Below are 115,343 nucleotides of genomic sequence, written 5' to 3' on the forward strand. Positions count from 1 at the left end.
GCCTTTGGCAAAGGCTTCGCCATGTACTCTTGGGGTATAGTCGTGAGTTCTTTCCGCTATAAAATAGGCCTTTTCACCTACATAGCCTAGGCTTGCAATAACAGGCAATGGCTTTTTCGCTTGCGCTAGTGCTTCATTCACAATAAGTGGAAATTGTGCATTTCCATCAACACTATACAGCACTGTTGTCTTAGGCGTATTTTTGGGGATCGCAAGAAAAAAGCGATACTGCTTTCCTTGATGCTCAACCTCTTTTTCCATAATGTGATAATAGGTTGATACTTGTGGTGTGAGTTGAGGAACTTGTTGATTAGGTCTTGCTTGCACAATAGAAGATAACATTATCATTCCACATAACATTAGTATTCTCATCAATCAGATACTCTGTAAGTTATTATCAAATGATGGCAGTAAGCCCCATAATAAATGAGGCTTACCTTTACTGGGATAGATTAAAAACTATATTTGATATTTGCCCAATAACGACGGCCTTCATCAACGACCCAGTTCCCCCCTTTATCGTTGACCGCAGGACCCGTTTCATCGGTAATATTCAATACGGCTAAATTTAGCATGGTATTTTTATTAAAGTTATAGGTCATTCCTAAATCAAAGGTTGTATAACCACTACGATAACGAGCGCCAGTATAACCATTTCGTTGAGCCGCCCAAATTTGCTTACCAGTATAGGCAGTATTGGCATAGAAACTGGTAGCTTCATCGTATTGCCAATCAACACGCGCATTGGCGCTATGTTTTGGTGTCATATCCAATGGATAACCTTTTAATGATTCACCAGAGCCTAATTTTTCGTCATCACTTTTACGCTTAGAGTTGATATAAGTGTAATTAGCACTTACTCGCCAATTATCAGCGACAGGGAATGCAACCGCGGTTTCAATCCCTTTAATATTAGCTTTACCCACATTATCATATTGGTACAGTTTTAATCCGGTAATAGGATCGATTTCACCGGTATCGTAGTTGGTAAGCTTATCTTTAAATTCTGTATTAAAGAAGGTCACATTGGCGGTAAAACCATCACCATTGTCATAACCAACACCAATTTCTTGGCTAACCGAAGTTTCAGGTTTTAAGTCACGATTACCATACATAATCGCTCGCCCTTTTTCCGTTGATGTACCATATTGAGGGCTAATTTCTCGTAAACTCGGGGCTTTAAAGGCCTTAGCAATCCCTCCTTTTATGGTAAATTCGTCGGTTAAATGGTAAACCGCGTATGCTCTTGGGTTCCAGTGCTTACCATAGTATTCATGATCATCAAGACGTATTCCCCCAGTTAGGGCTAAATTATCTGTGACACTAAATTCATCTTCTAAAAATAACGCTTTTTGATCAGCGGTGATCGTAGATTGTTTGACCTCTTTACCACCGACTGAAGATTCGTCTTTTAAACGTGCATATTGGTATTGACCACCAAAAGTCATCACATTATCAGGAAGGAATGCGGTAAATTTAGCATCGAAAACAGTATTAGTGATTTCAGGGCGGCGATCTTCATAATATTTGTAGCTATTTCCTGTCGCTTTATCTACACCTTCCGTCTTTTGAACACGCTTGGTTTGCTCTTGATAAACACTTAACTCAGAGTGCAAAATATCAAACTGATTTTTATAAGTTAATGCCCAATGGTTACGGTCATTATTCGTTTCTAGCATTTTGTTTTTATCAAGACGTCCACCACGATTGGTAAATTCGCTCATCGATTTACCCGGTGTTGTCGTGCGTTGTAGCGAATTGCGTCCAGCTTCTAATAAAATGGTTTGGTTATCTGTAGGAGTAAAAGCTAATTTGGCCGTAATATTTTTATTATCGTTACGCCCTTGCCCATACGTAATTTTATCTTCTGCACGTAAGTAGCTACTACCATAAAGTTGTAAACCTAATTTATCTTCAATTAATGGGCCGGAAAGATAAAAATCACCATTGATAGAATCTCCCGCGTCACGGTTATGTTGCAATGTTCCCCCCATGGAAACTGCACCATGCCACTCTTTAGTAACAGGCTTAGTAATAATATTAATCACACCGCCCATCGCATCTGAGCCATAAAGTGATGACATTGGCCCACGTATTACCTCGATCCGTTCAATGGCATCCGCAGGAGGAATAAATCCACCTTCATATCCACCACTTCCATTAGGGCGTGATTCACGACTATTTTGACGTCTGCCATCAACCAAAATCAGTGTGTATTCTCCGGGTAAGCCACGAATAGTAATTTCTTGTTTATTTGCATTACCATTCACACTGACGCCTTCAACCCCTTTTACGGCATCAGCAAGATCGTGTATCGGTTTTTTCTCTAATTGTTCTTTGTTGATTACCGTAATGCTAGCGGGTGCATCTGTTTGTTGCTGTGCAAACCCTGAGGCTGATACAACTAATCGTTCTACTTTATCTTCTTGTGCATGTAGTGAATAAGAAGTCATTAAAATACAGGCTGTTAAAGCACTTATTTTAAATTTCATAACAAATCCCTGAAGTCAAATAATGGTTATAGTAATGAGAATGATTAATATTATCTTAATCAATTGACTGTGAGAATAATTTTCTTTTGCAATTTAGTGATATTTTTTAATCTGCATCAAAGCAATTTAGAGCAACAAAGATAAGAAGATTTGAATAGGCATTGAAGTGACAAAAAAAGCAGAGCTATTGGCTCTGCTTTTTTTTGTAATACATTGATAAATAAAATTAATTACTAATTACCAAAATACAGCATAAAGCACACAGAGGATGATCATAATGATATAAGAAGCAATATTGAACCCACTTTGGGTTTTAAATGTTGCATCAGTTAATACAATCGCCCCTACGCTATCATCACTTTTCGTTGAGGTTAAGCTGACCAAACCAATAACAACCGCGGTGAAAATAAAGGTATACATCATTTGGTCAAGGAATGGCATTCCTAGTGGCATTAATTTTAGGAATAAAGCAAAAGGAATAGAGAGTACAACCCCTATAATTGCCCCTTTGGCATTAGTTTTCTTCCAAAATAGTCCTAACAAGAATACAGCTAAGATACCAGGACTCACTAAACCTGTGTACTCTTGGATATATTGGAATGCCTGATCAATGCCCCCTAACAGTGGCGCAATAAAGCAAGCAATAATCAATGCAATCACCGCACTAATACGTCCCACATTAACTAAGCGGGTTTCTGAGGATTTTGGCCCAATATATTCTTTATAAATATCCATCGTGAAAATAGTCGCGATAGAGTTAAGCATGGAAGCTAAAGAAGAAACGATAGCTGCTGCCAGTGCTGCAAACACAACCCCTTTAGCCCCAATAGGTAAGAATTGTGTTAACCAAGGATAGGCTTTATCCGCTTGTGCTAAGGTTGGGATATGCTCCTGTGCCATTGTTCCTAATCCTGCCATCAGCGTAGGATCGGTTGTGATAACAAAAGCTGCGATCCCCGGCACAACAACTAAAATAGGCACAATCAGTTTTAAGAAAGCGGCAAACACTAAACCTTTTTGCGCTTCATTAATAGATTTAGCAGCTAAAGCACGCTGAATAATGTATTGGTTAAAGCCCCAGTAATAGAGGTTAGCAACCCATAGCCCACCGATTAGCACAGCAATTCCTGGCAAATTCATAAATTGTGGGTTTTCTTTTGCTAAGATCATTTTAAAGTGATCTGGCGCGGCGGCTGTCATCTTACTTAAGCCTTCCATTATTCCGCCATCACCACCGATATAGCTAACAGCAAGTACGGTGGTGAAAAGTCCACCGAGGATCAGGAAGAAAACTTGTACAACATCCGTCCATGCAACCGCTGAAAGTCCACCGTAAAGCGAGTAGATAACCGCAAATAGTGCCAGACCAATAATGGCATACATCATCGGCACACCAAGAATGGTTTCTAACGCCAATGATCCTAAATACAATACAGATGTTAAGTTAACGAAAATAAAGAGTGCTAACCAGAATACGGCGAGGATCGTCTTTAAATTACGACTTTTAAAACGATTCTCAACAAATTCAGGAATGGTATAAATGCCTTTTTCAATAAAAATAGGTAAAAAGTATTTAGCAACAATGATTAACGTCAATGCTGCCATCCATTCATAAGATGCAATAGCAAGACCTATCGAAAATCCTGAGCCAGACATACCAATGAATTGCTCAGCTGAGATATTAGCAGCAATAAGAGAAGAACCAATCGCCCACCAAGGCAGTGTTTTACCCGCGAGGAAGTAATCCTTTGTTCCTTTTTTAGCTCCATCTTTTGAACGAGAAACCCATAATCCAAGGCTAATAATAATGATGACATAGAGGGCAAAGATTGCATAATCTATTGTGCTTAATCCAACACCTTCTGTATGCATAATATTTTCCTTTCAGACCCATAGAGAGAAGAGAATATTAATGTAAACGTTTCCACTTGCTTTTTCCGTTACTCCGTTCACAATTTTATCGCCTATGTTAAAAATCGGATCGATAAAGCACATAACAAACGATTACCTTAACTAATAAATCAACAAAATTCGCTGATTTCACTTTATGCTCTTTTAATTGAGAAAAAAGTCATCGCTAAAAATAAACAAAATAGAGAGAGTTTGATAACGATTACAAGAAATAACCAGGTAATAATAAGAATATTTTTAAGCGATAAAACAGATAAAAAAGGCGCTTAAACAAACTGTTATAAACTTCTGAGCCTTTTATCAGAAGTTTGTAACATGTTTAAAGTATAATGGATGATTAAGAAAGATGGCTTAAATTATAAACGGAGTTGCGCTGAACCAGAGTGGGTGAGTAAATACGCTGCTTTTGGGTTAGGACTTCCCCTTGAGAAAGCTTTAACGCTAATGTTGCTGCTTGCTCTGCCATCATATGTATCGGATAACGTACCGTGGTTAGTCGAGGATGAATATAACGAGCGATAAGTACATCATCAAAGCCAATCACTGAAATTTTTTCAGGAACAGGGATCTCATTTTCATCAAGCACCGATAATGCCCCAGCAGCCATAAAGTCGTTATAGGTGACCACTGCTGTAAAATCTATCGACTTGGTTAATAGACGCATCATCGCTTGCTCTCCCCCTTCGCCTTCTGGCTCGCCATATTCAACATAGCTTTCAGGCAAACTAATATTATAAGCCGCTAAAGCAGCTTTATATCCCGCAAGCCTTTGGCTGGTATCTTCAATATGGTGAGTGGATGAGATATAGGCGATTTGAGTATGGCCTTGGCGAATAAGGTGTTCGGTAGCAATCCATGCCCCTTTATAGTTATCTAAGGCGACACAACGTTCCGCAATTTCTGGGATAAAACGGTTAATTAATACCATGCTATTAACTTCATTGGCATAAGCTAACAACTCTTCATCAGAAAGTGCCTTAGAGTGGATCACTAAACCATCACAACGGCTGTTGATCAAGAGTTCAATAGATTGGCGTTCATCTTGCGCATCATGGTAACCATTACACACCAGAATATGTTTTCCCGCTTTTCTGGCGATATTATCGACCGCTTTGACCAAGGTCCCAAAAAAGGGATCGGATACGTCATGCACCAAAACACCTAATGTTTGGGTACTTTGACTGACCAGCGCTCGCGCAGCAGCATTGGGGCGATAACCTAATTTTTGCATTGCCGAATTGACAATCTCTATCGATGCTCGGCTCGCTTTTGGTGAGTTATTAATGACCCGAGATACCGTAGCAACAGAAACACCCGCTTCTTTTGCCACATCCTTGATAGTTGCCATATCCACCTCATAAATAACTCTTATTCTGCATTAAAAACCTTGTGTCATTAATCGATGGCTAAGAAAAAGAGTAAGTTATAAAACAAGTGGCATGATTATCAGTGAAGATAAGAAATTTAAAAAGTAAAATGATCAAATAAACAGTAAAAAAGGAAAGCGTTTACACTTTCCTTTATCTATTACTGATAAAATTTATATATTGTTTGGCTATGCCACGGAGTATTTGCAGCTAAAATACCTTGGTTCTCACCCCATTCAGGATGATTCGGCCCATCAGGAAAATATTGTGTCTCTAAAGCCAGCCCCGAATAATTACCATAACGACGAGTTTTTCCTTTACTCTGTGCCAAAAAATTTCCTGTATAAAACTGTATAGAAGGCATGGTAGTAAAAACATCCATTTTAAGCTCACCTTCAGGGGCAATAACTGTGGCAATCGATGCTTTATCTGCTATTTTTTGTTTGTCTAAAATAAACGCATGATCATAGCCATTAGCGACTTTTTGACATTCATCTCGCATAAAATCGATGCCGATACGTTTTAATTGGCGAAAATCGAATCCCGTCCCGGTCACATCGACAATTTCCCCTGTAGGAATATTACCCGCGCCATTTTTTAAGTAGTGAGAAGCGTGGATAACTAAATCATGTTCAAGAGCCGTTCGCTGAGTATGCTCCCCAGCTAAATTAAAATAGGCATGATTAGTTAAACTCAACGCTGTCGTTTTATCACTAATAGCCTGATAATTGATATGAACTTCATTATCATCCGTTAATGCATATGTCACACTGGCTTCGACAGTACCGGGAAATCCTTGTTCACCATCTGCAGATAGCAAGCTTAAAGTGACCGACTGTGTGGATTGCGCCACAATAGTCCAGCGACGATGGCTAAAATTTTGTTTACCACCATGTAGCGTATTGTTGCCTTCATTAGCAACAAGGCGATACTCAGTTCCGGCGATGGTGAATTTAGCCCCTGCAATACGATTAGCAAAACGCCCTACCGTTGCGCCAAAATAGGCCGTTTGCTGTTGATGGGCTTTCATATCTGCAGATCCTAAAAGCACATCGCGACGATAGCCATTCACAGGGACAATACAACTTAGCCATGTCGCACCAATATCCATAATGGAGATAGACATACCAAAACGGTTTGTCAAAATCACGACTTGAGCAGGCAAACCATCAAAAGCGGCTTGTGTGGTCATCTGTTCAGGCTTAAAAAAACGGTTTTCATTTAATGCCATTAGTTATCTCCAGATAGCCCGCCCCTTGGCTTGCAGAGCAGACATAAATAGTTTCTTTTAAACCTGTTTGGTTTTTATATTGGGCTTCAACTGCTTGTGTCACTTTTGCGACTAAATCAGGAGTCACCAGCGCCACCACACAGCCCCCAAAACCTCCGCCAGTCATTCTAACGCCACCTTGCGAACCAATCACTGATTTAACAATTTCTACCAGTGTATCCACTTCGTTAACGGTTATTTCAAAGTCATCACGCATAGAGATATGTGATTGTGCCATCAATTCACTAAGTTTAGTAAGATCGCCTTGTTTTAACGCCTCAGCCGCTTGTAAAGTACGCTCATTTTCGGTGATCACATGACGAGCACGTCGATACACTTTATCATTCATCAGTGCCTTTTTCGCTTGCAATTGCGCTAAGGTCGCATCTCGTAATGCAGTAACATTTAATATTTTTGCCGCTTCCTCACACTGTTGACGACGCGTATTATATTCGCTATCGACTAACCCTCTTTTTTTATTTGAGTTAATAATCATCACTACTGCACTTTCTGGCATTTTTACCGCCGTAGTGGCTAATGAACGACAATCAATTAATAGTGCATGGCTCTCTTCACCACATGCAGAAATAAGCTGATCCATAATACCGCAATTGCATCCAACAAATTGGTTTTCTGCTTTTTGACCGTTAAGGGCAATTTCTTTTTGACTAATAGGAAGTTGATAAAGTGTTTTTACTGTTTGTCCTATAGCAACTTCTAATGCAGCTGAAGAGCTTAAGCCAGCCCCTTGAGGCACATTCCCTGTAATGGCAATATCCATACCCTGAAATACATATTTGGCTTGTTGTAAAAAATGAATAACGCCACGAATATAGTTAGCCCACATTTTATTAGGTAAAAACTCAATGGGATGTTCGAGAGAGAATTGATCTTGCGCATTCTGATAATCAACCGCAATCACACGAATAAGATTATCATCTCGTTTGGCGGCAGCAACTACCATTTGATAATCAATGGCACAAGGAAGAACAAAACCATCGTTATAATCAGTATGCTCACCAATCAGATTAACTCTGCCTGGAGCTTGAATAAAATGTGTTGGGGCATAACCAAAAATAGAGGTAAAAGAATGAGTCACATTATTAATCAGTGCCTGCATAATAAATCCTTAACTTAAAATTAAGTAATAACAACCTGTTACATCAATATAATAGTGATGCATCCTAGGCTAGGTAGTGATTTAAAAAGCGTCCGCCATCAACCCGTTAAACTAATTTTCTTGCTCTTTATAATGGATATCGCTTACTTGGCGTAAATTATAAGCAGCTTGCTCTGGCGTTAAGTCGCGTTGCGATTCAGCCAACATTTCATAACCCACCATAAATTTACGTACTGTCGCAGAGCGTAATAACGGCGGATAATACAGGGCATGTAATTGCCAATGCTCGATGCTTTCGCCCTCTTTAAAAGAAGGTGCAAAATGCCATCCCATTGAATAAGGAAATGAGCAATGAAATAGATTATCGTAACGACTGGTTAATTTTTTTATTGCCAAGGCTAAATCATCACGTTGTTCAGCCGTTAATTCACTCATTCTGCGAATATGGCTTTTTGGTAATAGCATGGTTTCATAAGGCCATGATGCCCAATAAGGCACGACAGCTAACCAGTATTTAGTTTCAACCACGGTTCGACTACCGTCTTCAGATTCAGCTTTAACATAATCCATTAATAGATTACGGCCATATTGATTAAAATAGTCTTTTAATTGGCTATCTTTGCGTGCTAATTCATTAGGTAAAAAATCACTCGCCCATATTTGCCCATGAGGATGAGGTTGAGAGCACCCCATTGTTTCACCTTTATTTTCAAATACTTGTACCCATAGATACTCTTTACTTAGCGCTTCTATTTGGTTATCCCAAGTATCAATGATTTTACGTAGGCTACTAATAGGTAATTCGGGAATAGTTTTACTATGATCGGGGGAAAAACAAACAACACGACTGATCCCTCTCACCGCTTGAGTCTGGAAGAGTGGATTATCGGATACCTCAACACTATATTGGTCTGTCAATAATGCAGAGTGATCGTTATTAAAAACATAAGTACCTGTATAATCAGGATTTTTATCACCCGAAACTCGGGTATTCCCTGGGCACAGATAACAATGTGGATCATAAGAGGGAAGTGTCGCTATCTGAGGTTTTTCATCTTTGCCATTCCATGGTCGTTTTGCTCTATGGGGTGAAACTAATATCCACTGCCCAGTCAAAGGGTTATAACGACGATGAGGATGCTCAACGGGATCAAAAATCAGTTTTGACATAATCTTCTCTCTTATTTATTAAAGATTATCTGATAGCGTTTTTATGATCTATTTCAGATAACCGTTAGGATTTTGTGATTGCCAACGCCAAGCATCGGCTGCCATATCATCAATAGAGCGAATGGCTTTCCAGTGTAAGTCTTTTTCTGCTTTGGCAGGACTTGACCAACATTGTGCGATATCTCCCGGGCGACGTGGCTGAATTTCATAAGGGATTGCTTTACCACTGGCTTTACGAAATGCTTCAATCATTTCAATCACACTGGTGCCATTCCCTGTGCCTAGGTTATAGATATGTAACCCTGCTTTTTCTCCTAACGCATTTAAGGCGGCAATATGACCATCAGCTAAATCCATAACATGGATATAGTCACGTACACCAGTACCGTCTTTTGTTGGGTAATCATCACCAAATACCGCGACTTTTTCACGACGACCTATCGCAACTTGCGAGATATAAGGCGTTAAATTATTAGGAATACCCTTAGGATCTTCCCCCATAGTGCCAGATGGATGAGCACCTACTGGATTGAAGTAGCGCAGTAAACTGATAGACCAACTCTCATCTGCAATATAGAGATCAGACAAAATACGCTCGACCATATATTTACTGGTGCCATAAGGATTGGTAGTGCCACCAACAGGTGACTCTTCAGTAATAGGCACAGTTTGAGGATCACCATAAACCGTGGCTGATGAGCTGAAAATAATACTTTTTACGCCCGCATCACGCATACAACGAACTAATACCAAAGTACCGTTAACATTGTTGTCATAGTATTCGATGGGCTTTTCAACAGATTCACCTACCGCTTTTAATCCAGCGAAATGGATCACTGATTGAATAGAGTGCTGAGTAAAAATTGTGGCCAGTCGTTTTTCGTCACGAATATCCCCCTGATAAAACAGTGGGCGTTTTCCTGTTAATGCTTCAATTCGGTTAAGTACCTCTTCATTTGCATTACTGAGGTTATCCAAAATAATAGGCGTCATGCCTGCTTCTAACATTTGCACGCATGTATGACTACCGATATATCCCATTCCACCCGTAACTAAAATTTCCACATTCACCTCTTTTGATTTATTTCAAATGAAAAGCGTCAAGCGGTTTTGTTGATTGCCTCAGAGTTTAACAAGTTCAACAAACTAATTTCGTGATCAAACCGACATTTAGTGTAAACGTTTACACGCTTTTCTTATTCCTTAACTATTTAATAAAAACGACCTAATATAACCGTATTACAGCAAATTATTGTTAATAATCGTTATATAGTTATTTTAGAGAGAACTGCCCTCTTCACCATAAAAGTAAACGATTACATTATACTGAATACTTTAATTATATGATAAAACTGATATTAATTGGTTTTTATCATACCTTATTAACATCCACGCTAATATGCTTTACAGTGAAATTAAGAGTAGCCTCAATAGATGAATTGAAGAGAAGAGAGTGTGATTTATATCTATTAGTTAATACCAATTAGGAGAACGCTATGAAACCCGTTGTAATACTTTATCAACCGCTTCCAGAAAAACTGCAACAAAAATTATCTGCCGTTGCTGAGGTAAAACAGTTTAACGCGCTCTCTCTCGATTGTGCCGATTTTAAAGCCACCCTCGCTCATGCTGAAGGATTGTTAGGTGCAGGCGGTAATATCGATAAACACTTTATTGAAAAAGCGCCAAAACTAAAAGCCGTATCAACGATTTCTGTCGGTTATGATAATGTGGATGTTGCCGCGCTCACTGAACGTCATATCAAATTGATGCATACACCTACGGTATTAACTGATACTGTCGCTGATACAATGATGGCGCTTGTTCTTACCGTCTCTCGTCGTATTCCTGAACTAGCTGATAATATAAAACAAGGTTTATGGGTAAAAAGTATTACGCCGGATTGGTATGGTACTGATGTTCACCATAAAACCATGGGGATTATTGGTATGGGGCGTATCGGTAAAGCATTAGCACAACGCGCCCACTTCGGTTTTGATATGGATATTATTTACCATTCTCGTACTGAATATAACGATGTTAACCAGCATTTTAATGCTAAATTTTGTTCCCTAGAGATGCTTTTACAACAAGCCGATTTTGTCTGCATTACTTTACCGCTAACACCAGAAACTCATCATCTGTTAAGCGCAAAACAGTTTGCATTAATGAAAGCTGACGCCTATTTAATTAATGCCGGACGCGGTGCCGTGGTTGATGAAAAAGCATTAATTAACGCATTAGAGCAGCGACAAATAGCTGGAGCCGGATTAGATGTGTTTGAGCAAGAGCCACTGCCAACCTCTTCACCACTTTTAACCATGAAAAATGTTGTCGCCTTACCCCATATTGGCTCTGCGACTAAAGAGACTCGCTATGCAATGGCTGAATGTGCCGTTGACAATCTGATTGCTGCATTAACCGATAATGTAAAAGAAAACTGTGTTAATTTTTAATTAAGCAAAGAATAAAAACAAAAAGGTAATAAATACAATTTATTACCTTTAAACTATCAAATAGTTAACGCTAAATTAAGCAGGATCGACGTGTATCATCACACTTAAAATCTGTGCATGCTGTTTAAGTACTCTATCATGGGCATTGACCACAATATCATGACTTTGATTGACCGTTAATTCGCCTTTAATTTCTAAATGGACATCAACTAATAAATAATCACCTGCACGACGGGTTTTTAAATCATGTACCCCTTGTACTCCTGGTGTGGTGATTAATGTATTGGTGATCTGTTCAAGTGTTTCTTCATCAGCGCCTCTATCCATGAGATCTTGCAAAGCTTGATAGGTAAAACGCCATCCCATACGGCCAACAAATAGCCCGACAATAAGTGCTGCTAGTGGGTCAAAGAATTTAAATCCAGCAAGGCTACCAATGATCCCTATTGCAACCACTAAAGAAGAGGCGGCATCTGAGCGCGCATGCCAAGCATTTGCCACTAACATACTAGAATCGACTTTTTTGGCTACAGCTAACATATAACGAAATAACCCTTCTTTAGCCGCTAATGCCAATAAAGCCACATAAAGCGCGATGCTATGAACATCAGGAATGATTGAAGGATCTAACATTTTATGGATAGCAGAAAATATCATTCCCAAACCAACAATCAATAAAATCGTCCCTAACACTAATGAAGCGGCATTCTCATAGCGAAAATGTCCATAAGGATGATCGGCATCGGGTTGCTTTTGACTGCCTTTATTCGCAATTAACACCACGAAGTCAGCAATTAAATCAGACAGTGAATGAATACCATCAGCAATTAAGCCTTGGGAATGTGAGAAGAAACCAATTGTGATTTGAAATATGGATAAAAATATATTAACAAAAACACTGACCAATGTGCTTTTCTTGGCCGCTTTGAATTTGTCAGATTGTGTTTTCTCAGCCATATTCAACTCAATATCATCAATGTGATTATGTGTCATAATAATAATCTTATTCTGTATAAATAGCCTACCCTATTTGTTTATAACGAATAGAGTTCCATAGGTTATTTCAGGTTCCATAACTCATTGGTGAGGATAAAGGATGACTCTGAATAACAATCCTGTTTAGGGACTAAGATTGCTGTCCAAACATCATATTGAGATGCTATTAACGGTTAATATGCCATACTTTATTGATTAAGTCTCTAAAAAATTACCAATAAAATCCTATAGATACAGAACAATAATATAATTGATAATCATTCTTTTGTGCATTTTCCTCTAGATAGCTAATTAAAATACTTTTATTTTAAATATCATCTTATTTAACTCATTCCTGTCAATAAGTTAAGATTGATATAGTTTTATTCTGCCTTTTTAGCTTTTTATTTTAAAAGCACTAATTATTACTATAATATAAATAATTAAGTGATAGAATAATCATTCTCACTCTTATTTAGAACGTAGATCACAGCTATATTTTTTATATTCAGTGATAATAGAGTTATATTTTAAAACTAACGTTAAGTGAGGTTTGTAATGTACAAAAAAATTCTAGTTCCTATCGATATTCTAGAAGATGAGCTTTCTCAGGAACTGATCACTCACATTGAACAAATTGCTCAAGTTGGCAAACCCGAGATCCACTTCCTCACCGTTATTCCAAATGCAGAACTTTTCTTCGGTATTGAGTTTGCCGCTATTCCTGAAAAATTTAAAGACTCTTCAGAGCGCACTCGCCTCGCTTTTATTGCTCTGCAAGATATGATCAAAGATACGAAAATTCCCGATGAGCAAATTGTTTGCAATGTCGGTGTTGGTAATGCAAAAGATGAAATTTTAGAGTATGCACGTCAAATCGATGCAGATTTAATTGCTATTGCTTCACATCGTCCTAATGTTTCTTCCTACTTATTAGGCTCAACAGCATCATCTATTGTTCGCCATGCAAAAATGTCGGTATTAGTGATCCGTTAGTTGTAAAAAAAGCCCTTTGAAAACAAAGGGCTTTCCACTCAATAATCATTAAAGATCAATCATTATTTCTTTGTTGAATCTTTAACCTCGTCAGAAGTAGACCACACACGATATTTCACATCTACATCTTTTGGTGCATAGACAACAATAGGTAATTTGCTGTTATAGCGGATAAATGCCGCTTGCCCCATATTAGCTTGAACAAAGGCGGGTTTTTTAGTGTTATCAAGACAACCCATCATCGTAGACATTGGGCCATTTAAGTCGCTTACGATATAGTAATCATAACCCCAACCTTCGAGATCTTTTTTATCTAACTCAGCACCAAACCATTGACGATTACAATCAACCATCATCTCTTTACCCACGATCAACTCAACTTGGTAATTGCCTTCGTTTTCTTTTTGTTCTAACTCAATAACATGACGAATTTGATTTTCCTTTGCTTTAGGATAAGGAGCGACTTTTTCTAAACTATCAACCGCTTGTGCGCAAGCAGACAAAGACATCGCTGCAACCAAAGATAAAATTACTTTATTCATCATTTTCTCCATATTCACAGCGCCAAATCGCTGTTAACAAATTTTGCTTAGATATTTTTATTAGTAATCATCTTAATACTAGCATTTTATAATATAGATGCTAACACTTTAGCAGATCTCTCTCTGAGAGGATTATTCTGATAATTTTTAAAGAACTCATTCTTTTATTGATGAAATGTAAATTTGTGATGCACTAACGTGCAGATCAGCTATCTATGATTATACTGAAATAGAGATCGCAATTTCTTTCATTAGGAGGTTATATGTTCTCAGAAAGACAATCACTGGTTTCTCAGTTAAAAAATACCCATCCTCGTTTCCAAGCTCTCTATGATAAACACCATCGACTTGATCAAGAAATTGCTAAATTAGAAGGACCTAATGGCGCAGGCTACAATGATGAAGTTGCAAAACTAAAAAAAGAAAAACTCTATCTAAAAGATGAAATGCAAAAAATACTTCAACAAGCTGAGAAATAAACCGTTCTTTACTACGGCGCAAATATTATTTATCAGCGACCTGAAGCGATGACCTTTTGTCATCGCTTTTTTATGATTAAAAACAAAGTTTCCCTCCTAAAAAGATGCATAATAAATACATCTTATATAATTAAGGGCTAACAAATGGCATCTATACATGGTCATGAAGTATTACATATGATCCTTTCATCAAAAGTGGCGTTTACGCAAAGATCACTTATCGAGGCAATTCATCAACGTTTTGGGGAAGAAGCGCGCTTTCATACCTGTTCTTCTGAGAATATGACAGCGGCCGAATTAGTGGCATTTTTAGAAAAAAAAGGAAAATTTATTGCTGCTGATGGCGGTTTTACTACCAGTGAAAACAAAATTTGTCGCCATTAGTAATATCAATAAGTAGATTGCCAGTAAGCAACATGTTTGGCATGTTGTTAACTATCTATCTGATCAATAAAAGTAAGATGCTCTGGCAATCTCTGTTTAACTTAATTGGTCGTTAATCATCATTCGTTTGGAGCCAACTATCATCTTCCCAAACACTTTGAATTAACTCCATAATATGCTCATGCTTAGCTTCATCTTTTACGCCCGTGACTTGGATCGTATTCATGCTACTAAAAGCGATACGAAACTGCATATCAGGATAAATAGGAATAATTTTTTTTCTTAGTTCATGTTCTAACAGCGGAAATAGTGAGTCAGTGACATTAGATTGTTTGTTAAATAAAATTTCCACACGCATTATTTTCACCATACCAAGGCAAATAAACTGTATATAAATACAGTATTATATAATCAAAAAAAAGAAAAGTATTTTTGCAAAATTTTTTCTTTTTTTGCCTTAAAAATAGCCAATTAATTTATCATCCCAGTCATGCGTTATGATAAAATGCATTTTAAATGCAACAATAAGAAGTGAGAGTACCATGTCAGGTAAAAGAATTAATCGAGAGAAGCAAACCATCCAAAAAATGGTTGCTCTGTATGAACGAGCGCATCCTAATACCGACCCCGAGTATTATCAGCAATTAGTGACATATGCTTATAAAAGACTAGATAAATGTCGCTATGGTGAGGAAAAACCCGCCTGCAAACAATGCCCAATTCACTGCTATCAGCCAGTAAAAAGAGCAGCAATGAAACAAGTCATGCGTTGGGCGGGGCCTCGAATGCTAATTTATCATCCCTATTTAGCAATTAGGCATCTTATTGATGATAAGAAACCCGTTCCTGCATTACCGGCTAAAAAATCTAAACGTTTATCGGGAAAATAAAGTCTGCTTTTTTTAATCGGTATAATACATGTTGTGCTAAAGGGTGTGTTTTATCTAGAGATGGATGCATAAAATATTCAGACTTCTTCATACCGAGTTTTTTCATCACCCCTTCTGAGGGTAAATTGGTCACGGCGGTAAATGCCACCACTTCTTCCAGTTTCAACTGTTCAAAAGCATATTTTAATACTGTTAAGGCCGCCTCATAAGTGTACCCTTTACGCCAATGAGATTGTGCAATACGCCAACCTATTTCAACACACGGATTAAAAGGCAAAGGGGCATTAGGAATATTTAATCCAACAAAGCCAATAAGCTCTTGAGTCTCTTTTAATTCAACGGCCCAAAGTCCCCAACCATTTTGCTGAATAAATTTATCACGCAATGTATCAACCATTGCATCGCTTTCTGCGCGGGTAAGTGGTGAAGGGAAATAACGCATCACCGATGCTGAGGCGTTAATATGTAAAAAAAATGGCGCTTTATCACTTTCACGCCATTCTCGTAAACGTAATCGAGGAGTAGCCAATTCCATCATTATTCTCATTCTAATTAGTTAGGATAATAATGATAAAATAAAACAGATCATAAGTAATAAAAAGAGAATCGCTTTTATTTTTTATTTTCTTTTAGTTTACTTTCTGCAGTTACAGACTCTTTATTGGTATTAACTGTACCTTCTTTAATAGATACAACACGTTGCTGTGCAACGGCTTTAGCTTGGTGTTCAACCTGTTCAGATTGTCCAGTAAAGACACCGCCACGTTTAATTGACATACTGCCACAACGACTAGTGCCACGTAGTTCACCATGCTCTAGAATATCAAGATTGTTTGCGGCACAAATACCTTTAACAAAACCATCAATAATGATGTCTGGCGCCGTTAATTCCCCTTCAACTTGGCCTGCATGCATAACACGGATCACGCCATCTTTTACATTGATATTCCCTGAAATTTTACCCCAAATTTGAATATCACCATCAACGTTAATATCACCTTGAAATACAGTGCCTTTAGCAATAATGGTATACAATTTTTGCTCCGGCATAGGCTTTTTTTCTTCTGCCATAACTGGAGCAATAGGCTCCGCGGCTTTTGGTGTTTCTGTTTTTCGACTAAACATTGCCGTTTTTTTTAACCTCAAAGTTATAGAGTAAATAATAATGCTAAAAATTAGGATAAGGGTGATCAAAAGCTCACCAGCTATTTGATATCGCCAAAAAGCCATTAATGCACATGACCAAATAATCCATATTATGCTAAATATAATATCCCGCTGTGTTCGCTTATTATCCATAATTAGCTATATCTGAACCTCCCTGATAATAAATACACCAGCTCTACTTATTATTTTAATAAATAATTATTCAAGTCGATGGCGATAATAACGCCATATATCATCCCCAATTTTGGGCTTTGCTTTTTAGGGAAAAGGTCGATTTATAAGTAGATAAAAAAGAGATAACAATTAATTTTTTGCTAATTTATGAATAAGATGCACACTTTCCCATCCTATAATGATGATAATTTATAACACGAATTAACATATAGCTAATCGCATCTATTGATAACAACTTGATTATTCAAAAATCTTCAACAAATGGAGGAGAGCTAACAAAACAACAATAAAACCATCACAGATAAAATATGAGACATTAGTCACAAAAATAAACCACCGTCTATTTTTAAGACTAATTTCTTGATACATTACTGGCCATTTTTATGATAGACGTTAATTTTTATGTTTTCATAATGTTAAAACTATATAAAGACGAAAAAATATACTTGGGGAAAATTTATAGCAAGTTTATTTGCTTCTTTGCCATACTAAAAAAGATAATAATATATAGTGAAAATAACCTATAAAAATTACATTTTATTTTTTTTATCAAATAAATTCATTGCAAAAAACACTCATTTAATATACAAAATAAAAACATATACACAAAAATTTATTAACAACTCATATTAAACAACTTTATAGTGTTTAAAAAACACCCTTATTATGCTTTACAGTGTAAATTTTAAAATGAAATATAACTAATTGTTATTTATAGAATAAATAACTCTATTTCATTATCTGTCAATATATTATTACAAAATTCTACTAAATTTTGTCGCATTCTTTTCATTAAATGACTAGCTTAATTAAATTGTTTTTGCAATCTATAAAAAATGACATTAAATTAAACAAATGATTTATCTTAAATTAGAAATGGCAACTTCAATGTCTAATATCTAAAAAAAAACCACATCATAATAAAGAAAACATTCTATTTTTTATTTTTAATACTCTTTAAATAATAAAGAAGCTACTACTTTATATTCTTTTTATTTATTGGTATTAAATACAGTGATACTTATATAATAATTTTGGGCGAAAAATGAATACAATACAATGTGGTGAAAACACTAAACAAGATTGCGTTATTCAAAAACTCTCTTATTTTTATCCGCAATATCAAATATTAGAAAATAACCAAAAAGCTTTATACATAATCAGAAATAATGCGCTGGTATTACAAAACTGCACAAATACAATAACTATTAACAAAGATCAGATTATTTTCTTACAACAAGGAAATTATACCATAAAAACGCTAGGCAATGAGCCTTGTGAAACAATTTATATTCCTCTTTCTGATGATTTCTTAAGAAATTTCATGTCAAAAAATAGTGATATTCTCAGTAATATCGATAGAGAGGAAAATTTCTCATCGGCTTTTATCTGTTTTGAAGATTCACCTCTGATCCATTTTTGTAGTAATGGTTTTGATTATCTTTCTTCACAAAATTGTCCAGATACTTTTACTCAATTACGTATTGAAGAAATGCTCATTCTATTACTTTCTTCCGAGCAAGGTGCCAATCTTATGGCGTTACTACGCCAATTAAGTCATAGGCAAGTTGATCGCTTGAAAATATTTATGGAAAAAAACCATCTAAAAAATTGGAAGCTAAAACAGTTTGCTCGCGAGTTTGGTATGGGTCTCACCACATTTAAAGAGTTATTTAATCATGTTTATGGAACATCGCCAAGAACATGGATATGCGAAAGAAGAATTATTTACGCACATCAATTATTATTAACAACAGAAATGAGTATTGTCGATATTTCTATGGAGTCAGGATTCTCTAGCCAATCTTACTTTACACAAAGCTATCATCGACGTTTTAATATGACACCGAGTAAAGCGAGACATCTTAAATTAAAATTATAAAAAATCCGACCTATTATCATAATATCATCATTCAATTCATCGCTAGAATATGCAAAATTTGTTCTGATGAGTGAAACTATTGTGATAAAGCGACAAACTAATACTAGCAAATACCAATATTATCGTTATTTTAATTTGCTAAAAAAAATGATGGCAGATGAAAATAAGAAAACTGTTGATAATTTATTTAATCTTCAGTTTTCTTTACTTATTACAAATAATGATATAAATGAGAAACAAATTAAAATATTATCTCGTTTATTATGCCGTGAAGCTGTAGACAGTTTATTGCAATCCACATGGTTTTTACGCAAAAAACATTGCTCAGTGCCATTAACTAAAGAAAATATTAATGCCGTAGTAAATTTGGCTAATAAATACCAATCTAATATATCAGATATTAATTGGAACGCTTTAAATGCAAAAATCAACATTGCTGATCATGCACGTTTAATTCAAGCTATCATAAAACCCATTTTTATTTGGTGGGTTGAGCATATAACACCGCATATATTTACACTTTATGAGATAAAAAAAGATCTCGAATATCAAATTAATCAATGTGAAAACATTAAATTATTTGAAGAAAAGGAACCATCAAATATAGCCTCTTCTTTTTTATCTTTAGAAGATATAAAAACAAAATTAGAAGCTGATAAAGCACGGATCGTTGTGATAGATGATTTGCTGAAAAAGGATATTAAATTAGTTATAGAAGCTTGGGAAAAAGAGCCGGTATTCAATAAAAAAATAAATAATACATTAGAGTACTTACAAAATACACAACCGCATTCTGAGTTATTACAACCATTATGGGATATTTTAATCACTATTCCACAACACCCTGAAAATTGTAAAAAACTAAAACACTGGCTAGTAGAACACTCTTTATGTTTAATTAATGATGAATTTATGTGGCATGTATAAAATATCAGCTCTTCATTATTTATAGAAGAGCTGACAACGGTAATTTATTAAAGGATGCTATTTGATAGCTAAAATTTCAATTGTCACTATAGACATCGATTCTGGAGGTACTTGCCCTGGGATACCATCTTTCCCATACCCTCCATCAGGTTTAATATAAATTTTAGCTTTGCCATTTAAGCCTGCTTTAGCAACAAAAGTATTAAGAGGCAGTGGAAGTTGGCGGTATGGTAAAATTAACGGCTTAGCTTTGTCATAATTAAGTGTTACTGTACCATCGGTTAATTGTTCATGCATAGCGAAAACAACTGTTTTACCTGCAATTGAATCCACAGGTTTCCCTTGTTTTAGGATTTTAAAGTAAGTGTTATCATCGTATTGCACATAGTTCTGTTTTTGTATTTCCGACAGAATTGATTTATTTCGTTGGGCATTATCTTTACCGATAATTGAATAGGCATATGCAAGCTGACTTGCAATAATCTGCCCTTCTCCCATAGCTTTATCCAATTGCTGTTTTAATGTTTTATTCTCTTTTTGAACACTCGCACTTTCGCTATTTATTTTTTTAATTTCACTCTCTTTTTCTTTTAATTGCTCACTTAATTTTAATTCTTTTTCTTCAAGAGTCTTCGTTAGCGTACGCTGAGCTTCAAGCTGCTTAGAGACTTCATTAAACTCTTTTTGAGCATTCGCATTTTCGCTATTTATTTTTTTAATTTCACTCTCTTTTTCTTTTAGTTGCTCACTTAATTTTAATTCTTTTTCTTCAAGTGTTTTCGTTAGCGCACGCTGAGCTTCAAGCTGCTTAGAGACTTCATTAAACTCTTTTTGAGAATTCGCTAAAACACTTTCTTGTTGCTTAAATTGAGCCGTCGATTCTACTTGCTGCTGTTTTAATGAAGCAATTAGTTGGTTACTTTCAGAATTTTGTTTTGCTAACTGATCTTTAGCTTGTGTTAATTGTGTCGTTAATTTATCAGTAAGCGATTGTTTTTCTGCTAGTTGTTTCTCTAATTGAGCATAAGCGTTATCGTTCGCTATTTTGCTCTCTTTAAGTTGCCCAATGGTGGTATTGTTCTCTTTAAATTGGGTATCCAATGCTTGATACTTATTGGCGAGATCTGCCTGAGCTTTCTCTAATTTAGCGATTACACCATTTTTTTCTGAAATCAAAGCATCAAAAGCTTTCTCGCCCGTAGATAAACTTTTTTTCAGCTCAGCTAATTCATTAACCTTATTTTGTAACTCAAGCTTCAACGCTGGGATCTGTGTTAATTGATCATCTGCTTGTGCTTTTTGTTGTTGAAGAGTCACTAACGAATGATTTAACTGTTGTTGCTCTTGGTTTATTTTTTTTATGTGATCGTTAAGTTGAGCTATCTGTTGGCGTTGGGTATCAATTAACTGATTATTCTTAGCTAGAGTAGCTTCAAAAGAGGCTTTGTTTTTAGCTAATTGATTTTCTAAAGATTGGCGCACTGCTGATAAATTAGTTAAAGAATTTTGTAGTACCTCAATCTCTTTTTTAGCACTGTTATTTGTTAATAACCGTTGAGCCTGCCCATATTGTGATTGTAGCTGCTGTTTTTGTTGCTCAAGTTGAGCAACATGGGTAGTCAATTGATTTAATTTTTGTGCCTGAATATCAAAATCTTCTTGCTGTTTAGTTAATACTTTATTTTTTTCTGTCGCATCAAACAGCAACTGATCTTTTTCAGCTAATTGTGCAAGCAACGTATCCTGCTCTTTTTTAGACTGTGCTAATTCATTTTGTAACTTAGCCACAGACTGTTTTAGGCTATCATCATTAAGTAAATTATTCGCTACAGCCAGTTTATCTTGCGTTTTTGCCAATTCCGCTGTTAATTGTTGAACTTTTTCTTCTGCGGTTTGCAGTTTAGTTAAACTTTCAGTTAATAACGCGGTTTGTTCAGTAAATTTCTGATACAGACGTTGATATTTTTCGCGAGTATTTGCTAAACGATTTAATAGCTCTTTATTAAAGAGAGGTTGCTTATGGTCAAGCAAAGAACGTTTAAATTGATATAAAAAATGAAAAGGTATTTCAGTCACTGAATACACTGTATTTGGAATGAAATCTAATAAAGTATTATCAGTAGACTGATATGGCTGCCCTGGATAACGCTTACGCGTATAAAGCATTAGAGGATTATAGACCACGGATTTACTTTGATAATACCGATTCAAGTCCTCAGGGGTAAATTGCGGTTTAATCGGTACAAATGAAAGCAGTGGTGTTAAATAATGAGTGTAATCACTGTTTATTTTGTTGGTATTTGTAGATACCACAGAGCATTGTTCAGACAAAGTCACCTGAGGTACAGAGGGAGTCGCCACTACTGGCCGATGCTCATTGCGTACCACGGTTTGATGTTCATTCCGTACAACAGGCTGTTTAGGCTGAATTTTTTGTTGTGGTTTTTGTGGTGGCTTTTCCTTTAATGTCACAGTGGAACGCACCGTTCCACTACGCTGATCGGGAGTAGATGAAGATGAAATTGTTGCAGAGGGTTCAGGCTTAATATCAACGGGCTGTTGTGCTTCTAAATAACGGTCAAAATCTTCAATGACAAAATTAAACTCATTATTAGCAAAAGACAGCGCCGGAAACATCATAAAAGCGAGACAAGCACTCTGCTTTAATTTCATAGTAATTATTCACCTAATTTCTTCAGTGTCGAATTCACAGACATAACCGAAAGATAGCGCACTTTAGCACATAGTACTTCGGTCTTAGATTCGATACTCATTTTTAATAATGCTAAGCTATCTTTACTGGCGGTATTTTCAACACTACGGTATAACGCATTAATTTCACTGATTTCCTTAAATTCATCCACCATAGATTTATACTCTGCTGGTGAAAATGTTTTTAAAGAATCAAGTTGCTTGATACATGCTGTTTGTGATGCCAGTTTTTGCTCCCCTACGTTCATCTGTTGATAATTATTATCAGCAGGTGAAGTTACCGTGGATTGCACCTGTGTTGGCACCACCTCCACAGGTTGGCTATCACCAGATAAAATGCTACATCCCGATAGTGTGAGAACAGTAACTGCCATAGACAGAGCTAAAACATTGTTTTTATTTTTCAATAAGGACATCATTTTTCCTTAATTCCGATCAGTCTAAATAAGAGCGTATGTAGTATCGCATTTTAAGCTATCTTATTATAATTTTCTATTGTCTATTGCGTACTAAGTCAATAACCTAGCGCATAAATGACAATAACGGCTCCTATCCTTTCATTTCATTATTTTTTCTTACAACATTGCATCCGTCACATTAAAATCATCATTAAATGAGTATCGGTATTTTTAATTGGAAAAATGTTGTCGTGTTAGAAGCAGTTATTTCTACACAATGAAGATAATAGCAGATAATCAGAAAAATAATAACATCTAATTTTATCATTTAATTACCTTTATAAGGTGTAAAATAATACTCTTTTAATGTGTTATAATTACTTTTATTTTGTTGCTGTTTTCTATTATCAGGATAAAATCAAAATATGAATATCAAAATAGTAATTGATATTCATTGTTATCCTTCAATATAGGAGAGTTAAGATGAGTCATTTTAACATTGGTGTTGTAGTCGGAAGCTTAAGAAAAGATTCCTATAATAAACAAACAGCAAAAGCATTAACCTCGCTATTTCCTCAAGAATTTACTTTTCAGTTCCTTGATATCGGTACTCTTCCTCTCTACAACCAAGATGATGACGACAAAACACCTGAAGCCGTTGTCGAGTTTAAGCAACAAATTAAGCAATGCCAAGGCATTATCTTCGTGACACCTGAATACAACCGCTCAATCCCTGGTGTGCTAAAAAATGCGTTAGATCAAGCCTCTCGCCCTTATGGTACTAATGCATGGGATAGTATTCCTGCTGGTATCATCGGTGTTTCAATCGGTAATATTAGTACTGCTATTGCACAACAGCACCTGCGTAATTCATTAGCATTTTTAAATATGCCAACCTTAAATCAACCAGAATGTTTTTTAAAATGGTATGATGGAATGGTAGAAAACGGTCAGTTTTCTGAAAAAACAGCAGGTTTTATGCAAAACTGGGTTAATAGCTATATTAACTTTGTAAAGCATAATCAAAAATAGCTTAAAATAGTCCTAAATAGATTTCACAGAGTGTGGTTTATAATAATTACACTCTGTTTTATTTTAAAGAGAGGAAAAGTAAAACTAACTTGCTAACCAATCAATAAAAATATAATTAACTATTAATTATCAATATTTAAATAGTACCTCCTAATAATAACTAACTTTATTATAGCAAGTAGCTCATGTATAAAAATGACATTTAATAATCTATTTAAAATAGTAAGTGGTATGGTATTTTTAGTCTATTAGTTAGCACAATTTAAAAACCAATCAATAAAATCATTATTGTTATTCTTTCTATCTAGCTCATAAAAACTAATAAATTAGATATTACTTTAGTTACCAAAACAAGGGGGAATAATTATTATCACTCATTTCACACATCTTGCGCCTATTAAACATATTGTGCGTTATATCTCTCAATAATCTCTTTCTATAATTGTGATATATAAAAAAATTACTTATATTAATAATCCATTAGATACTGACAGGTAAATCATGGATAACAACTTAAGAGAAATCGAATGCGAGCTCGCTGCTTTAAAAATAGTCACTAAATCTCTACTTTGTGCATTAAATGATAAGCAACGACGCGATATGTTAGGCAATATATCTTTAGTTATTGAAGATACTTCAAGCAGATATCCACATCACAATGAAGTTATAAATCTTACTGAGCAATATGTGAAAAAACTTATCCAAGCATAAACTCATTATATGATTTTAATGGTTTCCCCACCAATTTAACATCATAGGATGCACAATATTGCATCCTATGCTCTTCTTTTTACTAAAATAACGTTCACTCTTTTCTATTACTTAAGTCAAATATAACCTCTTACACTCTATCTTTATCCTCCAGTGATTAAGTTAATAAAATAGATCACTTTAGATAAAGCGCATTTGTAAAAGCGTTCTTTCTGTACTAATACATTTTTTACTTGGATTTACTTAAATAATTAATTAATATGCAAAATTATCGCATTGCTATCGTAATAGTTCCTCGGAAGAATATATGGAAAAAAAATTAGTTAACATAGAACATGAAGTTGCGGCATTAAAAGTGATTTTAAAATCACTATTACTTACATTAACAAATAAACAAAAGGAATCTGTTATATATGATATAAACAAAACCATTAGAAATGCTTATGCTGAACATCCACAATACCAAGACATAATAGAAAAAACCGAACAATACATAAAAAAGATACTCCAAAAATAGTTGTGATTTACATCACTATCAGTAAATAGCTATAACTATTTATATTGTTATTCATTATTTTTAGCTTTATATCTATAAATGCTGAGTTATTTTAATATGACATCATCAATGATTGATTGAGTTATAATATATAGCTATTATTTGCCATGTTATAAAAAAACAACAACACAAAGAATTATTAAATTTATTAATAAATTACATACAGTTAAAATATTAAATCTAGTATATTATTTTTTTAGATATTCTCTACCCATTCTCTCCCATTGATCAGTTTGTTAAAGTTGTTGAATACACTCGCCAATTTCCTGAATCATTGATCACGGCATAATCTATCTTAGTTCCTTCAACAACGGATTGTGGTAAATCAAGATAGTTTTTTTCATAGGGCGCCAGCATAATATTATGCTGTCTACGCTTATCAATGCTAGTCATGATCACTAGACTCATATACCACGGTGTGGGGTTTGTTATCATCACACCATGTGAGGTAGCACTAAAATGTAGACGCTGTTCATCCTTTTCTGTCGGTACTTTTAATCCTGCGGGGCGAATAAAAACTTTTAATCGCAAACGTAGTGGTAAAATTAATTTTCGTGACACATCTTGTGTTGCGAGGTTTTCTGGTGGTATCTGATAAAGGTTAAGCCAAAATACACTTTCTCTATCGGTGGGTAAATTATCACGAGAACTAAGCACTAAACGAAGTGACCTCAACTCACCAGGAGCCATTTTAAAGATAGGTGGTAATATAATAAGTGGTGTTCTGTTCGTATCTGGTGAAGAGTGAATATCACCAATATCGGACCAAACCTGTACCAACATAGGTATCGCACTATCATTTGCAAGTGTTAGTGATTGGTTTATATCATTTGCTGCAAAAACTATCCGAGTTCGATCAACATTAATCGCAGCAAATGATGATATGACAATACCAATTGATAGAAATAGTAATATAACTAGCTTATTGAAAACTAACCACGGCTTGTAATTGTGCATTAACACTCCCCACGGTTACGGTTTGTCCACTAAGAGCTTCTAAAGAAGCAGTAAAATCACCATGCCAAGTTTCTATAGAACCATTTTCTTTTGTACCAGAAAACGTAGTAAGATCTTTATACGCATACCACCCTCGAGTACTTCCACTTCCCGTCACCATCCTGTCCGGTAGCAAATTAATTGCAGCACCTTGTTTATCATAGATTTTGATCCCAACCCCAGAAGCAACGCCTTTTTCACCATAATGTGTATCCAATAGCCATGTTAATCCACCACCAGATGTTGTTAGACCTAAACGACGGGCGGCCGCAACCGCCGTAGGTTGATTAACTAAAAAGCCCATTGCTACATTCGCAATATTAGTTGTAGGGTGAGTTGAAGACATTGCTCCTGATTCGCAATTAAGTGTAAGACTAAATGTTGCTTGACTGCTTTGCCCTGAAGAGAGTGCCCTAACAGTAATTTGAGGCAAGATAACTATTGAGGGATAATCCTCTATTGTACAAGTTGCACCTCGAATATAAGTAACTTGATTATAAGTTCCCCATGCGCCCGGCCATACATATGGCCATCCCAAATATTTATTGGCATGATCATCTCCTTCTTGGATAGCAAAAGTATCTAAGCCAGGCCCTTTAAAAGCAATATAACCTCGAGGTTGGTTATAAGTATCTTTATTAATTCTACCCGCATAAATAAACTGATCTGAGGCTGAGATTTTTATCATCTCATACAATATATTGCTAAATGCGCTAGCAGGAATATAAATCGCGTGATCATCTTGAAACCAACTATCTGCCGTAAGTTGGCGCTGTTTCCAATAACGACTATAATACTCTCCTGTACTAAGATTAGTCATACGTACAGCGACATTACGTTCTACATCATAATAGGCTCCTTCCAATTCTTTCGCCGGACGCCCTCCCACAAATATGTTATCACCATTGGTGGAATACAATTCATAAAGTTGCCCTGCATCCTTTAGCTCACAACGAAAAAGGATCTGTTTCGCACTATATGGTGTTCGAGTTGCTGATGTAAGAAAATTAGCAATAGAGCTCGCTAGTACAGTACCAGCAGGTTGAAACTTATTACTGGTACTCACACTAATAACAGATGGTAAGCCTAAATGCCCAATATTATCATCAAAGGCACCATACCAGTTACGAGCAGTATAGCCTGCCTTAATTGCACTATCGGATAGAAAACTATTATCTGTTACCTTAATACATACCGCTTTGCTTCCAACGCTAAAGAGCAGACTAATAAAACAAATGACTAATAGTAACATTCGGTGAAAATACAACATGGCTTATTTATCCTCACAAATTGTCGTTAGATAAATCACCTTTTTAGATGAATGTAAATCAATCTGGTAAGGAACTCGACAATATTGATTAACACTTTTTCCCCAACGAATAAGTAGTCTTCCTGAATTATGGTTAATTCGGGCATAAACTTGCCCTCCTTGTCCGACCATTCCTATTACCGCCCCTTCATCACTGAGCACTTCAGCGCCCATTGGCGGTATACTGCCATCTTTCTTTTTCACGGCTATTAGTACCGCCTTACCTGTAATTGTTGCAAAATTGACTTTAGCTATTGCACCGGAATATGGAACAACTTGCTGGCTTCCCCCTGACAATTCGGTATCACGGTTCATATGGCGGGTATCAAGGGAGATATTATTGCGACGGTATGGTGATAAAGTGGGCAAAATGGCATAACCAAAATGATCGATGACGGCTCCTTGCCCATTTTGTACAACAGCACCTTGCGCCCCATCAGCATGAATTAAGGCAAAGGTATCACTAGTGTAAGGGCCTAAAGTTATCCCACCAGAATGCAAAACTAAGGTTCCTGACGTACCTAGGGATAATTGACGATAATTTTTACCCTGATCAAAACCTGCTCTCAGTGTTCCCAAGCGAGTATTTTGTTGAAAGCCAGCACCAAAGTTTGTTGATAAATGTTCCTTACCATAACGATGATGATCATAACCACCATATAATGACCAAGAAAAATCACTTTGCTCTCCACTAGAGCCGGTAATAGATAGCGTTGAAGATTGACTGTTTCGTGATTGACTATAATTTATTGCTGCCGAAGTACGGTTGTCTTTCCAATCAAATGGAATAGAAAGAGTCAATGATAGTATTGTTTCAGTATATTTTTGCTTTTGGCTTTGATCTTGCAATTCATCAATATGGTGATAAAAATGATCACCATAATCCTGAGTAGTACGCTGTCTTGCAAGGTTAAGACCGTAGCTTAACTTTCGCCACTGGTTGCTATAACCTATTTGTAACTGAGTGATCCGCGATTGATTATGGTAATAATCAGCGGTACTGGCACTAAGATTAACAGTACCGAACTGGCCTAATGGCTGGCTGATTGTTGCAGAAAGACGATTTTTTTGGTGAAGAATATCGGAATAGTAATCAATACCCGTTTTCAGTTGGCGACGTACACCAAGTACATCTTGTAAATCACGAAAACCATCCGTTGAATAGCGGTAAGCGGCTAAAACTAAGTTAGTCCCTGAAGAAAACGTTTTACTATAACTTAACTCTGCACGCCAACCTTGTTTGCGATCATTATGCTGTATACGCGCATGAGACAAAGTTGCATTCATGCCAATAGCGCCAAGGCGAGTTGCCCATACTGCGCCCCCCAACCAGGCGTAATAATCTTTGGCTAATCGCGATCCAAGATTAATGGTGAGGTTGTTATTAATACCAAACTGAGCAGTACCTTCAAAAAAACGGTTATCAACATGCTTATATTGCTTCACCTTCCCCAAAGAAAAAGAGTAGTGCCAATTACCAGGACGTACCGAATCAGGAACCGATGAATAAGGAACAATAAAATGTGAAATTTTTCCGTTAGCTTCAATTACCTCAACCTGTAAATCCCCTTGATTCTTTGTGTTATAAAGATCATCAATATAGAATGGACCTGGTGGAACGTGAGTTTCATAAATTACTTTTCCCAACTGCTTAATCACGACTTGAGCACTGCTAGCCGCTACACCATGCACCTCTGGTGCATAGCCACGTTTACCTTGTGGCCACATACGTTCATCAGTTGCGAACTTTATGCCACTAAACAATAAGCTACCAAATAGACTAGGATCTGTGTAATTATCTCCTAGTGTCATGATACTGTTAATCGCAGAAATTGGCCGTTGCAACCATGTACGAACACTCGTGTAATACCAGTCGCTACCCTGATTATGACTATCGGTATGGCGTAGATTTCCTTGATGCCGCACCTGCCATAATCCAAAATTGCTACCAACATTGATGCCACTCCATAAATATTGTGAGTGCAAGTGCTGGTCTGTATTTTCAGTATAAGTCCAATTGGTATTGTGACGTAAAAAAAGAGCTAGTACACCACTATCCCATTGTGAGGGAGATATATAGCCCCGTGGCCGATGAATTAATTCATTCATTGGGATGCTAAGTCGTAATTGTAAAGTAGCTCGATCAAAATGCCATTCCCCTTGTGATACCCATTGCCTAAGAGAACGACAACTTTTACCATGATCTACCGCCTTATCTGATAGCGATTTAACTTGTGCTTCTTGCATTAAAGATAAAGGTAAACACGGTTCCACTTGTTTTCCATTATTAATGGATTTGAAAATAATTTTCAGGCTTGATTTTATGAGAGTATCATTCACAAAAACATCCACAATGTACTCACCTGCCAATATTTCACCTCCATTAATACTGGCAATGCTTTTGCTATAAGCAGAACCTTGTAAAAGAGTGGGATCAAAATAGTACTCTTCCTCCGCCGCCTGACAGGTAAAGCAAATCGCTATCATAAAGGCCATATTTTTATAGTGAAATTTAACCTTCGTTAACATGATAATGCTCACTTATCCTTGCACCTTGATCATTAATGAGTGTCACGGTAACAGTACCTCGTAGTGATTTGAGATTAAGCTTGCGAGGTAACCAAAAAGTATGGTGAGAAAAAGGGGATATCATTTCAATATCAAGTTGATGCGTCGTACCATTTAATGTAACGCTTAAGTTACTCATTGATGCAAACCATGGATTAGGGTTATCAACGGTGATGCCAATCCCTTTTTTAGTATCACGAAACATAGTTACATGGAGTTTTTTGACTAGATTATCTGGTGAGCCGATCTGTTCTGGTCGGTAAAAGAGTTTAATACGAGTGCGTAACATCACCAGGACTTTATTTTGTTTTTCCCCGCCTATATTGGCTGGAGGAACTTGTAACGCATTAAACCAAAATAAAGACTCACGATCTTGTGGTAAAGATTTATTAGCTCCATAAACAATGCGTACTATCTGCCCTGATTTCGGTAAAATACGAAACACTGGTGGGGTGGAGATAAAAGGAATAGTACTCGCGTTTTCTGGTTTAAGATCAATATCGCCATCATCAAACCAAGTTTGCACAATATAAGGGAATGCATCGTTATTTTTTAGTTGCACATCAACTGAAGGAGCGGTTGATGGATAAATAATACGACTACCAATAATAGTCACACTGGCCCATGATATAGTCATGGGAAAAATAAATAGCATTAGCGTAACGAGATAACGAATTGCAACGCAAGTAGCATCCTTTTTCATCTTAATAACTCCATGATGATTAAAAGCCCGACAAGTGATATCGGGCCGAATAACGGTGTTACAGATAAGAAACCGCATATTGTAGAGTTGCTTCAACAGTACCCGCTGATGCGGCACCTGTAGCATAGTATTGTGCAGTGTAAGTTGCGCTGGCTTGCGTTTCTCCTGGCTTTAATTGCAGATCTCCCTCACCTTTAAAACCACCAGTTAAATTGATAACTTTCTGAGCAGTATCCAGAAGTTGAATTTCCACATTGGTAGCGTTTCCCGTATTGCCAAGGTTGCCATTGCTGGTAACTTGATTACCGACAAAAACTGTCGATATTTTAGTGGGTTTATCTGTATTACCTGTACAACCAGAAAGACCAATATCAAATGTTACCTGTCCTGCGGTATCTCCACTATCTTTTAGCTCCTTGGCACTAACAGTCGGTAAAATAACCACAGGTTTTGCCTGATTACCATTAATTGAGACAGAACAAGTTTCATCAGAAACTTCCCCCTGAAAAGTAATAGTATTATCAGATAACGCCAATGCATTAGTAGAAAGAAAGAACGTTGCAACAAATAAAGCTAGTGTTGTTTTTTTTAACATATTCGTATATTTCCTTTATTGATATTTATTTTTAATTAATATTACTTCTCTCTATAAGAAAACAGATAAAGTAGATATATTTATTCATTTTATATGACATTATTTTCTCGTTATATTTATATACAGAGGGTGCCTTAATGTTTATATGTTGATACATTAATCGCAACTTTCCCTATAAATAAATTAATTTGTCACATTAATCTTAAGCTAAGATTAAGAAACAACTTTATAAAAGTGCTTACAACACATCTGAATAACTCTTAATTTTTTCTTACTCACTAATTAAGTTAAATTTCAGAAGTTAGAATAAAGGTAAAAAAATAGCCCAAAACAAGAATAACGCATTGATAATTAATAAATAAATATCTTAATACACCTTATAAAATCATATCCATGCCCTTTATCCTAATATGAGAGATGTTAATAATGTGAATATATTGCTTTTATCCATGTTAATATAGTGTTCTACGCACAAAACTAGATAGTAGTATTAGATGAATTTAAATTCAGGCTTACTATGGATGAGAAAAAATTCTTAATTGATGAAAAAGTAATATTTGACAGCAATAAAATGATATTAGCTAACAATAATAAAATTATTAAGATCTCGGAATCAGAATCTAATTTATTACTTGCTTTCTATCAGGGGATATATAAGAAAGAAGATATTATTAATTTTGTTTGGAAAAACCGTGCAGGTTGTGTTTCTGAATCGAGTTATTACAAACTTATTAATCAGATACGTAATAATTTTACCCTTATAGGTTTAAATGCAGATGACATAGTGACTCGTCCAAGAATTGGTATCTCACTAACGGTAACACTAGAGCCAATAGTAACGGAAGAAACTACACCATACGAAAGCAGTAAAGAGTTAGAGAATACAAGGGATCAACAACCAAAAATAATTTCTAGCAATAGCATAATCCCCAGAAAAAAATTATTGATTATTTTGGGGAGTATCCTAATTCTACTGTCTACGATAGCGTTACTGATAGTGCATGGTCATGAATCACATAGATACCATAGTCACTTCCAGCTCCTTGGTCACTATGATAGTTATCATTTTTATAAAATGACTACAGATAAAGTGGCATTTGAAGAAGTGGTTGCAGCATACGATAGTCTGACACTACCAATATGTCGCGCAAATGGGCACTATCTTTATTATATCCGAGAGCCAAATATGGATCTTTTTTTACAATGTTTGAATCCTGTTGAATCGGCGGTACCTAAATGCATGACAATAAAAGAACGTTATTAATCATCCTATGTCTTTTGTTATGTGGATGTATCGCGCTAGTAATTTGGGTATTAGGCAGCTATAAACGTGATACGCTGGAAATACAAAATCTTATTTGTACAGCAAAATCAACTATCTATATAAAACCTAAACATCTTATAATGAAAGGGACATTGGTTCTTGATTTACAATCGAATCGAATCGCTATCCACTATACCGTTCAACATAACCAACAGGAGCAACAGCTATTTTTTCAAGATATCATTATCAGTCCTCTTAGCCGTACAGGAGTGCAAAATTATACTTTCGCCGTTAAGTCAGTGCATAAATTTGATTCAGATACTACAGGAGAAATGTTTGCTTGGTTACGCCTTTTACAACCAACAACCATTAACGAGCTGACGATAAATAAAATAGGTCAAAACACCTATCTTTTTTCACTTAATAGGCAGATATATAATTTCTGTACAACAGGAGGAAGAGAAAAATTGTAGTTTTTATAAAACGATATAAGGTGATTTTGATGGCAACCATATCCCCTTTGGAAGATTAATGAGATGCTAGGAGAATTATGATGCTCTTGTTTATTTTTCGCTTCAAATATGACTGATTAAAAATAATGATAGTTATATTGTGATCTTTTAATATAGCCATATTCAACACAGCGATTATTATGGCTGAGTCCGATGATGATATCTTAACAGAAGGCCGTATAAGTAATGAGTAATAAGTATTTAATTGATAATAAGGTCATTCTTGATATCGATAGAATGACACTATCACACGATCATGAAAGTATTAAAATTTCTGAATCTGAGTGTAATTTGTTATGTGCTTTTCATGAGGGACTCTTTAAAAAAGAGGATTTAATTGATTGGGTATGGGGACGTAAAGGTGTCGTTGTTTCTAATGCCAGTTATTATAAATTACTTAATCAATTACGAGGTTCATTTGAAAAAATAGGTCTTTCGGCATCCGCTATTTTAACTCGCCCTAAAGTAGGTGTGACGCTTTCTGTCACTATTGAAAAACTTCCTGATGAAATTGACTCCCCTTATTCAACAGAAGCTCCGTTGAATGATACACATGAACCAATTATAGAACTACCTGTGGTAACAAAACTCATACCTCGGCGAGTTTCTCTGCGTAAAGAATGGTTTTTTTTAGTTTGTGCTATCCTGTTCCTTGTGAGCTTACTATTTCTATTTAACAAGCAGAATACCGACTATTTTTCTCCACTTGGAACCTACAATAGTTATCAATTTTATGGTGTCACCAAAGATAATCGTACTTTAGAAAATGCCGTAGAAGCTTATACGGAACTCAGTAGCCAAGTGTATAAGCAAAATGGTAATTTTATTTATTATATTCGTGTTCCTAATACGAATATTTTTGTTCAGTGTCTTAATCAGCTGAATGTTGAGGAGCCCAAATGCATAACTATAAAAGAAATATACTGAGAGGAAGCACATTGCTTATTTTAGCGGTGGCTATTGTGTTACTGATTTTATTAATACAACGCCAACGCCAACCTAATCCTGATTCCTTTTTATGCACAGCCAAAACAGTAACGAATATTCAACCTAAGAATTTTAATGTAAGTGGTAGTATCGTTCTTGATTTTAAAAAGAAAAGAATCACTTTGCAGTATGACATCATCACAAATGAACAGGTGAAAAAAGTACTCTATCGAGATATCTACATTAATAACCTACATACTCCACAACCGGGTGTTTATACTTTCGATGTTGACTCAGTGAAAATTTTTGCCACTGATACAGCGGGCGATTTTTTATCTCATTTTAGGCTACTACACTCAGGTGCAGCGAATGAAATACGGATCACAAAAGTAGGGAATAATACTTATTTATATTCATTAAATAAGCAAATTTATAATGTTTGTACTGCACAATAGTTCTATTAATTATTTGAAAAATAAAGATTGATATACCACTTACAATCTTAATAACTGCATATTAAATTTTCTGAAAATGTTAGTAAAAAATCTGTAAGACTAATTTCATAACTTTCACTCACCATTTCTGGTTATATAGTTGGCGCAATTATGTCTTATTACGATTTGCCATAGATATAGTCATTTTTCTACTAACAAGGGGTTTTTAAATGCAGCGTATATTGTCGTTATTCATGCTGTCAGCACTATTATTCGCCACGCCATTTGCGTTTGCGACAAAAAATACCACGGTATCACTCGGCTATGCTCAAACCCATATGGGAGCATTAAAAAACTCTGCCAGTAACGACCTTCGGGGATTAAGTGTAAGGCTCCGTTATGAGTCTAGCGCAGTATCTAATGCCAATTGGGGATTATTGGCCTCTTATACAGTAACAACCCGCGATATAACCAACTATCGCTGGGAAGATGGAAAATTACATAAAGAGAATAATGATACCGTAAGATATGGATCCTTTATGATGGGTCCCACTTATCGTGTTAATAATTTTCTGAGCTTATATGGCAATATTGGTGGAGCGGCGATGAAAATAAAACATAAAGAGCGAGCTAGTGAATCAGAAACTTCATTTGCCTATGGTGCAGGTTTTATTATGGAGCCATTTACTAACCTTTCACTCGATTTTTCTTGGGAAGCAAGTAAGTTCGATTTTGCAAATACAAATACTTTTGGCATGGGTATTGGCTATCGTTTTTAAGCCCGATTATCTCGATAAATTGAGTCAACGATGATTCTCACAATGATATTACTGGCTATACCCTATAAATAACGAGCTCTTTTATTAACACATTAACAATATATGAGTCTTTCAAATATAGAAAGGACTAGCCTTGTATTTTTTGATTTTCAGGAAAATCATATGAACAAGATCTTTATTTTTATTACCACATTACTATTAACCGCATGCAGTGCCAACTCACTTCACTCAGGTGCACAAATGGTACGTATTACACACAATGAGCCAAATGCATCTTGCCGATATTTAGGTGATGTCACAGGAAGTCAGGGAAACTTCTTCACTGGTGGCTGGACATCAAATAGCAACCTAGAAACAGGCGCCCGCAATGATCTAAAAAATAAAGCATGGAAAATGGGGGGAAATGTGGTTGTATTATTAACTCAACGGGCAGGACAAACGGGAAGCGCTTACCGTGGAAGTGGCTCAAGTCAACAAACCAACGTTACATTAAGTGGTGCTGTATATCACTGTCCACAATAATAGTCGTCTTATGTAGCTTTAGATACATGATCAAACTCATTGATCAGGATTGATAGAGTTGAGTAAATAGATGGAGCGGGCGAAGGGAATCGAACCCTCGTATAGAGCTTGGGAAGCTCTCGTTCTACCATTGAACTACGCCCGCAGTAGATTTTCTGATTATACTCCAGCAAATTTTAACGGCAATCCCCTGCCTATTTAAATGGTTATCAAATAGACAATACAGGGTATAACTATTTGAAATTTAAATATAAAAAAGCCATCTTGCGATGGCTTTTTTCTATATAGCGTATTTATCGTGATTCGATAATTATTTTCCCGGACGCATCGCTGGGAATAAAATAACATCACGAATAGTATGACTATTGGTAAATAGCATTACCATACGGTCAATACCAATACCTAAACCTGCTGTAGGTGGTAACCCATGCTCTAATGCAGTGATATAGTCATGATCAAAGAACATGGCTTCATCGTCACCCGCTTCTTTTTGACGCACTTGCTCTTCAAAACGCTCCGCTTGATCTTGCGCATCATTAAGCTCAGAGAAACCATTACCGATTTCACGACCACCAATAAAGAACTCAAAGCGATCGGTAATAAATGGATTATCATCATTACGACGAGCCAGTGGTGAAACTTCTGCTGGATATTCAATGATAAAAGTTGGCTGGATCAAATGGCTTTCAGCTACTTCTTCAAAAATTTCACATTGAACACGGCCTAACCCCCAACTCTTTTCAATCTTAATACCAATAGATTGAGCAATAGCAACGGCTTTATCCATATCATCTAGATCAGCCATATTGGTTTCTGGACGATATTTGCAAATAGCTTCTTTCATGGTCAGTTTTTCAAACGGTTTACCGAAATCAAACTCTTCATCACCATATTTGACGATAGTCGAACCTAATACATCTTGAGTTAATGTACGGAATAACTCTTCTGTCAATTCGATAAGATCACGATAATCAGCATAAGCCATATAGAGTTCCATCATTGTGAACTCAGGGTTATGACGTGGTGATACACCTTCATTACGGAAGTTACGGTTGATTTCAAAAACGCGATCAAACCCACCAACAACTAAACGTTTTAAATATAATTCAGGTGCAATACGTAGATACATATCAATATCTAGCGCGTTATGGTGAGTGATAAACGGACGTGCACTTGCTCCACCTGGGATAGTTTGCATCATCGGTGTTTCTACTTCCATAAAGCCTTTATTCACCATAAATTGGCGAATAGCAGACATGATTTTCGAGCGGATCTTAAAAGTATTACGTGAATTTTCATTAGAGATCAGGTCTAAATAACGCTGACGATAACGTGTCTCTTGGTCAGCTAGACCGTGGAATTTATCAGGTAACGGACGTAGTGCTTTAGTCAGTAAACGTAACTCAGTACAATGAATACTCAGTTCGCCTGTTTTGGTTTTAAATACACGGCCACGGCCACCTAAAATATCACCGAGATCCCATTTTTTAAACTGCTCGTTATAAACGCCTTCAGGCAGATCATCACGAGAGACATAAAGCTGGATACGGCCGCCCATGTCTTGCAATGTAGCGAAAGATGCTTTCCCCATAATACGGCGAGTCATCATACGACCTGCAATAGCAACTTCCACATTAGCAGCGTCTAACTCTTCTGCACTCATTGCATCATATTTTTGATGTAATTCGTCAGACATGGCATCTCTGCGGAAATCATTTGGGAATGCGTTACCATTATCACGTAAAGCTGATAATTTTTCGCGGCGAGTTTGCAGTTCGTTATTTAAATCAGGTGCCTGCTCCGCACCTTGTTGCTGTTGCGACATGTTTTTCCTCACAGGCCCGCTTTTAAGCTAGCTTCAATAAATTTATCGAGATCACCATCTAACACTGCTTGTGTATTACGCGTTTCCACACCAGTGCGTAAATCTTTAATTCGTGAATCATCTAGAACATAAGAGCGGATTTGGCTACCCCAGCCAATATCTGACTTATTATCTTCCATCACTTGCTTATCTGCATTTTTCTTTTGCATTTCCAGTTCATACAACTTCGCTTTCATCTGTTTCATTGCCTGATCTTTGTTCTTATGTTGAGAGCGATCATTTTGGCATTGTGTGACAAGCCCTGTAGGAACGTGGGTAATACGTACCGCAGATTCTGTTTTATTAACGTGCTGACCACCAGCGCCTGATGCGCGGTAAACGTCGATACGCAGATCGGCTGGGTTGATTTCAATATCAATATTGTCATCAACTTCAGGGTAAACAAAAGCAGAGCTAAATGAAGTATGGCGACGTCCGCCGGAGTCAAATGGGCTTTTACGCACTAAACGGTGAACCCCGGTTTCTGTACGTAGCCAACCATAGGCATATTCTCCTATGATTTTGATTGTTGCTGATTTTAAACCTGCAACATCACCGTCAGACTCTTCAATAATTTCTGTTTTAAAGCCTCTAGATTCAGCCCAACGTAAGTACATACGCATTAGCATACTTGCCCAATCTTGTGCTTCTGTACCGCCAGAGCCTGCTTGTAAATCAAGATAGCAATCAGCACTGTCATATTCACCAGAGAACATACGACGGAACTCTAATTGCTCAAGCTTTTTGTTTAATCCTTCTAACTCAGCAACTGCTTCGTTAAATGTTTCTTCATCATCGGCTTCAACAGCAAGGTCAAGTAAACCAGAAACATCTTCTAGTCCTTGTTCGAGTTGGTCGATTGTTTCTACAATAGCTTCAAGAGATGAGCGTTCTTTTCCTAACGCCTGCGCCTTTTCAGGCTCATTCCACACGTCAGGTTGCTCTAATTCTGCGTTGACTTCTTCTAAACGCTCTTTCTTGGCATCATAGTCAAAGATACCCCCTGAGGACTTGAGTCCGCTCAGCGACTTCTTCTATTTGGTGTTTTACTGGATTGATTTCAAACATACTTTTTCGTCTTAACGTTGTTTTTAAAAACAATTGGAATAAATTTTGAACCGCATATTGTAACGGATCTCAGCGCGGGTTTATAGCATTTATATACAATTGTCTATCGGATTATTGTGCTCATAACAGCGCGCTACTCAATACAACCATAAAATGACTTATCTATCGCGATTAACAAGGCCAAATATGCTCCACCAGCAGTTGTGCATTGCGCTGTCCTCTAAATTCATTGACGTCTAATCGGTAAGCAAGCTCAACCGTTTTAATACTGTTATCCGGCCATATATTAACATCAACATTAAATGCAATAGCATCAATCATTACATGGCTATTTATCGGTTGAAGCATCATTTTTAAATGTTTGCTTCCCACAATACGTTGCTGTAGTAAGGTGAATTTGCCATCGAAAAGTGGCTCAGGAAAGGCTTGTCCCCAAGGCCCTGCTTCTCTTAACATTTCCGCAATAGGTAAAGATAACTGACTGTCGCTTAACTCGCCGTCTGTTAAAATCACGCCTTGTAATTGTTCAGCAGAAACTAATTCCGCCATAAGTGCCGAAAAGTGACGCTGAAAAAGTGGAAATTTATCTTCTTCCAGTGATAGTCCTGCCGCCATCGCATGGCCACCAAACTTCACCATTAATCCCGGATTTAATGTATTCAAACGTTCTAATGCATCTCGCAAGTGTACACCATGAATAGAGCGTCCTGAGCCTTTTAGTAAACCATCACCGCTTGGGGCAAAAGCAATCACTGGGCGATGTAGTTTTTCTTTAATTCGTGAAGCGAGAATGCCAACCACACCTTGATGCCACTGTGGATGATAAATAGCTAATCCATTCGGTAAGTCATCTTGGGTAGTAATAAATTGGCGAAAGATTGTCGATGCTTCTTCTTGCATTCCCGCTTCTATTTCACGACGAGTCTGATTTAATCCATCCAGTTCATTGGCAATTTCACGGGCGACACCAATATCATTAGTTAACAGTAAAGCAACGCCAACAGACATATCATCAAGACGCCCTGCCGCATTAAGTCTTGGCCCTAATGCAAAACCTAAGTCACTGCTGACTAATTGTGATAACGTTTTACGTGAAACTTCCGTCAAGGCTTTGATCCCTGCACAGCAACGTCCTGCACGAATACGGCGTAATCCCTCATAAACAAAAATACGATTATTTTCATCAAGAGGAACCACATCAGCAACCGTGCCTAATGCGACTAAATCAAGGTAATCGGCCATATTGGGGCGAGCTAATCCCTGTGCTGTAAACCAACCTTGTTTTTCTAATTCAGCTCTTAATGCGGTCATTAAATAGAAAGTGACACCGACACCCGCTAATGATTTCGACAAAAAGGCACAATCCGCTAAATTAGGATTGATAATTGCATCAGCTTGAGGAAGGGAGTGACCCGGCAAATGGTGATCAGTAACCAATACACGGATACCATATTCATGAGCAACATCAACACCTTCAAAAGAGGAGATCCCATTATCAACCGTAATAATCAGATCTACGCCTTTCTTCGCCACATCATGAACCACTTGAGGGCTAAGTCCATAACCATCATCAAAACGATTAGGAATATGGTAACTTACTTGCTGAAATCCCATTTGCCGTAACGCTTTAATAGCAAGAGCTGTACTGGTTGCCCCGTCGGCATCAAAATCCCCTACAATAACGATCCGCGATTGCAGCTTTAATGCCTCAACTAATAAAGAGATAGCAACATCAATACCGTTTAAATCTTGATAATGCAATAAGCCCTTTAACGAGCGCTCGAGCTGAGTTTCAGAGGTAATACCTCGATTGGCATAAATTTGCCGTAATAAGGGATCGAGGCTTTCTGGCAATGCTGTTGCTTTCGCCACACGCCGACGTAATGTCGGTTCAATAGTAACCATAAAACGCTATCACTTCTCTTTTTTATTTAATAATTCAAGTAGATTAGTCGCCGATATATATCCGCCATAAATACTCGCATCAGGTAATACAATCGCAGGCGTACCTTGAATGCCCATCATAGTGCCAAGTTTAAAGTGCTCATTGATATTAATTTTTTTACAGTCATCAATCGCAATAATTTTGTCACCTTTAAACGCACTATCGAGTGATTTTTTAGGAAAACCGCTACACCATACGGCATTCATCTGTTGACTGACCACATTATTTTTCACCCCGTTACGAGGAAATGCCAAATAACGTACCGTGACACCTTGTTTATTTAGCTCTGGTACTTCTTGATGCAATTTTTGGCAATAAGGACAACTAATATCGGTAAAAACAGTGATCACATATTTTTCATTAGCAGCCTTATAAACAATCATTTCATTTTTCAGTGAATCAATTTTTTTCATGATCACTTGATTAGCGATACTAACAGGCTCCTCACCATTAATATTATAAATCGGCCCTGCTGTAAGGTATTTCCCATCATCAGTAATATAAAAAATGCCTTTATCAGAAAGCACTGCATTTAACCCCACTATCGGTGTCGGTTGAATGCTCTCTGCTTTTATCTGCATTTTTGCCAGTTGCGCTTTAATAGCAGCGTTATCTGCAAACACTGGCATTGACACCATACTGAATAAAATGGGTAACCAGAGTAATTTCTTTTTCATTTGAATTCCTATTTAACACCAGCCATTCGCCGGTTATCCCCTTGGGTGATGTTGCTGATGAAGCACTTTTAAGCGCTCTGTAGCAACATGGGTATAAATCTGTGTTGTAGAGAGGTCACTGTGCCCCAATAACATCTGTACAACACGCAAGTCTGCTCCATGATTTAATAGATGTGTTGCAAAGGCATGCCGCAACACATGGGGTGATAATTTCTCTGAATCAATTCCGGCGATCACCGCGTAATGTTTTATACGATGCCAAAATGTTTGTCGCGTCATTTTTTGGCCTCTTAAGCTTGGAAACACAATATCATCGGTTTTCCCTTGCATAAGGGCTGGTCTACCATATTGCAGATATTGTTCTAACCAGTAAATAGCTTCTTCACCTAAAGGAACTAATCGTTCTTTATCGCCCTTACCTATCACACGTAACACCCCTTGCCGTAAGCTAATATCAGATAAAGACAATCCTACTAGCTCAGAAACCCGTAATCCACAGGCATAAAGAACCTCAAGCATCGCTTTGTCGCGTAATTCTATTGGCTCATCAATACAAGGAGCACTAAGTAAATTTTCTACTTGCTGTTCACTTAAGTCTTTGGGTAAACGTTTGGGTAATTTAGGTGTAGAAAGCAAAGCGCTGGGATCATCTTGGCGTAATTTCTCACGATAAAGATATTGGAAAAACCGACGTAAGGTACTTAACAGTCGTGCCGCACTGGTTGCTTTATAGCCCTCATCCAAACGAGTGGCAAGAAAAGCGTGTAAATCTAACGTCGTCACCGATAACCAATTGAGTTTTTGTGTGACCAGCCACTGGCTTAACGCCTGCAAATCTAAACGATAAGCGCTGAGTGTATTCGCAGATAACCCTTGCTCTAGCCAAATACTATCGAGAAATTGTTCTATGATAACGTCATTATCTTCTTGGTTATTATCTGTTGTCGTTTGTGTCGATAACTTGGTCTGGGTCACGGGTTTACTCTCTCTTCTTTACGTTGTTACTTGTACATTATGCCTCATAGAAAAAGTTTTCTGGTACAATAGTGACCTTTATTAGCAAAAATATCCTAAAAATCTTTATGAAAATTGGTCTATTTTACGGTTCCAGCACCTGTTATACCGAAATGGCGGCAGAGAAAATTCGTGACATTCTCGGTGAAGAGTTTATTGATCTTCATAATGTTCAAGAGTGCGATATTACTCTGATGCAAGAGTATGACATTCTTATTTTAGGTATTCCAACCTGGGACTTTGGTGAGATCCAAGAAGATTGGCTCGCAATTTGGGAAACGCTACCAACATTAGATCTCAAAGATAAACTCGTTGCTATGTATGGAATGGGTGATCAAATTGATTATGGTGAATGGTTTTTAGATGCATTAGGTATGCTCTACCACCATTTACTGCCAAGTGGTGTTAAATTTATCGGTTTTTGGCCTATTGAAGGGTATGAATTTACCAGTCCTAAACCACTTACTGATGATGGTAAACATTTTGTCGGGCTCGCATTAGATGAGGTGAATCAATTTGAAGAAAGTGATGAACGTTTATCACAGTGGTGTATGCAAATTTTACGAGAAATAGAAGAAAACTTGTAAATCGCAATCAATCTATTGCTTCAGGTTATCTACCGCAAGGTAACACTTTTAACCTTAGTCAATCAGTAAGCATTCTAACGGTTTATATACATACCCAGAATTAAATATCTGGGTATTGCATCAGCAGTTGTGAAAAATTTCGCCACTCATTTTCCGGCATACTATCAAAAGCAACCCATAGCGTGATTTGCTTATTATTTAAGATAGAATCTAACGTTATTTTTGCACCAAATCGGCTGATCCACGGTTGTTTTGCAATCTGCCATTCATGATATTTCCATTGAATACGATTGCCATTAAGCAGCACTAAATCCCCTTTCCTTTTATTGATATTTTTTTGGCTAAAATACCAACCTAATATAAGTAAAAGTAACAAAGGAACCCAGATATAAATAAAGCCAGGTGGCCAAGGATATAACAGCAATGCTATTTCAAAAATAACGTAAACACTAGTTGAAAATAACTGTGTAAACCAAGAAACTGTTAAATGTGATTTCCATAAAGTCACGAGTGATATTAGCTCCTGCTTTAATATCTTATTATTACAACAAGATATCGTCGTCGTTTTTTAATAGCATAACTGATTTTTGTAAAAAAAGGAGAATATAAAAAATAAAATGACGATCCTCTATTTTTTCTTTGAAATGCCACGCAAAATTATTGTCACTAAGATTTAATATTACCTCATTAAAATTTTCTATTCTTCGTTTTTTACTTACTAAAACGCCCTTATTCATTTAATGAATAAGGGCGTGATACTTAGTACTTCAGGCTTTATTTAATGCACTTGGTTTTATATTCTATTTTTATTAGTACTAATACTTATTAACAATTTCAGCCATACGAATTCTATTACGCTCTTGAATTAACTTTACCATGTAATAAAGATCTTCATCATCAGGGCGGCCGTGGTTCATCAACCAATTAAATAAATCAGGATCAGCACATTCAAGTAAACGAACAAAGAGCCTTTTGTCGTCATCAGAGAGTGTGTCGTACTCGTTTTCGAAAAAAGGCATGATAGAAATATCTAGTTCACGCATTCCACGGCGACATGCCCAATTTATTCGTGCTTTATTTTCTATATCGATAGTCATATTCTGCTCTTTAATATGTTCACTTCAAGAAATACCACTATTTCTTCCTGCCTTGATGATAGTCTTATCGCACTCTTTTTAACATCAAAATGATCACAATTTGTCGCTTTCGTCCAATAGCAACGCTTTGAAGCATCAATAAATTGTTATGCACAAAATTCTTTCTGTGCGCTGAAAATAATAATGACTTGCATTGTCTTGTGACTCTTTTACCATAAACAGTGTATCGGATTAACTACATAGCGGGTGATGTCATGACTCAAAATTCTACTCAGACAAAACGCCCTCATGCCGCAATCAATTTACCACTCACCTTGATCTCTTTAGATGATTGGTCATTGATAACTGCAACAGGGGCTGATAGTGAAAAATACTTACAAGGCCAACTAACAACGGATATTGCCGCATTACCGACTACAGAGCACACTTTAGCCGCTCATTGTGAAGCTAAAGGGAAAATGTGGAGTACATTGCGCATTTTCCATCAACAAGCAGGATTTGCTTATATATTGCGGAAAAATGTTGCTGAAAAACAACTTACTGAGCTTAAAAAATACGCCGTATTTTCAAAAGTGACTTTTACTGAAAATACAGATGCGGTGTTATTAGGACTTGCGGGGCAAGGCGCGGCACAAGCCTTAGCGGAATTCTTCCCTGAGATCCCTCGTAAAGCCAATGAAGTGGTTAATCACCAAAATAGCTACTTACTGCAACTCCCGTTACCTACAGAGCGCTTTTTAATTGTTACAGATGAAGAGACTGCCAAAAAACTAGCCACGACATTGCCCGCAGAAACCAGTGATAGTGACCAGTGGTTAGCCCTTGATATTGAGGCGGGTTATCCCATTATTGATACCCCTAATATCGAACAATTCTTACCACAAGCGACTAACTTACAAGCATTACCATTAAGTATTTGCTTTAAAAAAGGTTGCTATACAGGTCAAGAAATGGTGTCTCGTGCCAAATTCAGAGGCGCAAATAAACGTGCTATGTATCTGTTATCAGGTGGCGCAGCACAATTGCCGGACATTGGCGGTAGCGTTGAGTGGCAATTAGGTGAAGATAAATGGCGCAAAACGGGCACGGTATTAAGTGCGGTTCGTATGGCCGATAACACGATTATCGCCGAAGTGGTGATGAATAATGATATGGATGCTGACAGCGTATTTCGTGTCCAAAGTGATACCACCAGCCGCTTAACGATTAAACCTTTGCCTTACTCTTTAGAAGATGAGTGATAGCACTTCCATATGAACGGATTTTTATGACACAACAAACTAATGGGGCTTTTGGCCCCTTTTCAGATACCATCAATTTTATTATTGAACTCGATAAACTCAAACGCGTTTACCGCAAAAATAATGTATTAGACAATAGCCGTGCTGAAAATACCGCTGAGCATAGTTGGCACTTTGCTGTTGCAGCAATGAGTTTTCAACCTTATGCCGGTGATATTGATATAGGTAGAGCGATCCAGCTAGCTTTAGTGCATGATATTGTCGAAATCGATGCTGGTGATGTGATGGTTTATGATGTTGCCGCTCGTGAAGCGATTAAAGAGCAAGAGCAAAAAGCAGCCAGACGTATTTTTTCGTTGTTACCTGCACCACAAAGTGAATATTTTCTTAATCTCTGGCTTGAATATGATGCAGCACAAACCCCTGAGTCACAATTTGCCAATATTTTAGATCGCGCAATGCCAATGTTAATGAATCTACATAACGAAGGGCAAAGCTGGGTTGAAAATAATATCCGTTTAGAACAAGTGATTGCACGAAATCTATTTATCGAAAAACAGTGGCCAGAATTTTGGCAATACCTCTATCCTCAATTACTAGAGGCACAGAAAAAAGGCTGGTTAAAATAATTTTTTGCTGTTCATTTGATGCTGACCAAAAAAATACCGAAGGTAGATTTTGAATTTACCCTCGGTATTTTATTTAGTAATAGCGCTAAATTAACCTTTATTCATAATCACTTATTGGCGCACAAGAACAATGCAAATGACGATCACCATAAACATCATCAAGGCGTTTTACTGCCGGCCAATATTTATTGCGTTTCGTTGCTTCACTTGGGAATACCGCACATTCACGGCTATAGCTATGTGACCATTCTTGCACTAATTCATACTGTGTATGTGGTGCATTCACTAGCGGATTATCATCAATCGGCCATACCCCGTCATCGACTTGTGCAATTTCAGCACGAATCGAGAGTAACGCATCAATAAAGCGGTCAATTTCAACTTTGCTTTCAGATTCTGTTGGCTCAATCATTAATGTCCCCGCAACAGGGAATGACATGGTTGGCGCATGAAAGCCATAATCAATTAGACGCTTCGCCACATCCATTTCACTGATACCATAGTTAGCTTTGAGTGGACGAATATCAATAATACATTCATGGGCAACGTAACCTTCCGCCCCAGAATAGAGGATGTCATAGTCATCTTTTAAGCGTTGAGCAATATAGTTAGCATTTAAAATCGCTACTTGGCTCGCTTGTTTAAGCCCTTCTGAGCCCATCATACGGATGTACATCCAGCTAATGGGTAATATTGAGGCACTACCAAATTGTGCTGCTGACACGGCACCTTGGGTCGTAACACCGTCCATTTCCACGACACTATGTCCAGGTACAAATGGCGCTAAATGTGCTTTTACGCCAATAGGTCCCATACCTGGGCCACCACCGCCATGGGGGATACAGAAAGTTTTATGTAAGTTTAAGTGTGATACATCAGAGCCGATAAAGCCTGGGGTCGTGATCCCCACTTGCGCATTCATATTAGCGCCATCAAGATAAACCTGTCCGCCATATTGATGAATGATCTCACAAACTTCACGTATACCCTCTTCATAAACACCGTGAGTTGAAGGATAAGTCACCATCACACAAGAAAGCTCAGCTTGGTGCTTCTCTGCTTTCGCTTTTAAGTCTGCAATGTCGATATTACCATTTTCATCACACCCCACAACAACCACCGTCATACCCGCCATATGGGCTGATGCAGGGTTTGTACCATGGGCTGAGCTTGGAATTAAACAGATATGGCGATTTCCTTCTCCTCGGCTTTGATGGTAACGACGAATAGCTAACAATCCAGCATACTCCCCTTGCGCCCCTGAGTTAGGTTGCATACACATCGCATCATAACCCGTTATGGCAGCCAACCAATTAGATAGCTGCTCAATCATTATCTGGTAGCCTTGCGCTTGATAAGGTGGGCAGAATGGGTGCATTTCGGTAAATTCAGGCCATGTGATCGGCAGCATTTCAGCCGCAGCATTAAGCTTCATAGTACATGAGCCTAACGGGATCATTGCTTGGTTAAGCGCTAAATCTTTATTTTCTAAACGATGCATATAGCGCATCATTTCAGTTTCACTGTGATAAAGATGGAAGTTTTCATGGGTTAACACCGCATCTTTACGCAACATTGCCGTTGGAATTGAGGTCGATGAAGAAGCTACCAATGCATCTAATGTATCAATGTCATCAGAGAAAGCTTTACCACTGATAATCTCAATCAATCTGACAACATCTTCGCGAGTCGTCACTTCACTTAAAGTGACACCTATTGCGCCAACAATATCGGTTCGTAAGTTAATTTCAGCATCTTTAGCACGTTGTAATACACCCGCTTTATCCGCTGTTTCAACGGTTAAAGTATCAAACCATGTCTGATGGCGTAATGTCATGCCATTTTGAATTAAACCCGCGGCTAAAATATCCGTTAAGCGATGAATACGCTGAGCAATATTTTTTAGACCTTCAGGCCCATGATATACCGCATACATGGCAGCAATATTGGCCAGTAATACCTGTGAAGTACAAATATTCGAGTTAGCTTTTTCACGGCGAATATGCTGTTCACGAGTTTGCATTGCCATACGTAACGCTCTGTTACCTGCAGCATCACGCGAGACACCGATAATACGTCCTGGCATGGCTCGTTTATATTCATCTCGACAGGCAAAGAAAGCAGCATGTGGACCACCATATCCCATTGGCACCCCAAAGCGTTGGGCTGAGCCTAATACAATATCCGCTCCTTGTTGCCCTGGAGCCGTTAATAACACCAGTGCCATTAGATCAGCCGCTACACTGGTAATAATTTTTCGCGTTTTTAGTTCACTAATGAGCTGACTATAATCATGAATTTCACCGGTTGTGCCGACTTGCTGTAATAGCACTCCAAAGACACCTTCTAGCTCTAACACTTTTTCAGCTTTATCGACAATCACTTCAAAACCAAAGGTGTTAGCTCGGGTTTTTACTACATCTAGTGTTTGGGGATGAATATCATCAGCGACAAAAAAACGCTCCGCATTTTTTAGTTTACTAACACGTTTTGCCATTGCCATAGCTTCAGCGGCAGCAGTAGCTTCATCTAATAGCGAAGCAGAGGCTAAATCCATGCCGGTATAATCAATGGTTACTTGTTGAAAGTTAAGTAATGATTCAAGACGCCCTTGAGAAACTTCTGGCTGATAAGGAGTATAAGCGGTATACCAACCTGGATTTTCTAGCAAATTACGTAAAATAACAGGAGGCAATACAGAAGGCGCATATCCCATACCGATATAAGAGGTAAAACGTTTATTTTTACGGGCTATCGCTTTTAGTTCTGCTAATGCTTCTTGTTCAGTAGCCCCCCCTCCGACATTAGGCGGCGTTGCTAATTGGATATTATCGGGAACAATCTTTTGTGTTAATTCATTTAATGAGGAGATGCCAACAACATCAAGCATCTCTTTAATCTGTTCTGGCGATGAGCCAATATGGCGACGAATAAATTCATCACGATATTCTAATTGAGTTAAAGTTTGTGTCATTGCGGGTAATTCCTGAATTCACAATAAATGGATAAGCTGTTTTTACTGATTTGAAAATAGGCTGATAAATAAAAACGCCCCGACTTTTTAATGACGAGGCGTTTATTTTTACTCTTCGTTTTCAACTAACTCTTGGTAGCCAGCCGCATCAAGGAGATCGTTTAATTCGCTTTCATCTTTTGCTTTTATGCGAAATAACCATCCATCCCCATAAGGATCACTATTAACCAGCTCTGGTGAACCATCCAACTCCTCATTTACTGCAATAATTTCGCCAGATAATGGGGCATAAATATCTGATGCAGCTTTTACTGATTCAGCCACAGCACAATCATCCCCAAGATCAACTTCACTGCCTACTTCAGGAAGATCAACAAACACCATATCACCTAACAACTCTTGAGCATGTTCAGTGATGCCGATAGTGTATTCGCCATTGCCTTCAGAACGGATCCACTCATGAGATTGCGCATATTTTAATTCACTAGGTATTTGACTCATTGACCGTACTCTCCATTTAAAATAATAATGCTTTATACCAATGCTTTACCTGAACGAACAAAACCAGGTTTTACCACCTCTACCGGTATTTCACGATTACGCAATAAAACAATTGCGCTATCTTTAATACCTGCGGGTACTCTGGCTAATGCAATACTAAAGCCCAATGTCGGTGAAAATGTGCCACTAGTAATAACGCCTTCTCTTAATTCACCTAAATCATCGGTAAAGTGCACGGCACTACCTGCACGTAACACCCCTTTTTCTCGCATCACCAGACCAACCAGTTTATCTGTGCCTGTTGCGCGTAATTTTTCTAATGCTTCTCTACCAATAAATTGACGATCTTCGGGTAACCAGGCAATCGTCCATCCCATATTAGCCTCAAGAGGATTAATAGTTTCATCCATCTCTTGACCATAAAGATCCATACCCGCTTCTAAACGTAAAGTGTCTCGAGCACCTAACCCTGCGGGCTTAACCCCCACTGCTAATAACTTTTGCCAATAATCAACGGCTTGCTCTTTTGGCATGGCGATTTCATAACCTGCTTCACCGGTATAACCTGTCGTCGCGACGAAGAGATCATCAAGTTGTACGCCATAGAAAGGCTTCATCGCTGCCACTATTTGGCGATGCGATTCACTTAATAAACGCTGTACTTTTTCTTGTGCGTGAGGGCCTTGTACTGCAATTAATGCTAAATCATCACGTACTTGAATATCGACGACATAATCTTTGGCATGCTCAGTGATCCACGCTAAATCTTTTTCGCGGGTTGCGGAGTTAACCACCAGACGATAGAAAGTCTCATCAAAGTAGTAAACAATCAGATCGTCAATCACACCACCAGACGCATTTAGCATACCAGTATAAAGTGCTTTGCCTTTTTCGGTGAGTTTAGCGACATCATTCGCTAATAGATAACGTAGAAAGTCTTTAACTTGCGGGCCATGTAAATCAACAATCGTCATGTGAGATACATCAAACATACCTGCATCTTGACGCACATTATGGTGTTCATCAATTTGAGAGCCATAATGCAGTGGCATCATCCAACCATGAAAATCAACCATACGAGCACCACAGGCGACGTGCTCATCATATAACGGAGTCTGTTTTGCCATTCTTCCCTCTTTCTATTTTTAGTTTAGATGATCCAGAGAACGCAATTTGTTAAATATAAAATTAAACTTGATTAAAAATCAGCGTGTTAATTACAAGCTTAAGTTTATTTTTAAACATTATTTTAACAAATATGAGCAATTAACGTACAACGCAAACGATACCTTTACTTTGAACTTATCACTAAGAGAAAAAATAAACCATAAGTTAAAATAGGGTATTACCTCTACCAATCATAATGTAGAGAAATAAGTATGCAGAATGAATGATTGTAATTATGCGTATCAGCCCTCATTTTTAGTGAATAATGACTAAAAAAAGGGGAGCAATACAAAGAATAGACTGAAAAAATAGCTATTTTTAGTGTTATTTTTCCAGTCTGTTATAAAGAAAAGTAATGTGAAATGGCGGTTGAATTAGATTTTTTCAGCTGAAACAGGATTTTTATGCTTTAGCCATTCTGGTAAATCAGAAAGTCCCATCGCCTGTTCAAGTAACTTTGGTTTTACTCCTGGTAAACTATCTGCTAACGAAAGACCGATATCACGCACCCACTTTTTAATAGGGTTATTACCTTCAAATAATTCGCGGAACCCTTGCATAGTCGCTAACATGACCGCAGCGGCATGTTTACGGCGGCGCTCAAAACGTCTTAAATAGAGATACTCACCAAAATCTTTACCTTCTGCTTTTAAACGACGGATTTCACCAATTAATTCAGCAACATCCATAAAGCCAAGGTTAACCCCTTGTCCAGCTAAAGGGTGGATGGTATGCGCGGCATCACCTAATAACGCTAACCGTGGAGCGGCAAATTGACGTGCATAGCGACCCGTTAATGGAATTGTCATACGTTCACTGACTAATTCACACTGGCCTAAGCACATATCAAAAGTAACACCTAGCGTACGTTCAAATCGCGTTTTATCTGCACTCTTATAATCTTCAGCCAATGAGCTAGGTAGCGACCACACAATAGAACAAGTATGAGGATCTGCAAGAGGTAAAAAGGCTAAAATCCCCTCACCATGAAACACTTGGCGCGCCACATTATCGTGGGGTTGTTCTGTGCGTATGGTTGCGACTAAAGCGTGATGTTCATAATCCCAAAAAGTCAGTGGAATATCAGCATTTTTACGCAACCAAGAATTAGCACCATCGGCGCCAACAACCAGCCTAGCGGTTAACATTTCACCGTCATTTAAGCTGATAAAGGCTTCATTTTCTCCCCACACAATGCGTTCAATTTGAGCAGGGGAATAACAGGTAATATCACTATGACTGGTGACCTTTTGCCACAGCACTTCACGAATAAGATGATTTTCAATAATAGTGCCAAGATGAGATAACCCTTCTTGTTGCGCTGAAAACGCAATACGTCCAAAACTATCTTGATCCCATACTTCCATACCTTGATAAGGAGCTGTACGTAATGCCGTTAAGTTTTCCCATACCCCCAATTTCTTGAGTAATAACTCACTGGCAGTATTAATCGCAGATACCCGTAATGCAAAATCATCTTGCGGATGGAAATGCGTGGTGACTGGGTGATTTTCTATTATCGCTATACGTAATCCACAGCCATGTAATCCGCAGGCTAATGCAAGCCCGACCATTCCACCACCAGCAATAACAACATCAAATGATTTCATAATAAAAGTATCCTAAAAAGCAATTATGCTCAGTTTGTCCAACCTAATGTTTGGTGTGCTAATTTGTTACGAAGTGCAGGCACTAATTCCATCGTCATTAAGCCTAGATTACGGGAGATAATTAACGGCATACAACGATTCGCAAACACTTTCACTAAGCCATCAGTGATCGTAATAGTACTTTCTCTATCCTGTTCGCGAAGCTGTTGATATTGTGATAATACGCGATAACTGCCGATATCAAGACCTGATTGTATGGCCGAGGTTAATGTATTGGCTAATGTCATTACATCGCGTAAACCAAGATTAAAACCTTGCCCTGCAATAGGATGCAAGGTTTGAGATGCATTACCTATCAATGCTAAACGATGGCTGATCATTTGCTGTGCTTTTTGCAAAACTAATGGATAGCAATGACGCTGCCCTACTTGTTCAATCTTACCCAAACGCCAGCCAAAATCCCGTTGTAACTGTGCAATGGTTGTTTGATCATCCCATTGTGAAACTTGCTCTAATTTTTCAATAGGATGGCACCACACCAATGAACTACGCCCTTCGCTCATGGGTAACATTGCTAATGGACCAAATTGTGTAAATCGCTCAAATGCACAACCTTTGGGATCAATCTCTGTTTTTACATTGGCGATCACCGCAACTTGATGATAAGGCGTTTTCTGCCATTGAATATGACATTGATGACCAATGGGTGAATGTGTACCATCTGCGGCAACCAGTAAATCACCGCTAAGTTGCGTACCATCATCAAGTGTCACTTCAACGTTATCGAGATGGCGCTGAACATGCTCCACTTTAGCGGGACAATATAGCGTAATATTGGGTTGTTTTTTCAACTGTGCAAACAGTTGACGCCCCGCATCATGTAATTCAATAACATAACCGAGAGCGTCAATATCGTAGTCCTGCGCATTTATGTTCACAAAACCGCAATGGCCTCTATCAGAAACATGAACGTGATTAATAGGTGTTACAAAGGGTTTTAAGACCGACCATAATCCGATTTGTGCTAATCGCTTTGCTGTGCCATGCGCTAAAGCGATCGCTCTAGCATCGAATCCGGGATGCCCATTATCTGGCTCTCGCGCTTCAATAAGCGAAATGGAAATATTACCCTTATTTAATGCAGAAAGTGCTAGTGCTAACGTTGCACCCGCCATTCCGCCACCCACAATAATCACATTCATGCTGATTTTAGCCTTAAATTTTTCCTGCCATCAGAGCTTCAATTTCATCAGGATCTTTAACAACCATAGCCGTTAAATTTTCATTACCTGTTTCAGTAATAACAATGTCATCTTCAATGCGAATACCAATACCACGATACTCTTGTGGTACATCCGCATCTGGCGCAATGTAAAGTCCTGGTTCAATAGTCAACACCATACCCGGCTCTAAGATACGATCACGATCGGTGCCATAATGTCCAACATCATGAACATCAAGACCTAACCAGTGACTTAAGCTATGCATAAAGAAGCGCTGATAGGCTTTTGTCTCAATGAGGTGTTCGATATCACCGTGCATAATGCCGAGCTTAACTAAGCCTTCCACCATGATATACACGACATGTTTAGTGACTTCTTTGATGCTTGTACCCGGTTTATACAATTCGAGGGATACATTGAGTGATTTTAAAACAATCTCGTAAATTTCACGTTGTTGACGGCTAAATTTACCATTAACAGGGAAAGTTCGCGTAATATCACCCGCATAACCTTCATATTCACAGCCTGCATCAATGAGGACTAAATCCCCATCACGCATTTTAGTTTCATTTTCAGTATAATGTAAGATACAACCGTTCTCACCACTACCGACAATACTGTTATAGGAAGGGAAACGCGCACCATGAGAGATAAACTCATGTTCAATTTCCCCTTGTAATTGATACTCATACATACCTGGCTGACATTTTTGCATTGCGCGAGTATGGGCTAACGCAGAAATTTTTCCGGCTTTGCGCAGTAATTCAATTTCAGCATCAGATTTAAATAACCGCAGTTCGTGCACTATTGGGCGCCAATCAATAAGCGTTTGTGGCGCTTTTAAATTACGGCGAGAGCCTTTTCTTAAGGTATCCAGAGCATTAAAGACGATTTCATCGGCAAACGCATATTCACCTTGGGCATGATAAACAATATCCAATCCATTGAGTAATTGATAAAGTTGCTCACCTACATCTTCGTAAGGTAGCGCTTTATCAACACCTAATTTTTCAGGGGCAGCTTCTTGCCCAAGACGACGACCAAACCAGATTTCCGCGGTTAAATCTCTAACCCGATTAAACAGTACGCTATGATTATGTGTTTCATCACTTTTAATCAACACAAGGATAGCTTCTGGCTCACTAAATCCGGTGAGATACAAGAAGTCACTATGTTGGCGATAGGGATATTCACTATCAGCATTGCGTTGTGCTTCTGGCGCAGCAAAAAAGATAGCTGCACTTGCTGGTTTCATCTGAGCTAATAATGCCTGACGACGGGATAAAAATTCTTGCTTATTCATACCCACTCCTATCCTTTATTGATCTTTTGGTTATCTAATTAATAAGGCAATTATTAATGTAATGTCCGTTGTTCATCTTGTTTATCATTTTCTGTTGTTGTCTCTTTTGAGGCGACAAAAGTGATATAGCACAGCTGAACAGAGACTTTGACATATTCTGTAACTTCTTCGAGTGCATCTTCAAGCTCTTGTTGATTTTCATCTTCTTCATAGCCTAATGCACCAATATTACGCAAATCAGTGATAACTTCCGTCAACTCTTTATGCTCAGATAACTTAGGTTGTGCAACACCTAATCCTAATAGAAAATGATTAACCCACCCTGCAAGGGCATCAGCTCGAGGAAAAACAGATTCTGCATCGTCAGGTAACAGCATAGAAAAATTAAATACGCTGTCATCAAGTTGCTCATGAGTGACGTGATAAAGTGATTCAAGGGGTTCTGATAACGATTTAGGGAACGCTAAGCCCTCATTAGTCAGTTCATGTAACAAAGTTTTCCAACTATTGTCATGTACTGCTCCACAAATAAACCCAGTAATTAGACCATGCATCTCTGCGGCAGTTAAAGGCACGGCATGTTGTTGTAATAATGAATCAATTGCTGAGTAATCTGGTAATGTGTTTTGTATTGACATAAGAATAAACGTCGCATTTAGGGGAATAGTTCAAGATATGCTACCATCAATAGAACGCACTGTACCAGTTAAGCTATGTTAAACATTGGAATTTTTGCAGTAATAGCGTTTAATACTGCCTTATAACCGTATACACTACTAAACACGTAGCACAGATTTTATGTCAGGAAGGAATCATGTCCGCACAACCCGTTGATCTTCAAATTTTTGGGCGCTCATTACGTGTCAATTGCCCACCAGAACAAAAAGATGCTTTACTGGCTTCTGCTGCTGAACTTGAACAACGATTACAAGATCTCAAAGAACGCAGTGGTGTTTCCAATACTGAGCACTTAATTTTTATCGTGGCATTAAATATGAGTCATGAGTTGGCAGAAGAAAAGTTAAAAACGAGAGACTATGCCTACAATATGGAAGAGAAAATAAAAATGCTACAACAATCTATTGAACAAGCTTTACACGATCAAGGCAAGCACCATGATCGCACTTTTTCAACATCAAAGTAGATTTGTTCAGAAAGCATGCGCACACCACGAAATTAACAGATAATAGGTTGCTTTCTACAATTAAAATAATACAATAGTTCATAGATAAGGTGCTTAACAGCACCCACCTAATTTCTCTGAGATGTTCGTCAGTGGGTAAGTCCCCTGAGCCGATATTTCAAAAAAAATAGAATGTGGTGATCTATTACTTGTGAGCATACCTGATTCGTTCAGGCAGCCTAATGGTGATAGCACTATGTTCACCTTGGACCACGGGTTCAAGGGTTACAGCCTACAACGGCATCTTGGAGACCCCAATTCAAGTTCTAAACACTGAGTACTGATTAAGTATTTAATGTTTAGAGCTTTTTTTGTTTCTTTTGCCCCTATCTTTCTTGGCTTTTCTCTTTTTTACCTCTAAAGTGTAATAAATTCATAGAAGTGATATATTTTTATTCATACTAATTCCTTGCTGATGGATTAATCATGACACAACCCCCTGTTTTCCAGCAAAGAGATCAGATACGTAAAGCTATCCGCCAAAAACGCCGTCAACTTACTGTGGCACAGCAGCAAGATGCTGCACATAAACTCTCTGCACGGGTACTCCATCATCCCAAAGTCAAGCAAGCTAAAACAATTGCCTTATTTCTCTCTTTTGACGGCGAGATTGATACCGCACCTCTAATCACTCATTTATGGGATTTAAATAAACAGGTTTGTCTGCCTGTATTACACCCTTTTCATCGCCATCATTTACTTTTTTTACGTTACGCTCCCACCACGCAGTTAGTGAAAAATCGTTTTAATATTTTTGAACCTCCACTCAATGTGAATAACATTATTCCAATATCTGATATCGATATTATCTTTACGCCACTGGTTGCCTTCGATGAAAGTGGTCAACGACTCGGTATGGGCGGAGGTTTTTATGATAGAACATTAGAAAATTGGCAGCGGCAGTCATTTTATCCTATGGGACTTGCTCATACATGCCAACAAGTTCATTCGTTACCGAGCGCAGATTGGGATATACCGTTACCTGAAATTATTACACCTGATAAAGTATGGCGTTTTAATGAACAACTGATACAGAGAAATTAAGACGAGCTTTTAACGCTATCTTTGTTTTTTTATATTATTATCTTATTTTATAAGGTTAAATCTCTATTTTTAACCACATTGTATTTAATATGAAAAATAGAGAAAGTACGAAATTTATAAAAAGCATTAATATCATTCTTAATCTTTCGGGAAAACAATTAGATAATACAAAACCAAACATTAATAAATACGATGATACTATCGCATCATTAGAAAAAAAACATGCTTTTAAACTAAAGAAAAAAAACATTCATTATATTTTTAAAAAACAATTACACTACCCTATGATTTTTTTAGATCGTTCTAAAAATATATTTATTCTTTTAAAATATAACAATAATGAATTTCTAATTTATAATCTACAAACTGACAATATGGAGACATGGAATAAAGAGAGATTAATAAATAACAGTATAAATCACTATTACTATCTGGACTTTGCAGAAAAGCATTTTTTTGATATCACTTGGTTTGTCCCAACCTTTATGAAATATCGTATATTATTTCAAAGTGTATTATTTTACTCGTTAATTCTTCAACTGCTAGCACTTGCCTCCCCGATTATTACGCAAATAATTATGGATAAGGTAATTATCCATCAAGCCCTATCCACGCTTGATGTGTTAATAATAGGTCTTATTTTTGTCGCCGTTTCAGAATCTGTATTAAAGGGGATAAGAGAGTATATTTATCATCATACAGCAAATAAAATTGATATGTTGCTAAGTTTGAAATTAACTAATCATTTATTCAAACTTCCTATCAGTTATTTTAAATCTCGCCAAACAGGTATTATTGTTACACGAGTAAAAGAGCTTGATATCATTCGAGAGTTTATAACAAAAACCTTATTAATGTTATTAGTTGATTTCTCATTTATCTTTATTTTCCTATTTGTTATGGCTTATTTGTCATTAAAGTTAACATTAATCTTTCTTGCCACCATCCCACTCTATTTTATCTTAGCTAAATTAATTGCCCCTAAAATAGAAAAAACCGTACAACAGCTTTATCAATATTCAGCAACAAATAGTGCTTTTTTAACAGAAACCCTAGGAGGTATAGAAACAATAAAAAGCCTTTCATTAGAACCACGTTTTACACAACAGTGGCATACGCAAATCCATCAACTGACTAATGAAAATTTAAAATTACAAAATATTGATAACTTATCGCAATACATTGTTTCATTTTTACAAAAAATAACGACAGCGATACTTTTATGTCTAGGTGCTTTTGAAGTCATTTCACTTGCAATGACAATAGGTCAACTCATTGCTTTTAATATGCTATTAAACCACTGTCTACAACCTTTAAGTTCTGCTATAGAAGTTTGGGGAAAGTATATCCGAGCCAAAACGGCTATTTATAATTTACAAGACATTCTTAATCTCCCAATAGAGCAAGAAAAAGCCAATAAGAAAATGGCATTACAAGGTGAAGTGAGTTTTGAGAATGTCAGTTTTAGTTATCAACATGATGCCCCCCCTGTTGTAAAGCAAATTTCATTTAGAATAAATAAATATGAAACTATTGGTATCGTCGGGACGTCTGGATCAGGGAAAAGTACATTAGCACGCATCATCGCAGGGCTTTATATCCCACAATTAGGTCAAGTTAAGCTTGATGGCATTCCGGTTTGTGAAATTCCCCCCGCAGTATTACGTCAACAAATAGGGTTTGTCTTACAAGAGAATTTTTTATTTCATTTAACCGTGCTCGACAATATCCGTTTAACGCAACCATCAGCCTCATTAGATGAGGTTATTCATGTAGCTAAATTAGCAGGTGCTCATGAGTTTATTTTAAAACTTCCTTTAGGGTACGACACACTCATTGCTGAAAATGGCAGATCTTTATCTGGGGGACAATGCCAACGTATTGCAATTGCTAGAGCCTTACTCTCATCCCCTAAAATTTTAATTTTTGATGAAGCTACCAGCGCATTGGATGGTGAGTCTCAAGCCATCATCGAAAAAAATCTTCCCCTTATTACCCAAGATAAGACCGTCATTATGATTGCTCATCGCCTTTCCACAATAAAAAACTGTGACCGCATTATTGTATTAGAAAAAGGCCAGATAATTGAAGAAGGCAAACATAATGAATTGATTAGAAAAGATGGCGCTTATAAGAAACTTTGGCAACATCAACAAGGATAACAATGATGAAATCAAAAATAAAACAAATGATTGCTCACTACTTTAAAACTAAAAAAGAGCCTAAAAACTATGATTTTTACCCTAATCATATCGCCGTACTTGAGAAACCGCCGACACCTTATAGTCGTATTATTGCAATAATAATTTCATTAAGTGTGATTATATTTTTACTCTGGGCATATATAGGTAAATTAGATGTGCTTTCTTCAGCTATAGGAAAATTAGTGGTTTCAGGTTATTCGCAACAAATTCAAATTTATGAACATAGTCGCTTAAGCGCCATTCATGTAAAAAATGGCCAACAAGTTACCAAAGGAGAAGCGTTATTAACACTTGATATTTTAGGTGTTGATGAAGAGATTAATAATCTAAAAAATAAGATAGAAAATCTATTATTACTAAAAATTCGTTATCAAGCATTAAGTCAAAACACCCGACCTGATACAATTGATGATTTTAATTTACTAAATAAAGAAAAAAAAGAAGCGGTTCTACTAAGTTATCAAAAAGAAAAGGATGAATTTGATGCTAGTATTAATCATATTAATTCTGAAATAGAAACCAACAATAAAAACAAGCTTCTTACTCACCAAGAAATCAATTCATTAAATGAATTAAAAAACAATATTGAAAAACGTTTTAATATAAAGAAAAAACTCTATGATAAAAAAATCATTAGTACCATGGAGTTTTTAGAAAATAAAAAGGAGTTATTAGAAATTAATCAAATCATTAAAAGAAAATCATCAGAACTGATTATTTTATCCAGTCAAGAGCAACAATATATAAAAAATCGCGATAGATTAGAAAAACAAAAACACCTAGAGTGGCATGACAAATTTAAACAATATGAAAGCGAAGTTTTTATTTATCAACAAAATCTTTTTCATGCTCAGAAACGTCAACAATTAAAAGTTGTTCGTTCTCCTGTTACAGGTACAGTACAACAACTCGCTGTTCATACCCTAGGAGCCGTATTGCAACCTTCACAAGCGGTGATGGTGATAGTACCCAATACTCAGCATAATGTTGCTGAGGTGAATATTCTCAATAAAGATATTGGTTTTATCTATCCGGGTCAAAAAGCGGTGATTAAAATTGATGCTTTTCCTTATACCCGTTATGGCACCATTGAAGGCACCATTGTCAATATAGCAAAAGATTCCATACAACATGAACAATTAGGCTTAGTTTATCCCGTCCTGATTGAACTTGATAAGCAAGTAATGGGTGAAGATGAAGCACAATATAAACTGGCTACAGGTATGTCTTTAGTTGCCGATATAAAAATTGAAAAACGTCGAGTGATTGATTATTTACTCAGTCCAATAGAAGTTTATCAACATGAAGCATTAAGAGAAAAATAATAGCGAGATATCTATGAACTATATAACTGAAAATACGCCATCTCTTCATCCTTCAATTATTGATGGGCTTATTTATTTTTCAAAAAAGAATAAAGGAACATTAAAAAAAGAGCAGCTTATTCATTTTTTAGGTAATGACGACAATCTCTCTGAATTAAATATCATAGAAGCAGCTCAACAACTCAATTTAAAATGCGAATTTTCATTTTTTAATAGTGAAAGTGAGTATAAAGATAAAATAATTATTGATACACTTATCGAAATTAATGGTTATTGGTATATTCTAAAAAATAGAATAAGTGATAAATTAATTATTATTGACCCAAGCACTAACACAGAGAGTCATTATCATATTGATAAAAAAATCACTTATACCACACTGCTAATTATTAATAAGATATTTACCCCTAAACAGAGCAAGTTTAGCTTAATGTGGTGCATTCCATCGCTATTAAAACAAAAAAAATCATTATATTTAATTTTTATTTTATCTTGTTTTATTCAATTATTTTCTTTAGTTAATCCAATTATTTTTGAAAAAATTATTGACAAAGTATTAACGGGGAGAAGCCTCTCTAATTTGCAAGTTTTAGGGGTACTCCTCGTGCTGATTGCCATTATAGAGCCTATCTATCTTTTATTACGAGATAAACTTTATGCTTTTGTTTCTTGTACCCTAGGTGCCGAATTCTCAGGGAAAATTTATCAACACCTTATTCGGCTACCCAGTCAGTTTTTTAATCAACGTCAATCTGGCCAAATTATTGCTCGTATTCAAGAGCTTGCTCATATTCGCCAGTTTATTACTGGCTCTGCGTTGATGATGGTACTGGATTTTATTTTTATTATCGTATTTCTTTCAGTAATGTTTGCTTATTCCGTATTATTAACTTGGATAACCATAACAGCATTAGTCGTTTACTTTTTATTTTGGCTGATACTTGGCCCCATGATCCGTTATTGGGTTGAACAAGAGTATCAAGCAAATGCTGATAATACGAGCTTATTAACAGAGGCTATTAATGGTATAGAAACCATAAAAATAACAGCAACAGAACATCAATTTATTGAAAAGTGGCAATATAAACTCACTAATTATATCCTTAAGCGTTTTTCAGCGGCCAAAAAAGCGTTATTTGCTCAGCAATTAATTGGGGCTATTCATAAAATTACTATGGCAATTATCTTGTGGCATGGTGTTAATCTGATTATGAAAGCGCAATTAAGTGTGGGCGAATTAGTGGCTTTTAATATGTTTGCCGCCCATATTACACAACCTATTTTACGTTTAGCCCAACTTTGGCAAGATGTTCAACAAACAGGCATCTCTATACGTCGTATTGGCGAGATCGTTAATACTCCCACAGAGCATCAGCATCAAGGACTTGCTACTGTACCTAATATTGCAGGAAGTATAGTATTTTCTCATGTACGCTTTCGTTATACAGCCAATACTCCAGATGTGATTGAGCAACTCTCTTTTTCGATCCCCGCGGGCAAGTTTATTGGTATTACAGGACCCTCGGGTTCAGGGAAAAGTACTATCACACGTTTAATTCAACGTTTTTATACTCCTCAACAAGGCCAGATTTATATTGATGGTATGGATCTCGCCATTGCCAATCCCCTTACTTTACGCCAATCAATTAGTGTTGTTTTACAAGATAATTTTTTATTTAGTGGCACTATTATGGAAAATATTCGGTTATCAAAACCCGATTGTAGTGAAGAAGATATTATTGAAGCGAGTAAATTAGCCGGCGCTTTTCATTTTATTACTCAACTCCCTGAGGGATTTAATACACAAGTAGGTGAAAGAGGTAGTAATTTGTCAGGAGGGCAGCGTCAGCGTATTGCGCTAGCAAGAGCACTTTTACCTGATCCACGAATTCTTATTTTAGATGAGGCAACATCGGCGTTAGATTATGCCTCAGAAGCGGAAATTTTAGCTAATCTTCCGGCTATTTGTAAAAATAGAACGGTAATTTGTATTGCTCACCGACTTAATGCTATTTCTATTTCAGATTATATTTATGTTATTGATAAAGGTCGTATATTAGAAGAAGGTACACATAGCGATTTATTAAATAAGAAAACACTTTATCAGCAATTGTGGCAACAACAGACACAGCAATAAACCGTGATAAGTAATGAACCATAAAAATAAAGGCTCTAATTATTGAGCCTTTATACTTAATATAAAAATATGCGATATTAGTACAACATACGAGCACGAATGGTACCCGGTAGTCCTTTTAGTTTCTGCAATACTAACTCAGCTTGTGCTTTCGTTTGTGTAGTAACATCAATCACTACATAACCCACATTACCAGCTGTACGTAGATATTGCGCAGCAACGTTAATATTTTCTTCTGTAAATACGTTATTGATACTATTCATAATACCCGGACGGTTTTCATGAATATGCAGTAAACGGTTTACATCATCACCATGACTAGGCAATGATACTTCAGGGAAATTAACCGCAGATAATGTAGAACCATTATCTGAATATTTAGCTAACTTACCAGCAACTTCATAACCAATATTTTCTTGAGCTTCTTGGGTTGAACCACCAATATGTGGCGTTAAGATCACATTATCAAATTTAATTAATTCTGATACAAAAGGATCGTTCGGATCGTTATTTGCCCCCGGCTCCGTAGGGAAAACGTCCACCGCTGCACCTGATAAATGTTTACTCTCTAGCGCTTGTGCTAATGCCGGAATATCAACCACAGTTCCACGAGAGGCATTAATAAGAATAGCGCCTGGCTTCATTCGTAATAGCTCTTCGTGACCAATCATATTTTTTGTTGATGGCGTTTCTGGCACGTGTAAGCTAACAATGTCACACATATTCAGCAGTTCGGATAAGTGGCGAACTTGGGTTGCATTTCCCAAAGGAAGTTTGTTTTCAATATCATAAAAATAGACATCTAAACCAACACTTTCCGCCAATATCCCTAACTGGGTGCCTATATGACCATAGCCAATAATCCCCAGTTTTTTACCTCGCGCTTCAAAACAGCCTTTAGCTTGTTTATCCCAAATACCACGATGCGCTTTAGCATTAGCTTCTGGAATACGACGCAGTAATAACAGTAATTCCCCTAACACCATTTCAGCCACGGAACGAGTGTTTGAAAAAGGTGCATTAAAAACAGGGAGCCCACGACGGGCAGCCGCATCTAAGTCAACTTGGTTAGTACCAATGCAGAAGCAGCCTACAGCAACTAATTTTTCAGCGGCTGCAAAAATTTCTTCTGTTAAGTGAGTGCGGGAGCGGATCCCCACAAAGCGTGCATCACGGATAGCTTGTTTTAATTCTTCTCCCGATAATGCACCTTTATGATATTCGATGTTGGTATAACCTGCTGCTCTTAAATTCTCTACCGCACTTTGGTGTACACCTTCCAATAGTAGGAACTTTATCTTTTCTTTTTCCAAAGATACCTTGACCATTTACCCTGCCCTATTTGTGTTACATGAATAAAAACGAAATCCTGTTTCACCAACATAACAAAAATAGATTTTGAGGCAATACAACCGATTGCACTGTTGACAGAATAAGCGATAGATAAAGTGATTTTCTACCGAGCAAAATGATTTTGACAATAAAAATGGCAGCATTTTAAAGAGAGATATCTCTATCGTGTGATATATATCACTGAATTTATGGTTTTCAAAATAATTTGCAAAAAGTCATCATTCTGATTATCTAAGGGGAAAGATAAAAGAGAGTGGGAAAACAATATAGTTCTCCCACTCTCTTTAAGAGGATGTTGTTATCTCTGACTAGAGATACAATTTAATCGTACTATTTAATGGTTTTCACACCTTCAGAAGTCCCCATTAATACAATATCGGCTCCGCGATTAGCGAAAAGCCCGACAGTGACCACCCCTGCAATACTATTAATTTTATTTTCTAGCTCAATAGGATTCAGAATAGTGAGATTATAAACGTCTAAGATCACGTTACCATTATCCGTCACGACGTTTTCACGATATTCAGGTAACCCACCTAATTTAACCAGCTCGCGAGCAACATAAGAGCGAGCCATTGGGATAACTTCAACAGGCAGAGGGAATTTACCCAAAACATCCACTTGTTTTGATTCATCGACAATACACACAAAGGTTTTTGCCACCGCTGCAATGATTTTTTCACGGGTTAATGCCGCACCACCACCTTTGATCATCTGCATTTGATGGTTAATTTCATCAGCACCGTCTACGTAGATATCGAGCGAATCAACTTCATTACAGTCAAAAACGGGAATGCCATAGCTTTTTAGTTTTGCCGTTGAAGCCTCTGAGCTAGAAACTGCCCCTTCAATTTGACCTTTCATTGTTGCAAGAGCATCAATAAAATGAGAAGCCGTAGAGCCTGTTCCAACGCCCACGATAGTACCCGGTTTTACATATTCAAGGGCGGCCCAACCTACTGCTTTTTTTAATTCATCTTGAGTCATTTACAAAACCTTATTTTTCACATTTATCGAATAAGAATAGCATAGTGCCCATAAAATCCGCACAAGGTGTATCAAAATTTGAGACACAACATTTTAACTCATAAAAACTAAAAATATGGCATAGTACACAGTAGAACATAAAATCAAAGAGAATCTGTCAATGAAACGTCCTGATTATCGGGCCCTGCAAGCCCTTGATGCCGTTATTCGAGAGCGTGGTTTTGAACGAGCCGCACAAAAACTATGTATTACGCAATCTGCCGTTTCACAAAGAATAAAACAACTTGAGAATCTATTTGGACAACCTTTATTAGTACGTACGGTTCCGCCCCAACCCACAGAGCAAGGGCAAAAGCTACTCGCATTACTGCATCAGGTCGAAATGTTAGAAGAGCAGTGGTTAGGTGATGAAAATAGTGGCTCGACGCCTCTTTTACTCTCTTTAGCTGTCAACGCGGATAGTTTAGCTACTTGGTTATTGCCTGCTTTGCACCCGGTATTAACACAACTTCCTATCCGGCTTAATATTCAAGTAGAAGATGAAACTCGTACCCAAGAGCGATTAAGACGTGGTGAAGTGGTTGGCGCTATCAGTATTCAGCCTCAAGCATTGCCTAGCTGTCTAGTCGACCAATTAGGCGCATTAGACTATCTTTTTGTGGCATCCCCTGATTTTGCCCAACGTTATTTTGCTAATGGGGTCACTAAATCATCTCTGTTAAAAGCCCCCGCCGTCGCATTTGACCATCTTGATGATATGCATCAGGCTTTCTTACAGCAAAACTTCGGTTTATCTCCCGGTAGTGTGCCCTGCCATATTGTTAATTCTTCCGAAGCCTTTGTTCAGTTAGCTAAACAAGGCTCAACATGTTGTATGATCCCTCATCTACAAATTGCCGATGAGCTAAAAAGTGGTGAATTGATTGATTTAACGCCAGGATTATGCCAACGCCGCATGTTGTATTGGCACCGTTTTGCCCCAGAAAGCAGAACGATGAGAAAGGTAACGGATGCGTTACTTGATTATGGTCGTAAAGTGCTTAAGCAAGATGAAGAGTAAAAAGTAACGTTGATGATGTTGTTTCTTGATCAATATTATCGCTATTCTTAGAAAGGGATTTAACCAGTGTGTTCCATCAACCGGTTTAACTCACAGTGAGGAGTTGATGTTTTCCTCTACCGGAAGAAGCAAATTTAAGTTTTATTGGCATTTAACGGGCATAATATTGTATAATAAATGAACATAGGAAAAGGAGATTCAGATGAGCACTTTTATTCGTCGAAGTCGCAACGTTGCTCTAGCCATTGATGCTGGACGTAAAAGTGGTAGTGCTAACATAGAAGGTAATACCCCTGCTGATATTCAAGCCAGCCTGCTGAAAAGCTTAGGTGAGTTTACTGCATCTATTCCAACTACAAAACAACAACCTTACGTGAAAGGATCTCACGGTGCCAATCATAAAAAAACCTATTTCGGGCGTTGATCTCCGTGCAAGTTTTTATTTGACTTCCCAAAGTTTAGGATATCCTTCAAATAAACAGGCAATATTAATGGCTGATATTGCCACATTAATAGCTAAATGGAGGAATGGCTTAGAGGTCGAAATTTATACGGAAAATTATGAATTTAGATATGGTAGGATTAAGTCTTCACGTTTTAACGCCTCTGGTGAGGAAAGCGTATATTATGCAACTTACTTTCATACTCGTGCCAAGCCAAAGGACAATGATCCATTTCTAATAATTACTTTTGATCCCGTTGTTGGACAAGACGATTTTATGTTCATTGAGACCATTATTGATCATAGAACCTATTTTGGTTCACCGGGTGCAGGTAAAACTAAATCTCATATTGAAAGACGGTCATCTGATTTAAAACGCCGCATTGAAAATGGAAAAAAAATTAGTTCCGAACCTTCATCTTCAGTTCAAAACGTTAATAAAAATAACAATGATTCGCCTGATCAAGAAAATAAGTAAAGATGCTTTTTATATATGTAATATTTTCTGACATAAAATCATTTTAAAATATAAGCTTAATAACTGCTTTTCGCACCCAAAAGAACTATCAAATCAGATCCTGCGCTATAACATAGATGTATCAGCTCACTGCTGAGCCAATACATCTTATCTTTTGATGGTAAAGATTATTTAGCTGTTTTTAATTCAAATACCACGTCAACGTAATCTTTAAACTCAATGCTTTGTTGTTGATAGGTCTCTTTTACTGCTTCCGGTGACGGGGCACTTAATGCCATAGCATCCATTTTCATTCGTGCTATCGGATAAGGTGTTGCTTCTGGTGCGCGATAACTTACGCTATAAACAGCCCCTAAATCAGCACCAAACCCTTTTGCCACTGAACTTGCCTGTTGTATGGCATTTTTAATTGCCACTTCTCGTGCTTTGGCTTTGTACTGTTCTGGATCATTAACGCCAAACTCAACATTATTAATTTCATTTAGCCCTGCTGCTAATGCCCCATCCAGTAAGGTATTAAGCTGATCAAGTTTTTTGATTTTTACATCTACGGTTCGTGTTGCTGTATAGCCATTAATCACCGAACGTTCTGCTTTTTTATCATACTCATAATTAGGCTGTGTACGAATGTTGGCAGCATCAATATCTTCTTTCGTCACACCGTTTTCTTTTAAAAAGGCAAAATATTTTGCAACACGCTCATCCACTTGTTTTTTAGCTTGAGCTGCATCTTTTGCTTTTTCACTAACCTGAATATTAAGTGTCGCCATATCAGGAGTCGCTTTAATTGTTGCATTACCTGATGTAGTTATATGGGGTCCTTCAGGTACCGCCCCGGCTAAAGCGATTGAGGGTGCTCCAAGGGCTAACATGGATGCTAATACCATTGCTTTTACTTTCACAAAAACCTCCTGACAAAAATCATGTATGGGTATTGTCACTAAATTACAGTTATAACAACATTAGCATATCTGTTGTAAAGTTCTTTCAGATTAAAAGAGGTTTTTCCATCCCTGAGCGGCCAATTGCAGAGCAATAAACCACATCACACACCCCACAAACAAGTTGATGATACGTTGAGCGGTCACTTGGCTTAAAATAGGTGAAAACCAAGCCGCTAGTAGTGATAAAGCAAAAAACCAACTAATCGATGCGAATACCGCGCCAAAAGTAAACCAAGGACGTAATTCTGCTGATAATTGCCCTCCGATACTGCCAAGCACTACAAAGGTATCAAGATAAACATGGGGATTTAGCCAAGTGACGGCAACTAAAGTTACAATCACCCGCCAACGACTTTTCACTTGATTTTTATGTTGTGATAATTCAATCTCTTTTGTAAAAGCGGTTTTAAACGCATTCCATCCATACCACAATAAAAAAGCCACACCGCCCCAAGTGATCAGTAATAAAAGATATTCTGATTGGCTCAGTAATGCACTTCCACCAAAGACTCCCCCGCTAATTAATATCACATCACTTAAAGCGCATAAAAATGCACTCATTAAATGGTATTGTTTTTTACTACCTTGTTGCAAAACAAAGGCATTTTGCGCACCAATGGGCAATATCATTGCCGCACTTAATAAAAACCCCTGAAAAAATGTTGTTAACATGCAAAATATCCTAATAATTATTCATTAAATTAAGAAAAATAATAAAAGGATTTTGTTATTAGAGGAAATGAATCATTCTTATTGATAATAAGAAAAACTAATAGCGGTAAAAATAAAAGAGCCACGCTTAATCGGTGGCTCTTGAGATGTGTTTTATAACAATAGTGCTTATTCTGCTTTCATCACGGTATTTTGTGCTTGATGCATATAGACATCCATTTGTGGGAATGGAATACCAATATTATTTGCATCTAGCGCGCGTTTAAAGTTTTCCATAAGATCCCAATAAACTGGCCATGCATCATCATTGGTGGTCCAAACACGTACCACAAAGTTTAATGAAGAAGGCGCCATTTCATGTAAACGTATTGTCACGCCTTGGTTATGTTGAATACGTTTATCTTGCGCAACAACATCACCGAGCACTTTTTTGACTTTATCAATATCAGCATCATAAGCAACGCCGACAATAATTTGTGTACGACGATTTGGCTCACGGCTAAGGTTAATAACCTCACTACTGATAATTTTGCTATTTGGAATAACAATGATCCGGTCATCCGCTGAACGTAATGTGGTCGAGAATATTTGTACATCTCGCACCGTACCTTCGACAGCACCAATCATCACGTATTCACCAGCACGAATAGGACGGAAGATAACAATTAAAACACCCGCTGCAAAGTTAGAGAGTGAGCCTTGTAATGCTAAACCAACCGCTAAACCTGCCGCACCAAGTACTGCGATAACAGAAGCTGTTTGAACCCCTAATCGACCTAATACTGCAATCAAAGTGAATGCAATAACGGTATAACGCACCAAGACAGACAAGAATGTCACAACAGTTGCGTCGATATGGCGTAACGTTAAAATTCGTGCAACCCCTTTACTGACCATTTTAGCGACAAAAAGACCAATAAATAGGATCAAGAATGCAGCAACGATATTCACAGCATATTGAATAAAGAGTTCTTGATTAGCAACAAACCAACCTGTTGCTTCATCTAAACTCGCAGGTAATTCATTCATTAGACCACCTTTTAAACTTATAATCCTAATAAAAAGAATAGCAACCAATAGTATATTGTGGCAGATTTATTTAATAAATATATGGGATTTGTTAACTTCTTCTATTTTCCAGAATAAATAACCGATATTTTTGTAGCATAGTAGCAAAATCATCTAATCCACAAAATGCGATGCTTTCATTATCGTAGTAGCTCATCCCTTCTTCTAAATCATCGGTTTCAAAATGGAGAGTATTCGCCCTTACCATAATTTCCTCATCATCAATAGATAAGCTGTATTCTTTACCAATCAATTGCCACTGTTTCTCACTGCCTTTAACTTCGTCCATCTCAGTCAAAATTTGATCGATTAAGCTGATATCACCTTGGATCTCATCATTTAACCAATAACCAATCGCCTCATGATCCATTGAAAAACGGGCCAATATACCGCCAGTAAGATCACGCTGAAATTCATAGTCCATGGTGTATGCCCCTTAAATTAGCTGTCGCCTTTTTCTATATAAAATATCTATTGTTATTATGGCAAAAATAACAAAAAAACAGGAGGCATTGCCTCCTGTTTCAGACTGCTGAACAACGTTATATGTTGGAATGCAGTTGTAATCAATTTTTAGTGAAAAATCAAACTCAGTTATACCGTGGTTTGGAAAATCACTTGTGTTGCTTTATCTGTATATTGCTCTAGTTGGTCAAAATTGAGATAACGGTAAGTATCTTCCGCCGTTTCATCGACTTTATTGATGAAATCAAGATACTCTTGTGGCTCTGGTAGACGTCCTAACAGTGAAGCCACTGCCGCAAGCTCTGCGGATGCAAGGTAGACATTCGCCCCCGTACCTAAACGATTCGGGAAGTTACGTGTTGATGTTGAAACAACCGTTGCCCCATCCGCCACTCGCGCTTGGTTACCCATACATAATGAACATCCCGGCACTTCGATACGAGCGCCACTCTTACCAAAGACGCTGTAATAACCTTCTTCAGTCAGTTGTGCTGCATCCATTTTTGTTGGTGGTGCAACCCATAAGCGTGTCGGTAATTGACCTTTATGTTGATCGAGTAATTTACCCGCCGCACGGAAATGCCCAATATTGGTCATGCAAGAGCCAATAAAGACTTCATCAATTTTGCTGTTTGCAACTTCTGATAATAGACGAGCATCATCAGGATCGTTTGGTGCGCAAAGAATAGGCTCTTTGATTTCGTTTAAGTCGATTTCAATTACAGCAGCATATTCAGCATCCGCATCTGCTTCAAGTAATTGCGGATCAGCTAACCAATTTTCCATTGCCGTAATACGACGCTCAAGTGTACGACGATCACCATAACCTTCTGCTATCATCCATTTTAATAAGACAATGTTAGATTGTAGATATTCGATAATCGGTGCTTTATCTAATTTAATCGTACAACCCGCAGCAGAACGCTCAGCCGATGCATCAGCTAGCTCAAAAGCTTGCTCAACTTTAAGTTCAGGTAAACCTTCAATTTCTAAGATACGACCAGAGAAAATATTCTTTTTACCTTTTTTCTCAACGGTCAATAACCCTTCTTTAATGGCATAAAGTGGGATGGCATGAACCAGATCACGTAGCGTTACCCCCGGTTGCATTTTACCTTTAAAGCGTACTAACACCGATTCTGGCATGTCTAATGGCATTACTCCTGTAGCCGCTGCAAAAGCGACTAAGCCTGAACCTGCAGGGAATGAAATACCAATAGGGAAACGTGTATGTGAGTCACCACCAGTACCAACAGTATCTGGCAATAACATGCGGTTTAACCATGAGTGAATAATGCCATCACCCGGACGAAGTGAAACCCCTCCACGATTCATAATAAAATCAGGTAACGTGTGATGGGTGGTTACATCAACAGGTTTTGGATAAGCGGCAGTATGACAGAATGATTGCATAACCAGATCAGCGGAGAAACCTAAGCATGCTAAATCTTTCAGTTCATCACGTGTCATTGGCCCTGTAGTATCTTGAGAGCCAACGGAGGTCATTTTGGGTTCGCAATATTCACCAGGGCGAATACCATCACGACCACAAGCGCGTCCCACCATTTTTTGTGCAAGTGAGAAACCACGATCGCTCTGTTCCACTGCTTTGGCATGACGGAATAAAGTGCTAGGTGGTAAACCTAAGGCGCTACGAGCTTTTGAGGTCAATCCACGACCGATGATCAAAGGAATACGGCCACCCGCACGCACTTCATCAATCAGTACTTCTGTTTTTAGTGCAAAGGTTTCCAATAACTCATTGGTTTCATGGTTACGGATTTCACCTTTGTATGGGTAAATATCAATAACATCACCCATATTTAATTTAGAAACATCAACCTCAATAGGTAATGCACCGGCATCTTCCATCGTGTTGAAAAAGATAGGGGCAATTTTGCCACCCAATACAACTCCACCACCGCGTTTATTTGGTACATAAGGGATATCATCCCCCATAAACCAAAGTACCGAGTTGGTTGCAGATTTACGTGAAGAGCCTGTTCCGACAACATCCCCCACATAAGCCAGTGGGAAACCTTTTTTATTCAGTGCTTCGATTTGTTTAATCGGGCCAACACTACCCGGTTGGTCGGGTTCAATGCCTTCGCGGGCATTTTTTAGCATAGCTAGAGCGTGTAATGGGATATCAGGACGAGACCAAGCATCTGGTGCTGGTGATAAATCATCTGTATTGGTTTCACCCGTCACTTTAAACACGGTTACCGTGATTTTTTCAGCAAGTTCTGGACGTTCAGTAAACCATTCTCCATCAGCCCAAGATTGCATAATTTGTTTCGCGTAAACGTTGCCAGCTTTCGCTTTTTCTTCAACGTCATAAAAGCTATCAAACATCAATAAGGTATGAGAAAGTGCTTTTGCCGCAATAGGAGCCAGTTTGTCGTTATCTAGCGCTTCAATTAATGCATGGATATTATAGCCACCTTGCATAGTACCTAATAATTCTACGGCTTTTTCTGGCGTGATAAGCGGTGATGTTGTTTCACCTTTTGCGAGAGCCGTTAAAAAACCGGCTTTAACATAAGCGGCTTCATCAACGCCGGGTGGAACACGGTTAACAATTAAATCAAGAAGGAATTCTTCTTCGCCTTTTGGGGGGGACTTTAATAGCTCAACAAGTGCGGCTGTTTGTGTGGCATCGAGAGGTTTTGGAACGACACCTTCAGCTGCACGCTCTGCTACGTGCTTACGGTATTCTTCTAGCACGACTTTCTCCTCGCTTCTTTGTCATTTTGTATAACCCGGCTGTCTGCACCCTATCTAGTTGGATGCCAGGTCAGAGGATCTTTTGCTCGCATAAAACATCTATGGTTGTGAAATTATGCCCAGCTAAGGGCTATCAGCATAGCAAATTTTCAACACTATGTTAATTCGTTCACATAAAAGCAACATACAACAAACGTAAATCTCACCTTATTCATATTATGACACTCAATCTAATAGGCATTTTTCACCAGCCTCGTTTTTACCAATAAACTCAGTTAATAAATAGATATCAGTGCTACTCGGTAAACGTAACTTATCTTGTAAATTAAAGTCATTTGATTTAAGTAATAAATAACTAGAACAATAAACCTTACACATACATCCTTTAGAATTATTTTAAATAGAATGCTTATAAAAATAAACCCAACATCACCAACAAATAAAAACTTAATCAATAAACTACTATAAACCCCATATAATAATTATTTTTTGATAGAGTTTTAAAATCTAACATATTAATATGAAATAGCATTACCATGCTAATTATTTAAACAATAATTTCATTAAGTTCATTTACAAATAGCACTTAGCAATTACGTTCAACCTTTACATTTAAAAAAAGAAAATTATCGATTTATTCATTAAAATGATTAATTATATGGAGAAAGTCTTTATGGCAATTAACGAAAAATTTGTCCAAGAAATATCAAGCATTAATTATAATAATAGTATATTTTCACTCTATTTTGTCGGTCAAGATCCTCATAAAATAGCACAAGGTATCATGCCAGAAAAAGATGAAGAATTAGCCCTAAAGTAAGTGATCCACATTCCTGCTTCTGGTTTTATTTATATGGCTTCAATAATTAAAAGCATGCTGGAAAATCCATGCATAAACAAAGAGTTTGAAAAGCTAATTGCAGCAGATCTACTTCCTATTCTTCAAAATGAAACTAATATGACTGAAAATTTTACTGCCCTTCATTTAATAAAAAAAACAAATAATAGAAGAATAATTTTATAGAAGAACTTATTCATCATAAATTAACTCTTACCCTGTTTATTAATAACTGAAATAAATACAACTAATTAAAGAGAGGAAACGATTATTTACAATAATCTTCTCTCTTCAGGTTTTTTGTCTTAAAAAAGACAATTCAGTCAAGTCAGACGCTAGAAGGGTATATAGAGATGCTAGAACTACTGTATTTAAAAATTACTGTACTTTTTATTAAAAATAAGTTTGAGGGAAAATGATGTCAAAAATTTTAAAAGATTTAGAGTTTACTTTTACAGGAAAACGTTATGGTACAGATGGAAATGACGATATTGATGCCATAGGTTTTGGAGGGATCATTTATGCAGGAAAGGGACACGATACAATCACAGTCGGAACATTTGCAGTTACCGCTTACACCGGAGACGGGCACGATTTTGTCAGAGGGGGAAGTGCTTATCTTAAGATTATTGATGAGAACGGTGATTTAGATGTCAGTGGATTAAATGCATGGGGAGAAATTGAAAAGTCCGGTCATGGCGATCTGAAATATGTTGGTGCTTCTGCCGCGATTAAGATTAATCATACTGGATATGAATATGGAAATATCAATTATTCAGGAGCTGCTATTGCAAATATCATCACCCGTAAAGGCGCAATTAGTAATATCAACTACCAAGGTGCTGGCGGTTACAATCAAATTTGGCATGAAACCAATACTGGCAATATGACGTTTAAAGGGGGGGGAGGCTATAATAAATTGGTTCGTACTTGGTTTAATAGCTATCAAAATTCAAAAGGAAATATTAATTTTGAAGGATTAGGCGGAGGCAACGGAATCTTCTCTCGCGTTGAAACAGGTGATATTAAATTTACCGGAGGTGGCTTAGAAAACGTCTTAATACGCGAAGGTAAATCAGGCGATATCTTTATGTATGGAGCAGGAGCCAATAATAGGCTTACACGTATCAGCCGAAATACTGATACCTATAAAGAAACAAGTGGCAATATCTATTTTTCGGGGGGGGGGAGGTTATAATCATATCTATTCCAATATAGCACAAGGCAATATCACATTTTATGGAGCTGGGGCTTACAATGAGATCATTCGTACAACTCAAGTTCATCCTCATAATGATTTATTAGTTGAATATACGAAAGCTGAAAATATTTTTCTAACAAGTGCTTATATGTTAAATCTAGACTTAGATAAAAGTATTAATTTTCTAACAAGTGATAATAAGCAAAATTTCGAATCCGGTAAACCTGTTGAAGTAAAAGCGATTAAATCATTGCGAGAACCAAATACTTATTTGTTTAAAACACCGGGCCCAGGGGATACCAATTTATTCATATCAGACTATGGTCGTCGAGATTATACCTTTAATAAAGTCAAAATTTACAATGATCCTGAAACGGGAAAACTTCAATACGATTCCGAACTTTGGCGTATAACGCCTGATAGTGGGGACATTAGGAACATACGTTTTGATAAAAAAAATTTTGAGGATACCTATAATCTTAGTGTGGTCAATAATTGTTGGAATACATTAGAAAAACAAGAAATTATCGAATCACCACGTTTCACAAAAATAAATGCTGATAGCCACTATCAATTATCTAATTTAAAAGTATTTCAACACATTAATACAGAACAAATCCAAAGAAAGTCTCTAGAAACAATCAAGTTGGGCGTAGCACAAGAACTTTTTAAAGACGATAATTCTGCTGAATGCTCTGGTGATATCAATTTCACAGGTGGTGGCGCTGGTAATGTCATTAAATCTGATGTTACACAAGGTGATATCAATTTTACAGGTGGCGGCATAGCAAATGTAATAAAACATAACTCTAATTATGGTAATACCAACTTTACTGGTGGAGGCGCAGCCAACATCATTGTAAAAAAAGGTCAAAGAGGAGACCTAACATTTGATGGAGGAGGATTAGCAAATGTCTTACTACATCAAAGTAAAGAAGGAAGAATGAACATTAATGCTACTGGTGCCACGAATGTATTAATCCGAATTGGTGACGGTGAATATAAAGCACATCTTACGGCATTAGGGAATGTTTCTATTCACAAAGGACAAGGTGATAGTCATATCACAATGTTAGGAGGATTAAATACCCATACCCAGATTGATAGTCATCAGCGTGATAAGGCTTTATGGCGAGCATTAGGCGGACTTAATGTCATGACACAAGTCGGTGCTGGTACTATTACATCTTTACTCGGCGGCGGTGGAAATGTCCTGACTAAAATGGGTGAAGGCGACCTAAGTAGCATCATGTTAGGTGGTGCTAATATCATTACACATATCAGCAATAACAAAATAAAATCAAACACTTACACTATCACCCTAGGTGGATTAAATATTTTAACAAAAAAAGGTCAAGGTGATATTTTAGCCATAATGGGGGGAGGTGGCAATGTCCTAACACATATCGGAAACGGTAACATACATGGCGTTATGCTTGGAGGTGCCAATATCTTAACTAAAGTAGGTAATGGTGATCTTTCAGGCATTATGCTAGGTATTGGTAATGTACTAACACATGTTGGCGATGGGCAAACCCTAGGTATAATGGGCGCTGTGGGGAATATTTTCACTAAAGTCGGTAATGGAACCAGTATGGGTGCCATGGTCGGTGGTGGCAATATATTCACCCATATAGGTAATGGTGAAGCTTGGGCACTAATGGGAGGTTTAGGCAACGTCTATACCAAAATAGGCAATGGGAATACTTTGGCACTAATGATCGCCAAAGGGAATGTGTTCACTCATGTGGGTGATGGAATGTCGGTTGCTCTAATGTTAGCGATAGGCAATATAGCCACAAAAGTGGGCGATGGCATGACATTAGCTGCAATGATTGGCAGTGCTAATATTTTTACTCACATTGGGCATGAAGAAACCTTTGCTGCAATGGTGGGTAAAGGTAATGTCCTTACCAAAGTTGGCAATGGATTAACGTTGGGATTAATGCTAGGTGTGGCTAATATTTATACCCATGTCGGTGATGGCATTGGTATTGGGCTGTTTTCTGGTAAAGCAAATATCATGACCAAAGTGGGTAATGGAACCACATTATCAGCGATGTTTGGCAAAGCCAATATTATGACCCATATCGGTGATGGGATAACTGGCATACTTGCATTAGGCCAAGCCAATATCATAACAAAAGTGGGTGATGGCATTGCGGGAATCATTGCTGGTGCGAAAGGAAATATCGTTACTCATGTAGGTGATGGAATAACCGCTGCGATCCTCGGCGGAAAAGCGAATATTTTAACAAAAGTGGGTGATGGGCTCACCGTAGGTCTGCTGATTTCAAAGGTGGGAAATATTATGACCCATATTGGTAATAGCACCACGATTGGTTTTGCCAAAGGCAACGCCAATATCATCACAAAAGTAGGCTATGGTTTAGGCATTAATGCGGCATGGGGTAAAGCTAATATTTTCACTCATATCGGCGATGGTGAACGATATAACTTCGCCAAAGGAAATGCCAACATCATTACCAAAGTAGGTAATGGACAAGAAACCTCTGTTGTTAAAGGTAATATCAATATTATTACACACGTAGGTAGTGGAAATAATTATACTGGTGCATGGGGCAATGGGAATGTTGTAACACAAATTGGTGATGGTCGTCAGGTCGCCTTAGCAAAAGGTCATGCAAATATTGTCACTATGCTCGGAAAAGGTGACAACTATGGCATAGTTTGGGGTAAAGCCAATATTTCGACAAAAGTAGGTAATGGCACGCAAGTCACCATAGCAAAAGGCCAAGCAAATATTACAACAACCGTAGGTGATGGCCTAGGTGTTACCGTTACATACGGCAACGCAAATATCAATACTAAAGTGGGGAATGGTGTATCTGTAAACGTTGCTTGGGGGAAATATAACGTAAGTACCAAAGTGGGTGACGGCTTAAATGTTTCGGTCATGAAAGGTACCGCTAATGCAAATATCCATGTTGGTAACGGTTTAGGTATTAACGCCTCTTACGCAAAAAACAATGTCATCGTTAAAATTGGCAATGGTGATATCTACAGCTTATCGGTTGCTTCTAGTAATACTCAAAGTAATAAACTCGCTACTTTCTTCGGCAATATAAAACAGAGTGTACTTGGTGTGGTCGGGAGTCAGGCTATTAACTATTTAGTACAAGGTGATGATGTAACCACTTCCGGCTCCCGCAAAGGCAAAGGCGCTATTCATTTAATTGAAAAATCTTCAATCGACGGTTTCAAAATGAACAAAATCGACGAAGTGAAGAGTAACATTGATATAAATTTAAAAGGTCATATCACAGAGGTAGAAACCCCTAGTTTAAGTGATGTTAATACAGATGAATCCAACTTAACCAATAACAGTCCGAATTTGATCATAAATGGTGACTTTAAACATGGATTTAAACCTGTAACAGAAGGTTGGAATATTGCATATACTCAGGATAAAATTACAGCAATTAGCCAATATGGACATAGAGCCTCTATTGATACACCAACTAATACTAATAATAAAGATTATTGGGATGGTGGACTTATAGCAGAATACAAGGAAGAATATGAACCAAATATCGCTATATATCAAGATATTAGTGGTTTAATGCAAAATGAGGTGATTGAATTAAGTTTTGAGTATGAACGACAAGATAATACGCCAACAGAGAATAAATTAAGTGTTATCTGGAATGGTGAGGTTGTCTTCACTTCATCAAGTGATGATAAGTCAATAGCATGGCAACAACAACAAATTAAATTAACCGCAAATGCAGAAAATAATCGTCTTATTTTTACCATTCCAGGCTCTGATGGCTTGCAAGGAAATAATTACAGACTAAGAAATATTGTCGCTAAATCAGCTGTAGCAAATATAAACAAGCATATCTCAGATTCTGATGCGACAAAAAATGCCCTCGCTGACAAAAAGAAGGCAGATGCCAATCGTCAAAAACTAACTGATGAAAAACAACGCCTATTAGACCACATCTCTACCACACAGACTGAACTTGAATCGACCGATCACCTTGCACTGGAGAAAAACGGCCATAGAGAACGCGATGCCATTCTTGAAGAAGCTAATTCAGTAACACACAATTTGACCACAGTTGGTCAAACACTGGAAGTACTCAGCGAATATTCACAAGATGCCCCCCCCTCAGATCAACCATGGAGTGAGCCATTCGCGGAAGGAATTTTAAAGGATGTACAGAAGAGCTTAATTAATACTAAAAAAATTGTTTCAGTGCCTGTTAATAATATTAAAACTCAGTATGTTGCAAACCTTACAAAGGTGAAAAAATCGATAAAAAAATCGGAATATGGCGTTATTCAAAGTGAAGAACATTGTCAAGAAGTGCAACTCGATACTTCCAAAGCAAAAAATGATGCAGATAAAAGATACTCAGACGCGATAGATAAAAAAAATAGTGCTCAAATGGCAGAGAAAAAAGCATCAACCATGGTGGAAGATGCGAGATCACGAGGAGATACGGAGCAAAAAACAGCGACTAGCATATCGGATAAAGCACAAAAAGAAGCTAAATCTGTTCAACTGAAAGAAAGTGATAAACCTAATCGTCACAGGGCGCATGGTAGCGGTTTATCCGGAGAAGCGGCCTATGTAGAGGGGGCTGATGATAATCCATCCAGTTATATCAAACCAATATCAAACTAAAAAAAATGATGGTCGTTTCAATAATAAACTGACAACATTTAATCAGGAATTACTTGATGATGCTCAGCAAGCCATTAATCGTTTAAGCATTAATGCTGGGATCCGACAAAAATCGGCAAACGTTCTTCCCTCTTTTACATCAGACCTTAATGGAGATGACGTAGCAACCTATCAACAACCTTCTCTTCGTTCAGGCAATCTTCAATATCACAAAATAGGAGCTATCGCGGTCAATCTTTCTGGATTAGGCGAAAGCCCCATTTTTGAAACGCTAAAACAAAAATTCAATGTAAAAATTAAGAATAGAAATACTTACTTTACTTTTATTTTGGAAAAAAATAGTGGTCGTATCCAAAAAAATATTTATTTGGATAACATCAATGATCCCACTCAGCAAAAAATAATAGAACACTTTATTTTAGCTAATTATTCAAATTTTGAAGCAATGCCTAATGAACTTCATTTAGAAAATGACAAAATTAAATCAAGTCATAACAACAAAGATAGGATACTTGCAGAATACGTAGAACATAAATGGCAAATGCTAACTGATTCAAAAGTCATGTCAGTTGATGAACTACATAAAGTTGCAAGTGTTAAAGGCAAAATACAAGGCGAAAGTTATAAATCAATCATTACAACTCTCTCGGAATACCATGAAAAAGAATCGAATACAAACTGCTTACCAATAGAGAAATTGAGAGTGCTAGCTCAGTTGCGAAACCAAATTGATGGTTACCTATTAGGACACCCCGACTCTGAACGCAATGATGGATTGAAACAGTTACAAACTCAAGTCAATACACGTTATAAACACGCATCGGCTTTAATACAAGATAGTCACACCATCAACGCTGATAGCAGCTTTAGTCGCTTATACGATTCACTTTCAAATGCCAATTTAAAAAGAAGTAAACACATTTATATTGATATTAACGGACACTTTGTCACTGAAGGAAAAAACAATCTGCAAGGGAAAAATAGACTAACCAGCGGAAAAGAAGTGATTGAGCGAGTAAAAAATGCCGTAGAAAAAGAATATGGCGCACCGATTGCCAATAAAGTCTTCAGTCAATTTGCAAATAATGAATTCGCTGAAAACGGCGAGGGTATTGATGTTTCAGGGTTAAAAAAAATTCACAGAGCTATTGAGCGGGAACTATCTCCTCATAGTGCAACCTTATATATCTGGAAACCAAGCAATCATAGTAATTTGGGACACGCCACACTACAAATAGGTCAAGGTCGCTTACTGTTAAACACAGAAGACGCACAAAATAATCATAAAGAAAACTACATCAGTTGGTGGCCTAACAAGGCGAAGTCATATTTTGATGTGATGGGAGTCCCCTCACAACCAAAAGAGTCGTTAGCATCGGATGTTGCAGCAGAAGAAAATGATGGCTTTGGTTTAAATTACAAATATAAAGAACTAAACAGATATGACCGACTCATGAATATTGCGAAAGGTGAAACGGTCACCACTGCAGATGATTTATCTCTTGCAGACGCAAAAAATATATTGACGATCCCAAATTATATAGAAAATTCAAAAATACCGCGAACAATTGGACAGCCTTTTATTGATGAATGGGTAATAACTCAGAAAAAACTCAACAACATCGCCACAAATTTTCTAGAAGCTGTACAAGGTAAATTTAGTGGAAATACCATAACTATAAATGGTGCCATGATACTATTGACAGAGCCCACGTTACTATCAAAAAGAAAAATCCCACTTTCTGTTGCACAGCCTTTTATTGAACAATGGGATAATATAAAAACACAACAAGAAGATATATCTATTCAATTATTAAAAGCGATGAAGACTTGGATACAAGAAGGTAAGGATCCAACGTTAACGAAAAAACGAATTGCTTTAGTAGAAAACGAATTTGCTGAGCAAAAACAAAAAAGTATTGACAGATTTAAAACCAGCTTACCTGATGAAGGACGAGTATTCCGTATTAATTTAGAGGGGTTAGACGTTGCTGCTATGCAAGCTGAATGGCAACGAATTAAAAATTCACCTAATGGTCGTTATCATTTATTAACCCAAAATTGTTCGAGTATCGTAGCGAAAATTTTAAAAGCGGGTGGCGCAGATGAACTGATTGGCTATAACTGGCAACCTAAATATAATATTTGGACACCAAATCAAATGTTCGCATTTGCTCAAGAGTTACAAGAAGCGCAAATGGCACGACAACAAAGTAGAATGATTCCACCTAACTTACACGCGTTGTCAGGTTCTGAAAATATCCGTCAAGAGCTAGAAAACACCTCCCCTCTTATTTCTGCTGAACAAAAGCTCAATATTGTTTTTAGTGAACAGGAAACGGGTTTTCTACTGACACAAGCATCAGATGAAACGAATGAAAAATTTATTTATATAAAAAATGGAGATAATCAAGAACAACAAAAAATAATGAGTAATTTTATACTCACTCATTATCGTGATTTTGACTCTATCCCTGAGCAACTTTATTTCTTAGATAATACAATCGTGTCACTCGATAAAAACCATTCACGAATATTATCAGAAAAAGTCGGTGAAAATTGGCAACCTGTTGCCTATTCGAATCTAATGACTGCTGATGAATTAACCTCCGCTGCAGAGGTGACAGGAAAAGCACGCGGTGAAAATTATAAAGCGATCATTCAATCGCTTAGAGATTATGAATTACAAAGTACAAATACAAACAACACACCAATAGATATATTTCAGCAACTATCCACATTACGTATACAAATTAATAGTTATCTGCTTAAACACCCTGATTCAAAACGTAACGAAGCATTGCAACAATTACGCGACCAAGTTGATATACGTTATAAACATGCTTCTATCTTATTAAGTAATAGCCAGCAAGTTGATTCAAATAATACTTTTAGTTATTTATATGAGATTTTTTCAAATGCTAACTTAAAAATCAACAAACATATTTATCTTGATGAAAACGGCAACTTTGTTACAAAAGGGAAAAATAATTTACAAAACCAAGACAAACTTATCAGTGGTAAAAATGCAATCACAAGCATTAAAAGATTGGTCGAAAAAGAGTATGGCAGTGAAATTACCAATCAGGTATTTAATCAATTTACAGAAAATGAATTTGCCCAAAATGGCCATGGTATTGACCTGTCAGGATTGAAAAAAATTCACCAAGCAATTGAACAACAAGTTTCACCAATCAGTTCTACACTATATATCTGGAAGCCCAGCAAACATAGTCGCTTGGGACATGCTGCGCTACAAATAGGTTCTGGGCGCTTACAATTAGATAGCGATAGTGTGCAGGATAACCATGATAATAATTATGTCAGTTGGTGGCCTGCCGGGAGCAAATCGCTCGCAAACCCACTGAATATTACAACAGAAAAAAATCCTGATTTAAAATTACGCTGGTATGATTTAAGCCAACCAGTGAGTCGCTCAACAAATTTCATGACTTTACAAATTGATATTCAAGAAGAGGAAAAGACGAATTTCAAATTAAATAAAGATGAAGGGGAAAATGACAGACAGTTAAAAGAATTTAGAGATAAAACGAATCTTACCCGAGGTCTCGAAAATATTACACCTGAAATCGCAGGCTTACTGTTGAATGCTCCTCATTGGATACCAGAAACACTTATCCCACCTGAAATTTCACACCCCTTTATTAAACAGTGGAAAAGCCCAAATAGTAATCTACTTGAAGTATCAACAAACTTTTCAATCGCAGTGAAAAACTGGCTAAAAGTCGCCTTTCCAACAGCGATGATTAACCAAACCTTTGCATTGGAAATCAAGAAAATTAAAGAAATTGAAGACCGAAAAACAGAAAATTTCAAAACAAGTGTCGCTGATGATACAAATGATGGCGTGGTGTTTCGCATTAATCTAGAGGGACTTGATGCCGCCGCCATGCAAAAAGAGTGGAAGCGCATTAATAGCCAGTCTGATCCTCGTTACCAATTATTAACCAAGAACTGTTCTAGTATTGTTGCTAGAATATTAAAAGCAGGCGGAGCAGATCAACTGATTGGTCATCATTGGAAACCTCGATTTGGCATATGGACACCAAATGAGTTGTATAAATTTTCTCAAAAGATACAGGAAGCACGCTTAGCCCAAATTGCGGTACAACAAGGCAAACCTATACATTCTAATTTACAAGCATTATCAGACCACAATAAAGTGGCTATTGATAATGACGGTACATCACCAAACGAGAGAAAAAATCTTAGCCCATTAACACGTTTTTTTAATGATCATTTTTTCGGCAGCTATGAACGTCGTAGAGACATGACAACGGTGATGAGAATAAAAAATGAAGAAAAAATAACATTAAAAGGGGATGCAGGCCGTCTTACAGGATCATATTACAGAGGAAACGACAATATTCCAGAAGCTACCGATAAGAAAGTAGTACTATTTTTACATGGTTCAAATTCCCCTACCGAAAAACAATCCTCTAGTTTTTATCATTATTATAACCAACAAGGCATCGATATGTTAGCGATTAACATGAGAGGGTTTGGCGAAAGCGATGGCTCGCCAACAGAGCAAGGAATGTATGCTGATGCACAAACCATGTTCCGTTATCTCGTTAATGATAAAGGTATCGATCCTAAAAATATTATTATTCATGGTTATTCCATGGGGGCACCAATTGCGGCTAAATTAGCCAGCGATATTTCAGCTAACGGTCAGCATATAGCTGGGCTATTCTTAGATAGACCAATGCCAAGTATGTCAAAAGCAATTGAATCTTATGATGAATATAGCCTTAAGAAATTGACTGGACAACTCGCAAAAAAAATCAATGGCCAATTCTCCGTAGAAAAAAATCTACAGGGTTTCTCAAAAGATATCCCCATTATATTGCTCACTGACTGTGGCGAGCTGGGCATTGGTGGTGAAAAAATGCGCACTAAATTACTTGATAAAGGATATCTAGTTAAAGGAGAAAGAACCGATGTTTCTCATTTAGAGAGCCTTAAGTTGATGAATCAATACGGTAAACAAATAATATCAAGTTTACTATCCCCAGAGTATGTAAATAACACCAATCACAGAAATGCGTTAGATTCGATACAAAACCCGATAAAAAAGAATAAGGTGACTGATTGGGGGATGGTATATGTAAAACCCAATGATAATGGGGGTGATAGTCGTTTTGATAGCCAGATTATTATCCAAACAGAGGATGATCCGATAGTCGCTCAAGCAGCTTCGGCACTTGCCGCTAAACATGCCAAAAATAGTATCGTGGTACAATTGGATGCCGATGGTCATTACCGCGTAGCTTATGGCGACCCAGCACAACTTTCAGGTAAAATACGTTGGCAGCTTGTTGGCCATGGTCGTGAAACAACCGAAAATAATCATTTACGCCTTAGCAACTACAATGCTGATGAGCTTTCCAATCAATTGGTTAAATTCAATACCGTATTCAGCAAAGAAAATAATATCAATACAACTCCTGAACATATCAGTATTGTCGGTTGTTCATTAATAAGTAATGACAAGCAGGCAGGATTTGCCCACCAGTTTATCAATGCATTAGATCAACAAGGCATTCGTAGTAGCGTTTCTGCTCGAGTAACAGAGGTCGCCGTTGATAGCAATGGTCACAAATACACCAAAGATAACAACGGAGAGTGGGTAGCCAAACAAAACCAAAACAAGGTAGTGTTAAATTGGAATAAAGAAGGCAAAATCACGACTGAATTTGAGCAAATACATAATGGTGTTGCTGAAGGTGATATTGATTTGACTAAAATAGGTGCTTCAGCTGACAACAAAGTACGTGGCGCAATTGCAGATAATAATGAAGTCTTTACCGCCCCCAAAAAAGGTAAAAAATCAACCAAACAAAGCTCATCAGGAAGTGATAATTCATCACTAAGCTATTCTGGCAATATCCAAGTCAGTGTGGGTGACGGCGAGTTTACAACGGTTAATTGGGGAACCTCTAATCTTGGGATCAAAGTAGGTACTGGCGGATTTAAATCACTGGTTTTCGGTGATAACAATGTGATGGTACACGTTGGTAATGGTGATAGTAAACATAGTGTTGATATTGCTGGCTATCAAGCTTTCGAAGGTATGCAATTATTTGTTGGTACACGTAACGTCAGCTTTAATCTGGGGCGTAGTAATGATCTTATTGTGATGTTAGAAAAATCAATTCCAACCCCTCCACTGATCAACCCTTTTGATGGTGCTGCTAGAATCACCAAAGTTCTAAAGTCAATCGCATGCTCAGGTGAAAATAATGATAATGATTGGTTGTCGGTACAAAACGATCAGTGGACACTCGCTGGCGCTAAAAAATTTGCCATAGATATGTCAGGAATAGACCAAACGAGCAATGTTGACTATAAAACACTGACTGATCTGAATTCACAGAATAAGCGTAGTAGCCGTGGATTAAAGAGTGATCTAGAAGCCACACTAAACAAAAAATATAACCAGTGGTTAGGTGGTAGTGGCAATAACAACGAGATGGGAAAAATCAGCCGAGCTGAGCAACTTCGTCAACTAGATAGTAAAATCGCTTTTAATTTCGCCATTGGTGGTCAAGGTGCTGATATTCAAGTTACTGCCGGGAATTGGAACTTGATGTTTGGTGATAATATCCAGTCTATTATAGACACTAATCTTGGCTCATTATTTGGCTTAATGACGCAGCAATTTACAGCAACTGGTATGGTGGAAACCACCTTTACTTATACCCCCCAAAACTTACCAACTAAGTTAAAAAATAAATTGCTAGGTCGGTTAGCCAGCGTGAGTTCAGACACGACTCTGGGGGATATTTTTGGAGTAGACTCTACCACAGATGGAAAAATAATCTCTCGTAATGGTGAGCCCATTGATGTTGTCGCTATTTTGAAAGATATGCTCGCTGTAGTGACTGAGTTTGGAGGTGAAAAACTGTCCGCATTTACTGATCCGACTAAATTATTAGATAACCTCCAATCATCTATTAATCTGGGCAAGGATGGTATTATTTCATTTGCTGAAAGCCATGGTTTAAAAGAAAAAGCGACAGAAGATCAACAAAATGAATCTGAAGTTTCAATTAATGCCCAAACACCAATAACAACGAGTCAAACTGAAAATAGCAAGATCACAGAGGAAAATGATCGCCCTTTCGGCTTCAATTCGCTAAATATCCCCAATCTATTTGCCACAATCTTTAATAAAGATAAACAAACAGATATGCGTGATCTCGCAGAAAACCTCAAAGAAAATTTAGCAGCTGATGTACTGAACATGGAGAAGAAAACGCTCGATTTCTTGCGTAATAGTGGTCATTTAAAAGGCGATGGTGACATACATGTCTCTCTTGGCAACTATAATTTCAACTGGGGGGGAGATGGTAATGATCTCGGCGCTTACCTAGGAGATAATAATAATTTTTGGGGTGGGCGTGGTTCAGATACTTTCTATGCAACGGGGATCTCAAATATTTTTACTGGGGGTTACGGAAATGATCTCGGCGTCTTGATGGGGCGCTCAAACATGATGTTTGGAGGCGATGGAGATGACACTGCTATTATCGCCGGTCGGATCAATAATGTCTATTTAGGTGACGGACTCGATAAAGCATTTGTCTTTGGGGAAGGCGGTGAAATTCACACTAATGCAGGTAATGACTATGCTGTCACTACCGGTAACTACAATCGCATTTTCAGTGGTAGTGAACAAGATTTTGTTGTCACAATTGGTAACCACAACCAAATATCCTTAGAAGAAGGCAATGATTTTGCCAAAATTTTTGGTAACTACAATAGGTTGAATGGAGGGGGCGGTGATGACGAAATTCAACTAATGGGTTATCACGCCGTAGTTGATGGAGGCGATGGAAATGATCAACTAATTGCAGCTTCATTCTCGAAATTTAGCCTTCTTAATGGTAATACAGGTAATGATATTATCATATTAGGTGGATATCAGAACCACTTCAAAGGTGGAAACGGTATCGATAGCTTCCTGATTAATAATAATGTGATTGATTGTTATATAGACGATATTAGCCAAGAAGATAATATTGTACTTGGAGATATTGATTGGAATAAATTATGGTTTGAACGCAGTGGCTATGATTTAAAGATCTCACATATTCGCTTCCCACAAAATACAGGGGAACAAGCCACATTTGAGCGCATTGGCTCAACTACTTTTACTGATTATTTCAATGGTAATCAGGCAAAAATCGTTATCGCAATGACTGATAAAGATCACTCTGATCAGCGCGAATATACGGCTTTATCAAGCAATGCACTCGCTATTCAAATTCAGGCCATGAGTACATTTCCTATGAAGGCAGGCGCATCCGGATTTTTCGATAATATAAGTGATGAGGCTAAACAAATGATAGCCGTAGCTTGGACAGATACAATTTCAGGAAAAGGCATATTAGTGTAGTTTAACCATACTCTATAACTATAATAAATCCTCTCCGTTGGATATGAACTGTGACGCGAGAGGTTTTTATCTTAAGAGTACTCTCAATGGAAAAATAATATCGTATCAAATTAAATTCCTATGTTGTTTAATCCATCATAATGAAAAAAGAGCCAAGCTCATAATGAACTTGGCTCTTAACATTTACACTTTGTCTTGATTATAAAATCAACTTATTTTTTCTTTTTCGCTTTTGGATTTGGCAGGTCAGTGATGCTACCTTCAAATACTTCCGCAGCCATACCGATTGATTCGTATAGCGTTGGGTGAGCGTGGATGGTTAATGCGATATCTTCAGCATCACAACCCATTTCAATAGCTAGACCAATTTCACCTAACAGTTCACCACCATTAGAGCCGACAATTGCCCCACCGATAACACGGTTGGTTTCTTTGTCAAAAATCAGTTTAGTCATACCATCTGCACAGTCTGATGCAATTGCACGACCAGATGCTGCCCAAGGGAAAGTTGCTACTTCATAGCTAACACCTTTCTCTTTCGCTTCTTTTTCAGTCATACCAACCCATGCAACTTCTGGCTCAGTATAAGCGATTGATGGAATAACTTTAGGATCAAAGTAATGTTTCTTACCAGAGATAACTTCCGCAGCAACGTGACCTTCATGAACACCTTTGTGTGCCAGCATTGGTTGACCAACAATATCACCAATAGCAAAGATGTGAGGTACATTAGTACGCATTTGTTTATCAACATGGATAAAGCCACGATCATCAACTTCAATACCAGCTTTACCTGCGTCTAATAATTTACCATTTGGTACACGACCGATAGCAACTAATACAGCATCATAACGTTGAGGCTCAGCAGGTGCTTTTTTGCCTTCCATTGTGACATAGATACCATCTTCTTTTGCTTCAACGGCGGTCACTTTGGTTTCTAGCATCAGATTGAATTTTTTGCTGATACGTTTAGTAAAGACTTTAACTACGTCTTTATCTGCCGCTGGGATAACTTGGTCGAACATTTCAACCACGTCAATTTGTGAACCCAACGCATGATAAACAGTACCCATTTCCAAACCGATGATCCCACCACCCATGACCAGTAAACGCTCTGGTACTGTTTTCAGTTGTAGTGCATCTGTTGAATCCCACACACGTGGATCTTCATGTGGAATAAAAGGTAATTCGATTGGACGAGAGCCTGCGGCAACGATAGCATTTTCGAAAGTGATTGTTGTTGTACCTTCACTACCTTCAACAGACAATGTATGTGAGCCTGTGAATCGAGCTTCGCCGTTAACAACATTTACTTTACGGCCTTTAGCCATGCCAGCTAAGCCACCGGTTAACTGAGAAATAACTTTGTCTTTCCAGATGCGAATTTTGTCGATATCTGTTTTCGGTGCATCAAAAACGACACCGTGTTCAGATAATGCTTTCGCTTCTTCGATTACTTTAGCAACGTGGAGTAACGCTTTAGAAGGGATACACCCCACGTTCAGACAAACACCACCTAATGTAGAGTGACGTTCAACTAAAACTGTATCTAAACCTAAGTCAGCGCAACGAAACGCCGCGGAATAACCCGCAGGGCCTGCACCGAGAACCACTACCTGTGCTTTAATTTCAGTACTCATCGTGACCTCATTATTTATTTGTCCGGCGAGTCAGACGATAATCCATATTTAACACCGAGACTTACATACCGCATGCAGTTTACAGAAATGTTAATAAACTGAAAAGCGCTCTAACATGACAGATCTCACAACCTAGAATGTATGACTGCAAAATCTGTCACGGCAATCAGAGAAACCGGTGCTTAGCACCGGTTTAGATGATTACATTACCAAACGACGTAAATCGCTCATGTACTGATTAATCAGAGTGATAAATCGAGCACCGTCAGCACCATCAATCACACGGTGATCGAAAGATAATGACATTGGTAACATTAAGCGTGGTACGAACTCTTTACCGTTCCAGACTGGTTTCATCGAAGAACGAGACAGTCCCATAATCGCAACTTCTGGCGCATTAACGATTGGTGCAAAACCGGTAGTACCGATACCACCAAGGCTAGAAATAGTGAAGCATCCACCTTGCATATCAGATGCAGTCAGTTTACCTGCACGTGCTTTCTTAGAAACTTCTGCTAATTCATAAGAGAGTTCTAAGATGCCTTTTTTGTTTACATCTTTAAACACAGGTACAACTAAACCATTAGGTGTATCTACTGCGATACCGATGTTAATGTATTTTTTCAGGATCAGTTTTTGTCCATCTTCTGAAATTGAGCTGTTAAAGCGAGGCATATCAGCCAGAGCTTTAGCGGCTGCTTTCATCACGAAGACTAATGGCGTGATCTTAACATCCAGTTTTTTCTTCTCAGCTTCTTTATTTTGCTGTTTACGGAATTCTTCAACCTCAGTGATATCTGCTTCATCAAACAGGTTAACATGAGGGATCACCACCCAGTTACGGCTTAAGTTAGCGCCAGAGATTTTCTGGATACGGCCCAATTCAACTTCTTCAATTTCACCAAATTTACTGAAGTCAACTTTCGGCCAAGGCAACATACCTGGTAATCCACCACCGGCATTAGCAGGTGCAGATTCAGCACGTTTAATTAACTCTTTCACATAAGACTGAACGTCTTCACGTAAGATACGTCCTTTACGACCGGTTCCTTTAACTTTCGCTAAGTTCACACCGAATTCACGTGCTAAACGGCGGATAACAGGTGTTGCATGGACATAAGCTTCGTTTTCAACAAATTCTTCTTTTGCTACTGGTGCAGAAGCAGGCGCTTTTGCTGGAGCAGAAGGTGCTGGTGCTGCTGATGTAGACGCTGCAGGCGCTGCTGGCGCTTGTGCTGCTGGTGCGGCACCGGCAACTTCAAAGGTCATGATCAGTGAGCCTGTTTTCACTTTATCACCGACAGCAATTTTGATCTCTTTTACTACACCGGCAAAAGGTGCTGGAACTTCCATAGAAGCTTTATCACCTTCAACCGTGATCAGAGATTGCTCTTCAGCAATGGTATCACCCACTTTCACCATCACTTCGGTGACTTCAACTTCATCACCACCGATATCTGGCACATTAACATCTTTAATAGCAGAGGCTGCTGGTGCTGATGCTGCAGGAGCCGGAGCTGATGCAGAAGGTGCTGGCGCGCTACCTGCTACTTCAAATACCATGATAAGAGAGCCTGTGCTCACTTTATCACCGACAGCAATTTTGATCTCTTTTACTACGCCAGCAAAAGGTGCTGGGACTTCCATTGAAGCCTTGTCACCTTCAACCGTGATCAGAGATTGCTCTTCTGCAATGGTATCACCTACATTGACCATCACCTCGGTGACTTCAACTTCATCACCACCGATATCTGGTACATGAACTTCTTTCAGTTCGCTCGCAGCAGGTGCGGCAGCAGAAGGCGCAGGAGCGGCTTCTTGAGCGGGTGCCTGAGCACCCTCTTCAGTATCAAAGATCATGATAAGAGAGCCAGTTTCGACTTTGTCGCCCACGGCAATTTTGATCTCTTTAACAATACCCGCTTGTGGTGATGGCACTTCCATAGACGCTTTATCGCCTTCTACGGTGATCAAGGATTGTTCTTCCTCAATACGATCACCGACTTTCACCATCACTTCGGTGACTTCAACTTCATCTGCACCGATATCAGGGACTTTAATTTCAATAGACATTCACTTTACCTCTTACGCCAGACGTGGGTTTACTTTTTCAGGGTTGATGTTGTATTTTTTGATTGCTTCTTCAACAACCTTCACATCAATCTCACCACGTTTAGCTAATTCGCCTAATGCAGCAACAATCACATAAGAAGTATCAACTTCAAAGTGGTGACGCAGATTTTCACGGCTATCTGAACGACCGAAACCATCTGTACCTAAGACACGATAGTCGTCAGCTGGCACATAAGTGCGAACTTGTTCTGCAAACAGTTTCATATAGTCTGTTGAAGCAACAGCTGGTGCATCATTCATGATTTGAGCAATGTATGGTACACGAGGCTCTTCTGATGGATGTAGCATGTTCCAACGTTCACAATCTTGACCATCACGAGCCAATTCAGTGAATGATGTTACACTGTACACATCGGAACCAATACCATATTCAGTTGACAGAATTTGTGCCGCTTCACGTACGTGACGTAAAATAGAGCCAGAACCCAGTAACTGAACTTTACCTTTCGCGCCTTCCAGAGATTCCAGTTTATAGATACCTTTACGGATACCCTCTTCTGCTCCAGCTGGCATTGCTGGCATATGATAGTTTTCGTTTAACGTTGTGATGTAGTAATAAACGTTTTCTTGTTTATCACCATACATACGCTCTAAACCATCTTGCATAATGACAGCAACTTCATACGCGAAGGCCGGATCGTAAGAGATACAGTTAGGAATAGTCAGTGATTGAATATGGCTATGACCATCTTCGTGTTGTAAACCTTCACCGTTTAGCGTTGTACGACCTGAAGTACCACCAATTAAGAAACCGCGTGCTTGTTGGTCACCCGCAGCCCAACATAGGTCACCAATACGTTGGAAACCAAACATTGAGTAGTAGATATAGAATGGGATCATTGGCAAGTTGTTAGTGCTGTAAGATGTTGCAGCCGCTAACCAAGATGCACCCGCACCCAGTTCGTTAATACCTTCTTGCAGGATCTGACCTTTAACGTCTTCTTTATAGTAAGCAACTTGCTCACGATCTTGAGGCGTATATTGCTGGCCATTCGGGCTGTAGATACCGATTTGACGGAACAGACCTTCCATACCAAAAGTACGTGCTTCATCAGCAATAATAGGGACTAAACGATCTTTAATAGATTTGTTTTTCAACATTACGTTCAACGCACGAACGAATGCGATAGTAGTAGAAATCTCTTTAGATTGTTCTTCTAATAACTGGCTGAAATCTTCCAGTGTAGGAATTTCTAATTTTTCATCAAAACGAGTACGACGAGCAGGTAAGTAACCTTCTAGTTCCTGACGGCGAGCATGCAGATATTTGTACTCTTCTGAATCTTTATCAAAAGTGATATAAGGCAGTTCTGCTACTTTCTCATCGCTAACAGGGATATTGAAACGATCACGGAAATGTTTCACACCGTCCATGTTCATTTTTTTCACTTGGTGAGCGATGTTTTTACCTTCTGCCGTTTCACCCATACCATAACCTTTGATGGTCTGAGCTAAAATAACGGTTGGTTTATCTTTGGTTTCTTTGGCTTTTTGGAATGCCGCAAAAACTTTCTTCGGATCGTGACCACCACGGTTTAACGCCCAAATTTCGTCATCAGTCATATCTTTAACTAATGCGGCAGTTTCTGGGTAACGATTGAAGAAATGCTCACGAACATAAGCACCGTCACGAGATTTGAAAGTCTGGTAGTCACCATCCAGTGTTTCATTCATTAACTGGATCAGTTTACCGGAAGTGTCTTTACGTAGTAGTGCATCCCAACGGTCGCCCCACATCACTTTGATCACGTTCCAGCCAGCACCGGCGAAGATACCTTCTAATTCGTTAACAATTTTGCCGTTACCTGTAACTGGGCCATCAAGACGCTGTAAGTTACAGTTAACCACGAAGCACAGGTTATCTAATTTTTCGCGTACAGCGATAGTGATAGCACCTTTAGATTCTGGCTCGTCCATTTCACCATCACCTAAGAACGCATAAACACGTTGCTTAGTGGTATCTTTTAAGCCACGGTGATCTAAGTATTTCAAGAATTTTGCTTGATAAATCGCAGATAGTGGCCCCAAGCCCATTGAAACGGTTGGGAACTGCCAGAATTCAGGCATTAATTTAGGGTGTGGATAAGAGGATAAACCTTTACCACCAATTTCTTGACGGAAGTTATTTAATTGCTCTTCAGTCAGACGCCCTTCTAAGAATGCACGTGCGTAGATCCCCGGAGAGATATGACCTTGGAAGTAAACTAAGTCACCGCCATCATTGTCATTATGAGCACGGAAGAAGTGGTTAAAGCAAACTTCATATAAAGTTGCAGAAGACTGGTATGACGCCATGTGTCCGCCGAGTTCCAAATCTTTTTTGGACGCGCGCAGAACCATCATTACTGCGTTCCAGCGAATAGCAGAACGGATACGACGTTCCAATTCCAGATTGCCAGGGTAAGCGGGTTCATCTTCAACAGGAATAGTATTGATATAATCACTGTGTACAGAGCCACCTAAAGCAATATCAAGACCGCCATTACGGGCTTGTTTTAATACCTGATCAATCAGGAACTGTGCACGCTCAACACCTTCTTCACGGATGACCGAGTCGATCGCTTGTAACCAATCGCGAGTTTCGATCGGATCCACGTCATTTTTCAGCATATCTGACATGGTGTATTCCTTATCTGTTATCTGTTTCTAATGGTTATAGGAGCCTATCTTCCCGTGATACCACGGGGATATGACGGGAAGATAGGCCCTGCTGTTATTACCGCTACCCCTGAATATTGCAGGGAGATAGGTAGTACAGACTCAGCGGTCAGGATCTGTGCTACTAAAATAAATCAGGATGTTGTTGGAGCCGGCGCAAAGAACGCTCACGACGAGTATGTTCACGACTCATATCCAACAAAACATCTTCAATAAAGGCCAGATGGCGGTGTGAAGCTTCACGGGCGGCTTCTGGCTCTCTATTAATAATCGCCTGATAAATCTGTGTGCGATGCTCACTTACAGCAGTTAACATCTCTTTACGTGTATAAAGAAACTCAAAATTTTGTCGGATATTCTGCTCAAGCATTGGCACCATACACCTTAATAAGTGTAGCAAAACGACATTATGAGCAGCTTCCGTAACGATTAATTGGTATTGCAATACCGCATCCGACTCCGCCGCGATATCCCCTTTATCATGAGCATCAATAATGCGAGCATGACTGGCTTTAATACGCTCAAGATCATCATCAGTACCGCGTAATGCAGCATAATAAGCCGCAATACCTTCAAGGGCATGGCGTGTTTCTAACAGATCAAATTGAGATTCTGGATGCCCACTGAGGAGTTGAGCGAGAGGATCGCTAAAGCTTTGCCAAAGGTTATCTTGCACAAAGGTTCCACCACCTTGGCGGCGTAATAAAAAACCTTTTGCTTCCAATTTTTGGATTGCTTCACGCAATGAAGGACGCGATACATCAAATTGCTTTGCCAGCTCACGTTCAGGCAGGAGTTTTTCCCCCGGACGTAGGGTGCCTTCTAAAATAAGATGCTCAAGTTGTTGTTCTATCACATCAGAAAGCTTTGGTTGGCGGATCTTTGTGTAAGCCATATTGCTAGAAGCCATTATTGGATAACTATTACCTTGGTTATTGAAATGTCAATTGGTAATACCAATTTAATGTAATGGATAATAAAGTAACAAAGTATTTACTAACTGTCCATACAGTTGTTGAGCGAAATCATAAAAACCTGCAAATTTTAACAAATTATTTGATAAATTCATCAAATTTGATAACTAGATCGCATTATTAGAAAAGATTAAAAACACTATTTTTTAACATTGATTAAACACATAAACAGTCATACTGAAGCGTGACAGCATTCATATATTGATTATCAATGCAAAAATATCAATTATTAATGCATTTTGTTGTGTTATTTTGCTAATAGTGCTCGGTAATATGACCAATTAAAATGAGGTCCTGGATCTGTTTTCCGACCAGGTGCGACATCACTATGTCCGGTAATATTTTCTTTAATGCCCGGATAGTGTTCAATAAGTTGCTGAGTGAGTGTCGATAATTGCTGATATTGCAGCGGCGTAAAGTCACACTCATCGGTTCCTTCTAGCTCAATACCAATCGAGAAATCATTGCATTTCTCTCGCCCTTTATAGAAGGAAACCCCGGCATGCCACGCTCGTGCCGTAAAAGGCACATATTGCACAATTTCACCATCACGGCGAATTAAACAGTGCGCAGAAACACGCAGGTGCGCAATCTCATTAAAAAAAGGATGATCATCAACAGCAAGCGTATTGGTAAACAGTTGATCAATATAAGGTCCACCGAATTGCCCAGGAGGAAGACTGATATTGTGGATAATCAACAATGAAGGGATTTCACCTTCAGGTCTATTGTCATAATTTGGCGATGGAACGAGCTTTACTCCCGTTAGCCAGCCTTGCTTAATCTCCACAACACCCCTCTTTTTTCTACATTTAAAATCATATTAGCTATTTTTATTAATAATATCCGCCAATTAATGCGAACTTGCTCTCAATAATAGTGGTTAATTTTGTATCACGCCTTTTTCTTTTCGATATTTTACTCAATTCTTAGCTTCTCTATTCGCCAATAAAACGCTTTTTTCTCATACTTCAACAGGTTATTTATCAAGGAGAGAAAAATGAATACATTAAATTATCACTCAACAGAGAATGGATTCACGCTAATGGAATTGATGATTGTGATTGCCATTATCTCAATTTTAAGCTCAGTGGCGATCCCTGCTTATCATGGTTATATCCAAAAGGCCGCCTTAACTGATGTATTACAAACCCTGTCGCCTTATCGTTCTGCAGTGGAACTTTGTCACTATGAACATCAATATAACCAATGCCATGCTGATGCCAGTTTTATGCCTCAACAATTTCGTAGTCGATACCTTACTGATATTCATGTTGCCAATGGCGTTATTAGTGCAAAAGGTAAGGCTCAACTAGAAGGGCTAACCATCGTAATGACTCCTGCAACAAACAGTAAAGAGACACTTCCCCATTGGCAAATTAACTGCACATCAACTAACACCGCGTTACAAACGCTATGCCATAAGGTTTTTAAATCTCATTAAACCAATCTAACGACAACCTCAACCAAGGTGGAAAAGCCAATAGGCTCTGTTTCTAGCCCTTACCATCCATAAATCATTTATCGTAAAAAAAGAGCTTTCATGAATAATACTATCCATACAGCAACAGAGTTTATTGAGCAATTGTTACGTCACAGCCTTGCTCAACGTGTTTCTGATCTTCATTTAGAGCCACAACAAAATAGCCTGAGAATTCGCGCGAGAATTGATAATCATCTAGTGTTGTTTTCTCCCCCTGACAATCAATTAGCTAACGAGATCCTGACACGTTTAAAAATCCTCGCGAATATTAATATTGCCGAAAAACGCCTACCACAAGATGGTCAATTTAATTGGTCTTACCAGAAAAACAATTATTCAATACGTGTTGCGACACTTCCTACTTTATATGGAGAAAAAATAGTTTTACGGCTCATGAATAATCTGCAACAGCCACAATTAGCACAGTTAGGTTTTCAAACAATTCACCTAACACTATTAAAAAAATATCTTACTCAACCTCAGGGAATGATTTTAGTCACCGGCCCCACAGGGAGTGGTAAAACTTTAACACTCTATAGTTGTTTACAATATTTAAATAAAGATAATCGGAATATTAATAGTATTGAAGATCCTATTGAATTACCTCTCCATGGCATTAATCAAACACAAATAACAGAAAAAGCTGGTATTACTTTTGCAACAATATTACGGGCACTATTACGCCAAGATCCCGATGTTATTATGATAGGTGAAATACGTGATCAACAAACAGCAGAAATAGCAATAAAAGCGGCACAAACAGGCCACCTAGTTTTATCAACACTGCATACTAACTCTACCCAAGCAACACTCGCCCGTTTGGCTAATTTAGGCATCGCAAAAGATTTAATCGACTCTTGTGTAAAATTAATTATTTCTCAACGTTTAGTTCGATGCTTATGTAGCAACTGTAAATACCCATCACCTGAACAGAAAAATTTCATTATTAATAATCAACAAATTATATTACCCAATTGGCAAGCAACAGGTTGTCAATTTTGTTATTCCGGCTACAAAGGCAGAACAGCTATTTATGATTGTTTTGAACTTGCCAAGCAATCACGCCCCTCACCTTACGCACTATTTAACTCAGGTATTGAACTGATAAAGAAGGGGATCACGTCTTTAGATGAAGTTTATCAAGTAGTCGGAGATATTGAATGAAATTACATTTTATCTATCGCTATAATGCATTAACTTATCAAGGAGAATGGCTAAGTGGCAACGTTGTCGCTCAATCTAAACATGAAGTTATTGATCAACTTATTCAACAACAAAAATTACCAGTAAAAATTCGCCTATATAGGGTAATAATCTTTCAAAATAGTGATAAACAATACCGCATTCAACTTCTTGAACAGTTAGCGTTATTACTTCATTCAGGCTTAGCACTTTTACCCGCATTAACACTGCTTAAAGAAGAATGTCGTTATTTACATTGGCAATGTGTTTTAAATGATATTATTTTTCACCTAAATCAAGGAGGCGCGCTATCTAAACAGTTAAGTCGTTATCCACTCTATTTTCCTGCTAATTTAACCCATTTTATTTATATTGGCGAAGAGAGTGGTAAGCTTGATGAAGTTCTCTTACTACAAACAACACAATTAAAAAACCAGCGGGATTTAATAAAAAAAATAATAAAAGCTTTTCAGTATCCTCTATTCTTATTATTAACATTAATCGTTATTACAATATCTATGTTGATCTATGTTTTACCTGAATATCAATCTTTATACAGTGCATTTAATACTGAGCTACCGATGCTAACATTAACCTTAATTAGATGTTCTCAATGGTTTTCTCAATATAGTTTAATTATCCTGCTGTTTATATTAATAATTTCTTATAGCTATTACACTATTAAACATCACAATGCTAAATTTCGCGACATTGAACAACGATGTTGGCTTAATCTTCCTTACTTGGGCATCTTATTAAGATATCACCAGCTACATATTATTTTTCAGATAATGACGATTACACAACAAGCTGGATTACCACTATTACAGGGGTTAAAAATTATTACAGAGCAATTAACGCATTCACTGTATCAACGAGCACTCACTGATATGATAGCGCATATTACTCAAGGAAAATCACTTAGCTCATTTATGCGACATAATCCTCTATTCCCGCCAATCTGTTATCAATTTATCTCTTCAGCAGAAAATTCTGGACAACTACAGTTTTTTTGCCAGCAACTTACCCACTGGTTTTATCATCAATTAGAAGAACGCCTTGATAGTGTAAAAACATGGCTTGAGCCTATTTTAATGACACTGATCGCATTGATTACTGGCACGCTTATTATTGCGATGTATCTTCCGGTGTTACAACTAGGTGATACCATACATTGATGCTAGCAATATCCTAAAGTCATTAACAATGCGTCTAATAATCAAAACATCAGTGATACAATGCATCATCATTACATTTTGATATATTAATAGCCGATTAAGCGAAGATTTAGCCACTTACTGTAAGCTAGGCTGTCAGGGTAGCAGAAAATCGCTTATCATAATAACTGAATAAAACCCAAATATTGCGGTTATTATCTTGTGATAAAAATCAGTTTAAGCTTTAGAATATCGCAATCAACAGTAAATTTTGATTAATTAAAAATAGACGAACGCAATGACTTATACAGTTGCTCTTACAGGTGGTATTGGTAGTGGTAAAACGACCATCGCTAATGGTTTTGCCTCACTCGGCGTCCCTCTTGTGGATGCGGATGTCATTGCACGATTAGTGGTAGAGCCAGATTCGCCGGGATTAAAAGCCTTACAGCAACACTTCGGTGACACAATTTTATTGCCTGATGGCAAGTTAAATAGAGCGCAATTACGTCATATTATTTTTCAAAATCAACAAGAAAAAGCGTGGGTAAACCAGTTACTCCATCCACTTATACAACAAGAGACGCAAAAACAAATTCAACAAATTCGCGCCCCTTATTTTATTTGGGTTGTTCCTTTATTAGTTGAAAATAAACTAACACATTTAGCCGATCGTATTCTTGTGGTTGATGTGACTGAAGAAGAACAAATTACCAGAACTATGCAACGTGATGGTGTAAGCCGAGATCATGTACTCAAAATTTTACAAGCCCAAGCTAAAAGAGAACAACGATTAGCCGTTGCTGATGATATTATTGAAAATCACGATAATAGCTTAAATCAAGATGAACAAATAAAACAACTTCATCAGCATTACTTAGAATTAGCTCAAAAAAGCAATACAGGACAATAGCCATGAGTGAAGAAACCTCAACAATTATTTTTGAACACCCGCTTAATGAGAAAATGCGTTCATGGCTTAGAATTGAAAACTCATTAATTCAATTAAATAGTTTTCAATCTATTAATTCATTATCTTCTGCATTATCTTTTTTTCGTGCCGTTTCAGAATTTATTGAAGTTTTAGATCGCGGGGAGATCCGCGCAGAGCTACTTAAAGAGTTAGAAAAAAGACAAAAAAAACTGCAACAGTGGTTATCCTTTCCTAATGTCGATAAAGAGATTGTCAGTCATATTATTAATGAGTTATCAGAAAGTGCTTGCGCATTAAGTAAAGCACCACGTATTGGACAACATTTAAAACAAGATAAAATCATCAGCTTAGTAAAACAACGCCTCAGTATTCCGGGAGGATGTTGTAGCTTTGACGTCCCTACTTTGCATTTGTGGTTAAATCTTCCTCAAACGGTGCGTACTGAAAAGTTAACTTGTTGGCAGGAAGGGTTATATCCTCTACAAAATGCATTAAATGCCCTATTAACACTTATTCGTCAATCAGATACATTTAAACCGGTATTAAGCCATAATGGTTTTTATCAAGACAGTACGGAAGAAGGTGAATTATTACGGATCAAACTACTTGCCAGCCAGCAAATTTACCCTCAAGTCTCAGGACACAAAAACCGTTATGCTATTCGCTTTTTGCCTCTTGACAGTGAGCATGGCACAATCCCTTCTGAACTACCTTTTGAGATTTCATGTTGTTAATATAGCTTAATATCAACAACAGAAATCATCTCAATTAAATTCAGGAGAGATAATGAGCGAAAAATTAATAGTGAAATGCCCAACATGCCGAACCGAGGTAATATGGGATGAAAGTAGCCCTTATCGTCCTTTTTGTTGTAAGCGTTGCCAGTTAATCGATTTAGGCGAATGGGCGGCTGAAGAGAAGCGAATTCCAAGTCAAAGCGAAAGCAATGACAGCGATGAATGGAGTGAAATGCCAGAGCAAGATCCTAAGCCGTTTAATTAAACGCCCACAGCATACTCATACAGCCACAACAATCATGAAGTGGCTGTATTGATTATTTTTGCAATAAGGCAACAATAGAGCGATTAGCTGGTGGAAAATCTTCGGCATTTAAGGACATAATAGGTATCCAGCGGGAAAGTTGCCCCTCTTTACCGTAAGGTTTATTTTCCCACTCTGTGACTAAAAAGAATGATAATGTAATATGCCTATCAATAAAATCATGCTCTACCGTTTCAAGCAACTGGCATTGTGTCACATTAATACCTATTTCTTCTTGCAACTCACGGTATAATGCCTGCTCTGGCGTCTCTTTATCTTCTAGTTTTCCACCAGGAAACTCCCAATATCCTCCCATATGAGATGTCAAAGGGCGTTGGGTAATAAATACATTATTTTGCTTATCACAAATCACACCTGCAGCAATATGTAGTTTTTTTTTATCTATCATAAACAGCCTTATTAGATCATACGTTTCACTGACAAACTTCACCATTATACCGTAGATCCAATAGTATGAGGTTGATTTTCTTTCTTCACTATTCGGCATCTGCTCCCCCCCCTGATGAACGACCCGCAAAAGTTGGACTCTTTTCGTTTAAACTCAATCATCACTATTTATTAAGATAAATAAATAGTAAAAGTATAAATGCTTTTATATTTTATTTATTAAAATGAAATAATTATTCACAGAATAAATATTTTATATAATGAAATAAATAAATCACTGCCAACAAATGAAAAGTCACTTTTAACTTAATTAAATTTTTTCAAAACCGCTCTCAGTATTCTTCTTTTTTCTCTAAAAAACCTATTTTTTGGTTAATTGATTTTTTCTAACTGGTAATTTACATAGCAAAAATTACAACAAATACAATAACAATAAAAATTAAATAAATGATTTTATTTGTAGATAACGTTTATTCTCTCTAACAAAATCATACTGATTATTTTACGTTTATTGATAGTTAATACTAAAAAAAGGGAAAGTTTTACTTAAATCCATCAATTTTAAGAATATATTCAATTAAAGAGTAACTGGTATTTATTATTTTTAATTTCAATATAATAATAAAACATTATTCATTATCTATATATATTAAAGCCCTATTATTATATTTGAATTAATACCTTTATCTCGAGGTAAAATGAAAAAAAAAGTTGTTTTATTAACACTATTAAGCTGTTTTTCTACCAGTGGATTAAGCGCAAATGAAACAGGAAATTTAGGCTCAATCAGTGAATCAAGGCGTGCATTGCAAAATAGCCAACGTGAAATTAATCAATTAATAGAACAAAATCGCTATCAGCAACTGCAAGAAAAAGCGGTAAATATTTCACCTACCCCAACTTTAATTACTGAGTCAGAACACTGTTTGCCTATAAAAGGCGTTTATATTCAAGGTATTACTTTACTTACTGAGAAGGATCTCAATTCATTATCTCCGTTACCTGATCAATGTATTAAGAGTGCTGATATTAATCGCCTCGTAAAAGAACTCACTCAGCGTTATCTTCAACATGGTTATATTACCGCGCGTATCCAATTTTTACGTCCTAACCAACATGGCGAATTAGGTCTGTATGCTATTGAAGGGTTTGTTGAACGTATTGAAGGGGGTGATCGAGGTGTTAACACCACACTACTATTTCCTCGAATCAAAGGGCAACCATTAAAACTCGCTACACTCGATCAAGGCTTAGATCAAGCAAACCGTTTGCAATCAAATAAAGTCACAGTGGATATTCTTCCCGGTACCGAATTGGGGGGCTCTGTCATTAAGTTGTCTAATCAACGAAAATCACCTTGGCATCTCAATATCGCTAGTGACAATTATGGACAGAAAAATTCAGGCCGCTGGTTAATACGAACGAATGCTAGTTTAGATAGCCCATTAGGTTTATCTGATTTTGTAAGCTTAAATGCCAATATAACCACAGATAACCCGAATACCCGTTTTAATCGTGCTTATACTTTGCTCTATTCAATTCCTTATGGTGGTTTTACTTTTAGCTCTTTTGGTAGTTATTCGGAGTACCAATTTCACCAAAAATTACAAACACGTACTGTCAGCTTATATGGCGATACCACTCAAGTAGGTATTAGAGGCGATTATGCTTTTAGCCGTAGCCAAAAACAAATTGATACCTTAAATATTCAAGTCACTCATAAACGTATACGCAACTACTTTAGCCAAATTCGTTTAGATCTCAGTAGCCCTAAATTAACCACGATTGAATTAGGGATTAATCATTTGCAGATTATTCCAAATGGCGTATTGAGCACTAATCTGAGTGTTGAAAAAGCGGTCGGCTGGTTTGGCGCAGAGGAAACACCCTATATCGCTAACGGTAATGGTAACGACTATCGCTTTACAAAAGTTAAGCTATTTGCCAATTGGTATCAACGCTTTTCTCTATGGCATTCAACATTTTTATTCAATAGTTCTTTTTTAGGCCAATACAGCCACGACACACTCCCCGGCGTTGAATGGCTAAGTTTAACAGACAAAAACGCCATTCGTGGTTTTGATCAAAGCACACTTTCTGGTGATAACGGTGGCTATTTACGCAATACCCTCTCCTATCCCTATCGACTTAACCACTTTTCTATCACACCTCGTATAGGGGTAGATATCGGTCAAGTAAAACAACATGGTAACTACAAAGGATGGCAAGGTGGTTACGGCCTAAGCTCCGGCTTAAATATTCAATATCAACAAGCACAACTCGACCTTGAAGTTGCAAAAGGCGAGTTACTGTATCACCAAACAAATTCCAATAAAACCAAAGATCCTACTCAACTACTGGTTAAATTTTCATACTTATTTTGATCTACATTCATAGCAACAAATGGAGATAACTCTATGAAATCAAAAAACTTTAAACTTTCACCCTCTGGGCGACTTGCTGCGTCTTTAGCAATAATTTTTGTCTCTCTTAATGCTTATGGCAATGGCATCGTGCCCGATGCAGGCCATCAAGGGCCGGATGTCTCTGCTGTTAATGGTGGTACGCAAGTGATTAATATAGTCACGCCAAATAACGAAGGGATTTCTCATAACCAATACCAAGACTTCAATGTTGGCAAGCCTGGGGCTGTATTTAATAACGCATTAGAAGCGGGACAATCTCAACTTGCGGGTCATTTAAACGCTAACAGCAATTTAAATGGTCAAGCTGCCTCTTTAATTTTGAATGAAGTTGTTAGCCGCAACCCATCATTCTTATTAGGTCAGCAAGAGGTCTTTGGTATCGCTGCTGAATATGTGCTTTCTAACCCAAATGGTATCACATGTGATGGTTGTGGTTTTATAAATACCAGCCGCTCTTCATTAGTTGTTGGTAATCCGCTCTTTGAAAATGGTCAGCTAAAAGGCTATAGCACCCTCAACAACACAAATTTACTATCGCTTGGTAAAAATGGCTTAAATACAACAGGGTTGTTAGACTTAATTGCTCCTCGTATTGATAGTAGAGGGAAAATCACTGCTGCTGAAATTTCAGCCTTTACTGGACAAAACACCTTCTCACAACATTTTGATATTCTCTCTTCACAAAAACCCGTTTCAGCATTAGATAGCTATTTCTTTGGTAGTATGCAATCGGGTCGTATCCGCATTATTAATACGGCTGAAGGTAGTGGAGTTAAATTAGCAGGTAAATTTACCGCAGATAACGACCTAAGTGTTAAAGCCGATAATATTCAAACAGATAGTCAAGTCCGTTATGACAGTTACGATAAAGATGGCAGTGAAAATTACCAAAACTATCGTGGCGGGATCACGGTTAATAATAGTGGCTCTAGTCAAACACTCACTAAAACCGAATTAAAAGGTAAAAACATCACATTAGTAGCGAGTAGCCATAATCAAATCAAAGCCTCTGATTTAATGGGGGATGATATCACTTTACAAGGTGCTGATTTAACTATCGATGGTAAACAGCTACAGCAAAAAGAGACCGATATTGATAATCGCTGGTTCTACTCGTGGAAATACGATGTGACTAAAGAGAAAGAACAAATACAGCAAATTGGTAGCCAAATTGATGCTAAAAATAATGCGACATTAACCGCAACTAAAGGAGATGTTACCTTAGACGCGGCTAAAATTAATGCGGGGAATAACCTTGCAATTAATGCCAATAAAGATATCCATATCAATGGATTAGTTGAGAAAGAAAGTCGTAGTGAAAATGGCAATAAACGTAATCATACTTCTCGCTTAGAAAGTGGTAGTTGGAGTAACAGCCATCAAACTGAGACGTTGAAAGCCAGTGAATTAACGGCAGGTAAAGATCTTGGTTTAGATGCTCAAGGCTCAATAACGGCGCAAGGTGCTAAACTGCATGCGAATGAAAATGTGCTGGTCAATGCCAAAGATAACATTAATTTAAACGTCCAAAAAACCAATAATGATAAAACAGTCACCGATAATCATGTTATGTGGGGAGGTATTGGTGGTGGTCAGAATAAAAATAATAATAATCAACAACAAGTTAGTCATGCAACACAATTAACCGCTGATGGTCAATTGCTCCTTGCTGCAGATAACAATGTCAACATTACCGGTAGCCAAGTAAAAGGCAACCAAGGTGCTTTTGTTAAAACCACACAAGGTGATGTCGTCATTGATAATGCGCTGAGTGAAACCATCAGTAAAATCGATGAACGCACAGGAACCGCGTTTAATATCACTAAAAGTTCACATAAAAATGAAACTAATAAACAAACATCTACAGGTAGTGAACTCATTTCCGATGCACAATTGACCGTTGTCAGTGGCAATGATGTTAATGTCATTGGTAGTTTGATCAAAAGCGCTGATAAATTAGGTATTCATTCTTTAGGTGATATCAACGTTAAATCAGCACAACAAGTCACTAAGATTGATGATGAAAAAACATCATTAGCCATTACTGGGCACGCCAAAGAAGTTGAAGACAAGCAATATAGTGCGGGCTTTCATATCACTCATACCACCAATAAAAATACTAGTACTGAAACAGAGCAAGCTAACTCAACCATTAGTGGCGCCAATGTTGATCTGCAAGCGAATAAAAATGTGACTTTTGCGGGATCTGATCTAAAGACTACCGCAGGGAATGCCTCTATTACGGGTGATAATGTTGCCTTTGTTAGCACGGAAAATAAAAAACAAACGGACAACACAGATACCACTATTTCAGGAGGTTTTAGCTACACTGGAGGTGTAGATAAAGTCGGTTCTAAAGCCGATTTTCAATATGACAAACAACATACACAAACAGAGGTAACAAAAAATAGAGGCAGCCAAACAGAGGTTGCAGGTGATTTGACTATTACCGCGAACAAAGATTTGCTTCACGAAGGAGCTTCTCACCATGTTGAGGGGCGTTATCAAGAGTCTGGTGAAAATATTCAGCATCTTGCCGTCAATGATAGTGAAACATCTAAAACTGACAGCTTAAATGTTGGTATCGATGTTGGCGTTAATCTTGATTATAGCGGTGTAACGAAGCCAGTTAAGAAAGCAATCGAAGATGGTGTTAACACAACCAAACCGGGTAACAATACCGATTTAACTAAAAAAGTTACAGCAAGAGATGCAATTGCTAATTTAGCTAACCTTAGCAATTTAGAGACCCCCAATGTCGGTGTTGAAGTGGGTATTAAAGGTGGTGGTAGTCAGAAATCACAAACCGATAGCCAAGCCGTTTCAACCTCTATCAATGCAGGAAAAATCAACATTGATAGTAATAATAAGTTACATGATCAAGGTACTCACTATCAATCAACCCAAGAAGGTATTTCTCTCACAGCAAACACCCACACAAGTGAGGTCGCGCAAGATAAACATCAAACGACATTCCATGAAACAAAAGGCGGTGGACAAGTTGGTGTCAGTACTAAAACGGGCAGTGATATTACCGTTGCTATTAAAGGTGAAGGCCAAACAACTGATAACGCCTTAATGGAAACAAAGGCTAAAGGTAGCCAATTTACCTCAAATGGCGATATTTCGATTAATGTAGGTGAAGATGCCCATTATGAAGGTGCTCAATTTGATGCACAAAAGGGCAAAACAGTTATCAATGCGGGGGGTGATCTCACTCTTGCACAGGCGACTGATACTCATAGCGAAAGTCAATCTAATGTTAATGGTAGTGCAAATCTGAAAGTGGGCACCACGCCAGAGAGTAAAGACTATGGTGGAGGTTTCAATGCAGGGACCACTCATCACAGCAAAGAGCAGACTACCGCAAAAGTGGGCGCTATCACTGGCTCTCAAGCTATTGAATTAAACGCTGGGCATAACCTGACTTTACAAGGTACTCATTTAAGTAGCGAACAAGATATTGCATTAAATGCAACTAATAAAGTCGACCTACAATCAGCGAGCTCTGAGCGTACTGAAAAAGGCAATAATTTATCTGGAGGAGTACAAGCAGGTTTTGGTAAAAAAATGACCGATGATGCTTCATCTGTGAATGGTTTAGGTAGTGCCCAATTTGCTATTGGTAAACAAGATGAGAAAAGCGTATCTCGAGAAGGAGGAACGATTAATAACTCAGGAAACTTAACGATTAATGGCAATAGCGTCCATCTTCAAGGAGCACAAGTTAATAGTAAAGATACTCAGTTAACATCACAATCCGGTGATATCGAGATCACATCTGCGCAGTCTACTGATTATAAAAACAATTGGGGAACAGATATTGGCTTTAATGGCAAAAAAACCAGTACCACCCCAAAAGAAGTTACAGAGGAGAAACCTGCTACCTCTATTCATAACATAGGGGGTAAATTACTGGTTAACGTGGAAGATCAACAAAAAACGAGCCACCAAAATGCAACCTTAGAAACAGGTACATTAACGATTAATAGTAATAAAGATCTGACACTATCTGGTGCTAATGTGACTGCTGATAGCATTACGGGTAATGTCGGTGGTTCACTCAATATTGCTAGCCAAAAAGAGAGTGATCGCCATGTCACTGTTGGCGTCAATGTTGGCTATAACCACACCAATGATCCTAAATCAAGCCAAGTGAATAAAACGGCTAAAGCCGGAGGGTCATTATTAGAGAAAACTATCAAAGATACGATTGATTCAGGAATTAAATCATCAACCGATGCTATCTCTGATAAATACAATTCCCTCTCTTCAACTATTGCAGATAAAACAGGTATCAGTGATGAAACTAAAGCCAAAATTGATCAAGGTTTTGGTAAAGTTGGTAATGGTATTAAGAATATCGTAACAGGTGCTGAAGGTCATACTGCTAATGCAGATATCAAAGTCACTCATGTAGATAATGATGCTGTCACTAAAACCACCTCCTTAACTAGCAACAACGACCTATCATTAAATGTGAATGGCTCGACAAAACTCACCGGAGCAGAAATTGCGAGTAAACAAGGCCAAGTTGATTTAGGGGGAAGTAGCGTTAAATTAGAAAATATTGAAGGTCATCATTATGAAGCCGGCGCCGATCTTGATCTGAAATCCTCTGTGGTGGATTTAGCAAAACAACTGGTAGGTGGAGATATTTCTTTTAAATCCCCCGTTAAAACGAATGAAACCGTCAATACAAAAGCATCTATTTCTGAAAAATAGTCGATACTTCATAAAAGAATAACTGCCTATTTTTTGTAAGCTAAGCCCACTTGATTGTCATTATTACAAGTGGGCTTTTTATTATCACACTTATGACATCTGCTCCCGATAAACTTACAATTCTTTAATATTTAAAATAAGCCAAAAAAAATAACCCATTGAATATAAACAAAATAAAAGCAAACAAAATAATTATATAATCCTTGACCTTCCCCTAATGGTAAAGCTTAAGCTTTGTCCCATACCATATTTAAGAGGGAAAGTTTGATGAATACACCTACAACATTATCCTCAGCAAATAGGCTGAGCTTACCTGTAGAAGGTATGACATGTGCTTCATGTGTCGGACGTGTTGAACGAGCATTAAAGGCAGTACCTGAAATAAAAGATGCTGTCGTGAATCTTGCAACAGAACGTGCTGATATTACATTTAGCAGTACCCCCAATCCTGTACTTGCTGTAAGCGCGATTGAAAGCTCTGGCTATAAAGTTCCTGAAGAGATCACTGAATTAGCTATTGAAGAAATGACCTGCGCTTCCTGTGTCGGGCGTGTTGAGAAAGCATTAGCTCAAATTCCTGGTGTATTAGAAGCCACCGTGAATCTTGCCACTGAGCGTGCTCGTGTGCGTCATTTATCCGGCGTAGTATCTATTACTGATTTAGAAGTGGCGGTTGTCCATGCCGGTTATAAACCACGGCGGCTATCAGATAATCCAGCCAATACTCGTGATTTAAGTGAAGAGCGTCGTGAAAAAGAAGCCCGCTCGTTACGCCGAGCATTACTTATTGCCACTATCTTCACATTACCAGTGTTCGTTATTGAGATGGGCTCACATTTTATCCCCGGAGTCCATCATTGGGTAACGCAAACATTAGGGCAACAGCTCAACTGGTATATTCAATTTGTTCTTGCCACCATAGTGATGTTTGGCCCTGGCTTACGCTTTTTCAAAAAAGGAATACCCGCATTATTACGCGGTGCTCCTGATATGAACTCATTAGTATCAGTCGGTACAGTAGCCGCTTATGGGTATTCTGTCGTTTCAACCTTTATACCCCAAGTCTTACCTGCAGGTACGGCAAATATCTATTTTGAGGCTGCTGTCGTGATTGTTACCTTGATCTTATTAGGGCGAAATCTTGAAGCAAAAGCCAAAGGAAATACCTCACAAGCGATTAAGCGTTTAGTGGGTCTTCAAGCCAAAACAGCACGTGTTTCACGTCATGGTGAAATACTAGAAATTCCATTAGATCAAGTTATGATGGGCGATATCGTTGTTGTTCGTCCTGGTGAAAAAATCCCTGTTGATGGTGAGGTTGTAGAAGGCCATTCTTATGTTGATGAAAGCATGATAACCGGTGAACCCGTCCCTGTAGCAAAAGAGATAGGGGCTGAGGTTGTCGGTGGCACCATCAATAAAACAGGCACTTTTAGTTTTAAAGTGACCAAAGTGGGTGCCAATACGATACTCGCACAAATTATTCGCTTAGTTGAGGAAGCTCAAGGTTCAAAATTACCAATCCAAGCGCTTGTTGATAAAGTTACCATGTGGTTTGTGCCCGCAGTAATGATAGGTGCAACGATCACATTCTTTATTTGGCTCGCATTTGGTCCTGAGCCTGCACTAACCTTTGCGCTCATCAATGCTGTTGCGGTACTCATTATTGCTTGTCCGTGTGCAATGGGATTAGCAACACCAACATCAATTATGGTTGGCACAGGACGAGCTGCTGAATTAGGAATACTTTTCCGTAAAGGTGAAGCTTTGCAAGCCTTACGTGATGTTAGTGTGGTCGCACTCGACAAAACTGGTACATTGACAAAAGGCCGCCCTGAGCTAACTGATCTGATCCCAGCAGAAAAGTTTGAATATAACGAGATATTAAGTCTTGTCGCTTCAATTGAAACTTATTCAGAACACCCTATTGCACAATCAATTGTTAATGCAGCAAACGAGGCAAAATTAACGCTTGCTAGCGTCGATAATTTTGAAGCTATTCCTGGTTTTGGTGTTAGTGCAACAGTTGATGGAAGGTCTGTCTCTGTGGGTGCCGACCGCTTTATGAAACAGCTTGGGTTAGATGTCAGTCAGTTCGCTTCATCCGCTCAAAAATTAGGTGAGCAAGGTAAAACACCACTGTATACCGCCATTGATGGCCGTCTTGCTGCGATTATTGCCGTTGCAGATCCAATAAAAGAAACAACACCTGAAGCTATTAAAGCATTACATGCATTAGGTTTGAAAGTAGCAATGATCACAGGTGATAACAAAGCAACAGCAAAAGCAATAGCAAAACAACTTGGTATTGATGAAATAGTTGCAGAAGTCCTTCCTGATGGAAAAGTTGCAGCATTAAAACAACTTAGTCAGAAAGGAGATAAAGTTGCATTTGTCGGAGATGGTATCAATGATGCCCCAGCTCTTGCACAAGCTGATGTAGGATTGGCAATTGGTACAGGAACTGACGTTGCCATTGAAGCTGCTGACGTAGTACTAATGTCAGGTGATTTACGCGGTGTTGTTGATGCGATTGCACTTAGCCAAGCAACCATTCGTAATATCAAACAAAACTTATTCTGGACATTTGCTTATAACGCATTATTAATCCCAGTCGCTGCGGGTATGCTTTATCCTATCAATGGCATGTTACTTTCGCCTATATTCGCTGCCGCAGCAATGGCGCTTTCTAGTGTATTTGTTTTAGGAAATGCACTACGACTAAAACGTTTTCAAGCGCCCATGAAAACACATTAAACATAAATTATCTTTATTGCCAGATCCGAAAAAGATCTGGCTCATGCTGATAAAGCAATTATCTCTACTTAGAAGAAAAGCGCTTTATTATCAGATAAGGAGAATAAGATGAATATTGGTCAAGCTGCAAAAAAATCCGGTATTTCAAGTAAAATGATCCGATATTATGAGCAAATTGGTTTAATACCTAAGGCAATTCGTACTGACGGAGGTTATCGTGATTACAATGATAGCGATGTAGATTGTTTTCGCTTTATCAGCCATTCACGTGCTCTTGGTTTTTCAACAGAGCAAATATCAACATTATTAGTTTTATGGAATAACAGAGAACGGACAAGTGCTGATGTAAAAGCTATTGCTCTTTCTCATATCGATGAATTAAACCGTAAAATAACGCAATTGCAACGAATGACGCAAACATTATCGCATTTAGCACAAGAGTGCCAAGGTGATAATAATCCTGATTGCCCAATTATTGCTAAGCTAGTCGAACCCCAAACAGGGACAGAACATTAAACAACAAAAAAACAACCTTTATTACCTCCACTCTCCTATTTTATGTTTTTTTATCCATGATAAAAAAAGCCCACCTTTATTCGAAGGTGGGCTTTCTATTTTTAAAATGGTGTTACATTCTTACCCATATAATAAGCAATAAGTAATTAACCTAATTTACCGTGACAATGCTTATATTTTTTACCTGAACCACAAGGGCAAGGTTCGTTACGACCCACTTTTTTGCCTGATGCCACTTGGCCATCAACGGCTGACATTTGTGATTCTTTTGTCACTTCATGGCTAAGTTGTTGCTGTTTAGCTAAACGCTCCGCCTCTTCACGACGACGACGCTCTAACTCTTCAACTTCTTCAGGTAAACGAACTTGTACTTTACTTAATGTGCTGATCACTTCATATTTCAGTGATTCCAACATATTAGCGAACATAGCAAAAGATTCACGTTTGTACTCTTGTTTTGGATCTTTTTGTGCATAACCACGTAAATGGATACCTTGACGCAGATAATCCATCGCCGCTAAGTGCTCTTTCCACAGTGAATCCAGTGTTTGTAACATGACACCTTTTTCAAAGTTACGCATCATTTCAGCACTGACAATCTCTTCTTTTGCTTTATAGACTTCGATTGATTTTTCTAAAATACGTTCGCGCAGTGTTTCTTCGTGTAGTTCAGGCTCTTTATCTAACCACTCTTTGATAGGTAAATTTAAATCAAAGTCATTTTGCAGACAGGCCGTTAAACCTTCAATATCCCACATCTCTTCTAGTGATTGAGGTGGAATATAGTTATCAATCATCGAAGTAAACACATCTTGGCGAATACTGTCGATAGTTTCACTGACATCAGCAACATCTAACAACTCATTACGTTGAGTATAAATAGCTCGACGCTGATCATTGGCTACATCATCATACTCAAGTAATTGTTTACGAATATCGAAGTTACGGTTTTCTACTTTACGTTGTGCATTAGCAATCGCTTTAGTTACCCATGGATGCTCAATAGCTTCTGTTTCGTTCATTCCCAGTTTACGCATCATGCCTGATACTTTATCAGAGGCAAAAATACGCATTAAGGAGTCTTCCATTGACAGATAGAAACGAGAAGAACCCTCATCCCCTTGACGCCCCGCACGACCACGTAACTGGTTATCGATACGACGTGATTCATGGCGTTCAGTACCAATAATATGTAAACCACCAGAAGCTAATACCGCATCATGGCGTTTTTGCCATTGTGCTTTGATCTCTTCAATTTGCTCTTCTGTTGGATTTTCCAGCTTCGCAACTTCAGTCTGCCAACTTCCCCCTAATACGATATCGGTACCACGACCAGCCATATTAGTTGCGATAGTCACCGCTGATGGTAACCCTGCATTAGCAATGATATCTGCTTCCATAGCATGGAATTTGGCATTCAGGACATTATGATGAATATTCGCTTTTGTGAGTGCTTGGGAGATCTCTTCAGATTTTTCAATCGAGATGGTCCCCACCAGTACCGGTTGTCCATTTTTAGTACGTTCACGAATATCTTCAATAATCGCGGCAAATTTACCTTTTTCATTCATATAAACTAAATCAGGTAAATCTTTACGGACCATTGGGCGGTTAGTTGGAATAACGATAGTTTCTAAACGGTAGATAGAGTTAAATTCAAAAGCTTCGGTATCTGCAGTACCAGTCATCCCCGCTAATTTCTCATATAAACGGAAATAGTTCTGGAATGTAATGGACGCTAATGTTTGGTTCTCATTTTGGATCTTCACACCTTCTTTTGCTTCTACCGCTTGGTGTAAACCATCCGACCAACGACGGCCTTGCATGGTACGACCGGTATGTTCGTCAACAATGATAACTTCGCCATCTTTAACAATGTAATCAACATCTTTTGTAAATAATGCATGGGCACGTAAGGCTGCCGTTACATGGTGCATAAGCATGATGTTAGCAGGTGAGTAAAGTGACTCGCCCTCTTTCATCATACCTGCTTCGGCTAATAACCCTTCAATTTTAACTAAGCCACGCTCAGTAATATTCACTTGACGCGTTTTTTCGTCGACAGAGTAATCCCCTTCCCCTTGGAAGGTATCTGAATCTTCTTTTTCTTGAGGCACTAAATGAGGAATAACTTTATTCATTTTAATATAAAGTTCAGAGCTATCCTCAGCAGGCCCTGAAATAATCAGTGGAGTACGAGCTTCATCAATTAAAATCGAGTCAACCTCATCCACTAATGCATAGTGTAATTTACGTTGGACACGCTCTTCAGGGCTAAACGCCATATTGTCACGCAAATAGTCGAAACCAAATTCGTTATTTGTACCGTAAGTGATATCTGCGTTATAAGCTTCACGTTTTGCTGGTGGTGCCATATTAGGGAGGTTGATACCAACACTTAACCCTAAGAATTCAAATAGTGGGCGGTTATTTTCCGCATCCCGTTGCGCCAAATAGTCATTGACGGTAACAACGTGCACCCCTTTACCTGATAGCGCATTTAAATAAGCAGGCAGTGTTGCAGTTAAGGTTTTACCTTCCCCTGTACGCATCTCTGCGATACAGCGATCATTTAATACCATACCGCCAATAAGCTGTACGTCAAAGTGACGCATACCAAAAACACGTTTACTCGCTTCACGTACAGTGGCAAAAGCTTCAGGTAAAATATCCTCTTCTTTTTCACCTTTTTTTAAACGCTCACGAAATTCATCTGTTTTGGCTTTCAATTCATCGTCGGTTAATTTTTCAAATTCTGGCTCTAGTTGATTGATTTGAGCAACCACTTTACGCATACGACGAATAGCGCGTTCATTACGACTACCAAAAATTTTGGTTACAATTTTACCTAACATAACTCTTTATTCTCATTTATGGCGTAAATACGCCGAATACAGCCTCTATGTTTATCGACGATAAATCATAGAGATAAGCATAATCTAACAAAGATTAACAAACTCAATTAAGCTGTTAGGTAAGGTC

Annotated in this window: 91 protein-coding genes, 1 tRNA gene and 1 other RNA gene (2 of these 93 only partly in view); 43 read left to right on the plus strand and 50 right to left on the minus strand. The window is 37.8% G+C overall.

The window, feature by feature from the left end; genetic code table 11:
• The 8 genes from HMPREF0693_RS05195 to galE form a co-directional block, all read right to left on the minus strand.
• A protein-coding gene (locus HMPREF0693_RS05195; protein WP_223307199.1) for an alpha/beta hydrolase crosses the window boundary here: on the minus strand, positions 1–342 show its 5' end (the start). It extends 486 nt beyond the left edge of the window; 342 of the gene's 828 nt are visible here — the first part of the coding sequence; its start codon is at positions 340–342; its stop codon lies beyond the left edge, outside the window.
• Positions 343–452: 110 nt separating this feature from the next.
• Positions 453–2,492: an IreA family TonB-dependent siderophore receptor gene (locus HMPREF0693_RS05200; protein ID WP_004243977.1), complete on the minus strand. Its 2,040-nt coding sequence runs from the start codon at positions 2,490–2,492 to the stop codon at positions 453–455.
• Between the two features lie 237 nt (positions 2,493–2,729).
• Positions 2,730–4,364, minus strand: a complete 1,635-nt coding sequence (locus HMPREF0693_RS05205; RefSeq protein ID WP_004243978.1) for a sodium/sugar symporter — start codon at positions 4,362–4,364, stop codon at positions 2,730–2,732.
• Between the two features lie 376 nt (positions 4,365–4,740).
• Positions 4,741–5,751 carry a substrate-binding domain-containing protein gene (locus HMPREF0693_RS05210; protein ID WP_004243980.1) on the minus strand — a complete coding sequence of 337 codons (1,011 nt, stop codon included), beginning with the start codon at positions 5,749–5,751 and terminating at the stop codon, positions 4,741–4,743.
• Positions 5,752–5,930: 179 nt separating this feature from the next.
• Entirely contained in the window at positions 5,931–7,001 is a 1,071-nt protein-coding gene (gene galM, locus HMPREF0693_RS05215; protein WP_004243982.1) for a galactose-1-epimerase, read from the minus strand.
• On the minus strand, positions 6,988–8,160 hold the full coding sequence (gene galK, locus HMPREF0693_RS05220; RefSeq protein WP_004243983.1) for a galactokinase: 1,173 nt from the start codon (positions 8,158–8,160) through the stop codon (positions 6,988–6,990). The genes galM and galK overlap by 14 nt, the downstream gene beginning before the upstream one ends.
• Before the next feature lie 111 nt (positions 8,161–8,271).
• Entirely contained in the window at positions 8,272–9,330 is a 1,059-nt protein-coding gene (locus HMPREF0693_RS05225) for a UDP-glucose--hexose-1-phosphate uridylyltransferase (protein WP_004243985.1), read from the minus strand.
• A gap of 48 nt (positions 9,331–9,378) precedes the next feature.
• Complete coding sequence (galE, locus tag HMPREF0693_RS05230; protein ID WP_004248507.1) at positions 9,379–10,395, minus strand: UDP-glucose 4-epimerase GalE; 1,017 nt, start codon at positions 10,393–10,395, stop codon at positions 9,379–9,381.
• Positions 10,396–10,826: 431 nt separating this feature from the next.
• Here galE and ghrB point away from each other — a divergent pair, with 431 nt between their 5' ends.
• Complete coding sequence (gene ghrB / locus HMPREF0693_RS05235; RefSeq protein ID WP_004243987.1) at positions 10,827–11,786, plus strand: glyoxylate/hydroxypyruvate reductase GhrB; 960 nt, start codon at positions 10,827–10,829, stop codon at positions 11,784–11,786.
• A 75-nt stretch (positions 11,787–11,861) separates the two neighbouring features.
• On the opposite strand, the gene HMPREF0693_RS05240 is transcribed toward ghrB, so the two are convergent.
• A complete protein-coding gene (locus tag HMPREF0693_RS05240; protein WP_004243988.1) occupies positions 11,862–12,779 on the minus strand; it encodes a cation diffusion facilitator family transporter in 918 nt (305 codons plus the stop codon).
• 540 nt (positions 12,780–13,319) lie between these two features.
• On the opposite strand from HMPREF0693_RS05240, the gene HMPREF0693_RS05245 reads away from it, so the two are divergent.
• Entirely contained in the window at positions 13,320–13,757 is a 438-nt protein-coding gene (locus HMPREF0693_RS05245; protein WP_004243989.1) for a universal stress protein, read from the plus strand.
• Between the two features lie 62 nt (positions 13,758–13,819).
• On the opposite strand, the gene eco is transcribed toward HMPREF0693_RS05245, so the two are convergent.
• Complete coding sequence (gene eco, locus HMPREF0693_RS05250; protein WP_004248511.1) at positions 13,820–14,299, minus strand: serine protease inhibitor ecotin; 480 nt, start codon at positions 14,297–14,299, stop codon at positions 13,820–13,822.
• A gap of 263 nt (positions 14,300–14,562) precedes the next feature.
• Here eco and HMPREF0693_RS05255 point away from each other — a divergent pair, with 263 nt between their 5' ends.
• Positions 14,563–14,778 (plus strand): DUF465 domain-containing protein, encoded by a 216-nt coding sequence (locus HMPREF0693_RS05255; RefSeq protein ID WP_004243991.1) that lies wholly within the window; start codon positions 14,563–14,565, stop codon positions 14,776–14,778.
• Between the two features lie 144 nt (positions 14,779–14,922).
• Positions 14,923–15,162: a YecH family metal-binding protein gene (locus tag HMPREF0693_RS05260; protein WP_004243992.1), complete on the plus strand. Its 240-nt coding sequence runs from the start codon at positions 14,923–14,925 to the stop codon at positions 15,160–15,162.
• A 112-nt stretch (positions 15,163–15,274) separates the two neighbouring features.
• Here the strand turns inward: HMPREF0693_RS05260 and HMPREF0693_RS05265 are convergent, their stop codons facing one another.
• The gene (locus tag HMPREF0693_RS05265) at positions 15,275–15,520 is read right to left on the minus strand and encodes a DinI-like family protein (RefSeq protein ID WP_012368173.1); all 246 of its coding nucleotides are present in this window, start codon (positions 15,518–15,520) and stop codon (positions 15,275–15,277) included.
• Between the two features lie 184 nt (positions 15,521–15,704).
• Here HMPREF0693_RS05265 and HMPREF0693_RS05270 point away from each other — a divergent pair, with 184 nt between their 5' ends.
• Positions 15,705–16,052, plus strand: coding sequence for a nitrous oxide-stimulated promoter family protein (locus tag HMPREF0693_RS05270; RefSeq protein WP_004248514.1), 348 nt, complete (start codon positions 15,705–15,707; stop codon positions 16,050–16,052).
• Here HMPREF0693_RS05270 and HMPREF0693_RS05275 read toward each other — a convergent pair.
• Together HMPREF0693_RS05275 and HMPREF0693_RS05280 are read right to left on the minus strand one after the other, a co-directional pair.
• The gene (locus tag HMPREF0693_RS05275; RefSeq protein WP_012368174.1) at positions 16,030–16,590 is read right to left on the minus strand and encodes a GNAT family N-acetyltransferase; all 561 of its coding nucleotides are present in this window, start codon (positions 16,588–16,590) and stop codon (positions 16,030–16,032) included. The two genes, HMPREF0693_RS05270 and HMPREF0693_RS05275, sit on opposite strands and share 23 nt — an antisense overlap.
• A 74-nt stretch (positions 16,591–16,664) precedes the next feature.
• Positions 16,665–17,177: a bactofilin family protein gene (locus HMPREF0693_RS05280; RefSeq protein ID WP_004248516.1), complete on the minus strand. Its 513-nt coding sequence runs from the start codon at positions 17,175–17,177 to the stop codon at positions 16,665–16,667.
• Positions 17,178–18,438: 1,261 nt separating this feature from the next.
• Between HMPREF0693_RS05280 and HMPREF0693_RS05285 the strand changes: the two genes are divergently transcribed.
• On the plus strand, positions 18,439–19,275 hold the full coding sequence (locus tag HMPREF0693_RS05285; protein ID WP_004244000.1) for a helix-turn-helix domain-containing protein: 837 nt from the start codon (positions 18,439–18,441) through the stop codon (positions 19,273–19,275).
• Positions 19,276–19,341: 66 nt separating this feature from the next.
• Positions 19,342–20,202: a T3SS regulon anti-activator ExsD domain-containing protein gene (locus HMPREF0693_RS05290; RefSeq protein ID WP_004244001.1), complete on the plus strand. Its 861-nt coding sequence runs from the start codon at positions 19,342–19,344 to the stop codon at positions 20,200–20,202.
• Positions 20,203–20,259: 57 nt separating this feature from the next.
• On the opposite strand, the gene HMPREF0693_RS05295 is transcribed toward HMPREF0693_RS05290, so the two are convergent.
• Together HMPREF0693_RS05295 and HMPREF0693_RS05300 are read right to left on the minus strand one after the other, a co-directional pair.
• The gene (locus tag HMPREF0693_RS05295) at positions 20,260–22,875 is read right to left on the minus strand and encodes a sugar transporter (RefSeq protein ID WP_004244002.1); all 2,616 of its coding nucleotides are present in this window, start codon (positions 22,873–22,875) and stop codon (positions 20,260–20,262) included.
• A gap of 5 nt (positions 22,876–22,880) precedes the next feature.
• Entirely contained in the window at positions 22,881–23,333 is a 453-nt protein-coding gene (locus HMPREF0693_RS05300) for an outer membrane protein assembly factor BamD (RefSeq protein WP_004244003.1), read from the minus strand.
• A 462-nt stretch (positions 23,334–23,795) separates the two neighbouring features.
• Between HMPREF0693_RS05300 and HMPREF0693_RS05305 the strand changes: the two genes are divergently transcribed.
• The 3 genes from HMPREF0693_RS05305 to HMPREF0693_RS05315 all read left to right on the plus strand — a co-directional run bounded on the left by HMPREF0693_RS05305 (position 23,796) and on the right by HMPREF0693_RS05315 (position 25,572).
• Entirely contained in the window at positions 23,796–24,344 is a 549-nt protein-coding gene (locus HMPREF0693_RS05305; RefSeq protein WP_004244004.1) for an NADPH-dependent FMN reductase, read from the plus strand.
• Between the two features lie 501 nt (positions 24,345–24,845).
• Complete coding sequence (locus HMPREF0693_RS05310) at positions 24,846–25,055, plus strand: hypothetical protein (RefSeq protein WP_004244005.1); 210 nt, start codon at positions 24,846–24,848, stop codon at positions 25,053–25,055.
• Between the two features lie 307 nt (positions 25,056–25,362).
• Positions 25,363–25,572 (plus strand): sigma-S stabilization anti-adapter protein IraP, encoded by a 210-nt coding sequence (locus HMPREF0693_RS05315; protein ID WP_004244007.1) that lies wholly within the window; start codon positions 25,363–25,365, stop codon positions 25,570–25,572.
• Positions 25,573–25,839: 267 nt separating this feature from the next.
• Here the strand turns inward: HMPREF0693_RS05315 and HMPREF0693_RS05320 are convergent, their stop codons facing one another.
• Genes HMPREF0693_RS05320 through HMPREF0693_RS05340 form a run of 5 tightly spaced genes read right to left on the minus strand, consistent with a single transcriptional unit; the run spans position 25,840 to position 31,782 of the window.
• The gene (locus HMPREF0693_RS05320) at positions 25,840–26,568 is read right to left on the minus strand and encodes a fimbrial assembly chaperone (RefSeq protein ID WP_004244011.1); all 729 of its coding nucleotides are present in this window, start codon (positions 26,566–26,568) and stop codon (positions 25,840–25,842) included.
• Entirely contained in the window at positions 26,534–27,877 is a 1,344-nt protein-coding gene (gene stbD / locus HMPREF0693_RS05325; RefSeq protein ID WP_004244012.1) for a fimbrial usher protein StbD, read from the minus strand. The genes HMPREF0693_RS05320 and stbD overlap by 35 nt, the downstream gene beginning before the upstream one ends.
• A gap of 3 nt (positions 27,878–27,880) precedes the next feature.
• A complete protein-coding gene (locus tag HMPREF0693_RS05330; RefSeq protein WP_004244014.1) occupies positions 27,881–30,445 on the minus strand; it encodes a fimbrial outer membrane usher protein in 2,565 nt (854 codons plus the stop codon).
• Positions 30,429–31,187 carry a fimbria/pilus periplasmic chaperone gene (locus tag HMPREF0693_RS05335; RefSeq protein ID WP_017827170.1) on the minus strand — a complete coding sequence of 253 codons (759 nt, stop codon included), beginning with the start codon at positions 31,185–31,187 and terminating at the stop codon, positions 30,429–30,431. The genes HMPREF0693_RS05330 and HMPREF0693_RS05335 overlap by 17 nt, the downstream gene beginning before the upstream one ends.
• Before the next feature lie 58 nt (positions 31,188–31,245).
• Entirely contained in the window at positions 31,246–31,782 is a 537-nt protein-coding gene (locus tag HMPREF0693_RS05340; RefSeq protein WP_004244016.1) for a fimbrial protein, read from the minus strand.
• 517 nt (positions 31,783–32,299) lie between these two features.
• On the opposite strand from HMPREF0693_RS05340, the gene HMPREF0693_RS05345 reads away from it, so the two are divergent.
• The 6 genes from HMPREF0693_RS05345 (at position 32,300) to HMPREF0693_RS05370 (ending at position 36,220) form a co-directional block, all read left to right on the plus strand.
• Positions 32,300–33,046 (plus strand): winged helix-turn-helix domain-containing protein, encoded by a 747-nt coding sequence (locus HMPREF0693_RS05345; RefSeq protein WP_004244017.1) that lies wholly within the window; start codon positions 32,300–32,302, stop codon positions 33,044–33,046.
• Positions 33,019–33,519 carry a hypothetical protein gene (locus HMPREF0693_RS05350; protein ID WP_004244018.1) on the plus strand — a complete coding sequence of 167 codons (501 nt, stop codon included), beginning with the start codon at positions 33,019–33,021 and terminating at the stop codon, positions 33,517–33,519. The genes HMPREF0693_RS05345 and HMPREF0693_RS05350 overlap by 28 nt, the downstream gene beginning before the upstream one ends.
• Positions 33,520–33,744: 225 nt before the next feature.
• Positions 33,745–34,485 carry a winged helix-turn-helix domain-containing protein gene (locus tag HMPREF0693_RS05355; RefSeq protein WP_004244019.1) on the plus strand — a complete coding sequence of 247 codons (741 nt, stop codon included), beginning with the start codon at positions 33,745–33,747 and terminating at the stop codon, positions 34,483–34,485.
• Positions 34,458–34,940, plus strand: a complete 483-nt coding sequence (locus HMPREF0693_RS05360; protein WP_004244020.1) for a hypothetical protein — start codon at positions 34,458–34,460, stop codon at positions 34,938–34,940. Before HMPREF0693_RS05355 ends, HMPREF0693_RS05360 begins: the two co-directional genes overlap by 28 nt.
• Before the next feature lie 209 nt (positions 34,941–35,149).
• On the plus strand, positions 35,150–35,698 hold the full coding sequence (locus HMPREF0693_RS05365; protein ID WP_017827172.1) for an Ail/Lom family outer membrane beta-barrel protein: 549 nt from the start codon (positions 35,150–35,152) through the stop codon (positions 35,696–35,698).
• Positions 35,699–35,860: 162 nt separating this feature from the next.
• Entirely contained in the window at positions 35,861–36,220 is a 360-nt protein-coding gene (locus tag HMPREF0693_RS05370; protein ID WP_017827173.1) for a DUF4156 domain-containing protein, read from the plus strand.
• Positions 36,221–36,291: 71 nt separating this feature from the next.
• On the opposite strand, the gene HMPREF0693_RS05375 is transcribed toward HMPREF0693_RS05370, so the two are convergent.
• The 6 genes from HMPREF0693_RS05375 to xerD form a co-directional block, all read right to left on the minus strand.
• A tRNA-Gly gene (locus HMPREF0693_RS05375) sits at positions 36,292–36,365 on the minus strand.
• A 165-nt stretch (positions 36,366–36,530) separates the two neighbouring features.
• Positions 36,531–38,045: a lysine--tRNA ligase gene (gene lysS, locus HMPREF0693_RS05380; RefSeq protein WP_004244024.1), complete on the minus strand. Its 1,515-nt coding sequence runs from the start codon at positions 38,043–38,045 to the stop codon at positions 36,531–36,533.
• Positions 38,046–38,053: 8 nt separating this feature from the next.
• A protein-coding gene (gene prfB, locus HMPREF0693_RS05385; protein WP_096043105.1) for a peptide chain release factor 2 occupies positions 38,054–39,152 on the minus strand; the annotation gives its coding sequence in 2 pieces (ribosomal slippage) (positions 38,054–39,076 and positions 39,078–39,152; 1,098 coding nt in all).
• Between the two features lie 171 nt (positions 39,153–39,323).
• Complete coding sequence (gene recJ / locus HMPREF0693_RS05390) at positions 39,324–41,057, minus strand: single-stranded-DNA-specific exonuclease RecJ (protein WP_004244029.1); 1,734 nt, start codon at positions 41,055–41,057, stop codon at positions 39,324–39,326.
• Positions 41,058–41,066: 9 nt separating this feature from the next.
• Entirely contained in the window at positions 41,067–41,774 is a 708-nt protein-coding gene (dsbC, locus tag HMPREF0693_RS05395) for a bifunctional protein-disulfide isomerase/oxidoreductase DsbC (RefSeq protein WP_004244030.1), read from the minus strand.
• Between the two features lie 33 nt (positions 41,775–41,807).
• Complete coding sequence (gene xerD / locus HMPREF0693_RS05400; protein ID WP_004244032.1) at positions 41,808–42,749, minus strand: site-specific tyrosine recombinase XerD; 942 nt, start codon at positions 42,747–42,749, stop codon at positions 41,808–41,810.
• Between the two features lie 107 nt (positions 42,750–42,856).
• Between xerD and fldB the strand changes: the two genes are divergently transcribed.
• Positions 42,857–43,375: a flavodoxin FldB gene (fldB, locus tag HMPREF0693_RS05405; RefSeq protein ID WP_004244033.1), complete on the plus strand. Its 519-nt coding sequence runs from the start codon at positions 42,857–42,859 to the stop codon at positions 43,373–43,375.
• A 100-nt stretch (positions 43,376–43,475) separates the two neighbouring features.
• Here the strand turns inward: fldB and HMPREF0693_RS05410 are convergent, their stop codons facing one another.
• Positions 43,476–43,883 carry a protein YgfX gene (locus HMPREF0693_RS05410; protein ID WP_004244035.1) on the minus strand — a complete coding sequence of 136 codons (408 nt, stop codon included), beginning with the start codon at positions 43,881–43,883 and terminating at the stop codon, positions 43,476–43,478.
• A 307-nt stretch (positions 43,884–44,190) separates the two neighbouring features.
• Positions 44,191–44,466, minus strand: a complete 276-nt coding sequence (gene sdhE / locus HMPREF0693_RS05420; RefSeq protein WP_026090407.1) for an FAD assembly factor SdhE — start codon at positions 44,464–44,466, stop codon at positions 44,191–44,193.
• Between the two features lie 260 nt (positions 44,467–44,726).
• Here sdhE and ygfZ point away from each other — a divergent pair, with 260 nt between their 5' ends.
• Complete coding sequence (gene ygfZ / locus HMPREF0693_RS05425) at positions 44,727–45,713, plus strand: tRNA-modifying protein YgfZ (protein ID WP_004244039.1); 987 nt, start codon at positions 44,727–44,729, stop codon at positions 45,711–45,713.
• 26 nt (positions 45,714–45,739) lie between these two features.
• The gene (locus HMPREF0693_RS05430; protein ID WP_004248526.1) at positions 45,740–46,342 is read left to right on the plus strand and encodes an HD domain-containing protein; all 603 of its coding nucleotides are present in this window, start codon (positions 45,740–45,742) and stop codon (positions 46,340–46,342) included.
• 97 nt (positions 46,343–46,439) lie between these two features.
• Here HMPREF0693_RS05430 and gcvP read toward each other — a convergent pair whose 3' ends face one another.
• From gcvP to HMPREF0693_RS05465, 7 genes are all read right to left on the minus strand, one after another.
• On the minus strand, positions 46,440–49,316 hold the full coding sequence (gene gcvP, locus HMPREF0693_RS05435; protein ID WP_004244041.1) for an aminomethyl-transferring glycine dehydrogenase: 2,877 nt from the start codon (positions 49,314–49,316) through the stop codon (positions 46,440–46,442).
• A 108-nt stretch (positions 49,317–49,424) separates the two neighbouring features.
• A complete protein-coding gene (gene gcvH, locus HMPREF0693_RS05440) occupies positions 49,425–49,817 on the minus strand; it encodes a glycine cleavage system protein GcvH (protein ID WP_004244042.1) in 393 nt (130 codons plus the stop codon).
• A gap of 32 nt (positions 49,818–49,849) precedes the next feature.
• Positions 49,850–50,944 (minus strand): glycine cleavage system aminomethyltransferase GcvT, encoded by a 1,095-nt coding sequence (gcvT, locus tag HMPREF0693_RS05445; RefSeq protein ID WP_004244043.1) that lies wholly within the window; start codon positions 50,942–50,944, stop codon positions 49,850–49,852.
• A gap of 414 nt (positions 50,945–51,358) precedes the next feature.
• Positions 51,359–52,594, minus strand: coding sequence for an FAD-dependent 2-octaprenylphenol hydroxylase (ubiI, locus tag HMPREF0693_RS05450; RefSeq protein ID WP_004244044.1), 1,236 nt, complete (start codon positions 52,592–52,594; stop codon positions 51,359–51,361).
• A gap of 29 nt (positions 52,595–52,623) precedes the next feature.
• On the minus strand, positions 52,624–53,796 hold the full coding sequence (ubiH, locus tag HMPREF0693_RS05455; RefSeq protein WP_004244045.1) for a 2-octaprenyl-6-methoxyphenyl hydroxylase: 1,173 nt from the start codon (positions 53,794–53,796) through the stop codon (positions 52,624–52,626).
• A 13-nt stretch (positions 53,797–53,809) separates the two neighbouring features.
• Positions 53,810–55,120: a Xaa-Pro aminopeptidase gene (gene pepP, locus HMPREF0693_RS05460; RefSeq protein ID WP_004244046.1), complete on the minus strand. Its 1,311-nt coding sequence runs from the start codon at positions 55,118–55,120 to the stop codon at positions 53,810–53,812.
• A 53-nt stretch (positions 55,121–55,173) separates the two neighbouring features.
• A complete protein-coding gene (locus HMPREF0693_RS05465) occupies positions 55,174–55,758 on the minus strand; it encodes a YecA/YgfB family protein (RefSeq protein ID WP_004244047.1) in 585 nt (194 codons plus the stop codon).
• A 176-nt stretch (positions 55,759–55,934) separates the two neighbouring features.
• Here HMPREF0693_RS05465 and zapA point away from each other — a divergent pair, with 176 nt between their 5' ends.
• The 6 genes from zapA to HMPREF0693_RS05490 all read left to right on the plus strand — a co-directional run bounded on the left by zapA (position 55,935) and on the right by HMPREF0693_RS05490 (position 63,013).
• Entirely contained in the window at positions 55,935–56,264 is a 330-nt protein-coding gene (zapA, locus tag HMPREF0693_RS05470; RefSeq protein ID WP_004244048.1) for a cell division protein ZapA, read from the plus strand.
• Between the two features lie 110 nt (positions 56,265–56,374).
• A non-coding RNA gene (ssrS, locus tag HMPREF0693_RS18510) (6S RNA) lies at positions 56,375–56,559 on the plus strand.
• Positions 56,560–56,729: 170 nt separating this feature from the next.
• Positions 56,730–57,347, plus strand: a complete 618-nt coding sequence (locus HMPREF0693_RS05475; RefSeq protein ID WP_004244049.1) for a 5-formyltetrahydrofolate cyclo-ligase — start codon at positions 56,730–56,732, stop codon at positions 57,345–57,347.
• A gap of 89 nt (positions 57,348–57,436) precedes the next feature.
• Positions 57,437–59,509, plus strand: a complete 2,073-nt coding sequence (locus HMPREF0693_RS05480; protein WP_004244050.1) for a peptidase domain-containing ABC transporter — start codon at positions 57,437–57,439, stop codon at positions 59,507–59,509.
• Between the two features lie 5 nt (positions 59,510–59,514).
• Complete coding sequence (locus HMPREF0693_RS05485; RefSeq protein WP_223842419.1) at positions 59,515–60,876, plus strand: HlyD family type I secretion periplasmic adaptor subunit; 1,362 nt, start codon at positions 59,515–59,517, stop codon at positions 60,874–60,876.
• A gap of 13 nt (positions 60,877–60,889) precedes the next feature.
• Entirely contained in the window at positions 60,890–63,013 is a 2,124-nt protein-coding gene (locus HMPREF0693_RS05490) for a type I secretion system permease/ATPase (protein ID WP_004244052.1), read from the plus strand.
• A 77-nt stretch (positions 63,014–63,090) separates the two neighbouring features.
• Here HMPREF0693_RS05490 and serA read toward each other — a convergent pair whose 3' ends face one another.
• Both serA and rpiA read right to left on the minus strand, forming a co-directional pair.
• On the minus strand, positions 63,091–64,341 hold the full coding sequence (gene serA, locus HMPREF0693_RS05495; protein ID WP_004244057.1) for a phosphoglycerate dehydrogenase: 1,251 nt from the start codon (positions 64,339–64,341) through the stop codon (positions 63,091–63,093).
• Positions 64,342–64,696: 355 nt separating this feature from the next.
• Positions 64,697–65,353, minus strand: a complete 657-nt coding sequence (rpiA, locus tag HMPREF0693_RS05500) for a ribose-5-phosphate isomerase RpiA (protein WP_004244058.1) — start codon at positions 65,351–65,353, stop codon at positions 64,697–64,699.
• A 160-nt stretch (positions 65,354–65,513) separates the two neighbouring features.
• Here rpiA and HMPREF0693_RS05505 point away from each other — a divergent pair, with 160 nt between their 5' ends.
• From HMPREF0693_RS05505 to HMPREF0693_RS05515, 3 genes are all read left to right on the plus strand, one after another.
• On the plus strand, positions 65,514–66,413 hold the full coding sequence (locus tag HMPREF0693_RS05505) for a LysR family transcriptional regulator ArgP (RefSeq protein ID WP_004244059.1): 900 nt from the start codon (positions 65,514–65,516) through the stop codon (positions 66,411–66,413).
• A 202-nt stretch (positions 66,414–66,615) separates the two neighbouring features.
• The gene (locus HMPREF0693_RS05510; RefSeq protein WP_004244060.1) at positions 66,616–66,837 is read left to right on the plus strand and encodes a hypothetical protein; all 222 of its coding nucleotides are present in this window, start codon (positions 66,616–66,618) and stop codon (positions 66,835–66,837) included.
• Positions 66,803–67,333 carry a hypothetical protein gene (locus HMPREF0693_RS05515; RefSeq protein ID WP_004250371.1) on the plus strand — a complete coding sequence of 177 codons (531 nt, stop codon included), beginning with the start codon at positions 66,803–66,805 and terminating at the stop codon, positions 67,331–67,333. Before HMPREF0693_RS05510 ends, HMPREF0693_RS05515 begins: the two co-directional genes overlap by 35 nt.
• Positions 67,334–67,500: 167 nt before the next feature.
• Here HMPREF0693_RS05515 and HMPREF0693_RS05520 read toward each other — a convergent pair whose 3' ends face one another.
• From HMPREF0693_RS05520 to acnB, 5 genes are all read right to left on the minus strand, one after another.
• Positions 67,501–68,235, minus strand: coding sequence for an oxidative stress defense protein (locus tag HMPREF0693_RS05520; protein WP_004248538.1), 735 nt, complete (start codon positions 68,233–68,235; stop codon positions 67,501–67,503).
• Between the two features lie 90 nt (positions 68,236–68,325).
• Positions 68,326–68,949: an arginine exporter ArgO gene (gene argO, locus HMPREF0693_RS05525; protein ID WP_004244063.1), complete on the minus strand. Its 624-nt coding sequence runs from the start codon at positions 68,947–68,949 to the stop codon at positions 68,326–68,328.
• Between the two features lie 168 nt (positions 68,950–69,117).
• A complete protein-coding gene (mscS, locus tag HMPREF0693_RS05530; protein WP_004248539.1) occupies positions 69,118–69,978 on the minus strand; it encodes a small-conductance mechanosensitive channel MscS in 861 nt (286 codons plus the stop codon).
• 91 nt (positions 69,979–70,069) lie between these two features.
• Positions 70,070–70,441 carry a YacL family protein gene (locus HMPREF0693_RS05535; RefSeq protein ID WP_004244066.1) on the minus strand — a complete coding sequence of 124 codons (372 nt, stop codon included), beginning with the start codon at positions 70,439–70,441 and terminating at the stop codon, positions 70,070–70,072.
• Positions 70,442–70,611: 170 nt separating this feature from the next.
• Positions 70,612–73,209 carry a bifunctional aconitate hydratase 2/2-methylisocitrate dehydratase gene (acnB, locus tag HMPREF0693_RS05540; RefSeq protein WP_004244067.1) on the minus strand — a complete coding sequence of 866 codons (2,598 nt, stop codon included), beginning with the start codon at positions 73,207–73,209 and terminating at the stop codon, positions 70,612–70,614.
• A gap of 673 nt (positions 73,210–73,882) precedes the next feature.
• Here acnB and HMPREF0693_RS19105 point away from each other — a divergent pair.
• The 5 genes from HMPREF0693_RS19105 to HMPREF0693_RS19805 all read left to right on the plus strand — a co-directional run bounded on the left by HMPREF0693_RS19105 (position 73,883) and on the right by HMPREF0693_RS19805 (position 88,327).
• Complete coding sequence (locus HMPREF0693_RS19105) at positions 73,883–74,029, plus strand: hypothetical protein (protein WP_004248541.1); 147 nt, start codon at positions 73,883–73,885, stop codon at positions 74,027–74,029.
• Between the two features lie 33 nt (positions 74,030–74,062).
• Complete coding sequence (locus HMPREF0693_RS05545) at positions 74,063–74,233, plus strand: hypothetical protein (RefSeq protein ID WP_017827182.1); 171 nt, start codon at positions 74,063–74,065, stop codon at positions 74,231–74,233.
• Between the two features lie 232 nt (positions 74,234–74,465).
• Positions 74,466–75,245 carry a hypothetical protein gene (locus tag HMPREF0693_RS19795; protein WP_236586730.1) on the plus strand — a complete coding sequence of 260 codons (780 nt, stop codon included), beginning with the start codon at positions 74,466–74,468 and terminating at the stop codon, positions 75,243–75,245.
• A complete protein-coding gene (rtxA, locus tag HMPREF0693_RS19800) occupies positions 75,208–79,902 on the plus strand; it encodes an MARTX multifunctional-autoprocessing repeats-in-toxin holotoxin RtxA (protein ID WP_004244075.1) in 4,695 nt (1,564 codons plus the stop codon). Before HMPREF0693_RS19795 ends, rtxA begins: the two co-directional genes overlap by 38 nt.
• The gene (locus tag HMPREF0693_RS19805) at positions 79,862–88,327 is read left to right on the plus strand and encodes an alpha/beta fold hydrolase (RefSeq protein ID WP_004244076.1); all 8,466 of its coding nucleotides are present in this window, start codon (positions 79,862–79,864) and stop codon (positions 88,325–88,327) included. The genes rtxA and HMPREF0693_RS19805 overlap by 41 nt, the downstream gene beginning before the upstream one ends.
• Positions 88,328–88,539: 212 nt before the next feature.
• Here HMPREF0693_RS19805 and lpdA read toward each other — a convergent pair whose 3' ends face one another.
• The 5 genes from lpdA to ampD all read right to left on the minus strand — a co-directional run bounded on the left by lpdA (position 88,540) and on the right by ampD (position 96,522).
• Complete coding sequence (gene lpdA, locus HMPREF0693_RS05565; protein WP_004244077.1) at positions 88,540–89,967, minus strand: dihydrolipoyl dehydrogenase; 1,428 nt, start codon at positions 89,965–89,967, stop codon at positions 88,540–88,542.
• A gap of 201 nt (positions 89,968–90,168) precedes the next feature.
• Positions 90,169–92,040 (minus strand): pyruvate dehydrogenase complex dihydrolipoyllysine-residue acetyltransferase, encoded by a 1,872-nt coding sequence (gene aceF, locus HMPREF0693_RS05570; RefSeq protein ID WP_004244079.1) that lies wholly within the window; start codon positions 92,038–92,040, stop codon positions 90,169–90,171.
• Between the two features lie 12 nt (positions 92,041–92,052).
• Positions 92,053–94,719, minus strand: coding sequence for a pyruvate dehydrogenase (acetyl-transferring), homodimeric type (gene aceE, locus HMPREF0693_RS05575; RefSeq protein ID WP_004244080.1), 2,667 nt, complete (start codon positions 94,717–94,719; stop codon positions 92,053–92,055).
• A gap of 163 nt (positions 94,720–94,882) precedes the next feature.
• Positions 94,883–95,653 carry a pyruvate dehydrogenase complex transcriptional repressor PdhR gene (gene pdhR / locus HMPREF0693_RS05580; protein WP_012368227.1) on the minus strand — a complete coding sequence of 257 codons (771 nt, stop codon included), beginning with the start codon at positions 95,651–95,653 and terminating at the stop codon, positions 94,883–94,885.
• Between the two features lie 326 nt (positions 95,654–95,979).
• Positions 95,980–96,522, minus strand: coding sequence for a 1,6-anhydro-N-acetylmuramyl-L-alanine amidase AmpD (gene ampD / locus HMPREF0693_RS05585; protein ID WP_004244082.1), 543 nt, complete (start codon positions 96,520–96,522; stop codon positions 95,980–95,982).
• A gap of 210 nt (positions 96,523–96,732) precedes the next feature.
• Between ampD and ppdD the strand changes: the two genes are divergently transcribed.
• From ppdD to yacG, 6 genes are all read left to right on the plus strand, one after another.
• Entirely contained in the window at positions 96,733–97,176 is a 444-nt protein-coding gene (gene ppdD, locus HMPREF0693_RS05590) for a prepilin peptidase-dependent pilin (protein ID WP_004244084.1), read from the plus strand.
• Positions 97,177–97,275: 99 nt separating this feature from the next.
• On the plus strand, positions 97,276–98,379 hold the full coding sequence (locus HMPREF0693_RS05595) for an ATPase, T2SS/T4P/T4SS family (protein ID WP_004244085.1): 1,104 nt from the start codon (positions 97,276–97,278) through the stop codon (positions 98,377–98,379).
• Positions 98,376–99,575: a type II secretion system F family protein gene (locus HMPREF0693_RS05600; RefSeq protein ID WP_004244086.1), complete on the plus strand. Its 1,200-nt coding sequence runs from the start codon at positions 98,376–98,378 to the stop codon at positions 99,573–99,575. Before HMPREF0693_RS05595 ends, HMPREF0693_RS05600 begins: the two co-directional genes overlap by 4 nt.
• A 277-nt stretch (positions 99,576–99,852) precedes the next feature.
• On the plus strand, positions 99,853–100,467 hold the full coding sequence (coaE, locus tag HMPREF0693_RS05605; RefSeq protein WP_004244087.1) for a dephospho-CoA kinase: 615 nt from the start codon (positions 99,853–99,855) through the stop codon (positions 100,465–100,467).
• A 2-nt stretch (positions 100,468–100,469) separates the two neighbouring features.
• Positions 100,470–101,222: a cell division protein ZapD gene (zapD, locus tag HMPREF0693_RS05610; protein ID WP_004244089.1), complete on the plus strand. Its 753-nt coding sequence runs from the start codon at positions 100,470–100,472 to the stop codon at positions 101,220–101,222.
• 52 nt (positions 101,223–101,274) lie between these two features.
• Entirely contained in the window at positions 101,275–101,490 is a 216-nt protein-coding gene (gene yacG, locus HMPREF0693_RS05615) for a DNA gyrase inhibitor YacG (RefSeq protein ID WP_004244091.1), read from the plus strand.
• 52 nt (positions 101,491–101,542) lie between these two features.
• Here yacG and mutT read toward each other — a convergent pair whose 3' ends face one another.
• Entirely contained in the window at positions 101,543–101,938 is a 396-nt protein-coding gene (mutT, locus tag HMPREF0693_RS05620) for an 8-oxo-dGTP diphosphatase MutT (RefSeq protein WP_012368230.1), read from the minus strand.
• Between the two features lie 697 nt (positions 101,939–102,635).
• On the opposite strand from mutT, the gene hpmB reads away from it, so the two are divergent.
• From hpmB to cueR, 4 genes are all read left to right on the plus strand, one after another.
• On the plus strand, positions 102,636–104,321 hold the full coding sequence (gene hpmB, locus HMPREF0693_RS05625; RefSeq protein ID WP_004244094.1) for a hemolysin secretion/activation protein HpmB: 1,686 nt from the start codon (positions 102,636–102,638) through the stop codon (positions 104,319–104,321).
• Positions 104,322–104,354: 33 nt separating this feature from the next.
• On the plus strand, positions 104,355–109,088 hold the full coding sequence (gene hpmA / locus HMPREF0693_RS05630) for a calcium-independent hemolysin HpmA (protein WP_004244096.1): 4,734 nt from the start codon (positions 104,355–104,357) through the stop codon (positions 109,086–109,088).
• Between the two features lie 267 nt (positions 109,089–109,355).
• Positions 109,356–111,845, plus strand: coding sequence for a heavy metal translocating P-type ATPase (locus HMPREF0693_RS05635; RefSeq protein WP_004244098.1), 2,490 nt, complete (start codon positions 109,356–109,358; stop codon positions 111,843–111,845).
• Positions 111,846–111,953: 108 nt separating this feature from the next.
• Complete coding sequence (cueR, locus tag HMPREF0693_RS05640; protein ID WP_004244100.1) at positions 111,954–112,361, plus strand: Cu(I)-responsive transcriptional regulator; 408 nt, start codon at positions 111,954–111,956, stop codon at positions 112,359–112,361.
• 146 nt (positions 112,362–112,507) lie between these two features.
• Here the strand turns inward: cueR and secA are convergent, their stop codons facing one another.
• Entirely contained in the window at positions 112,508–115,216 is a 2,709-nt protein-coding gene (gene secA / locus HMPREF0693_RS05645; protein ID WP_004244101.1) for a preprotein translocase subunit SecA, read from the minus strand.
• A 107-nt stretch (positions 115,217–115,323) separates the two neighbouring features.
• Positions 115,324–115,343, minus strand: the 3' portion of a protein-coding gene (gene secM, locus HMPREF0693_RS05650) for a secA translation cis-regulator SecM (RefSeq protein ID WP_004244104.1). Its footprint extends 508 nt past the window's final position; 20 of the gene's 528 nt are visible here — the last part of the coding sequence; the start codon falls outside the window, past its right edge; it ends in the stop codon at positions 115,324–115,326.

The organism is Proteus mirabilis ATCC 29906 (assembly GCF_000160755.1).
In the GTDB taxonomy this organism is placed as follows: Bacteria; Pseudomonadota; Gammaproteobacteria; order Enterobacterales; family Enterobacteriaceae; genus Proteus; species Proteus mirabilis.

Bases quoted from the DNA above. Each gene is read 5' to 3' on its own strand.
- HMPREF0693_RS05200 (WP_004243977.1), bottom strand. From the start codon at position 2,492: ATGAAATTTAAAATAAGTGCTTTAACAGCCTGTATTTTAATGACTTCT.
- HMPREF0693_RS05205 (WP_004243978.1), bottom strand. From the start codon at position 4,364: ATGCATACAGAAGGTGTTGGATTAAGCACAATAGATTATGCAATCTTT.
- HMPREF0693_RS05210 (WP_004243980.1), bottom strand. From the start codon at position 5,751: ATGGCAACTATCAAGGATGTGGCAAAAGAAGCGGGTGTTTCTGTTGCT.
- galM (WP_004243982.1), bottom strand. From the start codon at position 7,001: ATGGCATTAAATGAAAACCGTTTTTTTAAGCCTGAACAGATGACCACA.
- galK (WP_004243983.1), bottom strand. From the start codon at position 8,160: ATGCAGGCACTGATTAATAATGTGACTCATTCTTTTACCTCTATTTTT.
- HMPREF0693_RS05225 (WP_004243985.1), bottom strand. From the start codon at position 9,330: ATGTCAAAACTGATTTTTGATCCCGTTGAGCATCCTCATCGTCGTTAT.
- ghrB (WP_004243987.1), top strand. From the start codon at position 10,827: ATGAAACCCGTTGTAATACTTTATCAACCGCTTCCAGAAAAACTGCAA.
- HMPREF0693_RS05240 (WP_004243988.1), bottom strand. From the start codon at position 12,779: ATGACACATAATCACATTGATGATATTGAGTTGAATATGGCTGAGAAA.
- HMPREF0693_RS05245 (WP_004243989.1), top strand. From the start codon at position 13,320: ATGTACAAAAAAATTCTAGTTCCTATCGATATTCTAGAAGATGAGCTT.
- eco (WP_004248511.1), bottom strand. From the start codon at position 14,299: ATGAATAAAGTAATTTTATCTTTGGTTGCAGCGATGTCTTTGTCTGCT.
- HMPREF0693_RS05255 (WP_004243991.1), top strand. From the start codon at position 14,563: ATGTTCTCAGAAAGACAATCACTGGTTTCTCAGTTAAAAAATACCCAT.
- HMPREF0693_RS05260 (WP_004243992.1), top strand. From the start codon at position 14,923: ATGGCATCTATACATGGTCATGAAGTATTACATATGATCCTTTCATCA.
- HMPREF0693_RS05265 (WP_012368173.1), bottom strand. From the start codon at position 15,520: ATGCGTGTGGAAATTTTATTTAACAAACAATCTAATGTCACTGACTCA.
- HMPREF0693_RS05270 (WP_004248514.1), top strand. From the start codon at position 15,705: ATGTCAGGTAAAAGAATTAATCGAGAGAAGCAAACCATCCAAAAAATG.
- HMPREF0693_RS05275 (WP_012368174.1), bottom strand. From the start codon at position 16,590: ATGATGGAATTGGCTACTCCTCGATTACGTTTACGAGAATGGCGTGAA.
- HMPREF0693_RS05280 (WP_004248516.1), bottom strand. From the start codon at position 17,177: ATGTTTAGTCGAAAAACAGAAACACCAAAAGCCGCGGAGCCTATTGCT.
- HMPREF0693_RS05285 (WP_004244000.1), top strand. From the start codon at position 18,439: ATGAATACAATACAATGTGGTGAAAACACTAAACAAGATTGCGTTATT.
- HMPREF0693_RS05290 (WP_004244001.1), top strand. From the start codon at position 19,342: ATGAGTGAAACTATTGTGATAAAGCGACAAACTAATACTAGCAAATAC.
- HMPREF0693_RS05295 (WP_004244002.1), bottom strand. From the start codon at position 22,875: ATGAAATTAAAGCAGAGTGCTTGTCTCGCTTTTATGATGTTTCCGGCG.
- HMPREF0693_RS05300 (WP_004244003.1), bottom strand. From the start codon at position 23,333: ATGATGTCCTTATTGAAAAATAAAAACAATGTTTTAGCTCTGTCTATG.
- HMPREF0693_RS05305 (WP_004244004.1), top strand. From the start codon at position 23,796: ATGAGTCATTTTAACATTGGTGTTGTAGTCGGAAGCTTAAGAAAAGAT.
- HMPREF0693_RS05310 (WP_004244005.1), top strand. From the start codon at position 24,846: ATGGATAACAACTTAAGAGAAATCGAATGCGAGCTCGCTGCTTTAAAA.
- HMPREF0693_RS05315 (WP_004244007.1), top strand. From the start codon at position 25,363: ATGGAAAAAAAATTAGTTAACATAGAACATGAAGTTGCGGCATTAAAA.
- HMPREF0693_RS05320 (WP_004244011.1), bottom strand. From the start codon at position 26,568: ATGCACAATTACAAGCCGTGGTTAGTTTTCAATAAGCTAGTTATATTA.
- stbD (WP_004244012.1), bottom strand. From the start codon at position 27,877: ATGTTGTATTTTCACCGAATGTTACTATTAGTCATTTGTTTTATTAGT.
- HMPREF0693_RS05330 (WP_004244014.1), bottom strand. From the start codon at position 30,445: ATGTTAACGAAGGTTAAATTTCACTATAAAAATATGGCCTTTATGATA.
- HMPREF0693_RS05335 (WP_017827170.1), bottom strand. From the start codon at position 31,187: ATGAAAAAGGATGCTACTTGCGTTGCAATTCGTTATCTCGTTACGCTA.
- HMPREF0693_RS05340 (WP_004244016.1), bottom strand. From the start codon at position 31,782: ATGTTAAAAAAAACAACACTAGCTTTATTTGTTGCAACGTTCTTTCTT.
- HMPREF0693_RS05345 (WP_004244017.1), top strand. From the start codon at position 32,300: ATGGATGAGAAAAAATTCTTAATTGATGAAAAAGTAATATTTGACAGC.
- HMPREF0693_RS05350 (WP_004244018.1), top strand. From the start codon at position 33,019: ATGCATGACAATAAAAGAACGTTATTAATCATCCTATGTCTTTTGTTA.
- HMPREF0693_RS05355 (WP_004244019.1), top strand. From the start codon at position 33,745: ATGAGTAATAAGTATTTAATTGATAATAAGGTCATTCTTGATATCGAT.
- HMPREF0693_RS05360 (WP_004244020.1), top strand. From the start codon at position 34,458: ATGCATAACTATAAAAGAAATATACTGAGAGGAAGCACATTGCTTATT.
- HMPREF0693_RS05365 (WP_017827172.1), top strand. From the start codon at position 35,150: ATGCAGCGTATATTGTCGTTATTCATGCTGTCAGCACTATTATTCGCC.
- HMPREF0693_RS05370 (WP_017827173.1), top strand. From the start codon at position 35,861: ATGAACAAGATCTTTATTTTTATTACCACATTACTATTAACCGCATGC.
- lysS (WP_004244024.1), bottom strand. From the start codon at position 38,045: ATGTCGCAACAGCAACAAGGTGCGGAGCAGGCACCTGATTTAAATAAC.
- recJ (WP_004244029.1), bottom strand. From the start codon at position 41,057: ATGGTTACTATTGAACCGACATTACGTCGGCGTGTGGCGAAAGCAACA.
- dsbC (WP_004244030.1), bottom strand. From the start codon at position 41,774: ATGAAAAAGAAATTACTCTGGTTACCCATTTTATTCAGTATGGTGTCA.
- fldB (WP_004244033.1), top strand. From the start codon at position 42,857: ATGAAAATTGGTCTATTTTACGGTTCCAGCACCTGTTATACCGAAATG.
- ygfZ (WP_004244039.1), top strand. From the start codon at position 44,727: ATGACTCAAAATTCTACTCAGACAAAACGCCCTCATGCCGCAATCAAT.
- HMPREF0693_RS05430 (WP_004248526.1), top strand. From the start codon at position 45,740: ATGACACAACAAACTAATGGGGCTTTTGGCCCCTTTTCAGATACCATC.
- gcvP (WP_004244041.1), bottom strand. From the start codon at position 49,316: ATGACACAAACTTTAACTCAATTAGAATATCGTGATGAATTTATTCGT.
- gcvH (WP_004244042.1), bottom strand. From the start codon at position 49,817: ATGAGTCAAATACCTAGTGAATTAAAATATGCGCAATCTCATGAGTGG.
- gcvT (WP_004244043.1), bottom strand. From the start codon at position 50,944: ATGGCAAAACAGACTCCGTTATATGATGAGCACGTCGCCTGTGGTGCT.
- ubiI (WP_004244044.1), bottom strand. From the start codon at position 52,594: ATGAAATCATTTGATGTTGTTATTGCTGGTGGTGGAATGGTCGGGCTT.
- ubiH (WP_004244045.1), bottom strand. From the start codon at position 53,796: ATGAATGTGATTATTGTGGGTGGCGGAATGGCGGGTGCAACGTTAGCA.
- pepP (WP_004244046.1), bottom strand. From the start codon at position 55,120: ATGAATAAGCAAGAATTTTTATCCCGTCGTCAGGCATTATTAGCTCAG.
- HMPREF0693_RS05465 (WP_004244047.1), bottom strand. From the start codon at position 55,758: ATGTCAATACAAAACACATTACCAGATTACTCAGCAATTGATTCATTA.
- zapA (WP_004244048.1), top strand. From the start codon at position 55,935: ATGTCCGCACAACCCGTTGATCTTCAAATTTTTGGGCGCTCATTACGT.
- HMPREF0693_RS05475 (WP_004244049.1), top strand. From the start codon at position 56,730: ATGACACAACCCCCTGTTTTCCAGCAAAGAGATCAGATACGTAAAGCT.
- HMPREF0693_RS05480 (WP_004244050.1), top strand. From the start codon at position 57,437: ATGAAAAATAGAGAAAGTACGAAATTTATAAAAAGCATTAATATCATT.
- HMPREF0693_RS05485 (WP_223842419.1), top strand. From the start codon at position 59,515: ATGAAATCAAAAATAAAACAAATGATTGCTCACTACTTTAAAACTAAA.
- HMPREF0693_RS05490 (WP_004244052.1), top strand. From the start codon at position 60,890: ATGAACTATATAACTGAAAATACGCCATCTCTTCATCCTTCAATTATT.
- serA (WP_004244057.1), bottom strand. From the start codon at position 64,341: ATGGTCAAGGTATCTTTGGAAAAAGAAAAGATAAAGTTCCTACTATTG.
- rpiA (WP_004244058.1), bottom strand. From the start codon at position 65,353: ATGACTCAAGATGAATTAAAAAAAGCAGTAGGTTGGGCCGCCCTTGAA.
- HMPREF0693_RS05505 (WP_004244059.1), top strand. From the start codon at position 65,514: ATGAAACGTCCTGATTATCGGGCCCTGCAAGCCCTTGATGCCGTTATT.
- HMPREF0693_RS05510 (WP_004244060.1), top strand. From the start codon at position 66,616: ATGAGCACTTTTATTCGTCGAAGTCGCAACGTTGCTCTAGCCATTGAT.
- argO (WP_004244063.1), bottom strand. From the start codon at position 68,949: ATGTTAACAACATTTTTTCAGGGGTTTTTATTAAGTGCGGCAATGATA.
- mscS (WP_004248539.1), bottom strand. From the start codon at position 69,978: ATGAATGAATTACCTGCGAGTTTAGATGAAGCAACAGGTTGGTTTGTT.
- HMPREF0693_RS05535 (WP_004244066.1), bottom strand. From the start codon at position 70,441: ATGGACTATGAATTTCAGCGTGATCTTACTGGCGGTATATTGGCCCGT.
- HMPREF0693_RS19105 (WP_004248541.1), top strand. From the start codon at position 73,883: ATGGCAATTAACGAAAAATTTGTCCAAGAAATATCAAGCATTAATTAT.
- HMPREF0693_RS05545 (WP_017827182.1), top strand. From the start codon at position 74,063: ATGGCTTCAATAATTAAAAGCATGCTGGAAAATCCATGCATAAACAAA.
- HMPREF0693_RS19795 (WP_236586730.1), top strand. From the start codon at position 74,466: ATGTCAAAAATTTTAAAAGATTTAGAGTTTACTTTTACAGGAAAACGT.
- HMPREF0693_RS19805 (WP_004244076.1), top strand. From the start codon at position 79,862: ATGATAATCCATCCAGTTATATCAAACCAATATCAAACTAAAAAAAAT.
- lpdA (WP_004244077.1), bottom strand. From the start codon at position 89,967: ATGAGTACTGAAATTAAAGCACAGGTAGTGGTTCTCGGTGCAGGCCCT.
- aceF (WP_004244079.1), bottom strand. From the start codon at position 92,040: ATGTCTATTGAAATTAAAGTCCCTGATATCGGTGCAGATGAAGTTGAA.
- aceE (WP_004244080.1), bottom strand. From the start codon at position 94,719: ATGTCAGATATGCTGAAAAATGACGTGGATCCGATCGAAACTCGCGAT.
- pdhR (WP_012368227.1), bottom strand. From the start codon at position 95,653: ATGGCTTACACAAAGATCCGCCAACCAAAGCTTTCTGATGTGATAGAA.
- ppdD (WP_004244084.1), top strand. From the start codon at position 96,733: ATGAATACATTAAATTATCACTCAACAGAGAATGGATTCACGCTAATG.
- HMPREF0693_RS05595 (WP_004244085.1), top strand. From the start codon at position 97,276: ATGAATAATACTATCCATACAGCAACAGAGTTTATTGAGCAATTGTTA.
- HMPREF0693_RS05600 (WP_004244086.1), top strand. From the start codon at position 98,376: ATGAAATTACATTTTATCTATCGCTATAATGCATTAACTTATCAAGGA.
- coaE (WP_004244087.1), top strand. From the start codon at position 99,853: ATGACTTATACAGTTGCTCTTACAGGTGGTATTGGTAGTGGTAAAACG.
- zapD (WP_004244089.1), top strand. From the start codon at position 100,470: ATGAGTGAAGAAACCTCAACAATTATTTTTGAACACCCGCTTAATGAG.
- yacG (WP_004244091.1), top strand. From the start codon at position 101,275: ATGAGCGAAAAATTAATAGTGAAATGCCCAACATGCCGAACCGAGGTA.
- mutT (WP_012368230.1), bottom strand. From the start codon at position 101,938: ATGATAGATAAAAAAAAACTACATATTGCTGCAGGTGTGATTTGTGAT.
- hpmB (WP_004244094.1), top strand. From the start codon at position 102,636: ATGAAAAAAAAAGTTGTTTTATTAACACTATTAAGCTGTTTTTCTACC.
- hpmA (WP_004244096.1), top strand. From the start codon at position 104,355: ATGAAATCAAAAAACTTTAAACTTTCACCCTCTGGGCGACTTGCTGCG.
- HMPREF0693_RS05635 (WP_004244098.1), top strand. From the start codon at position 109,356: ATGAATACACCTACAACATTATCCTCAGCAAATAGGCTGAGCTTACCT.
- cueR (WP_004244100.1), top strand. From the start codon at position 111,954: ATGAATATTGGTCAAGCTGCAAAAAAATCCGGTATTTCAAGTAAAATG.
- secA (WP_004244101.1), bottom strand. From the start codon at position 115,216: ATGTTAGGTAAAATTGTAACCAAAATTTTTGGTAGTCGTAATGAACGC.